We start from the raw sequence: 115,343 nt of genomic DNA, 5'->3' as shown, positions 1-115,343 counted from the left end.
GATGGTTTTCACGTCAATCTCGTTCAGCTTCTCCACGAAAAGCTCACGGTCTTCGGTATCGATAATGGCTTGTACGGGAGTTCCCAATACACGTACTCCGTATTTTTCGAGAATGCCTTCGCGGTAAAGGGCCACGCCGCAGTTCAGTGCCGTCTGTCCGCCAAAGGCAAGCATGATACCCTCAGGACGTTCCTTCTGAATCACCTTCTCGACGAAATAAGGAGTTACGGGAAGGAAATAAATCTGATCTGCCACACCTTCCGATGTCTGTACGGTGGCAATATTGGGGTTGATCAGGATGGTTTCGATTCCTTCTTCTTTCAAGGCTTTGAGCGCCTGGGAACCGGAGTAGTCGAACTCACCGGCTTCACCGATTTTCAAGGCTCCGGAACCAAGGAGCAGTACTTTCTTTATATTGTTTTCTTTCATTATTAATTTGTTTTTGAGGTTAATCCACCACAGAGGACACAGAGAACACAGAGAATATCTTTCTCTTAAACATCTTAATAAACAAGAGATTAAAACTCTGTGTCCTCTGTGGTGAATCGTATTCGTTTCTGATCATTTATGCAGAATATACTTCAGAGCAGTTTCACGAACTCGTCGAAAAGGAATTCCGTATCGGTCGGTCCGCTTGCCGCTTCCGGATGGAACTGTGCGGAGAACCACGGGTTTATTTTATGGCGGATTCCTTCGTTGGAGCCATCATTCATATTGATGAACAACGGTTCCCAATCGGTGCCGAGTGTGTTGTTATCTACCGCGTAACCATGATTTTGTGAAGTGATGAAACAACGTTCAGTGCCTGCCATCCGTACCGGCTGATTATGACTGCGATGACCGTATTTCAGTTTGTATATTTTGGCTCCTCCGGCTTTGCTCAGCAACTGGTTACCCATGCAGATACCAAAAATAGGAAGTTTCGGGTCCTGCATGGCACGGCGGATGTTCTGCACCGCAGCATCACATGTATCCGGGTCACCCGGTCCGTTGGAGATGAAGAGTCCGTCGAATTCCAGATGATTGAAATCATAATCCCAAGGCACGCGAATCACTTCCACATCCCGACGAAGCAAGCAGCGGATAATGTTCGTCTTTACACCGCAATCCACCAATACCACTTTTTTCTTACCCGCGCCTTCATTGTAACGGATCACCTCTTTACAGGAAACCTTGTCTACGTAGTTCACCCCGCTGTAAACAGCTTCCGGAGCATTTTCCGGTTCATCGTCAAACACAATCCGTCCCATCATCACTCCGTGTTCACGCAGCACTTTGGTCAGCTCACGGGTATCGATGCCCGTAATGCCCGGCACTTGCTCCCGTTTCAGCCAGTCCGCCAGACTTTCCACTGCGTTCCAATGGCTGTATTCCTGTGAGTAATCGCTCACGATGATGGCTTCGGCATGGATGCGTTCGCTCTCCATGAATGTAGCCAGCCCGTTGGGTTCCATACTGAAAGGAGGCACACCATAGTTGCCTACCAGCGGATAAGTCAGTGTCATCAGCTGCCCTGCATACGAAGGGTCGGTCAGACTCTCCGGATAACCGGTCATGGCGGTATTAAACACGACTTCACCTGCCACAGGCTTTTCGTAGCCAAACGACTTGCCGTGGAAACGGCTCCCGTCGTCAAGGATCAAAGTTACATTCTTCATTCTTATCTTCGTTTTAATCCACCACAAAGGATACAAAGCTCGCAGAGGTTTCATCTTTTATTTTAAAGTACATCTAAAAGAAACCGGTCCACTGTGTACGCTGCATCCTCTGTAGTAAAATCCTGATTTTCTTAAAATTGATATACCTGTTCAATATAATTAATAAATGCTTCGTTCAGCAGTTTCACTCCGCCCGGCGTTGGATAATTACCGCTGAAATACCAGTCTCCCGTATGGTTGGGACATGCCTCGTGCAATCCTTCAAGGGGTTGGTAAACAATCTGTACCTTGGCCTTCGTACCCTTCGGCGTCAGCAGTTCCACCATTTTAGCAGAGATTTCCTCGTCGGTGAAAGGAGCATAAATCTCCTTCACGTAGTTTACCATCTGTTCCTTCGGCAATCCTACCTGATCTTTCGATTTCCGGTAAGCTGCTGCGATCACGTCTTTCATATCCCGGTCCTTCAATAGTTCGATTGCCGCCTTGAAAGCGATGAACTCGGACATTTTCGCCATATCGATGCCGTAATAGTCCGGATAGCGAACTTGCGGGGAGGAAGAAACGATAACTATCTTTTTCGGTCCCAAACGGTCGAGGATACCGATAATGCTTTGCTTCAATGTGGTGCCACGGACGATGCTGTCATCGATAATCACCAGATTGTCGATACCTGCCCGGAGGCTGCCGTATGTTATGTCATACACGTGTGCCGCCAGATCGTTCCGGCTATTACCTTCGGCAATGAAAGTACGTAGTTTGATGTCCTTGATCGCTACCTTTTCCGAACGGATACGGCGAGACAGGATCACTTCCAGTTCATCGTGGTCCGGATTATGTCCCAGATTGGCAATCTGTCGTACCTTTTCTTCATTCAGGTAATCGTCCAGCCCTTGAAGCATACCGTAAAATGCCACCTCCGCCGTATTCGGTATGAACGAGAATACGGTATGGTCGAGATCATTATCAATTGCCTTCAGGATGTTCGGCACCAGCTTTTCACCCAGTTGTTTTCTCTCCTTATAGATGTCCGCGTCACTACCCCGTGAGAAGTAAATCCGCTCAAACGAACAGGCTTTCTTCTCCCGCGCTTTGTTGATCTGTGCCGTACGCAGTTTTCCCTCTTTGCTGATAAGAAGTGCCTGCCCCGGTTGCAATTCCTTTATTTCTCCTATCGGAACATTGAGTGCAGTCTGAATCACCGGACGTTCACTGGCAAGCACCGCAATTTCTTCATCCTGATACCAGAATGCCGGGCGGATCCCCCACGGGTCGCGCAACGCAAAGCTCTCTCCGCTTCCGGTCAGTCCGCACATCACATATCCTCCATCCCATTCCTTGCTCGATGTACGCAACACGTTTGCAAGATCCATATGATCCTCAATATAATGCGTCACGCCCATACCGGTCAGTCCTTCGGCCTCGGCCTGATTGAACAGTCGTTCCACTTCCCGGTCGAGTCTGTGCCCCACCTGTTCGAGCATGATATAAGTATCGGCATACTTACGCGGATGTTGTCCGATGGCAGTGATACGGGCAAACACTTCGTCCACATTTGTCATGTTGAAGTTACCGCAAAGGGCAAGGTTCTTCGCCCGCCAGTTGTTCCTTCTGAGAAATGGATGGACATAGGATATGCCGGATTTTCCGGTGGTCGAATAACGCAGATGTCCCATGTATACTTCCCCCGCAAAGGGCAGTGTACGCTTGGCAAACCCAGCATCGTGCAATTGCTCCCCGGTCAGATCCTTGAAGTTGGCCTGCACCGTTTCAAAAATTTCAGTGATGGCACCGGAACCCAACGCCCGTTCACGGAACATATACTCTTCACCCGGATTTGCTTCCAGTTTCACACATGCCAGTCCGGCACCTTCCTGCCCACGGTTATGCTGTTTTTCCATCAGCAGGTAGAGCTTATTGAGCCCATACATCCATGTCCCGTACTTCTTTTCGTAATACTCCAGCGGTTTAAGCAAACGAATCATGGCAACGCCACATTCATGTTTCAGTTGTTCCATCTATTTTCGATTTAACTATATTACAATCGGTTATTGAACTCACACCATAATCACACTCTTTTCCTCCTATCCCGGTCGGTCTGTCGTGCCTTCCCGACCCATAACGATACATCACGGGCAAAGGTACACTAATTATCAACGGTTTAAAGCACTTTAATGTTTCCGGACTTCCGATACATAGATTATCGGTCTTACAAAACCGGTAACTCTGCAGGAAACATGAAACGAAATGAACGGGGATCTCTGTACAAGTACTGTTACAGGAAGTATAACTTTGGGATAGAAATTCTTGGAGGATAACGGTGGAAATTTCAAGATTGCCGTTAGCAATAAAAACAGATGCTTCGCCTTTCGGCTGATACATATCAATATAGCCTACCATTCCACACATATTATCCTTTTTTGTTTTCGCGTGCAAAGATACATAATCTAAATAACATAAAGATTAGTTTTCCTATAAATATTTGACATAAACGTACAAAAAAGTTGTTTTAATATCAAAACGTTAATTTATCTATTATTTCAGTCTCAAAAAGAAAGAGATTACAATCGTTTAATGATATAATGGAAGCAAGTTACAGTTTGAAACAAAAAGTAGTTAATTTGCTTACGATCTGAAATATTAAAAAACTAAAAAGAGAATTAGTGTCACACAAAGGCGCGCCATACATATCATAATGAAATTAAATTCCTATTTTTGCCGAACATTTTGATACAACAAACAGGTATTATCGTATAATAAAGCTAAACAGAATGAAGGAACAAGAACTTTTTAACAACGAAACAAAAGAGTTGCCCTGTCAACGACTGCCCGAACAGTTGGGGCTCTATCATGCAATGAACGAACATGATGCCTGCGGAGTGGGTATGTTGGTGAACATTGACGGGGGAAAATCGCACGACATTGTGGAGTCCGCACTAAAAGTACTGGAAAACATGCGTCACCGTGGTGCCGAAGGAGCGGATAACAAAACAGGAGACGGCGCAGGCATCATGCTCCAGATTCCTCATGAATTTATCTTGTTGCAAGGCATACCTGTCCCCGAAAAAGGGAAGTACGGAACAGGTTTGATTTTCCTCCCCAAAAACGAAGAAGACCGGGCAACCATTCTGAGTATTATTATCGAGGAGATTGAAAAAGAAGGATTAACACTGATGCACCTGCGCAATGTACCTACTTGCCCGGACATATTGGGTGAATCGGCACGAACAGCCGAACCGGACATCAAACAGATATTCATCACCGGATTTACGGAAACGGAGACAGCCGACCGCAAACTCTATGTGATAAGAAAAAGGATTGAAAACCGGATACGCAAATCATCTGTCCCGGCAAAAGACGACTTTTACATTGTGTCGCTGTCTACCAAAAGCATCATATATAAAGGTATGTTGTCATCCTTACAGTTGCGTAGTTATTTCCCCGATCTGACAAACAACTATTTCACCAGCGGACTTGCATTGGTACACTCACGTTTCAGCACCAACACATTTCCCACATGGGGACTGGCGCAACCCTTCCGTCTACTGGCACACAACGGTGAAATAAATACCATTCGCGGTAACCGGGGATGGATGGAAGCAAGGGAAAGCGTACTCTCCTCACCTACCTTGGGGGATATCAGGGAGCTCCGCCCCATCATCCAGCCGGGTGGAAGTGACAGCGCCTCTTTAGATAACGTACTCGAGTTCCTGGTAATGTCCGGCCTCAGCTTGCCACATGCCATGGCTATGCTGGTACCGGAATCATTCAACGAAAAGAATCCGATCAGCGAAGACCTGAAAGCATTCTACGAATATCACTCCATCCTGATGGAACCATGGGACGGACCGGCTGCCCTGCTGTTCAGCGACGGTCGCTATGCGGGAGGTATGCTCGACCGTAACGGACTACGCCCCGCCCGCTATCTGATTACTCACAACAACATGATGGTAGTGGCCTCCGAAGTCGGCGTAATGGACTTCGAACCCGGAGATATCAAAGAGAAAGGACGCCTGCAACCGGGCAAGATATTGTTGGTAGACACCGAAAAAGGTGAGATCTACTACGACGGTGAACTGAAAAAACAGTTGGCGGAGGCCAAGCCTTACCGTACCTGGCTCGCCAACAACCGGATTGAACTGAATGAACTGAAAAGTGGACGCAAAGTATCACACAGTGTAGAGAACTACGGCCGCATGTTACGTACCTTCGGCTATTCAAAAGAAGACATCGAAAAGATCATCACCCCGATGGCGACCGGAGGGGCCGAACCGATCAATTCGATGGGCAACGACACCCCCCTGGCCGTACTCTCGGATAAACCACAACTCTTGTACAATTACTTCCGGCAACAATTTGCACAAGTGACAAACCCTCCCATCGATCCCATCCGCGAGGAATTGGTGATGTCGCTGACGGAATATATCGGTGCTGTGGGCATGAACATTCTCACCCCCAGCGAGAGTCATTGCAAAATGGTGCGCCTCAACCACCCTGTACTGAACAATGCCCAACTGGATATCTTATGCAATATCCGGTATAAAGGATTCAAAACAGTAAAGCTGCCCATACTGTTTGAGGCTGATAAAGGAAAAGCCGGACTTCAAGAGGCACTGACCGCCCTGTGCAAGCAGGCAGAAGCCTCCGTCGTAGAGGGAGTCAACTACATCGTACTGACCGACAGAGAGGTCGATGCCACACATGCTGCCATTCCATCCTTACTGGCTGTCAGTGCAGTGCATCATTATCTGATCTCAGTGGGCAAACGTGTCCAGACTGCTCTGGTAGTAGAAAGCGGCGAGATACGCGAAGTGATGCATGCAGCCCTGCTGCTTGGCTTTGGAGCCAGCGCATTGAACCCCTACATGGCCTTTGGCATTCTCGACAAGCTCGTTACCGGTAAAGATATCCAACTCGATTATGCCACAGCAGAAAAGAACTACATCAAAGCCATCTGCAAAGGGCTCTTCAAAATCATGAGTAAAATGGGGATCAGTACCATCCGTTCATACCGGGGAGCAAAAATATTCGAAGCTATAGGATTAAGCGAAGAACTGAGCAAGGCTTGTTTCGGCGGCCTGCCCTCTACCATCGGCGGCATCCGGCTTGAAGAGATAGCCAAAGATGCCATCGCTTTCCACAATGAAGGATTCGCAGCGGAAAACAGTGATGACATTTTGCCCAACAAAGGCTTATACTCTTTCCGAAAAGACGGGGAAAAACATGCCTGGAATCCGGAAACGATCAGTGCCCTGCAACTGGCAACCCGCCTGGGCAGCTACAAGAAATTCAAAGAGTTTACACAAATGGCAGATGAAAAAGAAATGCCCATCTTTCTGCGCGATTTCCTGGGATTCAAACGGTCGCCTATCTCTATCGACAAGGTAGAGCCCGTTGAAAACATCATGAAACGTTTTGTTACCGGTGCCATGAGTTACGGTTCGATCAGCCGGGAAGCACACGAGACAATGGCCATCGCCATGAATGCCATTCACGGACGGAGCAATACCGGTGAAGGAGGTGAAGATGCCAAGCGATTCACCCCGCGTCCGGACGGAACAAACCTGAGAAGTGCCATCAAACAGGTAGCTTCGGGACGTTTTGGCGTGACTGCCGAATATCTGGTAAACGCGGATGAAATACAGATCAAGATTGCACAAGGCGCCAAGCCGGGCGAAGGCGGACAGTTGCCCGGCTATAAGGTGGACGAAGTGATAGCCCGTACCCGTCACTCCATACCGGGCATCTCGCTGATTTCCCCTCCTCCTCACCATGATATTTATTCAATCGAAGATCTGGCACAACTTATCTTCGACTTGAAAAACGTAAATCCCCGGGCGAGAATCAGTGTCAAACTGGTAGCCGAAAGCGGAGTCGGCACCATTGCCGCAGGTGTAGCCAAGGCCAAAGCCGACCTGATCGTCATCTCCGGTGCCGAAGGCGGAACAGGAGCTTCACCCGCCTCTTCCATCCGTTACGCCGGCATCCCACCCGAATTAGGATTGAGTGAAACCCAGCAAACCCTGGTGCTGAACGGACTGAGAGGTCAAGTCATGCTCCAGGTGGACGGACAGCTGAAAACCGGACGGGACATCATCCTGATGGCAATGTTGGGAGCCGAAGAGTTTGGATTTGCCACCTCTGCACTGATTGTTCTGGGATGTGTCATGATGCGCAAGTGTCATCAGAATACTTGCCCGGTAGGCGTGGCCACACAAAATGAAGAATTACGTAGACGCTTCCACGGACGCAGCGAATACCTGGTGAACTTCTTCACTTTCCTGGCACAGGAGGTACGCGAGTATCTTGCGGAAATAGGTGTCGAAAAGCTGGACGACATTATCGGACGGACGGACCTGATCGAACGCACCCCCCAAGATATGCTCCCCAAGCACAGCCTGATTGACTTCAGCAGGTTGCTGGTACGGGTTGACAACCGGGCTGCCATTCTGCATACCACCAATCAGGACCACGGTATCTCGGCGGTGAAAGATGTGGAAATAATCCATGCCGCCCGCGAAGCCATCGAACGCCAACGGGAAGTCTCTCTGGAATATACCATTGCCAACACTGACCGCGCGTGCGGTGCCATGCTCTCAGGTGCCATCGCTACCCGGTATGGAGAAAAAGGTCTGCCGGAACATACGCTGAACGTCAAATTCAAAGGTTCCGCCGGACAGTCATTCGGTGCCTTCCTTGTACCGGGAGTCAACTTCAAGCTGGAGGGCGAAGCCAACGACTATTTGGGAAAAGGATTGAGTGGCGGACGTATCGCCGTACTTCCACCGGTACGAAGCAATTTCGAAGCGGAAGAAAACACTATTGCCGGAAACACCCTGCTATACGGAGCCACCAGTGGTGAAGTATACATCAATGGACGTGCGGGCGAACGTTTTGCGGTGAGAAACTCCGGAGCCGTCGCTGTTGTCGAAGGTGTGGGTGACCATTGTTGCGAATACATGACCGGCGGACGGGTGGTCGTGTTGGGACAGACCGGACGCAACTTTGCAGCCGGCATGTCGGGCGGCGTAGCCTATGTATGGAACAAAGAAGGAAACTTCGACTATTTCTGCAACATGGAGATGGTGGAACTTTCACTGATCGAAGAAGCCGGCTATCGCAAAGAACTTCATGAACTGATCCGCCAACATTATCTCTATACAGGCTCAAAACTGGCACGCACCATGCTCGACAATTGGAATCACTGCGTGGACGAATTCATCCAGGTGGTACCGATCGAATATAAAAAGGTGTTGCAGGAAGAACAGATGCGGAAACTGCAACAGAAAATAGCAGATATGCAGAGAGACTATTAGATAAGCCGCCGAACCTGTATATCAGATACCAATCTCAATCGTAAACTATAAAATCGTAAATAAAAATGGGAGATCCAAAAGCATTCTTAAATATTCCCCGTCACGAGGCCGGATACCGCCCCGTACACGAGCGCATCACTGATTTCAGTGAGGTGGAACAGACCCTCAACACAAGTGACCGCAAACTTCAGGCTTCACGCTGCATGGATTGCGGTGTCCCCTTCTGCCATTGGGCTTGTCCGTTGGGCAACAAGCAACCCGAATGGCAAGACGCACTCTACAAGGGAAAATGGCGTGAGGCCTACCAGATATTGTCTGCCACGTGCGACTTCCCGGAGTTTACCGGACGCATCTGCCCGGCACTCTGTGAGAAGTCGTGCGTACTGAAGCTATCGTGTGACGCCCCTGTCACCATCCGTGAAAATGAAGCAGCCATCGTGGAAGCAGCTTTCCGAGAAGGTTATATCATGCCGGCAATTCCCAAACGAAATGGAAAACGGGTAGCCGTCATCGGTTCCGGCCCTGCCGGACTGACGGTTGCCAACCGCTTGAACCGCTCGGGGTATGCCGTCACCGTTTTCGATAAAGCAGCAGCTCCGGGTGGATTACTTCGCTACGGAATCCCCAATTTCAAACTGAATAAAGTCATTATCGACCGCCGGATGAAGCTCCTGGAAGCGGAAGGCATTGAATTCAGAATGGGAACCGAGATCGACACGCATAAACTCACTCCGGAGAGTCGCACTTCCGATTTCGATGCCTATTGCATCTGCACCGGAGCGGAAACACCCCGGGATCTGCCCATTCCGGGACGCGAGTTGAAAGGAATCCATTTCGCTCTTGAGCTGTTGAGCGGACAAAACCGAATCATTGAAGGAGAAACTTTTTCCAAAGACGGGCAAGTAAATGCGAAAGGCCGAAAAGTGCTGGTCATCGGTGGCGGAGACACAGGCTCCGATTGTATCGGCACAAGCATTCGTCAAGGGGCGGCCTGCGTGACACAAATCGAAATCATGCCCAAGCCTCCTGTTGCCCATAATCCTGCCACTCCGTGGCCACAATGGCCGGCTGTACTGAAAACCACCTCCAGCCACGAAGAAGGCTGTATCCGTCGCTGGAGCCTGACTTCCAACCGGTTCCTCGGAAAGAACGGTAAAGTCACCGGAGTGGAAGTAGAAGAAGTGGAATGGTTACCGGACCCCGTCAACGAACGCTCTATTATGAAGCCGACCGGAAAAAAGGAAATAATCGAAGCAGATATGGTTTTATTAGCGATGGGATTCCTCAAACCCGAACAGCCAGTATTTGCCGAAAACGTATTCATCGCCGGAGACGCGGCAACAGGCGCAAGCCTTGTGGTGCGTGCCATGGCAAGCGGACGTACAGCAGCGACAGAGATAGAAAAATATTTAAACGCCAAGCGGTGAACAGCACGTAGTTTATTCATCATCAGACATTAACCCTTTAAAACAATTACGATTATGTGTGGAATAGCAGGAATTTTTAATATAAAAATTCAGAGCAGAGAACTCAGAAGCAAAGCCTTACAGATGGCACGGAAAATTCGGCATCGGGGACCCGACTGGAGTGGAATTTATTGTGGTGGAAGTGCCATCCTGGCACACGAACGCCTTTCTATCGTCGACCCTCAAAGCGGAGGACAACCCCTTTACTCGCCCGACCGGAAACTGGTACTGGCCGTCAATGGCGAAATTTATAATCACCGTGACATCCGTGCCCGGTATGCCAGCCGTTACGAGTTCCAGACCGGAAGTGACTGTGAAGTGATCCTTGCACTTTACCGCGACAAAGGCATCCATTTCCTTGAGGAGCTCAACGGTATTTTTGCTTTCGCCCTTTATGATGAAGAGAAAGATGAATACCTGATCGCCCGTGACCCCATCGGAGTAATACCTTTATATATAGGAAAAGATTCCGAAGGACACATCTACTTTGGCAGCGAGCTCAAGGCACTCGAAGGATTCTGCGACGAGTACGAGCCCTTCCTTCCCGGACACTACTATCACAGTAAAGAAGGAAAAATGAAACGCTGGTATACCCGCGACTGGATGGATTATGAAAAAGTGGCGAAAGAAAACGGCACCTCTCCCTGCCGGCAGATTCATGACGCTCTTGAAGAAGCAGTACACCGCCAGCTGATGTCCGACGTACCTTACGGAGTACTTCTTTCGGGCGGACTGGACAGCTCTGTTATCTCTGCCATTGCCAAGAAGTATGCAGCCAAACGTATTGAAACGGACGGTGCAAGCGATGCCTGGTGGCCGCAGCTCCACTCCTTTGCTGTCGGGCTGAAGGGTGCACCGGACTTAGTCAAGGCACGTGAAGTGGCCGAATACATCGGTACTGTTCATCACGAAATAAACTACACCCTTCAGGAAGGGCTCGATGCAATCCGGGATGTCATTTATTTCATCGAGACATACGATGTCACTACCGTCCGGGCTTCCACACCGATGTATCTATTGGCACGTGTCATCAAGTCGATGGGCATCAAGATGGTACTAAGCGGTGAAGGTGCCGACGAAATCTTCGGCGGTTACCTCTATTTCCACAAAGCACCCGATGCCCGTACCTTTCACGAAGAGACCGTACGCAAACTGTCTAAACTGCATCTATACGATTGTCTTCGCGCCAATAAGAGCCTGGCAGCGTGGGGAGTGGAAGGACGTGTCCCTTTCCTCGACAAAGAGTTTCTCGATGTGGCAATGCGGCTTGATCCCAAAGTAAAAATGGCTCCGGGAAAAGTCATCGAAAAGAAAGTCCTGCGTGAAGCCTTTGCGGGTATGCTCCCCTCCGGCATCGCTTGGCGCCAAAAGGAGCAGTTCAGTGACGGTGTAGGATATAGTTGGATAGATACGTTGAAAGAGATCACCGCAACGGCTGTCAGTGACGACCAGATGGCACACGCTGCAGAACGTTTTCCCATCCATCCCCCAATGAATAAGGAAGAGTATTACTACCGCAGTATCTTCGAAGAGCACTTCCCCAGTGAAAGCGCTGCCCGCAGTGTGCCCAGCATTCCCAGTGTAGCCTGTTCGACAGCCGAGGCACTAACATGGGACACCGCATTCAAGAACCTGAACGATCCCAGCGGACGTGCCGTAAAAGGGATACACGTAGAAGCATATTAAAAAGGGGGTAACTCTAATAGGCAAAGGGTGTAGCCATCGGACGCTCAGGGTGTAGCCCCGACAAACGGATGGCTACACCCTATCCACAGAAGCGTTGCTCCTACCCATACTCCCATTTTCGGTACACAGGAATGTATTGTAAAGAGATTTAAAAGAAATTTATAGCTTTGTTTAACGCAGATTAGCATCCTTATTCTGCTGATTTGCGTTACTTTTTTATATCTTTGAAGGCGAACCAAAAACTGAAATATATGAAAATAAAAAAACTTCTGTTTGCCTCTGCCTTACTTTTCTCGGCATATAATGTCTCTGCACAAACCCAGGTTATTGCCCATCGCGGATTCTGGAAAACCGAGGGTTCTGCGCAAAACAGTATCGCCGCCTTGCTAAAAGCCGACTCCATCGGATGCTACGGTTCGGAGTTTGATGTATGGCTGGCAGCCGATGACCAGTTAGTGGTCAACCATGATCCCACATTTAAAGGGAAAAGGATGGAAAACTCACCTTCCACCGCACTGACAGCCATCAAACTGGATAACGGGGAGAGCCTGCCTACCCTTGCCAAATACTTGAAAGCGGCACAACCGCTACACACCCGGTTGATTCTTGAGCTGAAAGCACACAGCACCCCACTCCGCGAAACAAAAGCCATCGAAAAAATCGTTTCCCTGGTCAAAGACATGGGACTGGAGAAACGGATGGAATATATCACCTTCTCCCTGCATGCCACAAAAGAATTTATCCGCTTGGCTCCGGAAGGCACTCCCGTCTACTATCTCGACGGTAACCTGTCACCCAAGGAGCTGAAAGAATTAGGATGTGCCGGGCCGGACTATCATTACACAGTATTCCGCAAACATCCCGAATGGATCCGGGAATGCCATGATTTGGGCATGAAAGTGAATGCCTGGACTGTGAACAAGACGGATGACATGAAATGGCTGATTGATCGTAAAGTAGATTTCATCACCACCAATGAACCGGTACAACTGCAAAATCTGTTGAAAAAATAAATCTCCGTATCCAATCATTTTTTTAATTCTCCCTTGAGTGAGTACACGCCCACTCAAGGGAGTTTTTTCAATCCCGACTTCGTGTCTCATAGCTACAAAAACCATTCCGTATCTATTTAAAATGTTACTTTTACGATTCAGCATACCATATTTACAATTTAGCAACTACCGTTTACAATTCAGAAAATAAACTTGAAAAAAAATAAAGCAAACGTTCTATCTTTGAGCAAAAGAAAATATATAACTTTAAAAAATTAGAATCATGAAAAAGTTATCAGTATTACCGGTGTTGCTGTTATTCGTTTGTCTGGAAAATGTACAGGCACAAACAGCAAAAGAAATGACACGTAAACAAAAGAAAGCTGAACAGGAATTACTGGATCAAGCATTATTTGATGAAGCCAAACAGGCAATTACCATGAAAAATTTCATTTTAGAGGCCGACCATGTGATATTTAAGTACGGTACATCGGCCTTCGTTTCTTCGAATACAAATTTTGTAGCAGTAAAAGATGACAAGGCCGTGGTTCAGGTAGCTTTCAACATACCCGTTAGCGGTCCTAACGGTTTGGGTGGTATCACCGTCGAAGGTAGTACCTCCAACTACAAACAGACTACCGACAAAAAAGGAAATATATTCGTATCAATGAGCGTAATGGGAACCGGAATATCCGCACAAGTAAACATTCGCTTGGACAAGGGAAGTAATAATGCGTCGGTAGATATAAGTCCGAACTTCAATTCAAATCGTTTCACACTGACCGGAAGTTTACTTCCTTTGACTAAAGCTAACGTTTTCAAAGGTACATCACTTTAAGGTAAAAAGATTGTTTTCAGGCCATAATCAAGTATTAAAGTAATAATTACATTATCCATAAAAGTGAATTACCGGACGGAATTACGGAATAAGAGAATAACGCCAGTTTCCGCATAGGCATTTGTTTATACTATTTTCCGAGAAACAAGAGGTTGCCCAGAACCATTGTGATATTTTGTGTCTCCTCTTGTTTTTTTTACTAAATTTGTAATATACACATAAAGTCTACAATCAATATGCGACAAAAATACAATCATTTGTTCAATGGCTTGCTATTCTCAGGGTTAGCATCTTTTTCATATCTGTTTCTCGTGCTGTACTCCGACTTGGCTCCGAAGCATTTGGAAGTATTGATTTCTTTTAAGTCGTTCATATTGATACTTGCCGCTTTTAATCTGGTTGGTTTCGGAGTATTGATGATTCACAACTGGCAGAAGCGCAGTTTCCAGTTCCTGGTCAAACGCAAAGATCGATTAATTATTGACTGCATCCTTACTGCGATCATACTGTTTTTGATGAATTATCTGGTCTGGTCAATAGTAAAAGCCATATTTGAGGTTCCCGAACCTTTTATCCTAAAAGGCCGAGGATTAAGAATAATAGCCTTGGTCTGGTTAGTAGAAATGGTGATAACCAATCTAACTTTGACTATCAACTTCTACAGGCAATTGGTTCTTTTGCACGAAAAGGCAGAGCAATTTGAAGAAGCTTCCATAAAAGCCCAATACGTAGCCTTACAGAATCAACTGAATCCGCATTTTCTTTTCAACAGCCTCAATACGCTTATCTCCGAAATAGAATATTCTCCCCGAAACGCCGTTCTATTCACCCAGCGCTTGTCCGACGTATACCGGTATATATTACAAAGCCAGCAACAGCGCTTGGTTACTTTAAAATCGGAATTGTCTTTCATTGATTCCTACATCTTTCTTCATAAAGTTCGTTTAGGAGATTGTATCCGAATCGATAACAAGGTAGAGTTACACAATTACGATTTGAAGTTACCTTCGTTGGCCCTACAGTTATTAGTAGAAAACGTCATTAAACACAACATTATTAATATGGATTATCCGATGAAGATACTGATTGATTACGAACAACAAAGTGGTATGTTGGCGGTAACCAATGAAATTAGAGTAAAGCCCAATGTAGCTACTACGGGAATGGGGCTAAAGAATCTTTCAATCCGCTATCGCCTGATATGCGATAAGAATATCCTCATAGAAAGTAATACTAATTATTTCACCGTTAAAGTTCCCCTATTAAATGAATAAAATTACAGCTGTTATTATTGAAGACGAAATTCCGGCGGCCCGCCGATTGAATAAGATCATAAATGAAATACGTCCCGAATGGCAAGTCACGATATTGCCCGGCAGTGTAGAAAAAAGTGTAGAATGGTTTAATAAGAATCCACATCCGGATATTGTTTTTCTTGACATACAACTGACAGACGGCATTTCATTCACATTTATCGAACAAGCACGTCCGGAGAGCACTATCATCTTTACCACTGCATACGATGAATATGCTATTAGGGCTTTTGCCGTCAATAGCATTGACTATTTACTTAAACCGATAGACAGTGTCCGGCTGGAAGAAGCTATTGCCAAGTTCGAACATCTTACCACCAAATATCTGGTACAGGAGCAAAAGACAACCGATCTAATAGACATTTTACAAAACATAGCCAATCCGTGCAAAAAGTATCGCACCCGTTTTCTTATATCAGGCGAAGATAAACTTTTTACCCTGCAAGTTGAAGATATCGCCTATTTCTATTCTGAAAACAAAATAACTTTTGCCGTTACCAAGCAAAACAGGGAACATATTATCGATCTCTCTCTGGACAAGCTGATGGAACAACTCAATCCGGATATCTTTTTCCGAAGTAGCCGGCAAACAGTGATCAGTATTAACGCTATTGAGCGGATTGAATCGTATTTTCTGGGAAAAGCCATTTTACATGTAAAACCTCCTTTTAAAGATAAGATAATCGTCAGCCGTGATAAAATACCTCAGTTGAAACTTTGGTTAAACTACTAAAAGCATTACATATCTTAGACATTTGAAATTGTTTTATCTCCTCCATCATTGATACAGAGATTTAACTGTATCCAACTTCGGACTCAAATACATATTCTGATACAGTCCGGTTAGCCGCACACAAAAAGAAAGCATTTAAGAAGAAAGAGGTTTCATTCTGTCAGGATGGAGCCTCTTTCCTCTTTTATAAAGATGCCCAATTGATCTAAATCAATTCATCCATCCTATCCCAAAATCCTAAAAGAGACACAGAACAAAATCGCTTCATTACAGTTTATTAAAAATACGCAGCATTCTTATTTCAATTCAGAAGTAAAAACAGGCAGAAATATCAAAAAGTGAAAGATCTCTTAAAATAAATAGATATAAGACATGCTTTTAATAGAAATACAAAACAAAAAGTCATATCTTTGCATAGTAATAAAACAAAAGGATACATCAATCGATTAATACAGATCAAAATGACAAGAACGATTCAATTCACCAAAATGCATGGGGCAGGAAACGATTACATCTATGTAAATACCCTCAAGTTTCCTATCCGCAATCCCGGTAAAACAGCCATCGAATGGAGTGCCTGCCATACGGGGATCGGCAGTGACGGGCTCGTTTTGATCGGTCATTCGGACAAAGCAGATTTCAGCATGCGCATATTCAATGCCGACGGTTCGGAAGCAATGATGTGCGGTAACGCAAGCCGGTGCATCGGCAAGTATCTTTATGAATACGGACTGACCTCAAAAAACATCATCACCTTGGAAACCCTCTCGGGTATCAAAGTGCTGAAACTGCACCTTGAAGCCCAAACGGTAAAAGCCGTAACGGTTGATATGGGTGTACCACTGGAAACCGGAACAATAGATTTCGACAACAAATTTCCATTCGTCTCCACGCAAGTATCGATGGGGAATCCGCACCTCGTCACCTTCGTGGACGATATCCGAAGTATAGACCTTCCGGAGATCGGCCCGAAGCTGGAAAAACATCCGCTTTTCCCCGACCGTACGAACGTGGAGTTTGCACAGATAACAGGAGAAAACAAGATCCGTATGCGGGTGTGGGAAAGGGGATCGGGCATTACACAGGCCTGCGGGACAGGCGCCTGTGCAACAGCCGTAGCGGCCCATCTCACCGGACGGACGGGACGAACCGTAGATATCGTGATGGACGGAGGCACACTGACCATAGAGTGGGACGAAGCAACAGACCATGTATACATGACCGGACCGGCAGTTAAAGTATTCGACGGAACAATAGAACTAAGAGAATAGTTAATGGATTTCAGGTATCAGTCCATTTGATAAGGTATAAAGATTCAGTTTTCAGGAATAACATTTCAAACTTAAAACAAGAACAATATGGCATTAGTAAACGAACATTTTTTGAAATTACCGGGAAGCTACTTGTTCTCGGACATAGCGAAGAAGGTCAATACTTTTAAAATAACACACCCGAAGCAGGACATCATCCGGCTGGGGATCGGCGATGTGACCCGTCCCCTTCCGAATGCCTGCATCGAGGCCATGCACAAGGCAGTCGAAGAGATGACGTCTACCGAAACCTTTCGCGGATACGGTCCCGAACAAGGATACGATTTCCTGATTGAGGCCATTATCAAAAACGACTATGCTCCACGGGGTATCCATCTTTCGCCTACGGAAGTATTTATCAACGACGGCGCCAAAAGTGATACGGGTAATATCGGAGACATTCTCCGTCACGATAACAGTGTAGGTGTCACAGATCCCATTTATCCGGTTTACATCGACAGCAACGTGATGTGCGGACGTGCCGGAGTGCTGGATACCGAAAGTGGCAAATGGAGCAACGTCACTTATATGCCTTGTACCGCCGAGAATCATTTCATCCCGGCCATTCCGGAGAAACGCATTGACATCGTCTACCTCTGTTATCCCAATAATCCCACCGGTACAACGCTGACAAAAGCTGAACTGAAGAAATGGGTAGATTACGCACTGGCCAATGATACCCTGATCCTGTTTGACGCAGCTTACGAGGCCTACATTCGGGAACCGGATATCCCCCACTCCATCTACGAAATCAAAGGAGCCAAGAAATGTGCCATCGAGTTTCGCAGCTTCTCGAAAACAGCAGGTTTCACCGGAATACGCTGTGGATATACCGTTGTGCCGAAAGAGCTGACGGCAGCCACACTCGAGGGAGAACGCATCCCTCTGAACCGGATGTGGAACCGCCGCCAATGCACCAAGTTCAACGGAACGTCTTATATCACCCAACGTGCCGCAGAGGCGGTTTATAGCCCCGAGGGGAAAGAACAGATACAGGAAACGATCAATTATTATATGACAAACGCCCGCATCATGAAAGAAGGACTGGAATCCACCGGACTGAAAGTATACGGAGGAGTAAACGCACCTTATTTGTGGGTAAAGACTCCCAATGGAACCAGTTCGTGGCGTTTCTTCGACCAGATGTTGTACGAAGCCAATGTAGTGGGAACTCCGGGAGTCGGTTTCGGCCCCAGCGGAGAAGGTTACATCCGCCTGACGGCATTTGGCGAACGAAACGATTGCATCGAGGCAATGCGGCGCATCAAGAACTGGCTGTAAAGCTTTCATGTGATACGGGTAACATGAATACAAAGCGGAGATGAATACGGTTTCACCACAGATTGACGCGGATTAAAGAATTGTTCCGTTGATGATTAAGATTTAAAAATCTGTGGAAATCCGTGTAATCTGTGGTGAATCAAAACCCAAACAGTTTATAAATAATTCAATCATTATGTCAAAACTCAGATTCAGAGTCGTAGAAACGGCCTTTAAGAAAAAAGCCGTAGAAGTGGCAACTCCCACCGAACGCCCGTCGGAATACTTCGGGATGTACGTTTTCAACAAGGAAAAGATGTTTAAGTACCTGCCAAGCCATGTGTTCAGCAAACTGACCGACGTGATTGACAACGGCGCACCACTGGATCGCAGTATCGCCGACGAGGTTGCAGCCGGTATGAAGAAATGGGCCATCGAGATGGGGGCCACACACTATACCCATTGGTTTGCTCCACTGACCGAAGGCACTGCCGAAAAGCACGACGCTTTTGTAGAACATGATGGAAAAGGGGGGATGATGGAAGAATTCACCGGAAAACTGCTGGTTCAGCAGGAACCGGATGCCTCGTCTTTCCCGAACGGAGGTATCCGCAACACTTTCGAAGCTCGTGGTTACAGTGCATGGGATCCCTCCTCACCTGCTTTCATTGTAGACGATACGCTGTGCATACCGACTATCTTCATCGCCTATACAGGTGAATCGCTCGATTACAAAGCACCGTTACTGAAAGCGCTGAGGGCAGTAGACAAAGCTGCTGTAGCCGTTTGCCGTTACTTCAATCCGGATGTAAAAAAAGTATATGCCTACCTGGGATGGGAACAAGAGTACTTCCTGGTAGACGAAGGCTTATACGCCGCCCGTCCGGACCTGCTGCTGACCGGACGTACCCTGATGGGGCATGACAGCGCCAAGAACCAACAGCTCGAAGACCATTACTTTGGTGCCATCCCCACCCGCGTAGCCGCTTTCATGAAAGATCTGGAAGTGGAAGCATTGAAACTGGGCATCCCCGTAAAAACACGCCACAACGAAGTAGCGCCCAATCAGTTTGAGCTGGCCCCTATCTTCGAAGAGTGCAACCTGGCCAATGACCACAACCTGCTGATCATGTCCCTGATGCGCAAAGTTAGCCGCCGCCACGGCTTCCGTGTACTGCTCCACGAAAAACCGTTCAAAGGTGTCAACGGATCGGGCAAACACAACAACTGGTCGCTGGGCACGGACACCGGCATCCTGCTGATGGCTCCGGGCAAGACTCCGGAAGATAACCTGCGTTTCGTAACATTCGTCGTCAATACACTGATGGCTGTTTATCACCATAACGGACTTCTGAAAGCATCCATCTCCAGTGCCACCAATGCACACCGGCTGGGAGCCAACGAAGCACCTCCCGCCATCATCTCCTCTTTCCTGGGCAAGCAGCTTTCACAAGTGTTGGAACACATTGAAGAAAGTACGAAAGATGACCTGATCAGCCTGAGCGGCAAACAGGGCATGAAGCTGGACATCCCACAGATACCCGAATTGCTGATTGACAATACGGACCGGAACCGTACTTCACCTTTCGCATTCACCGGAAACCGTTTCGAATTCCGTGCCGTAGGGTCCGAAGCCAACTGTGCCAGCGCAATGATAGCCCTGAACGCGGCTGTCGCCGACCAGTTGAAACGGTTTAAAAAAGATGTAGACAAGCAGATTGAGAAGGGAGAGCCCAAGATTTCGGCCATTCTCGACGTGATCCGGAAATATATCAAGGAATGCAAAGCCATTCATTTCGACGGCAACGGATACAGCGACGAATGGAAAAAAGAAGCCGCCCGTCGCGGTCTGGATTGTGAAACAAGCGTTCCTGTCATCTTCGACAACTATCTGCGCCCCGAAACGATAGCCATGTTCGAAGCTGTGGGCGTGATGAACCGGAAAGAACTGAAGGCCCGCAACGAAGTGAAATGGGAAACTTATACCAAGAAAATCCAGATTGAAGCCCGCGTATTGGGTGATCTGGCCATGAACCATATCATCCCTGTTGCTACACAGTACCAGACAGACCTGATAGATAATGTATATAAAATGAAATCCCTCTTTCCGGAAGAAAAAGCAGCCCGACTTTCTGCCAAGAACCTGGAACTGATTGAAGAGATTGCCGACCGTACCGCTTTCATCAAGGAACATGTAGACGCAATGATCGAAGCCCGCAAAGTGGCAAATAAGATAGAAAGTGAACGCGAAAAAGCCATTGCTTACCACGACACCATCGTGCCGGCTCTGGAAGAGATTCGTTACCACATCGACAAACTGGAACTGATTGTCGACAACCAGATGTGGACACTGCCTAAATACAGAGAGTTGTTATTTATAAGATAAACAGTCTTAAGAGAGTGTGTTGAAACTCACCACAGAGGACACAGAGTAACATAGAGTAAATTTTAAACCATTGATTATCAATGTTGATAACCTGTGGAAATCGGTGTAATCTGTGGTGAAAAGTTTTTGGCACATCCCCTTCAGAAACCTATTTCTTTTGTTGGTTGTTTTAAGTTTGCAGGGGGAGGATTGCCGTGAGGCAACCCTCTCTTCTTTTATTCAATGATCTCCGCGTCCTCTATCTCTCCTTTCACCGGAGTTTTAGGACGGCGACGGGCAAACTTGAACCAGTTAATCAGTTCGGAAATGGCATAAACCAAGCTGCTGATACCGATAATCATGAAAGCCGTGTTGCGTGCTCCGGTAGGATTGAACAGGGCTACGACACCCGCTATCAGGATCAGGGCCGGTATCACATAAAAGCCGCCCGGCACAGGCATCCAGCGACGTGCCATCGAAAGGGATGCAATCTGTTGTACGCCTCCCATAATCAGGATAAAGCCCAGCAGGAACATCAGTACATCGGCAAAGAAGCCCGGCATCGTAACCAGCCAGAGTCCGAAGAGCAGACTTCCAACCCCCTCGATAGGGAAACGGCGGGACACACCCGGTTCGGGTTTGGTACCGAAATAACCAATCAGCACAATAAATCCCGGAATCAGGAACAATATGCCAATGGTTATGACAATATAATTAATTGCCGCGTCCGGCCAGAGCACCAACACCAGGCCGATGACAAGTGCACAAATAGTGCGGATAAGAGAATAATTCATTGATTTCATATCTTACATTTTTTTAACGGGGTATCCCGCATACTTTCTGCGAATATACGTGTTTCTGTCTACATATAAAAAGAACAAATGATTTTTGTAATAAGTTCATAGCAAGAATGTAATATCTATTACATCGCAGAAGCATACTTTTGCAAAAAAATAAGTAAACTCTTATCCGAATGAAATCAGACGAAGCGAGACGTAAAAAGCTTTATGTAGAACGGGACATCAGTTGGATGTACTTTAATCAACGCATTTTGCTTGAAGCTGCCCGCCCGGAAGTTCCCTTACTGGAGCAACTTACTTTCCTGGGCATTTACTCAAACAACTTAGACGAGTTTTTCCGTGTTCGTGTGGCTACATTGAACCGTATTGTGGAGTATGGCGACAAAAATATCCGCGAAGAACGTGATACGGCCGCACGCACACTGAAGCAGATCGGCAAACTGCACAATCAGTACTACCGGCAATTTGAAGAAACGTTCGCTTCGATCATGGAAAAGTTGAAACAAGAAAACATCCATGTCATCAAAGACACCGAACTCACACCGGAACAAGAGCTCTTCATCACTTCACTCTACCGGAACCGGTTGAATGGTTCTACCAACCCGCTCTTTCTCAATAAAACCTCCCGCCAACCGGACGACCAGACCGACGAAGACATCTACCTGGCCATCCGCCTGCAACGCAAAGACGGCGAGGGAAAAGTGAAAGTAAGAGATTATGCCGTCATCGAACTTCCCACCAACGAGTTCGGACGTTTCATCCGTCTGCCGGATTCGGACGGTAAAACGTATCTGATGTTCCTGGATGACGTCATCCGCTACTGCCTGCCGATGATCTTCATAGGTATGAACTATACGGATTATGAAGCCTATACCTTCAAATTCACCAAAGATGCCGAAATGGAGATAGACAGCGACTTGCGTACGGGTGTACTTCAAAAGATATCAAAAGGGGTGAAAAGCCGGAAGCGTGGTGAACCGATCCGTTTCGTCTATGACCAACAGATGCCGAAAGACCTGCTGCGAAAGCTGACCGACCGCCTCAACGTAGACAAAAACGACACCCGTGTAGCCGGCGGACGTTATCATAACTTCAAAGACCTGATGAAGTTCCCCGACTGCGGGCGCACTGACCTGAAATACCCTGCCTGGCCTCCCGTCTTCAAGCAGGAGCTGAACGGTGAGGAAAGTATCCTGAAACTGATCCGGAAGCAAGACCGCTCGCTGCATTACCCCTATCAATCGTTCGACACGGTGATACGCGTACTGCGTGAAGCGGCCATCAGCAAAGAGGTGAGAAGCATCAAGATGACTCTCTATCGCCTGGCCAAAGATTCGAAGGTAGTGAAAGCCTTGATCTGTGCGGCACAAAACGGGAAAAAGGTGACCGTCATCATCGAGTTGCTTGCCCGCTTCGACGAAGCCTCCAACATCAATTGGAGCAAACGTATGCAGGATGCCGGAATCAAAGTGATCTTCGGAGTGGAAGGACTGAAGATTCACTCCAAACTGATACATATCGGAACACGGTTCGGTGATCTGGCTTGTATCAGCACCGGAAACTTTCACGAAGGAAACGCACGGATGTACACCGATTTCACTATCATGACCGCACACCGGTCCATCGTACGCGAGGTCAACTCGGTATTCGATTTTATCGAGAAGCCGTATCTTCCCGCCAACTTCAAAGAACTGCTCGTGTCACCCAACGATATGCGCAAACGGCTGATAGCACTGATCAACAAGGAAATCAAAAACAAGCAGCAAGGAAAAGAGGCCTACATCCTTGCCAAAGTGAACCACATCACCGACCGGGCGCTGGTACAGAAACTCTACGAGGCTTCGACAGCCGGCGTACAGATAGACCTGGTGGTCCGGGGCAACTGTTCACTGGTGACCGGTGTGCCCCGAATCAGCGACAACATCCGGATCAACGGTATCATTGACCGTTACCTGGAACATCCGCGTATCTTTATCTTTGCCAACGGAGGAGAAGAGAAATATTATATAGGATCGGCGGACTGGATGCCCCGCAACCTGGACAACCGCATCGAAGTGCTCACACCCGTATACGATAAAGCGATACAGGATGAACTGAAAAAAGTGGTCTGCTACGGACTCCGCGATACGGCCAAAGGACGCATCGTAGACGGCAGCGGCGAAAACAAGACATGGGAGGAAAGCGGTGTCCCTTTCCGCTCTCAGGAAGAATTATACAAATACTATAAAGAATCAGAATGAAGAAAGTAAACTATGCCGCCATCGACATTGGTTCCAATGCCGTGCGGTTATTGATAAAGAGTGTAAACGAGGAAGGATCGCCCGAAGGATTATTAAGCAAAGTTCAACTGATACGTATCCCCCTCAGGTTAGGTGAAGACGCTTTTACCACCGGAGAAATATCAGAAGAGAAAGCCGGGAAACTGATCCGGCTGATGAAAGCCTACAAGCAACTGATGAAGATATTCGAAGTGTCAGATTACCGCGCCTGTGCCACCTCGGCCATGCGTGATGCCCGCAACGGGAAAGCAATCACACGCAGAATAGAAAAGAAAACCGGTATCCGCGTCGAAATCATCGACGGGCAGGAAGAGGCGCATATCGTATACGATAACCACATCGAACAGCTTTTTGCTTCGGGACAGAACTACCTGTACGTTGACGTCGGTGGTGGTAGCACGGAAATCAACCTGATCTGCGACGCAGAACTCAAAAGCTCACGTTCCTATAATATCGGTACCGTGCGTATGCTCAGCGGCATGGTAAAGAACGAAGAAAAAGAACAGATGCGCTCCGACCTTCAGGCGCTGGCTGCCGAATATTCCTCCATCCAGATCATCGGATCGGGAGGCAATATCAATAAACTTTTCCGCCTGGCGGACAAAAAGGACAAAAAACAATCTTTCCTTCCCGTCGAGTCGTTACAGGAAATCTGCGAAACCCTGAAGCCCCTCTCTAAAGAAGAACGGATCAAACAGTTCAAACTGAAGCCTGACCGGGCAGATGTAATTGTCCCGGCAGCGGAAATCTTTCTGGAAGTGGCAAAACAGGTGAACGCAACCGGTATCACAGTCCCGACCATCGGGCTATCAGACGGTATCATCGACAGCCTTTATACCAAAAACATGCGGACGGAAAACGATGAACGATGAACGGAGACTCACCACAGAGGACACAGAGTACACAGAGAAAAGATTATAGAGATGGATCATCCGTACTTAGCATATCTGTGCATTCCGAGTAATCTGTGGTGAAAAAACATAAAAGAACTCTGTGCCCTCTGTGTACTCTGTGGTGAATACAAGACTAAAGTGCGCTCTTCAGGATTTCCTTCGCAACAGCTCCGGTCACATTTTCGTTCTCGCCATATTTCACACCCCGTTCATTGAAACGGCGTTCTATTTCATCAATCGTCTCCATGCCGATGCCCTCCTCACTCAGGCGGGTAGTCAGCCCCAATGAACGGAAAAACTCCTCTGTACGGCGGATCGTTTCATCGATACGTTCGTCACGGGTCCCGGAAGTAATGCCGAGTACCCTCTCGCCATATTGCAGAATCTTATCACCTTTCACCTTGCGAAGCACACGCAGAGTAGCGGGGAATACTATGACCAGTGTATGTCCGTGTGTCAGTCCATGAAGTGCGGTCAGTTCGTGCCCGATCATGTGCGTAGCCCAGTCCTGAGATACTCCCATAGCGATAAAGCCGTTCAGTGCCATCGTTGCCGACAACATAAAATCGGCCATCAGCTGATAATCGTGCTGATTCTCACGGATCTTCGGAGCTATCTCCATCAAGGTTTGCAGGATGCCTTCCGCCCAGCGGTCCATCACCCTACTCTGTCCCGGGGTTGTCATGTATTGCTCCATCACATGTACAAACGTATCAGCAATACCGCAGGCCACCTGATGGGGCGGCAGTGTAAACGTCACTTCCGGATCGAGAATGGAGAATAAGGGATAATTGGAATAGAAAGGATATTTCTCTTTGGTTTCATGACGCGAAATCACGGCTCCGCTGTTCATTTCCGATCCCGTGGCAGGCAGAGTGAGGACAGTAGCAAGAGGAACGGTATTTGTCACCGGACGTCCGGCAAGCACCAGATCCCACGCATCCCCATCGTACAACAGTCCGGCAGAAATCAGCTTCGTGCCATCGATGACCGATCCGCCTCCCACAGCCAGCAGATAGTCCACCTTCTCCTCTTTTCCAAGGGCAATGGCTTTACGTAAAGTCTCAATGGAAGGATTAGGCTCAATGCCCCAGAACTCTACAGTGAAATGATTCTTCAGGGCTTCTTTCACTTGGTTGTATACACCGTTTTTTTTCACGCTACCGCCACCGAAGGTAATCATCACCCGCTTGTCTGCCGGTATCTCTTTACTCAACCGGGCAATCATCCCGTGTCCCATGATCAGCTTCACGGGATTCTGAAAAATAAAATTATCCATAGGTTATCAGTTTATATCATCATTTATACGATATTCAATCAGATACAAAAATAATCGCTTCTTTCCGGAAAACAAAAAGATTTGCAGGGGAATCATGCGGAAAAAAACACTTAAGTGTTTCTCAGGAAAGACTTAAGTGTTTCCGGCAAAAGACTTAAACGTTTTCGGAAAACGTCTAAGCGTTTCGCTGAAAAGACTTAAGTGTTTAGGACGAAAAATACAAGTCTTTAGTTTACAGGTAGCCAAGCGTTGATATCCTCGGCTACAAAAAGCCAGTAAAGCAGCAACAGGATGAATATGACAACGGCAATCGCAATTAAAACTTTTCTTTGTTTCATAATGTTTGGTTTCTGTTTTTAAATAATTTATATCTGAAGAAACAATATAAATAACAAAATGTTTAAAAAGGACTTCTATTTCGAGCATTCACCAATTCTTTCTTACACTCAATGTATATATAATATACATCGGTTAGGTCCAAAGGCTCAAGGTTCATTCTATGGGATTCATCCTCTGGGAAAACACAAAGAATCCCCTGCATACAACATTAAAAATCAAATAATTACATACAAACATCTCTAATAATAGTGGACACAAAAACAGATAATGCGTAACTCTAAAAACAGACATAAATAATACACATATACAATACAATATATTTTACATTAATTCCAAAATGCGCTAAAGAGCAAAAGATTTTTAGAAAGTACTTTTTAACAACAAACACAACATCTTCCCACAAGGTATGATACTCATAGAGTGAACCTTGAGCCATTGAACCCTAATTAAAAGTTAAGCAAATTCATAATCTTCTGATAATAAAAAAGTTAATATTAAAAAAACAGAAACAAAGCAATACAGGTTCAGCAGAATCAGGAACCACTCCCTGCGAGCATCCGACAATTAAAAATATGTACAGCAAGTATTTGAGAAATCATAAATAGATTCCCGCCAAAACAAAAAATAAAAAGGAGGGAAATAAAAAAAAGAAAGATTTTATTTGTTATTCCAAACAAAGTATCTATATTTGCCCCCGTTAAATAACAATTAGCAATGATGAAAATGCAAGTAAATACATATTGGTGGTGGCGCCCGTTACAACTCCGACAGTCGTAAGGGAGCAGCGCTCGTATGTATATACCTCATTAAAGATATAACAGAAATTCAGAAAGAGCCCTGTCGCAACCTGCGACGGGGCTCTTTCTTTTTTGACCGAAAATACAAATAACGAATAAAAAATAGGATTATGAAAAGTTTCTTAGTTGATCAGGATGGCTATTACGGAGAATTCGGAGGTGCTTATGTGCCGGAAATACTCCACAAATGCGTAGAAGAGTTGAAAAACACGTATCTCAAAGTGATCGAAAGCGAGGATTTTAAAAAGGAATTCGACCAATTGCTGCGGGATTATGTAGGACGTCCTTCTCCCCTCTACCCGGCTCGCCGCCTTTCGGAAAAGTATGGTTGCAGGATGTATCTGAAACGGGAAGACCTGAACCATACAGGAGCCCACAAGATAAACAACACCATCGGACAAATTCTGCTGGCACGCCGCATGGGCAAAAAGCGGATCATCGCCGAGACCGGTGCCGGACAGCACGGAGTGGCAACGGCCACCGTTTGCGCCCTGATGGACATGGAGTGCATCGTGTATATGGGAAAAACGGATGTAGAACGCCAGCATATCAATGTAGAGAAGATGAAGATGCTGGGAGCCACAGTCATCCCGGTAACATCGGGTAACATGACACTGAAAGATGCTACGAACGAAGCCATCCGCGACTGGTGCTGCCATCCTTCGGATACGTATTACATCATCGGTTCCACCGTAGGACCACACCCGTATCCGGATATGGTGGCACGCTTGCAGTCGGTCATCAGCGAAGAGATAAAAAAGCAACTTCAAGAAAAAGAGGGACGTGACTATCCGGACTACCTGATTGCCTGTGTGGGCGGAGGAAGCAACGCTGCCGGAACCATCTACCACTACATCGATGACGAACGGGTTCAGATCATCTTGGCCGAAGCCGGTGGCAAGGGGATAGAAACCGGAATGACGGCAGCTACCATTCAATTGGGTAAAATGGGAATCATCCATGGTGCACGCACGTTCGTGATCCAAAACGAAGACGGGCAGATTGAAGAGCCTTACTCTATCTCCGCCGGACTGGACTATCCCGGTATCGGACCGATGCATGCCAACCTCGCCGACAAAAAACGGGCATTGGTATTGGCCGTCAACGACGATGAAGCCATCCGTGCCGCTTACGAACTGACCCGGCTGGAAGGAATCATTCCCGCACTGGAATCGGCACATGCACTGGGAGCCTTGGATAAAATGACCTTCAAACCGGAAGATGTAGTCGTGCTGACCGTATCGGGACGGGGAGATAAAGATATAGAAACTTATTTGGGATAAATCATTTCACCACAGATTACACGGATTAACACAGATTTTTTAATCTAATTACTCACAAAACAGATCGTCAATCTGCGAAAATCTGTGTAATCTGTGGTGAATTCAAAATCAAATTAAAAAGAAAAAAATTATGAATACCTTTCATTATACCACCCATAGCAAGCAGGTCTTGGGCGACCTGCACACTCCGGTAAGCATCTACCTCAAAGTGCGCGATATGTATCCGCAATCGGCATTAATGGAAAGCTCGGATTATCATGCCGGAGAAAATTCCCTCTCGTTCATCGCACTCTGCCCATTGGCAAGCATCGGCATAAACAGTGGAATAGTGACCACTACGTATCCCGACAACAGCCGCCGGGAAGAACCACTCAACAAGACGTTCCACGTAGAGAATGCGTTCAACCGCTTCATCAACCAGTTCCATGTAGTGGGAGCCGATAAGAAATTCTGCGGACTGTATGGCTATACCACTTTCAACGCAGTGAAGTACTTTGAGCACATCCCCGTGAAAGAAAGCCACGACGAGCAAAACGACGCTCCGGACCTGCTATACATATTATATAAGTACATCATCGTCTTCAATCACTTCAAGAACGAGCTGACTCTGGTGGAAATGCTGGCGGAAGGAGAAGAAAGCAGTCTGTCACAACTGGAATCGGCCATAGAGAACCGCAACTATGCCTCGTACAACTTCTCAGTGACCGGTCCCGTCACCAGTACCATCACCGACGAAGAGCACAAAGCGAATGTACGCAAAGGTATCGCCCACTGCCTCCGGGGAGACGTCTTCCAGATTGTACTGTCCAGACGGTTCATCCAGCCTTATGCCGGTGACGACTTCAAGGTATACCGCGCGCTACGCAGCATCAACCCCTCCCCTTACCTGTTCTATTTTGACTTCGGCGGATACCGCATCTTCGGTTCGTCACCGGAAACACACTGCAAAGTAGAAGACGGACAAGCCTATATCGATCCGATTGCCGGAACCACACGGCGTACGGGAGACACCATAAAGGACAAAGAACTGACGGAAGCACTTCTGGCCGACCCGAAAGAGAACGCAGAGCATGTGATGCTGGTAGATCTGGCACGCAACGACCTCAGCCGCAATTGCCACGACGTGCGGGTGCTGTTTTACAAAGAACCGCAATATTACAGCCATGTCATCCATTTGGTAAGCCGCGTCAGCGGAGCACTGAACAAAGGGGCGAATCCGCTCAAGACTTTCATCGACACTTTCCCGGCCGGGACGTTGAGCGGCGCACCGAAAGTACGTGCCATGCAGCTTATCAGTGAGATAGAGCCGCACAACCGCGGAGCTTACGGAGGCTGCATCGGTTTCATCGGACTGGACGGGGAACTGAACCAGGCCATTACGATCCGTACTTTTGTAAGCCGCAACAATGAATTGTGGTTCCAGGCCGGAGGAGGCATCGTGGCACGCAGTCAGGACGAATACGAACTGCAAGAGGTCAACAACAAATTGGGAGCACTGAAGAAAGCAATAGATCTGGCCGTAAAACTAAAAAACTAAAAGGCATTCACCACAGAGGACACAGAGGACACAGAGATTAATTAGCTGCGCTCCATCTGTTTTCAGATAAAAGAACCTAAGAACCCATAAAGAATTATCTGTTCTTTTGTTCTTATGTCTAAAAAAAACTCTGTGCAGCCTGTGTCCTCTGTGGTGAACCCAAACTCTAAAACAAATAAAAAAAACAATGAATAACAAGATAGATCCCCTTAACAGACGGGAAGAAGCGATTCTGCTCCTGGACAACTATGACTCTTTCACTTACAACCTGCTGCACGTGGTAAAAGAGTTGGGAGCCACTAACATTGAAGTGTTCCGCAACGACGAAATTTCACTGGAAGAAGTGGAACGTTTTGATAAAATCATCCTTTCGCCGGGACCGGGCATACCGGAAGAAGCCGGACTGCTGCTACCCATTATCCGGAAATATGCACCGACCAAAAGCATCTTAGGAGTTTGCCTGGGACATCAGGCCATCGGTGAAGCCTTCGGGGCAGCACTCGAGAACCTGACAGAAGTATACCATGGCGTACAGACTCCGGTCAACATCCTGAAGGAAGATCTTCTTTTTAAAGGTTTGGGACACGAAATACCCGTAGGCCGCTATCATTCGTGGGTAGTAAGCCGCGAGGACTTCCCCGAATGCCTCGAGATCACCGCCGAAAGCCGTGAAGGACAAATCATGGCATTACGGCACCGCACGTACAATGTACATGGCATCCAGTTCCATCCCGAATCGGTGCTGACTCCGCAAGGAAAAGAAATCATTAAAAACTTCTTAAACAAATAAACCCCATGAAACAGATTCTATATAAATTATTCGAACATCAATACCTGGGACGGGACGAAGCCCGTACCATATTGCAGAACATTGCACAAGGCAAATACAACGACGCACAAGTGGCCTCACTGATAACCGTCTTCCTGATGCGCAACATATCGGTAGAGGAACTTTGCGGATTCCGTGATGCGTTGCTCGAAATGCGCGTACCGGTGGATCTGAGTGAATTTGCGCCTATCGATATCGTAGGAACCGGAGGTGACGGCAAAAATACATTCAACATCTCTACCGCAGCCTGTTTCACTGTGGCAGGAGCCGGATTTCCGGTAGTAAAACATGGCAATTACGGTGCCACTTCCGTCAGCGGAGCCAGCAACGTAATGGAACAGCATGGAGTAAAATTCACCGGCGATGCAGACCGGCTCCGCCGTTCTATGGAAAAGTGCAACATCGCCTATCTGCATGCCCCTTTGTTCAACCCTGCCCTGAAAGCAGTGGCACCGATACGGAAAGCGTTGGCCGTACGTACCTTTTTCAATATGCTCGGTCCGTTGGTAAACCCTGTCATACCGCAATATCAGTTACTTGGAGTCTACAACCTCCCGTTGCTCCGTCTGTACACATATACCTATCAGGAGAGCGCCACCCGCTTTGCCGTTGTACATAGTCTGGACGGGTATGATGAAATCTCCCTGACCGACGAATTTAAAGTGGCTACCTGCGGCAACGAAAAAATCTATACGCCGGAAAGTCTCGGCTTCAACCGTTACGGAGAAGCCGACCTCGACGGCGGAAATACCCCGGAGGACGCAGCAAAAATATTTGATGCTGTTATGGAAGGAACGGCTACGGAAGCACAAAAGAACGTAGTGGTTGTCAATGCTGCCTTCGCCATCCAGGTGATCTGTCCGGATAAACCGATAGAAGAATGCATCGCCCTCGCCCGTGAATCACTGGACAGCGGCAAGGCAAAAGAGACCTTAAAGAAATTTGTTGAACTAAACAGATAGGAAAACTATCGCCCACCCAAAAGCATGAAAGATATATTATCCGAAATCATCGCCAACAAGCGTTTCGAAATAGACTTGCAGAAACAGGCCATCCCATCGGAACAGCTTCAGGAGAAACTATCTGACGAAATACAGCCCGGATACTCCATGAAGCAGGCACTAACTTCCTCGTCTACCGGTATTATTGCAGAATTCAAACGCCGCTCTCCATCCAAAGGATGGATTTATGAAGACGCACGCCCCGAACAGGTAGTGCCGGAATATGCAGCCTCGGGTGCTTCGGCGCTTTCTATCCTCACGGACGAAAAGTTCTTCGGAGGAAGCCTGAAGGATATCCGTACGGCACGCCCGCTGGTAAATATTCCGATTCTGCGCAAAGATTTCATAATCGACGAATATCAACTGTATCAGGCCAAAATAGTCGGAGCCGATGCCGTACTGCTGATTGCTGCCGCACTGGATACAGAGAAGTGCCATGCCCTTGCTGAAAAAGCTCATGAACTGGGATTGGAAGTCTTGCTGGAAATCCATACCGCCGAAGAGTTACCATTTATAAATAAGGAGATCGATATGGTGGGGATCAATAACCGAAATCTCGGCACTTTCTTTACGGATGTGGAGAACTCGTTCCGATTGGCCGGACAACTGCCCCGGAACACAGTATTGGTGTCGGAAAGCGGCATATCCGACCCGCAAACCGTGAAGCGCTTGCGTAATGCCGGATTCAGAGGATTCCTGATCGGAGAAACGTTTATGAAAACCGGGCAACCGGGCAAGAAACTGGAAGAATTTATAAACGAATCGAACCCAGTAACCCATTCCCATGACAAATTCACCACAGAGTAGCACAGAGGACACAGAGGGAAAATTTAAGATATTTCTGTGGACTTGAAAATTAAAACTCCGTGTCCTCTGTGTCCTCCGTGGTGAATCGAAATCAAAACCATTCAATTAAGAACAAGAATGATAAACGACAAACTGATAAAAGTCTGCGGAATGCGCGAAGCCGACAATATCCGCGATGTAGAACAACTAAAGGTCGACATGATAGGCTTTATCTTCTACCCGAAGTCTCCCCGCTGCCTATGCGAGCTTCCGGCTTACATGCCGGATGCGGCAAAGCGTGTGGGTGTCTTTGTCAACGAAGACAAAAAAGAAATCGAGATACTTGCCGACCGTTTCAGTCTGGATTATATCCAGCTGCATGGCAATGAATCACCGGAATACTGTCATTCACTCCGGTCAACCGGGTTAAGGCTGATCAAAGCGTTTTCCATCGCCCGGAGAAAGGATTTTGAGAACACCGAAGCATACGAAAAATCTTGTGACTATTTCCTGTTCGACACCAAATGTGAACAACATGGCGGCTCGGGCAATCAGTTCGACTGGACGATGCTGAACAGCTACAAAGGGAAAAAGCCTTTCTTACTTAGCGGCGGAATCAATCCATACAGTGCTCCGACCCTGAAAGAATTGCGTCATCCCCAATTGGCGGGTTTTGACCTGAACAGTCGTTTCGAAACCAAACCGGGACTGAAAGAGGTAGAAAGACTCAAGTTCTTTTTAGAGCAACTGGGGAAATAAAGCTCCACCAACCCTGAATATAAAAAAGTAATGAATTAAAAATAAAAGTGTATGAACAGAATAAACCAACTTTTCAGTAGCAATCCCAAGGATTTGCTATCCATCTATTTTTGTGCCGGCACTCCTACACTGGAGGGAACAGCCGAAGTGATCCGTGCCCTCGAGAAACATGGAGTAAACATGATCGAAATCGGTATCCCTTTCAGTGATCCGATGGCAGACGGCATTGTAATCCAGAATGCAGCCACACAAGCCCTACGCAACGGGATGTCGCTCAAACTTCTGTTTGAACAGCTGCATAATATCCGCCGGGATGTAAAAATCCCATTGATATTAATGGGATACCTCAACCCGATTATGCAGTTCGGCTTCGATAACTTCTGCCGGCAGTGTGCCGAATGTGGAATCGACGGTGTCATCATTCCCGACCTTCCCTTCAAAGACTATCAAGAGCACTTCCGCAACATTGCGGAGCAATATGACATCAAAGTGATTATGCTTATCACTCCCGAAACGAGTGAAGAGCGTGTACACGAGATTGACGAACATACGGACGGTTTTATCTATATGGTTTCGTCGGCTGCCACCACAGGGGCACAACAGGACTTTGACGAACAAAAACGTGCGTACTTTAAAAAGATTGAAAAGATGAATCTGCGCAATCCACGCATGGTAGGTTTCGGCATCAGCAACCGGGCCACTTTCCGTGCTGCCTGCGATAATGCCTCGGGAGCCATTATCGGCAGCCGTTTTGTTACTCTGCTCAATGAAGAAAAGGATCCGGAAAAGGCCATTCTCCGATTAATTGACGGAATAAAATAAGAACAAAACTCACCACAGAGGACACAGAGTAACACAGAGACGATTTTAAGTCGTTGTTTGTAAGTAAAGAGCTCTGTGATACTCCGTGGTGAAAAGAGTCTCGACACAGTCTCTTTTATCGTTTATCGTTTATAGTTTATAGTTCTTTTTTGTATCTTTGTCGGCGAAACAGCAAAAAAGATACAGATATGAAAGCAGATTACCCCTCCGTATTGCTCATTTATACTGGTGGAACTATCGGAATGATAGAAAACCCGGAAACCGGTGCTCTGGAAAATTTTAATTTCGACCATCTACTAAAGCACGTACCCGAACTGAAAAGATTCAATTACCGCATCTCTTCCTATCAGTTTGATCCCCCTATTGACTCTTCGGACATGGAACCGGCATTTTGGGCCAAACTGGTTAAGATTATAAACTATAACTATGACTCTTTTGATGGGTTTGTCATCCTCCACGGCACCGATACAATGGCGTATACAGCTTCTGCCCTCAGCTTCATGCTCGAGAACCTGAGTAAACCTGTCATCCTGACCGGCTCTCAACTCCCGATCGGTACACTACGCACAGACGGCAAAGAAAACCTGATTACAGCTATTGAAATTGCAGCAGCCAAAAATCCGGATGGCACCGCAATCGTTCCCGAGGTCTGCATCTTTTTTGAAAACCATCTGATGCGTGGCAACCGCACGACTAAAATCAATGCTGAAAACTTCAACGCTTTCCGCTCGTTCAACTATCCCCCATTGGCACGAGTAGGCATCCATATTAAATATGAACCTAACCTGATCCGCAAACCGGATCTGACCAAGCCTCTGAAACCTCACTATCTGTTCGATACGAACGTAGTCATTCTGACACTCTTCCCCGGGATTCAGGAAGGGATCGTATCTGCACTGCTCCATGTGCCGGAACTAAAGGCAGTAGTATTAAAAACATTCGGTTCGGGCAACGCACCCCAGAAAGAGTGGTTTATCAGGGAACTGAAAGACGCTACGGACCGGGGCATCATTATCGTCAATATCACTCAATGTGCCTCCGGTGCCGTCGAAATGGAACGCTATGGCACCGGTATCCAGCTGCTTCAGGCAGGAGTCATCAGCGGATACGACAGCACACCGGAATGTGCGGTCACCAAATTAATGTTCCTCTTAGGGCATGGACTCGACAATAAAGAGATCAGGTATAAAATGAATTCTTGCCTGATCGGCGAAATAACCAAAAGGACCGAATAAACACTCCATGCACCAGGCCTCTTTGGCATCTTCGTTATCACCGGATCGTATTATTCCTAAAAAATATTAATGACGTTATAATAAGTTATATTTCAAACAATACAGGCCGATTAATAGTTGTACATTTGTGTTGTATATTTGCAAATACTGAACAAAACAAACAAATATGAAAACAACAATTAACAAACTATTTTTTGCATCGTCAATGATCCTATCGACGGCGTGCATTACAGCTTGCGTTGATGATAACAAAGATCTCTATGACCCCTCTTATCAAACTCCCAATCCCATGGAGGATATCAGTGCTCCGGCGGGATTCGACTGGTCGTCTACAAATTCCATAAAATTTAGCGTGGAAGTCGATGATGAGTTTGACGGACAGTATTATTATACCGTAGAAATATTAGATAAAAATCCGCTTGAAGCAACAGCAGAGGATCCCTACAATACTTTAGCCAAAGGAGTTGCCAAGAAAGGAGAAGCTTATCAGACCGAAGTAGTGTCTTCCAAGGATATAAAGTATCTTTATGTCCGTCAGACTGACCCACGTGGCAGGGACCAGATAAAACAAGTGGAAATCAGCGAATCAACTTCCCATGTTCAATGCTCTTTTACAGGTACGTCTGCCATCAAAACGAGAGCTTCGGTAGCCACCAGAGGGAATAACGGAGGAATTGACATTCCTAAAAGAGCAGAACAAAGCTATGACACCAATGGAGCTATCCCGATAACAAGTTCTTCCCAAGTTTTGGAAGGAGGGAAAGCCTATATTGTAACCGGAAAATTCCAAGGAAAATTTAAAGATACCTCTCTCAGCAACTCCAACAGAGCGACTGTCTATATACAAGGAAACTGGGAACCGGCACAAGCCATTACCCAAAACTACCTGGATATTATTGTTCTGAAGGGTGGAACGATTGAGGGAACAGACCTGAAACTACAGAATGCAAGTAATTTAACGATCCAATCCGGAGCCACGATTAAGATAACTAAATTGGAAGGTAATACGCAAAGTACGATCTGTAATTTCGGTGAAATAGAAGTGGATAATCTACTATTAAATTCTTTTGATCTCCTCTATAATGGGAATAAAGTAGATGTTAAACACAATATAGATGCCTCTAAAGGAGGAAGTATTCATAATTTCGGAGAATTAGATGTAGAAAAAGAAATAAAATTGAATACTTCTTCAATTGTATACAATGCTGCCGGAAGTGAGTTGGAAGCGGAGAAATATACAGCAGCCGGAAGTAAGAACGTGAACTTCGGAGAAATGGAATTCGATACATATGATAGCGGTGAAGCGGGAGGTTCCCTATATAATAACTGCATGCTCTTTGTAGAACATATGAAAGCAGGAGGCATTATTTATCTGGATCATGGAGTCATAGCAGAAGAAAAAGAAGATGACAAAAATAAGGATTATTTTGAAGAAGCTGATGATATATACTTTTATGACAACGCCAAATTGACGTTGGCCAATAGTTCTATGATAAAAGCAGAAAAAATAACCATTAACTCCGGTTTTTCAGCTATAGGCGAAGGAGATGAAGCTTCTCTATTGAAAGTGACCGATAAATTGCAGATCGATAACTGGTCAAATAAGTTTAGTGGTAAACTTTATATCAGCGGTAAAATCAGTTGTTCCCATAAAGACATGTATCATGCGGGGAGTGAGGTGATCTTTTCAAGCAAGCCCGATATCATCATAACCGGCTGCAATGGAAAAACGGAACTGCCGGATCCTGCTCCGGAACCTTCTGATCCTAACTTCCCGATTATTGTGGATGACAATCATAATTATACATACCTGTTTGAAGACCAGTGGCCCCTGTATGGAGACTACGACATGAATGATATCGTTCTGGAAATAAAACACAGAAAGACAAGTATAGACAAATGGAATAAGATCACAGAACTCGACCTGACGATTGAGTTAACTGCTGTCGGTGCCCAGAAAGCAATTGCAGCAGCCATCATGTTCGACGAAATTCCGGCATCTGCCATCACGCAGCCTGTTACTTACGCAAACAACTATCGTCCGATATCATTCGACCTTACTGATAAGAATATAGAGAAAGGCCAGGACTATGCGGTAGTTCCCCTGTTTGACAATGCACATGCACTGATGGAGCGCCCGGCAGGTTCGTTCGTCAATACAGTTTCCGGTAGTGACAATAACCAAAAAGACTCCAAGATCATCAACTTTACACTCAGATTCGACCCGGCATCGGCACCAAGCAGTGATGCAGTCAATATAAACAAACTGAATCTCTTCATCATCACTGACAGAGGCAGCAAACGAAAAGAGATCCACGTAGCCGGATATCAGCCAACCAAACTGGCAAATACTGAACTATTCGGAGGCAACAATGATGCATCTTCCGTAAACGGAAAGAAATATTATATCAGCAAAGATAATCTGGCATGGGGCATCATAGTTCCCACCCAATTTAAATGGCCGTTAGAATATACAAAGATTCAAAATGCATATAAACAGTTTGCCGGATGGGTAACCAGCGGTGGAGTGAATAACACAAAGTGGTGGAACGATTTTGATAATACCAAAGTGTTCCAGACCAATAAAAATTAGAACAGACTATTGAACAGAAGGCTGTGTCAAAACTCACCACAGGAGGACACAGAGTAACACAGAGGCAATTTTAAATTGTTGATTATTAGCAAAAAGACTCTGTGCTACTCTGTGTTACTCCGTGGTGAAAATAGTTTCGACCCAGCCTCTTTTCGTGTCTAAAAGAGAGCCTTCAGATAAAAACACTTCTTTTAGAGAACATTGTTACAGAAATATTATATATATTTGCAGTACTGAGTAAATATACTCTATCTTACACTTAAACAAACAACAAAGCAAACATCATAACGATACTTAATCACATTATGAGAAAGAAGATATTACTTGTTGACGATAAAGAAACGATTGGTAAAGTAGCGTCAATCTATTTAGGCAAAGATTACGATTGCCAGTATGTACAAAATCCGATAAAAGCAATTGAATGGTTATATGAAGGTAATTTACCGGACCTGATAATATCAGACATACGAATGCCGGAGATGAGAGGAGATGAATTCCTGCATTACCTGAAGCACAATGAGTTGTTCAAAGACATTCCCGTCATTATGCTCTCCAGTGAAGAAAGTACAACCGAAAGAATCAGATTATTGGAAGAAGGAGCCGAAGACTATATCCTGAAACCTTTCAACCCCATGGAGCTAAAAATCCGTGTCAGAAAAATCATAGACTAAATGCCACATCTCATTTATATCGGGAGACATACTGCTACTATCGAACATTTCTCTAAGATAGCTGAAGGTGCGTTTTATGCCATTCAAAACAGCAAGAAAGCGAGCGAATTTATCGATAAGATTCGTGAAAAGTATGATATAGCGATCCTTTTCGAAGAACGGGATCTATCAAAAGATATTCCTGAGATCCAGTATCTGAGAAAAAAATTCCCGGGTGTATACATCGTCCTTGTCACTGAAGGAATCAATAAAGAAGACAGGCCCGTCTATCTGAAAGCCGGTATCAATAATTCAATGTCGTTTGATTCTACCTCCGAAGCATTTAAAAACATGTCGGAGTTTATGATGCGACGGAAACAGCAAAAAATTAACGATATCAACGAAAAAGGATCGAACTTACAAGCTTTCAGACTGCCTTTATGGAAAAGATTATTTGATATAACTTTCTCGTCGATAGCCATACTCTGCTTATCTCCGATACTGTTAATCACAGCGTTAGCCATCCGGATGGAGAGTAAGGGTGCCGTAGTGTATAAATCCAAACGGGTAGGAAGCAACTACAAAATATTCGATTTCCTGAAATTCCGTTCCATGTATACCGATGCGGACAAACATCTGAGAGACTTCAACCAGCTTAACCAATATCAGGCCGAGGAGGAGGAACAGAACCCGGCGGAAGAAGAATTGCTGATCAGCGATGATATGGAGCTGAATGAGGAAGAAATCATGCTTATTTCAGATGATTTCGTCATATCCGAACAAAGCTATACAAATAAAAAGTCCGTAGAAAAGAAAAATGCGTTCGTTAAACTGGAGAATGATCCCCGCATCACCAAAGTGGGACGCATCATCCGTAAGTACAGCATCGACGAACTGCCGCAACTTATCAATATCCTGAAAGGAGATATGTCCATCGTGGGCAACCGCCCTCTCCCGCTTTACGAAGCCGAACTGCTGACAAGCGATGAATATATCGACCGCTTCATGGGACCAGCCGGACTAACGGGACTTTGGCAGGTAGAAAAACGCGGAAGCAGTGGGAAGATGTCCGCTGATGAACGTAAGCAACTGGATATAAAATATGCCAAAACGTTCTCCTTCCAACTGGATATGAAAATTATCCTGAGAACTTTCACGGCGTTTATACAAAAAGAGAACGTATAACCGTACATATGAAACTATGGATACTTTTATTCAAATAACAGATTTTATTCTGTTTCTGTGCTTCAGCCTGTTTACCATCTATTTGGGAATACCGGCAGTAGCAGCTTCTTTAAAGAATGCCATGCGATACCCGAAGACAGGAAAGAAACATAGATTTGCCATTCTGTTCCCTACGGATACTCCTTTCTCTTTTTCGCCCGACTATCCGGAAGAGCTGTATAAAGTATTCACTTACGAAGACCTGACAGAAACCGTAGGTACGCTGGATGAAAAGGATTTTGATGCCGTAATCATCCTCGGAAAAACAACTTGGATTGAACCTGCGTTTCTGAATGAAATAAATAAAGCATTCGATGGAGGAGCCAGAGCTATCCAACTTCATCCTATCACAGAAAACCGTTCTACCCGGAAGCAATACTTTCAGGCATTGAACGAAGAAATCAATCATTCTTTCTTCCGGAAAGGAGCCATCCGCCTGGGAGTATCATCGGCCTTATGTGGTACGGATATGGTGTTAGATCTGGCATGGCTGAAGAAGAACCAAAAGAGCCGTAAGAGTAATCTGGAAAGAAGATTAGTCCGGCAGGGCATCTTCGTCGAATATCTGGAAACGGTAAAAGTCTACAGCAATGACATACGTATCCCACAATATAAAGTAAGATTCTCCAAGGCTCTCCCAGCACTTCCGGAAGCAATGCTCACGGCACACTGGGATTATTGCAACAAGATTTTCAGATGGGTTCTGCCTTCCTGGAGAACAGGCTTAACCGCCATTTTTTTCATCGCAATACTGTTGCTTTGCTACAACTGGACTCTGTCTTTAAAGTGGTGGGCCTTACTTTACGTCCTGATATTCATCGTATGTCTGGCTATCCCGGATTATCTGGTAGGACAGAAAACCAAGAAATAACCAACTCTCCCCGACTATGGCACTGAAAGAGACAATCAAACAGAACCCTGCACTTAAACAAGCCGTACACCGATTCATCATGCATCCGGTGAAAACACGTCCCAACTGGTGGATACGCATATTCTCTTTTCTCTACCTGAAGCGGGGAAAAGGTTCCGTGATATACCGAAGCGTACGCCTCGACCTCCCTCCGTTCAACCTTTTCTCTCTTGGAAAATACTCGGTAGTAGAAGATTTTTCGTGTCTGAACAATGCGGTGGGTGACCTGATTATCGGTGATTATACCCGGATCGGACTGGGAAACACAATTATCGGCCCTGCAACCATCGGTCACCATGTAAATCTGGCACAGAACGTAACGGTGACCGGTCTTAACCATAACTATCAGGATGCAGACAAACGTATAGATGAACAAGGAGTGAGCACTCGGCCCGTCACGATTGAAGATGACGTGTGGGTAGGCGCCAATGCAGTCATCTTGCCCGGCGTGACACTGGGAAAGCACTCGGTGGTAGCCGCAGGAAGTGTTGTCAGCCGTTCTGTTCCCCCCTACTCCGTATGTGCAGGCAGTCCGGCCAAAGCGATCAAGCAGTTCAATCCGCAAAGCAAAATCTGGGAAAAAATAAGCCCGAATGGGCGAAAGTAACTACATATAGTGAGATATCTTACGTAATATACCCTAAAAAGGGGATTGTGGCAACTGCGAAAACACGCTATCTTTGCAGTATCAGAATTTAATTAATTAGTCATAATTTTATTACGTAGCCACATTTGAGTAAAAGGAACAATCCCGCCGAAGTGATTTCGTCGGGATTTTGTTATTTATATGGTTACCGGACAGATCAACCGGATATGAGACAGTGAAGAGAAAACAGTAAAATCCGGACATAAAAAAACGAGTAAATTCTTCAGTAGAATTACCCGCCCCACATCAGAAAAGCCATAAAGGCTTTTCTTTAATACCTCAAAATTCCTAAAAACACAATCTTCTTTTTACCTAAAAACTCTCAATACCTATTATTCTTTTACCTTTAAAAATCTTTACCTAATTGAAAATCACTTGAAACTTTTAATACCTTAAATCTTTATCTAATACCTAATATTCTATTTTACCTTAAAAAGCAATTTCCCAACTGCACTGCAAAGATACGGCTTTTTTCTAACCCGACAAGCGGTTTTATGTTTTATAACATTCTTTTAGAGCTATAAATCCTTTACGTCACTTAGCTCAACCAGCTTATTTACAATAGCATAGATGGTCAGACCGGCCGCACTGTGTATTTGCAGCTTCTTGCTGATATTTCTGCGATGTGTGATCACCGTATGGATAGAAAGAAAGAGTTTTTCGGCAATTTCCTTATTGGTCATTCCCTTCACCACACAAATCACGATCTCTTTCTCACGTTGACTCAGAGCCTCCTGGCTATCCTCCTCTTCTTCGGGTTCTATATTCTGCAAGAGATTGATTTTATTGGCCAACGCCTCCAAGTCATCGAAAATAGAAATGGACGCATCGTACTTACTGAGCAGCGAAGCATCGATAAACGAACTGACCAATGCCACTACCCTGATTCCCTTGCCGGCAGTCTCTTCACGGAAACGTGCCACATCGAAAAAGTCGCCAAATGTAGGGTTGACCACCAATATATCGGGGAACTGTGTACGCAGGCAATCGTTGAGTGCCTCTACCGACAGCAGTTCTACCGGTTGAATTTTCAGATTGGGTAAACGTTTCAAAGCCAGCGTCAGGCCACTGCGAATAATCACCGACGTCTCGGCTACAGCTATACGGATTGATTCGTTATTTTTCATTTTCTCGCATCCTCCTTTCCAGTTTCAGAATGGCAGGAACAAACAAATAGTCTTCTACTTTACAGTGTGATTCAAGCCCTTCCTCACAAGCATAAATATCAAACAAGGCTGCATTCAGCACATTGGTATTTGCCTTGGCCGGACAATATTTAATAATAATGTTTTTCAGCTCCGTAAGCCGCTCTCCTACCTGCTCGTGATGTTTTGAGAAAGTGCTGATCTGATAATTCTTAGGCGCATTGCCATGAATCAGCGTATCCACATACTTAAACACTGTTTTTTCTTCATACTCCATATGTTTGCGTACCTCCCGCATATATCCGTCGAAGAACTTCAGAATAAGGAATGAAACATCGTCCTGCGAACAGTCAATGGCTTCAATCAACTTCCTCCGAATGGCCGGCAGACAGTAATCGAGAAAATAGATATGCGCTTGTCTCAGATAATCGACCAAAGCCGGTATGGAAATATCGTCGGCACTGCCGTCCATACGTGAGAACCCTTCAGCCATGAAATTCACAACAACCAAAAATGTATGGCAATCTACATTGTTCATCTCACAGACCTCTTTCACTGTCTTGTCACCAAACCCTAATGAAAGCCCAAAGCGGCTCATAACTTGTAAAAGAGAATAATTATCACCGATAAGGTCGATCATTTTATCGGTTGGTTTATATTTTTGTAGTTTATCCATCAACACCTTAATTATATTACGGGTGCAAAGAAACACAATATTTAGATGGTACGCAATCACTATAAATAGGTATTTTCACGATAAATAAACTAAAAAAACACAAGAAATGACGAAACAGAACGGCATGTAAACAACAAAATCATGGATTATCCTTCATCGTTCACCACTATTTTTTACCTTTGCATCAATCAACTAAAACATAACAATATGACAAACGAACTGGAGCTGAAATATGGTTGTAACCCCAACCAAAAACCCGCGCGTATCTTTATTAAGGAAGGCGAACTGCCCATCGAGGTCCTGAACGGCAGACCCGGATATATCAATCTGCTGGACGCCTTGAACAGTTGGCAGTTAGTGAAAGAACTGAAAGAAGCAACCGGACTTCCGGCTGCCGCTTCATTCAAGCACGTAAGTCCGGCAGGTGCCGCGGTAGCAGTGGAAATGAGCGAAACATTGAAGAAGATTTATTTCGTAGATGACATGGAACTTTCTCCGATGGCAACTGCGTACGCCCGTGCCCGGGGTGCCGACCGGATGTCATCTTACGGAGATTTCATCGCCCTTTCTGATGTTTGTGACGAACCGACAGCCCGCATCATCAACCGTGAAGTGTCGGATGGAGTCATTGCTCCCGGCTACACTCCGGAGGCACTCGAGATTCTGAGAAACAAACGGAAAGGTACTTATAATGTAATCAGGATAGATCCGGCATACCGTCCGGCCCCCATCGAACATAAAGACGTATTCGGCATTACATTTGAGCAGGGACGCAATGAACTGAAGATTGACGAAAGCCTGCTAAAAGAAATGCCTACCCGGAACCGGAACATTCCGGCTGATGCCAAACGTGACTTGATTATCGCCCTGATCACTTTGAAGTATACACAGTCCAACTCCGTATGCTATGCCAAAGACGGGCAAGCCATCGGCATTGGTGCAGGACAGCAATCACGCATCCATTGTACCCGCCTGGCCGGAAACAAAGCCGACATCTGGTATTTGCGCCAACATCCGAAAGTGATGAACCTGCCTTGGAAAGAAAAGATACGCCGTGCCGACCGTGACAACACGATCGACGTATATATCTCGGACGACTATATGGATGTGCTGGCCGACGGCGTATGGGAACAGTTCTTCACCCGGAAACCGGAAGTGCTGACCCGTGAAGAAAAGCGTGCATGGCTCGATACGCAATCGGGCGTAGCTTTAGGCTCGGATGCCTTCTTTCCTTTTGGAGACAACATTGAACGTGCGCACAAAAGCGGCGTGAGCTACATTGCCCAGCCCGGTGGATCAGTTCATGACGACCATGTGATAGATACCTGTGACAAATACGACATAGCGATGGCCTTTACGGGCATCCGGCTATTCCATCATTAATAACAATCGCCCCCTTTACTCCCCATTTATAGTGATAACTACCCTGTTATTTCCACTATAAATGGGGATTTTCTGTTTCTTCCGAACCTCTTATCTTTGCCACATCATTTAAAAACAAGATCAGAAAATGAATAAAATTGGAGTATTTTACGGTTCCACAACGGGGACTACCGAAGATGTAGCCCGCCGGATTGCAGAAAAACTGAACGTTCCTAAAGGTGACATCCACGATGCCTCAAAACTGAACGACGAGTTAGTGAAAGAGTATGATGTATTAGTGCTGGGCACCTCTACATGGGGAGCAGGCGAACTTCAGGATGATTGGTATGATGGCATTAAAGTGCTGAAGAAGGCCGACCTGTCTCACAAATTTGTAGCGCTCTTCGGTTGCGGAGACTCAGATTCATACGGCGATACCTTCTGCGACGGCATCGGTATCCTGTACGAAGAGCTGAAAGACACCCATTGCACCTTCTGCGGAGCAACCGACCCGTCCGACTACACATTCGACTCTTCTGTCGCAGTAGTCAACGGCAAATTCGTGGGACTTCCTTTGGATGAAGTTAACGAAGACAACAAGACCGACAAGCGTATTGCCCAATGGACTGAATCTTTAAAAAAAGAATGTATCAACTAATTTAAAATTCCGACGAACGTTATGGCTATCGAACGAAAGGTTCCGGGTGAAATACGAATTTTCCTGAACCATGTATACGAATTCAAGAAAGGGATACGCAACATGGTGCTCTACACCATGAATAAGGAGCACGAAGCGTTTGCCATACAACGTCTGGAAAAACAGAATATCAGTTACCTGATACAAGAAGTAAACACCAATAAGATAAATCTGTTCTTTGGTAAGGCCGAATGTATGGAAGCCATACGGCATATCATTATTCGGCCTTTGAACCATCTCACTCCGGAAGAAGATTTCATATTAGGCGCTATGCTCGGATACGATATCTGCCAACAATGTAAACGATATTGCAGTAAAAAAGAAAATATAAAGATTGCCGGCTAAGTTTCAGATTGTTTTCAGTACAAGGACACGGTTCATCCGGCAGAAGGATACAGCCACGCCGGAATGAACCAACAGGATGACACAGAGTTTCGCAGAGGGAAAATAACAGCCAGCCCTGCGGAACTCTGTGTCACATTGTAGCGAGCCCACTTGCCCCCATACAACCACACAGTCGCCTGATAAACCGTGCCGGTTTCGCCTACCTCTATTTCATAAAGAATGTTATCCCCGTAGTACTTTCCGCAGGAAATTTGTTTTATAAGAAAACAATTAATTAAAAATACCCGAAAACAAGATGATTAAAGCATTCTTCAAAAAGAACCTGCTCACATTTGTCGGACTGGCAATAGGAGCTGTAGGAGGATTCCTGTATTGGAAATACGTAGGCTGCACCGGCGGCACTTGTCCCATTACCTCCTCGCCGGTCAACAGCACCCTTTGGGGAGCTGTGATGGGCGGATTACTTCTGAACCTGTTTAAGACAGGCAGTACCCCGAAAAGAACCGACTAATCCCCACATCTTATGGCAACCGCAAACGAACAAGAACAATCAAGAGCCTACTTACTTGCAGGCATGTTTACGCTTTCACTGCGCCTCGTAGTGGGATGGACTTACTTTTCAGCCTTCTGGCGACGCCTTGTACTCGAAAATAAACTGATACCGGACAGTGCCGGATACATCGGAGAAAAGTTCAACCATTTCCTTCCGAACTCGATAGGTATCCGTCCGGTAATCGAATATCTGGTATCCACCCCCGATATGTTGTGGTGGGCAATGGTGATCTTCACCCTTGTCGAAGGGGTAGTCGGGTTACTCTATATGTTAGGGTTCTTCACCCGCCTGATGAGTATCGGTGTATTCAGTCTGGCCACCGGTATCCTCTTAGGATCCGGATGGTTAGGAACAACCTGCCTGGACGAATGGCAGATCGGTATTCTGGGAGTAGCTGCCGGATTCACTATCTTCCTTTCCGGTGGTGGAAGATACTCGGTCGATTATCTGACAGAGCGAAAATTCGCCTTACGGAAGAAAGCAGGCTGGCTGGTATGGCTGACCTCCGGAGAATTACCTTTAAAGACCAAACGCTTTGCCAATATCAGTGTGGCAGGTGCCATCGTCATCTTCGTACTGACCCTGTACACCAACCAAGAGTTTCACAACGGTGTCTGGGGACCACTGCACAATAAGTCCGTCAAACCGAAGATTGAAATATCCGACGCACAAATAGAGAACAACTCTTTGTCATTCAGTGTTTATCGTGTTGAAGGTGCCGATGTATACGGCTCTTTCCTGATCGGTATCAGCCTGAAAGACGCCAACGGACACGTTGTGTTAGAAAAGAAAGGAGAAGAACTGGCTGACTTCCCAATCGGAAATATCGATAACAAATACATTGCCCGGGTAGCTCCGGGTAAGCATAGCCTGGTGATTCCGCTCGGAAGCAAAGCAACCCTTACAGTCAATGATCCGGCTATGGGAACTTTGCCCAAAGGAAAATACGAATTGGTACTGACCGATATCAGTGGCATCACCTGGAAAAAAGAGATCGTCCATTAATAACCATTAAAAAGCAGAAAAATGAAAAAGAGCATTCTTATCCCCTTCCTATTTATAGGATTGCTGGCCTTTGCATCTTGCAAAGGGACATCCGAGAACAAGACAACTGCCGGCGCAGATACGGTACAAACGGAAAAACCGCAACCGGGAACCATCCACCTGACTCGTGCAGAGTTTCTAAAGAAGGTGGCCGACTATGAAAACCATTCGAAGGAATGGAAATACCTGGGTGACAAACCGGCTATCGTAGACTTTTATGCCGACTGGTGCGGTCCCTGCAAAATGGTCGCTCCGATCCTTGAAGAATTATCCAAAGAGTATGCCGGAAAGATTTATATCTATAAAGTAGATGTAGACAAAGAACCGGAACTGGCAAAGGCTTTCGGCATACAGAGTATTCCCACCCTCTGGTTTGTACCGATGAAGGGAGAGCCCCAAGTAAGCATGGGGGCTTTATCCAAAGAGCAACTAAAAGGGTATATCGATAAAGTTCTATTGAAACCATAAACGATGATGCGGCCTCACCCGGCAAACCGGTACTGAGGCCGTTTTTTGGGAATTTATCGTTTTTCTGATCTATGAACTTTCATGTAGCCATCGGTCAGCGTTTTCATAAAGGCCACGATGTCGGCTTCTTCTTCCTGTGTCAGTCCGAGATTTCCCAATTCATCCTTGTTCACGGTAGCAGGATACTCGGCAGGTGGAAAATCATCACTCACGTCCCGCACATTATAGAAATGCACAATCTCCTCAAGTGTCTTAAAATAACCGTTATGTCCATATGGAGCCGTGAGTTCCACATTGCGCAACGTAGGCACACGATACTTGCCATTCTCACTTTCAGCATTGACAATAGCCCCCAACCCCAAATCCACCGAATCGGCAGTTAGCAGGAAATATTCTGCCGGCACCTTATAATGCGGATGATCCGGCAACTTCGGTATACCCAGATTATCATAAGTATGATCGGTAAACAACGTGCGGTGTGCCCGCTTGTCACGATCCAGGACATGGCATTCGGCACATTGCCCTTTCTCCTTGAAAAGCTCCTTTCCACGCGCTTCCTGTGCGGTCAGCTGATAATTTCCTTTTTTATAGGCATCGTACTTGGATGTAAAAGGATTGATTTCTTTGGATGACTGATAAGCCGCCAGTGCGTCCGTAACGTAAGCAAACAGCGAATCGGCATTACCCGTTTCGCCATATATCCGTATCAAACGGTCATAATACGGAGTACGTCTCACCTTTTCGGCCACCATTTGTTTGTCCTTATTCCCCATTTCCACCGGATTCAGCAAAGGAACACCCGCCTGATCCTGCAAAGAAGGAGAACGGCCGTCCCAAAACAGACCTCCCACATAGCTTTCATCTTCATCATCATAATGTAACTCAGGCACAAAAGCGGCATAACATACCGACATGGAATTGCGCTGAGAAAAGAGTCCCTGCACTGCGCCTTCGGATATGGCACGCGACTGTTCATCGGCAAATCCCCGGGAGACGGCATGGCAAGTGGCGCACGACTGTCCGGATGGTTCAGAGAGCGAAGTATCATGGAAGAGGAGTTTACCCAAGGCTTCTTTTTCGCTTCCGCCTTTGTGAGGCGGATGTCCGCACGAGATGCAGACAGAACCCATCAGTGCGGCTAATAGTAGTTTATGTGTCATCATAGTTGTAAAAACAGGGATATAGTTGTTTCAGGGTTCAAAGATACATCATTTTCTGAAAAAGGTATAAAAAAGCCCGGTCGAAATCACATCGCCCGGGCCCCTCTAAACAGGCTCTTACGAATCTGTTCCACGAAAATATACTATAGTTATAAAGAAGTTCTATTCCTCTTCGGGCCAAAGTTCTCCCGCAACCATTTCAGCCATTTTCAGCGTATGCCATTGCTTCTCCTCAGCCTCTTCATAAGATTCCGAAGTTAGTACCTCAGCATTGGGAATGCAGAGTGAGAAGCGGTGCGAGGGAATATAACGTACAATCTGGTCGATCTTAGCCCTTAGTTCTTCCAACTCTTCCTCTACGGGATAATGGGAAAGGACGAAACCAAAAACCGATTGCTTTTCCCGTATGAACCACAGCAAACGGTTTTTGCCACAACATTCCGAATCATAGTCGAGGAAAAAAGCATTGATGCCCTGTAGTGAGAAAAGCATTTCGGTAGGCGAGTGAAAAGCAATGTAAAGGTCGGCAGGCAGATTTTCCAAAGCCATGTTGTTGACACGAATAGCATTATCTGTCACCGTGCGCGTTGCGTCATCGAGTTGCAGATAACGGCAACCCGATTTATACAATTCCATAATCAGCTTCTGATACACCTGTGCAATATCCACCAGCAATGTCTCGAGTTCGGGATAAATCAGATCCAGCTGCGTCCGGTTTGCGTCCTTCATCAATTCGGCCAGCAGGCGCGAAGGCGCCGGAAGCACCTGCTTAGCTATTACATCTCCGCCGGTTACCCCGGTAAGAAAAACAAAATCATCGAGCACCGGATGACGATGCACATCGATCCTGCCGGTCAGTTCGACAGAAGTCTTTCTGTCATCCCGGAATCGGATGCCATCCAATCCGCACATAAAGTCGAGCGGCCACGCATCACTGCGGAAACGGCCGTCGGTGACCACCTTCAGCCCTTCTGCCTTCAGTCTGTCTACCAGATTCCGTATTTCGGCATCTTCGACAGCACGCAAAGTAAGCAGGCTGATTTGTTCGTTTCGATATTGCTCACGGGCTTCTCTCAATGCAGGAGGCAGAAGAAAAGTACCGGCAACGTCTACTTTGAACGGAGGAACTACTTTTTCCATACGCTCTACGTTTTTAATATTGATTGTTACTATTGTGCTTTGCTCCTAACCCACGAGGAACCAAGACTTATCAGCGAGAGTGGCAGGTCTTCTGACTTAGCTTCCATTCCGAACGCCTTCCCGGCTTACACGAGCCAGTGGCAAAAGAGTATCCGATCGGAATGTTTGTATTAAAGCCTCACAGCAGCGGGACTGTCCGGGAGTCACACCCGGTTCCCTTTTAATCGCCAGAAGCAGGAAAGCTTTGGCGAACCAATCTGCCGACAAATATAAAAACAATAAATCAGATATTTGTGTTCAGAGAGATACTTTTTTCAATCGGAGCCTCTGCCGAAGTAAAACCGAGGCTCTGTCCGGACAGAACAAAGGCTCCGTCCGACCGGGACAGAGCCTTCGTTTCAACCAAGCAGAGGCTCGGTTTCCAGACTAATTGCAACGGGCTTAATAGCTGATCTTTACTCCGGCAAAATAGCTTCGCGGAGCAGCCGGCCCATAGATATATCCGGAGTCACGTTCCACTCCCTGGTCAAAGTCGTTCTGATAAGCGTTGAACACATTTTGTACACCGGCGCTCAACTGGAGGCCTATCGTCTTATAAAGTTTGAAATCATAGGCCAACTTAACTCCCATATCGAAGAAATCGCGCGTATTGACCGCTATGTCATTCTTGATATAACCTGCCATATGCTGCACCAGCATCGAACCGGTATAGGTTCCCGACAAGGAAACGGAGAGCGGTTTGACAGGGGTATAGGTTGCCGTGAAATATCCATAGGTATTCGGAGTACGGAAAATCTTCTTCTGAGCCGGTGCCGTTTCACTCCATTTTTCGGGTTCGTCATAGCGGCTTTGCTGCAAGGTGACTCCCGCCTGCAACTGGAACAAAGAGAGGTAAGCCATTTTTCCTTCCATCGACAGTCCCAGCACTTTCGCTCCCGAACCATTGCGACGTTCTTTAATCAGAATCCCGTCCCGCTCTCCGATGTTCTCGAGAACAAACACATCCGACAACTTAGTATAGAAACCTTCTACCAGGAAGTTCACCTGAAAAGCACCGAAGCGGTGATACATATCCGCCGAAGCACTGAAACTCTGCGACTTCTCTTCTTTGAGATTCTTGGCGCGCTCAATCATAGACACCGTTCCGCCCACATTCTCAATATGCAGGTCTTCATCAAAAGCCTGGGGGGCACGGAATCCGGAAGAATAGCTCAGACGGAGGTTGACGTCTTGTGTAGGATTGAAACGCAAATTGGCACGGGGACTGAAGATGACATGGTTGATCAGATTATGCTTGTCCAGACGTCCGCCCAGCAAGATACTCCACTTTTCATTTTTCCATTCGTTCTGGAAGAAAGCGCTACCGATATTCACCGTCTGCCTGGTATAGCGATTGTATCCCCACATATCATCCTTCAGATTGTCCCGGTTATATTCCAGCCCGGCAGTCAGATCGGCAGGCATAAAGAGGCATTTATCGAAACTGTACACATACTGGGAACCGCCGATAAAGGTCAGGTCCGTCGTCTTTCCATAGGCATTCAGGTCCTTTTTACTACCGTAATAGCTGTCGCGGTCCGTATGCTGTGCCGATGTATACAGTGTCAGGCGGTGCTTTTCGTTCGGAGCAAAATAGTCGAACTTCAATCCCCCACCATTGATGGAATGTTGAATCTGCTCGGCAATATCGGCTTCGTGAGGCGGACGGTTCAGCATGTTGCCGCCACGGCGGAATTCCTGCAAGTGATGATACTCAAATGTTAGTTTGGAGTATGTACTTGTTTTCAGGAACGAACGGAAACCTACTGTCTGGTTTTTGAGTTTAGGCATTTCGGAATAACCGTCCCCGTCGTGATCATACGCATCGCGATGTCGGTTCTGACCGAACACATAGAGTCCTGCCCGGTGATCGTCGGTCACCAGCGAAGCATTCAGCGAGGTATTATTGTCGAAAGACGAGCTGCCGCCAATAGAAGTAATGGTGTGTGCCAACTGCCCCGAATTGCGTAACGGCTCTTTAGTGATGATATTGATGGTTCCGGCAATGGCAGACGAACCAAACAGCGCAGAACCTCCACCACGCATCACCTCTACCCGCTCAATCATGTTGGCAGGAATCTGCTCCAAACCATAAACACCGGAAAGGGCACTGAAGATGGGACGCGAATCGATAAGAATCTGCGTATAGGGGCCGTCCAGACCATTGATGCGCACCTGCTGGAACCCGCAGTTCTGGCAATTCGTCTCCACACGCACACCAGGCTGAAAGTTCAGTCCTTGCGAGAGTGTAGGCGAGTTCGTATTCTCGAACATCTTCATATCCACCACATTGACCAGCGTAGGTGCCAGCCTCCGTTTGGTCACACTTCGATTGGCAGACACCACCACTCCGTCGAGGGCTACGGCATCCTCTTCCAGCTCGAAGTTTTCTTCAAGCGTCTTCCCCTTTTTAAGCGTGATGTTGCGGCTGATGGTTTTATAACCAACCGAACTGGCTTCGAGGACGAAATCCCCTTCGGGAAGGTTTTTAAGGAAATAGTGTCCGGTGGCATCCGTCACGGTGCCAATCGTGGTTCCTTTCAGAGCAATCGTTATATAAGAGAGGTGTTCACCCGTTTTTTTATCGAGTACATGTCCGATGATATTCGCATCGGAAGCTTTCAGTTCCGGGTGTTCCGGTTGGTCGGCCATAGCCGGCAACAAGGCACAGCACAGGCTAACGAGGAAAAATATGTATTTCTTCATTTTCGTTTCTGGATAGTAAAATTACTAAATAAGTTTCTCTAAATAAAGCAGTAAGAGTGAGAGAGATGCTTTATACGGCTGAAGGCGGCGCTCTCAACGATACCACGCCTGTAACAGACGAATGGTATCCTGCCCTCTCCGGACGCCACGAAAGCGTATAGAGCAGACAAGCAATAAACTGAAGGGATAGAAAGAAGAGACCGGCTCCGGTAGTCACCACATGGTTCAGCAAATGAATCAATTGAAATTCGACTGTGGTGTGACTATGGGGAGAATCTTTCTTAAACGGGTGCGAATGGACAATGGTCACCCCGTTCACTACATGTGAGTGGGTGAAGAGCGTGATACCTGCCATGTACGATATAAAGAGTACAGGCAAAAACCATCGCATTATGTTCTGACAGCATTGTTTCATCCGTTTAGTTTTGTGGCAAAGATAAGAAGTATTCCCTTACGGAACAATCCCTATTTATGGGGATAATAAGTGTAACACCGCTTCAAGGTAGATTGTTCACACATTTTCATCATTATTAATTAAGAAAATGTGATATAGGACATGAAAAAGAAAAAAGGACGGAAAGGACTCTATTGCAAGTATGGTCCATGCAAAGGGAAACAATGGGATGGCAAGTAGAACGGTGTCATACAACAGAAGGGCTGTGCTAAAAGCCTTTTCACCACAGGACTACACAGATAGCCACTGATTGTTGATATTGATAATCAGCGGCTTGAATCTCGTTCTGTGTCCTCTGTGTCCCCTGTGGTGAATTTTGTTTATTCCGAACGAAGCCAGGTCAGTTTGTGCCAAAGGCTTTCCAACGGTCCCTGCTTATGTCCTTTCAACCACCATTTGCAGAAGCGAACCTGCAAGAGGAAGAACAGAAAACCGATCAGCAAACTGACGGCATACCCGCAATAAGGCGCCAGATAGAGCGCAAACGGGAAATAGATAATGGCTCCGGCAATGGACTGGGAGATGTAGTTCGTCAGACTCATCTTACCGTAAAAGCGCAAGTCGGCAGTCAGCTTCTTGAACTTTTCCGTTTGGTATAACAATACGAACGAAGCAACCAGCACAATGGTGAAAGCAAACTTTTGCCACATATCCATCACCACACCCACCGTCTGGCGTATCATGTCCGGCTGACCGGCATCCGTCAATTGTACTTTCAACTGATAGAGAGGACCGAATAACACAGCACACCAGATCAGTGCTTTTACCCAAAAACGGGTCGTACTCTCCGAGGTGACAAATAATTGTTTCCGTCCGATCAGCATTCCCAGCAAAAACAGTCCGGCCGTTTGCAGGAAACGCCCTGCACCTATCGCCCAAAACAGGCTCGCCTTCTGCCCCAAGGTCACATTCCCCCAGATGAACTTCCAGAAATCTCCCTCTTTAGTATAGTCCGCCACTTCAGCATACATCTGCCCTACTCCTAAATCGGGTAAGGAATGGGACGGATTGACAAGGTTCATCACGTAGTGGTACCACTCCACGGGCTGCAACAGCAGGAAGACAGCCAGGATAAATACTGCCCGGTCACTCCATTTGCGGACAATAAACAGAAAGATACCGACCACACAAAACAGCAGCAGGACATCTCCCGCCGGAAAGAACGCTGCATTCAAGGTAGCAAAACCACCCAGCAGGAGCAGACGCCAGAGAAAACGGTAACCGAAATCTTTCCCTTTCTTCTGTTGATTGGCATATTGTATGTAAAACGTTAATCCGAAGAGCAGAGCGAAGATGGCATAGGCTTTTCCTGCGAACAGGGAAAACGTGACACTGAACACTCCTTCGTTGAGAATATTGAGCCACTCCGGCTGGGAAGCAACATCGGGATACACAGGAAAGATAAAATGTTCAAGGTTGTGAACCAGCAGGATCGCCATTACGGCAAAGCCGCGCAAGGCATCTACAACCTCGATACGGGGAGTTTTTGAAGCAATTGTTTGTCGCATGTTTTTTGTTGTTTTTAAGATACGGTTATTGAATAAGTGGCAAAAGTAATAAAATGAAGTGATAAATCATTCACTTCATACCTATATGTAAGTACGAAACTACATACATTATCTTTTTTTCGTCCTGAGAAACAGTACCGGAACAACGCACAGCAACGTGACAATAAAGGCAATGAAGAAATCGTCGTTGATGGCACTGATATATCCCTCCAGATCGATACGCTTCAGTACCAGCATTTCTGCCACTTCCTTGGCGGTATCGGGTGTGTTGCCTCCCGTATGTTCTATGAAGCGGCTTAAAGAGTGGATAGTCTGGCGGTATACGTCTCCCGTATAGTTCAGGGCTTCGCTGTATCGCTGTGTATGAAAAGCCGTACGCTGCGTCAGCAGATGGCTGAAGATGGCCACCCCAAAACTTCCTCCCATCTGCCGGACAATATTGGTGATACTGGAGGCTTGTGCCATATCGCTGTTACGGATATTCACCAACGACAGAGTCAGCAACGGAGTGAAAAGCAAGCCCATACCCAACCCGCGCAAATAGAGACTCAGCATAATGTACCACTTTTCGGTCAGGAAAGAGAGGTAATAGTTCATATAGAAACTGACGGCCATCAACAGAATGCCCGACACAATAAAGACTTTGGGATTGATGCGCTGCATCAGTTTACCCGATAAAGGCGAAGCGACTCCCTGGATAATGCCCACAGGCATAAAAAACATACCGGCCTGCAAAGCAGAGTACCCCAGATTGTCCTGCAAATAAAGAGGAATGAGGAACGTACTGCCGAACATACCGATACCAAAGACAAACAGGATCAGGTTGGATAACGCAAAGTCCTTGTCAACAAACAGGCGCAGATTGATAAGCGGTGTCCTGACAGTGAACTCAAAGTAGAGAAACAAAATAAAGGTGACCACCGCAATCCACATAGCTCCGAGCACTACGGGGCTGTTCCATCCCATGGAGTTGGTGGACGAATTGACTTCGGAAAGCCCATACATAAAGACAGGCAGGAAAATGGCAGAGGTGATGAAACCGGGAATATCGAAGGGAACTTTGGTTCCTTTCACATGTTCCTTCTGTACAATGGCAGTTACGATCAAAGCGAGAATCCCTATTGGGATATTGACGTAAAAGATATAGTTCCAGTCCATGTAATCAACCAGGTATCCACCAATGGTAGGACCAAAAGAAACCGAAGCGGCGGAAGCGATAGACCAGAATCCCAATGCCGTCCCCCGTTGTTCGGGCGGAAATACATCGCTCACAATAGCCATACCGACGGGAAGGAGCATGCCACATCCAAAGCCTTCGATCACCCTCCAGAAAATAAGTTCTTCGATAGTGGACGAACTTCCACACATGAAGGAGCCGGCTGTAAAGACAAGCAAGGATAAGAAATAGATCTTTTTATAACCGAAGCGTTCGGACAGCCATCCGGCGGCAGGCAGAATACTTGCCATCGAAAGCATGTATCCCGTCAGTACCCATTCGGCCACATTGATGTCCGCACCGAGCGTACCCATTATCACAGGCAGTCCGGTGTTGACAACAGTAGAGTCGAGCACCGCCATAAAGGTGCCTATCATAATGTTGCCCAGTACGATCCACTTATAAGAAGAACCTTCTTTCATTCTTTGATAATCTTCACGTTAGCAGACATCCCCGAAAGCAGGCGGAGATTTGCTTTCAATTTCTCTTTCCCTTCCACCCGGTCGATCGAGATTCTCAATGGAATCCTTTGGGCTACCTTCGTATAATTGCCGGAAGCATTATCGGGAGGAATCAGGGAAAACTCGGATGCAGCGTTGGCACCGATGTAGAAAATCTTTCCATAAAACGTCAGTCCGGGATAGGCGTCGAGGGTGAAAAGGGCCGATTGTCCCATACGGATCTCGTTAAATTTAGTCTCCTGCAAATAGACAGCCACCCAGAGTTCTTTACCTTCGTTCAGAGTAAAGATGTTTTCGCCCGGCTGCAACAAATCGCCGGGAACCACCCACTGTTTGGCTATCAGGCCATCTACCGGCGAAACGATCCGGTAATTCTCAGTCGCCGTACTGTCCAGCATGGCCAGTAACTCACCTCTCTTCACGCTGTCTCCTTCGTGTTTGAAGACCGCAGACAGCGGAGCCATCACACGGGCGGAAACGTTGACGCGGCCGCCATCGAGATTTGCGTCTATCGTAGAGACGTATTTCCGATAGTTCCACCACCATACAATGGCAACGACAAAAGCGATGATAAGCAATATCACCAGCCAGATAAACTTTTTCTTATCAGAAGGATTCGATGTATTTGCAGCGTCCATAATTCTTGGGATTAGAGTTACAAGGATGGAAACAAAATCCGCAAGAAAAGGTTTGGAAAGGGAAGAAAAAGGAATCGGATTCCACTGAAAAACTCACCACAGAAGGCGCAGAGTAACACAGAGTGATTTTTAAGTCATGGAGGTGCGTCGAAAGTCTTTTCACCACGGAGTAGCACAGAGTATTTACTATAGTAATCAACAACTTAGAATTATCTCTGTGTCACTCTGTGTCCTCTGTGGTAAAATTTGACATGCCCCCGGAACTCTCCGGTGGAATAACTTAGTATACTACCGTTGCTATCACCTGTATAAACAGGATCAGGAATACCATTGCAATCGGGTATACCGTTGCATAAGCTACACTCGGGATATTGCTGTCTACCATGGAATCGGCAGCGGCAAGCCCCGGTGTACTGGTCATGCCACCGGTTATGGTACCCAGCAAATCGAGCAGACTGATTTTAAACACCAGACGCCCAACGAACGCAGCGATCAACATCGGTACGAGGGTGATGGCCGCACCTACTCCGAACAGCAACAAACCGCTCTCCTGGAAAGTAGCAACCAGATTCTTACCGGCCGATGTGCCTACCTCGGCCAGGAAAAGCAACAATCCCAACTGACGGAGCAACTGGTTGGCAGGGCCTGACATAGACCAGAGGATAGGACCTGTTTTACCCACCGCGCTCAGCAGCAAAGCCACCATCAGCACACCACCAGTCAATCCCGGTGAGAAAGATAATCCTCCAGGGAACGAGATATTAAGCTTACCGAAAATGACTCCCAGCACAATACCCATGGCAATAGGGAAGAAATCGGTGTCGGACAGCTTCTTGGCATTGTTTCCCAGTAAACGGGCTACTCCTTTGATACCTTCCTTCTCGCCCACCACCATCAGTTTATCACCAAACTTCAGTGCCAGATCGGGTGACGGTGAAAGGTCGATACCACTTCGGCGAACACGGGTCACGGTACAGCCGAAATTCTTCATCAGGTTCAAGTCGCCCAGCTGTTTATTTATCATGTCCTTTTTGGTCAACAGCAACGATTCTATCTCCTGCGTGTTTTCCAATGGAAGTTCACCTTCTTCACGTTCACCCACCAGTACGGCCAGTTGGGTCAATGCTTCCTCGCTACCCACTGCCTGGATGTAGTCTCCTTCACGAAGCACTGTATGGGCTGTCGGGATGGATATCTGTTCCTGATGTTTCAGACGTGAAATAACGGCTCCTGTCATGGCACGTGCATTGATCTGCATCAGGCTGCGGCCAAATACGCTCGGATTCGTGATGCGGTAGATACAGGTCCCCAACTCCGGGAATTGTCCCCGGCGTTCTATCTCGAGGCGACGGGCCTCCTTGTCAAGATCAATACGCATAATCTTAGGCAACAGCTTAACGAACAGGATGACGCCAATCACACCGAACGGATAGGCAATACCATAAGCGATAGACGCCAATGGAGAATTGGTGCTGTCGATGGCAACAGCCAGACCCGGCGTACTGGTCAGCGCTCCGGCAACCAGACCTACCACACTGGGAGTATCTATATCGAAAGCATACTTCAGACCGATAGCCGTAAAGCAGGCCGAAGCAATGATAAGAAGTGTAATGATGATCAGCGTCTTCCCTTTACTACGGAAAGAATCGAAAAATCCCGGACCTGCCTGGATACCGATCGTAAAAATGAAAAGTACCAATCCGAAATTACCCAGTTCCTTTGGGATAATTACACCAAAATGCCCAAAAAGAAGGGCAATGAAGATGACCGCCGACACATCGAGCGATAGCCCCTTGATCTTGATTCTTCCCAACATGAAGCCTAACGCTACGATAAGGAAGAGCGAGAAATAAGAGGAGTGCAATAAGTCAGTAAACATAAATAAAAAGGTTAATTTTAGTTGTTAGTGGTGCAAAGGTACGTAAAAAACTGTTTTCGGTTATAGTAAAAGAAGAAGTAATTTCCACTATCCGGTCAGCAGTCCATTACATAATAACAGGGGAAAAGCTATATTACAATCAAAAAGAAAGGAATATGAAGATTTTGCTGATTCATTATCCATTCAGAAATAAGCAAATAGAACTGACGGGAGTTTAAACAAGTGATGCTACCCCCTCCAGAAGCATAGAAAACAAGGTACCACTTCCCCTTTTTTACAAGAAACAACAAGGGATGGATAAAAAAGGGAGTAACCATCCGCCTCATATGCCGTAACCCTCCTCCCCCAATGAAGTAACCTTTCGATGAAAAAGATATAGCCTTACCGAAAAGGAGCTTGGAAAGAGACTGATATTCCCTACTTCACACACATTCCGGAAAGGCTATTAACTGTCAGAAAGAAACAATAATAACGAGTAAGACATCCATATCAATCACGCTACACACAGATCACTACCAGATAGCAATCAATAAAGTGCTTTTGACATCCGGATGGAGATTTACCAACGGTATTTCTCTACGTTTTTTCCAATAAGTTCCGACAAGGGAGACAAATACGAGATTCTAAGAAGTTCTAAATATCAATTTGACAAATTGATATTATCTCTAAAATGACTTTTAAGAGATGCAATTTTCCCCATTGCAGCAAGCTCCTTTATATTCAAATTCTAAAGTAGCATGATGTATCCCGACATGCTCCAGTTGATGCTTTACCGCATGCTTCACCTCCTCCATACAACGGAGGTTTTCAATCACAATGTGAGCAGTCAGTGCTGTTTCCGTGGTACTTAACGCCCAGATATGCAAATGATGAAAACTTTCAACCCCGGATTGTGCCAAAATGATCTGCCCGACCTTCTCACTGTCTATTCCTACCGGAACTCCATCAAGCGAAAGGCGAAGGCTATCATGCAGGAGTCCCCAGGTAGAAATTACAATAATTACGGCAATCACTAATCCGATGATCGGATCGACAAGGGTCCATCCGGTATACATAATAATAATACCGGAAATGACTACTCCCACGGAAACCAATGTATCGGCCGCCATATGCAAATAAGCACCTTTCACGTTCAGGTCTTTCTCCTTGTCTTTCATAAAGAGCCAGGCCGTAACTGCATTGACAATCACACCGACCCCTGCAGTCCAGACAATGGCAGCACCTTCCACAGGAACCGGATGGAGCAATTTATCAATACTTTCAGCAATAATAATACCTACAGCAACCAATAAAATAACTGCGTTGAGCAACGAGACAAGTACCGTACTTTTTTTGTATCCATATGTATAGCGACTGTTAGGATGTACTTTGGCTAAGCGAAAAGCAAGCATAGCAAGCACAAGGCTCGCAACATCTCCCAAATTGTGTCCGGCATCGGAGAGCAGACCTAAAGAATCATAATAAAAACCGATGCCGAACTCAACGAGGACAAACAAAATGTTCAGCGTAATGCCAATTATAAAAGATTTGTTGAGTGACGTCAACTCATGGACGTGCTCGTGATGATGTTCGTGGGAATGTGCCATTATTTCAATGATGTTTATCTACTTCCAAAAACAACTCCCGGTATAAATTAGTTCAACGAAATATCGTGCATAAACACGACTTCACTATCATCTCCTTCCACTGCAGATATTTGTAGCAAGACCAATGCTTTCAACTCCTCCAGTTCGGCTCTGTATACACAGAAATAAACATTCTCAGCCGGTAGTTTAAGAAATATCTTCCGGTTAGCAGTCATCTTTCCGTTCGATCTCTCACAATAGGGACCGTTAATGGATACAATGTAATTCCGCAAGCATTCGAAGCCTGCTTCGGAAAGACGAAAAAACAGATTGCCGAATTCAAGATGATATACTCTGCAATGGGCACAATAAGTGATCATTCCATTACGAGTCTTACTGATAAGTTCCATCATAACTTTTAAGTTTTGGTGACGGTACAAAGGTACAGGAATCAATACGAGAGAGCAATACCTATTAATATCTATTATCAAACAATGAATAATCACATTTAGGGAGCAAAGTTCGTATTGCACTACCGCATAATAAGACAATACTCCTAAAGAATCAGCAGTCCAAAACCACTTCGATACCAACAAATCTCAAGCCGTTCAACATCCCGTCAATCTCTGCCACTACCTTTTCTCACAGAATGGTATCTGAAATACTCCCCTTATTCAAGGCACTTTGACGGTATGGATCAAGTACCTCCTCGACGGTATATTCCCTCTTGAAAGAGATTTCTGCAAATACGACAGTTCCATGAAATCGTCCTGATAGAGCTTACTTATTATGAATATAGATAAAAAGGAATTATTACATTAATCATTTATAGGTATCCGCCAAGTTCTTTTTCATCTTATTTAGGTATTGTAAATCCTTTTTATTGGGCATAGCTTTGCAACCGAATTCAAAAGTAATTCAACGCCATATATTAAAGTATACACATTTATCTAAATACTAATTATTAAATAAGAAAACAAATGAGAATTAAGAATTTACTGACTATGATGTTTGTGTTGTGCGCCTGCGCAGCTTGCAATGACGACAAGAATGAAGAAACACCCCTCAACCAAGTGTTGGCCGGAAAATACGAAGGTTACTCAATAGGTAATTGTGCAATGTTTACTGACTACGTAATGGGAGAAAAGTCAGTAGTAACAATTGCGCCTAATGAGGATGGTACTATTAATGTAAACTATGATTCCGGATCGGGTGAGTTTAAATTGAATAATATCAAAGTTACTTCCAAAACATTCGAGGGATCAGGCCAGGTAGAACTTTCTATGAACGATAAGCCTGCTGGCACAAAGGATTTTACACTCACGGGAAGTGTAGATGATCAGAAAAAGCTAACCCTCAAAGTTAATGTACCAAGTGTGATGGGAGGGCTTGCCATTGAGTTTATCCAGGGAACACTACCTTTGTCATATCATGTTTCGGGCACTTACAGCAAAGAAGCCAATTTATCAGTCAGCGTCGGATCGACTACGTATCCGGATATTACAGACTGTAAAGTCAGCATGAAACGTTCATCTGACGATACTGTAGAGGTCACTCTTAAGGGACTCTCCAATTTGAATAAATCTGAAACAGGCAAAGGTATGAATTTAGGAGACTTCACTGTAACAGATGTTAAAGTTACCAGTGCAGACAATAGCACTTTCAAAATAGAGGGAAGCATTAGCGCTACTGATACCAACAACACCAAAATTACCGGAACTATTTCAGGTACAGTGACCAATAGTGAAGCTAACATTACTTTCACCTTCAAACCAGGTGCCATGCCAATTGATATTACTGCACAATTTAAAGGGAAGAAATAAAAAGATGAAAAAGGCGACTTTGTTTTGTTTAGCCATTACTCTGCTGGGAACGATACTCATATCGTTCTCAGCTTGTAATGGGATATTGAGTAACATCTATGACGAACCGGAAACTGCAAAGGATTTCGGTTTCATTGCAATAGACCGTGCCAATCACAGCGGTACAGTACGGGTGGACGCTACCCAATATACAAAGTGGAACTATATCAACCTGCACAGCCTGCAGATTGACTCGGCCAAGATTACCGTAGAAGGTGCGGATGATCCGGTCGCATGGGATCTTGCCATTCATCGATATGATGTAAAGACCAATGGCGGTGAAGTGCTTGAAACCGAATACCAAAGCCTGAATGCACTGAAAGACGCAGGCAGCATGCCTCAAGGTACCTTTGTCGCCGACGAATGGACCACGAACAAAATAGCTGTCGATGTTTCACACATGATGGAAGATGACGGATACCTGATCTACGCCCCATCGGACTACAATCCGGAACTTTCGAAATGGCTCAACGTCGATACCAGTGAAATGCCCCCCATTTACACTCCGTCCAACAAAGTATATCTGCTCAAGATGAAAGACGGCACAATGGCTGCTATTCGCTTGGTGAGTTATATGAATGCTGCGGGCACAAAGGGGTACATGACTTTTGACTACCTCTACCCATACGAACCATAATGCTCTGATAAAGACAAATAAAAATAGATATGCAAAGACTACTAAAATCGGCATATTGCCTCTTCGCAGCCCTCTTGTTGACGACAGCAGCTGCCGCACAACATAAAATAACCGGTAAAGTGATCGATACCAACAAAGAATCACTGGTAGGCGCTACCATTACCCTAAAAGAAAAACCATCCGTCGGTACCACTACCGATACGGAAGGACACTACACCCTGACACTGCCTGACCAGAAGGAGTACACTATTCAAGTCTCCTTCGTCGGATATGTAACCACTACAAAGAAAACAACGACCGCCCGGCAAGGCCGTCTCGACTTCATCCTGAAAGAAGATCAGATGGATCTGGGTACCGTAGTTATCACCGGAACACGTACTCCGAAACTGCTGAAAGACGCTCCGATCATCACCCGGGTAATTACAGCCAGCGATCTGAAAAAAGTGGACGCAACCAACATCGGGCAATTGCTTCAAGTGGAGCTTCCGGGTATTGAGTTTTCTTATTCAATGGATCAGCAGGTAAAGCTCAATATGCAGGGATTCGGCGGAAATTCCGTCCTCTTTCTGGTAGACGGCGAACGCCTGGCTGGAGAAACACTGGATAATATAGACTATAACCGCCTCAACCTGGACAACGTAGAACGAGTGGAGATAGTAAAAGGCGCGGCCTCTACGCTGTATGGTTCGAGTGCCATTGGAGGGGTAATCAATATCATCACCAAGGCTTCGGACGATCCCTGGAACCTAAACCTCAATACTCGTTTCGGAGTACATAACGATCAGCGACATGGAGGTACGGTAGGGTTCAATGCCGGCAAGTTCTACAGCCAGACTAACATACAATATACCAACATAGACTCCATCCACGTAAAACGGGGAGACTATACAACCATTAGGGGCAACAAGACCTGGAACGTAAAGGAACGCCTGATGTTCACCCCGAACGAACAGCTACGGCTGACGGCACGTGCCGGTTATTATTTCCGCGAACGGGATGCCTCCTCAGAGACCAAGAACCGCTATCGCGGATTCAGTGGCGGTCTGAAAGGGAATTATGACTTCAACACGAGAAGCAATCTGGAGTTGGCTTATACATTCGACCAGTATGACAAGAGCGACTATCTGGTATCGTACAAAAATGATATCCGCGACTACAGCAATGTGCAACATAGTGTACGCGCCCTTTACAATTATACTTTCAACGATAAAAATACGCTGACGGTCGGAGGAGACTATTTGAGGGACTACCTGATGTCGTACCAATTCAAGGAGAGCGGTGATTATACGATGCATTCCGCCGATGCTTTCGGGCAGTTTGACTGGAACCCGACAGAGCATTTCAACGTAATTGCCGGATTGCGATTCGACTACTTCTCCGAATCGGACGTGCGCCATTTCTCACCCCATCTGGGATTGATGTACAAGATAGGCAACTGTTCGCTGAGGGGCTCTTATGCGCAAGGATTCCGTTCGCCAACTTTGAAGGAGATGCACATGAATTTCTACATGGCAAACACCATGATGATTTACGGTAACCCGGATCTCGACCCGGAAACCAGCCATAACTTCTCGCTCTCGGGAGAATACACCAAAAACCGTTATAATTTTACGCTGACAGGATATTATAACATGGTGCGCGACCGCATCGAGTACACCTCTTTCAGAGATACCGACGGAATGATCGCACAAAAGTATATCAATACTCCACGGGTAGACATTGCCGGAATCGATGCCAATGCTTCCGCCAAATATCCTTGCGGCATAGGTGCACGCATCTCGTACACGTACATCCACGAGTTCATGCGTAACGGACAAACGAAACTCAGTTCTACCCGCCCCCACTCGGCTACGGTACGGCTGGAATACGGCAAGACGTGGGATCATTATGACTTCAATCTGTCACTGGACGGACGGGCTTTGTCACAGGTGAAAACCAACCAATACACCTCCAATGATCCGAATGCAGGGACGGAAAAAGTAACTTATCCCGGATATACCATGTGGAACCTGATCCTCACACAAAGAGTATGGAAGGGAATCAATGTGAATATGGCTGTCAACAACCTGTTCAACTATCGCCCCGATTATTATTACGCCAATTCGCCCTATACAACGGGAACCAACTTTTCCGTAGGGTTATCGCTGGACATCGATCAGATGTTCAGAAAATAGCGGAAGAGGCTAAGTCAGCCGGTATTTCCGATCGTACGATCGGCATTTAGTAAGAACGAAATAAACCAAAGAACAAGAAGCAATATGAAAAAGAAACAAATCATCACAGCCTGTTGCGTGGCCGCGGCAATACTCGTCGGAGTATTTGTCTGGCGGACCTGTTTCAGTGCCACGAAGATTGCCTTTGTCAATTTCCAGACCATCAATCTGGGAAATATTTCAAAGGCGAACGACAACTCGTTTGTCAAACTAAGAGAAGTCTCTACGGATCACCTGGACGAACTGACGAACTACGATATGGTGTTCGTCAACGGTATGGGATTGCGCATCGTCGAAGAGCAGCGCCAACTGATACAACGGGCAGCCGACAAAGGCGTACCGGTGTACACCTCCATGGCAACCAACCCCGCAAACAATATCTGCAACCTCGATTCGGTACAGATGAAACAGATACGCCAATATCTTACCCATGCCGGAAAGGTAAACTACCGGAATCTGCTTTCGTATGTCCGCAAAGAGATTGACGGCAAGCTGATCTCGGCACCTGCACCGGAAGCACCGGTAGAGAAACCGACCGATCTTCTCTACCACGCCGGAGTGAAAAATCCGGATGACGAAATGGAATTCCTAAACGTGTCCGATTATGAAAAGTTTCTCCGCGAAAACGGACTCTATAAAGAGGGGGCACGCAAGATTGTGATCACCGGACAGATGGCGGATGCCACGGAACTGATTAAAGCACTCGAAGAGGCGGGACACAACGTGTATCCGGTCTCTTCTTTCACCCGGTTCATGGAGTTCGTCCGTGAAATCGGACCGGATGCCGTTATCAACATGGCACACGGACGCATGGGCGACGCCATGGTGGAATATCTGAAAGAGCACAACATTCCTCTCTTCGCCCCGCTCACCATCAACAGTCTGGTGGAAGACTGGGAAAACGACCCGATGGGTATGTCCGGCGGGTTTCTTTCGCAAAGCGTAGTGACACCGGAAATTGACGGTGCCATCCGCCCGTTCGCCCTCTTTGCCCAATACAAAGATGACGAAGGATTGCAACATTCATTTGCTGTTCCCGAACGGTTGGAAACGTTCGTAAGCACAGTGAACAACTACCTTTCCCTGAAAACAAAACCCAACAGCGAGAAGCACATAGCCATCATCTACTATAAAGGTCCCGGACAGAATGCGCTGACAGCAAGCGGAATGGAAGTAGGCCCCTCGCTCTACAACCTGCTGTTGAGGATGAAGAAAGAAGGTTACCGGGTGGAAAACCTCCCTGCCAATGCCAAGGACCTGGAGAAAATGATCCAGGCACAGGGAGCCGTATTCGGCATGTATGCAGAGGGAGCTTTTGATGAATTTATGAAAACCGGTAACCCCGAACTGGTGACCAAAGAGCAATACGAAAGCTGGGTGAAAGCATCGCTCCGTCCCGAAAAATACGCTGAAGTGGTAGCTGCCAACGGTGAGTTCCCCGGCCAATACATGACTACGTCCGACGGACGTCTGGGCATCGCACGGTTGCAGTTCGGCAACGTAGTACTGATGCCGCAGGTGGCAGCCGGCAGCGGAGACAATGCCTTCCAGGTGGTGCATGGCACCAATGCCGCACCTCCCCACACTTACATCGCTTCGTACCTCTGGATGCAGCACGGGTTCAAAGCAGATGCGATGATTCACTTCGGTACGCACGGAAGCCTTGAATTCACTCCACGGAAACAGGTGGCGCTGTGCAGCAACGACTGGCCCGACCGCCTTGTGGGAACTCTTCCGCACCTTTATATTTATTCCATCGGCAACGTGGGAGAAGGCATGATAGCCAAACGCCGTTCGTATGCCACCCTGCAATCTTACCTCACGCCTCCTTTCCTCGAAAGTAGCGTACGGGGTATCTACCGTGACCTGATGGAGAAAATCAAGATTTACAATAATGCCACCGGATCGAAAGAGAAGCAGTCGCTTGCCGTGAAAGCACTCACCGTGAAACTGGGCATTCACCGTGAACTGGGACTGGACAGCTTGCTGACCCGCCCATACAGCGAGGATGAAGTGGCACGTGTGGAGAACTTCGCCGAAGAACTGGCCACGGAAAAAATCACCGGACAGCTTTATACAATGGGTATACCCTATGAACCGGAGCGTATCACTTCTTCCGTACTTGCCATGGCAACCGAGCCGATAGCTTACAGCCTCCTGTCACTCGACAAACAACGTGGCAAAGCGACAGCCGATGTAGAGAAGCACCGCTCCCTCTTTACGCAGCGTTACCTGAATCCGACCCGTGCTTTGGTAGAAAAACTGATAAGCAACCCTGCACTGGCAACAGACGAACTGATCTGCCGTACAGCCGGTGTCAGCCCCGAAGAACTGGCGAAAGCACGCGAAATAGAAGCTTCGCGCAATGCTCCGAAAGGAATGATGGCGATGATGATGGCTGCCGCTGCCAAAAACAAGGCAGAGGACAAGACCGGAAAGGCAACACATAAGATGCCGGAAGCCATGAAGGAGAAAATGAAAGAGATGGGTGCTCACATGGATTCGTCCAAGGCCATGGAAATGGCAAAGAAAATGGGTGCCAGTCCGGAAGCCCTGAAGAAGATGGAAGCAAAGATGAATCCTCAAAAAGTGGGAAAGAAACCTGCCCAAAAAGAATACAGCAAAGAGGAAATCAACTTCGCCCTTGCCTTGACGGAGGTGGAACGCACCATCCGAAACGTGGGTAACTATAAGACAGAGTTGGCCGACAGTCCCGAGAAAGAGCTCGCCAGCCTGGTCAATGCCCTGAATGGCGGATACACTGCGCCTTCACCCGGTGGTGATCCGATTGCGAACCCCAACACTCTGCCTACAGGACGCAACATGTACGCCATCAACGCAGAAGCCACTCCTTCGGAGTCGGCCTGGGAAAAAGGAGTGGCACTGGCCAAACAGACCATCGAAACTTACCGAAGCCGTCATAACGACAGCATTCCCCGTAAAGTCAGCTACACACTCTGGTCTGCCGAATTCATTGAAACGGGAGGAGCTACCATCGCACAGGTATTGTATATGCTCGGTGTAGAGCCGGTTCGTGACGCCTTCGGGCGTGTCAGTGACTTGAAGCTGATTCCATCGGCCGAATTGGGGCGCCCCCGTATCGACGTAGTGGTACAGACATCGGGACAGCTCCGTGATATTGCAGCATCCCGCCTTTTCCTGATCAACCGTGCGGTAGAGATGGCCGCGGCTGCCAAAGACGACAAATATGAAAACCAGGTAGCGGCAAGTGTGGTAGAAGCCGAACGGGCACTGACCGAGAAAGGGGTAAGCCCGAAGGATGCCCGTGAGATGGCTGCTTTCCGTGTGTTCGGCGGTGCCAACGGAATGTACGGCACAGGTATCCAGGAGATGGTCGAATCCGGTGACCGCTGGGAAAATGAATCAGAAATAGCCGCCACCTACCTTAATAATATGGGTGCTTACTACGGTAGCGAAAAGAACTGGGAGGCCTTCCGGAAATATGCTTTTGAAGCCGCACTGACCCGTACGGATGTAGTGGTTCAGCCTCGTCAGAGCAATACATGGGGGGCACTGAGTCTCGACCACGTATACGAGTTTATGGGAGGCATGAACCTTGCCGTACGCAACGTGACCGGCAAGGACCCCGACGCTTACCTGAGCGATTATCGCAACCGTAACCACATGCGCATGCAAGAAGTCAAAGAGGCTGTCGGTGTAGAAAGCCGCACCACCATCCTCAACCCCGCTTACATCAAAGAGAAGATGAAAGGCGGTTCTTCCTCTGCCGCCGAATTTGCCGAGACTGTAACCAATACATATGGCTGGAACGTGATGAAACCTGCCGCCATCGACAAAGAACTTTGGGACAACATTTACAATGTATACGTAAAAGACGAATACAATCTGAACGTGAAAGAGTTCTTCGAAACACAAAGTCCCGCCGCCCTTGAAGAGATGACTGCCGTCATGCTCGAAAGTGCCCGCAAAGGTCTGTGGAAAGCAAGCGCCGAGCAGGTTGCCGAACTGGCAAAACTCCATACCGAAACGGTAAACAAGTATCGTCCGTCGTGCTCGGGTTTTGTATGCGATAATGCCAAACTGCGCGAATACATCGCTTCCAAGTCGGATGCTCCGGCTGCCGCACAGTACAAGGAAAACATCACCAGGATACGTGAAGCAAAAGCTTCGGGCGATGCCAAAGGAATGGTGATGAAGAAAGAAGAGATAAACCAGACACCGGAAGAACAAAAGACAACCCTGAGCAACATTGCCGTGGGTGCAGCCGTAGTAGTGGTGATACTGGCACTCGTACTCTTTGTCCGCAAACGTCGTAAAACATCAGAATAATCAGGAGTATGGATACAGTCGTACTTGTATTAATGCTGTTAATAGCATTCAACTTTCTGCTGAAACAGACTTTCTGGAAAGCAGTAGCGGTAGGCATCATCGCTGCCGTTGCCGCCCTGTTTGCAGGACTGATGTGGCCGTATGCCATCGAGCAGTCGAAAACACAGATTGCCGACTGGCTGGGCAACACCGCCCTGATGCTGGACACTTCCGTTTTACTGACTATCGAGGTCAGCCTCCAGATGGCCTATGCCATGCTGGCGGTACACGTTGCCAGTGCCTATCCGGTAAAGCCCCGCACGCTGCTCACCTACCGATTCCTGAGATGGTTTCCGGGACTGCTTATCTTTCCGGTATTATTCAGCGGGCTGGTCTATCTTATCTTTGCTTTCCCGGGGACACCATTCACCACCGTGGCGTGGGGGTATGCCGCTTGTGTGTTAATAGCCATCCCCGTGGGACGCCGGGTGCTGCTCTATCTCCTTCCGGAGAAAGAACTGCGGTTGGAACTCTTCTTCCTCACTAATGCATTGGTAGCCATCCTGGGGATTGTCGCTACCGTGAACGGACGGACTTCCGTAGCCGGAGTCAGTGAAGTGAACTGGGGAGCACTGGCCGGCGTCGGAGGAATAACCGTCATCGGCAGCGCCATCGGACTCGGATGGTGGAGACTGAAGAAAAAAAGTAATTAATCATAAAAACAACAGGTAAATCAACTTTTTAAAACTGATCGACAATGAATATCATATCAGACATTTTATATTGGATTTCTACAGGACTGCTCGTTCCTGTTATCGTATTGCTTATCGTATTATTCGGCCGTGCACTTCTGTTGGTCGGCAGTTTCTACGGACAGTATCTCTCGATACGCAAGACAGAGGCACTGCTCCGCAACGAACTGAACGCACTCACTCCTGCCACTGTTACTGAACTGGCAGCCAAATTGCCGGAGACATCATCATCCCTCGTCATATCCTATATCCGCCAGGTACTCGAAGCACACGATAGTCCGGCACAGGTACAACGCCTGCTCGCCAACTTCGAGATTGCAGCCGACAAAGACCTCGCCATTTCTAAAACACTGACCAAGCTCGGCCCTATCCTCGGATTGATGGGCACGCTTATTCCGATGGGTCCCGCCCTTGCCGGACTGGCAAGCGGTGACATCGCTTCGATGGCCTATAACATGCAGATCGCTTTTGCCACTACCGTTGTCGGACTGGTAGCTGGAGCCGTAGGGTTCCTCACTCAACAGGTGAAACAGCGCTGGTATCTTCAGGATATGACCAATCTGGAGTTTCTTTCCGAATTGTTGAACGAAAAACGTGCGGCCCGATGAAACGAAACCTGCTCAGAAAAGAAGAAGATGCCGACCCGATCAGCGTCGTATCGAACCTGTTCGATGTAGCCATGGTATTTGCCGTAGCCTTGATGGTAGCTCTTGTCAGCCGCTACAACATGACCGAAGTGTTCTCTCAGGAAGACTACACCATGGTGAAAAACCCCGGAAAAGAGAATATGGAAATCATCACCAAAGAAGGACAGAAGATCAACCGTTATACTCCTTCGGAAGACCAGCAGAAAAGCGGCAAGAAGGGAAAGAAGGTAGGTATTGCCTATGAATTGGATAACGGGGAAATCATCTACGTCCCGGAAGAATAAGTACTCTCGACAGGACTGTCCCCCGAAAGTTGGCAAACAGCGTATAAAAGGGCATGTCAAGAGTCTGTTTCACCACAGATCAGCAAATCACACAGAGATGCGGTTTACAGATAATCCAAGCAATTATCTTCTCTGTGTAGCCTGCTGTTCTGTGGTGAACTGCTGATATACCCATCCGGCACTCTGCAGACGGGAATTTCAGTATCCGGTTGTCGGCCGGCAAACAAAAGACCTGAACCTTTTTGCCCTCAAACATTTAAGTCTTTTCAGTGAAACACTTAAGCATTCTCAGCGAAACGTTTAAGTCTTTTCAGAAAACGTTTAAGTCTTTTTCGGAAACTCTTAAATCTTTTTCTCCCCCCACGAATCAAAAGCCCAATGCTGTCTCACGGCTCTGAATAACAACCGGAAACAAACTTTCCGGGAATTCCGCCTTTATGCAAATATCATTTCCTTTCAATTGAAACAGATCAACAACTCTCCAAAAAGAAACCTGCTTCTCCTTTTGCCTGCAATTTTTTTGATTACCTTTGTCCCCCGAAAAGACGCAATTCACCCGTTAAAAAGGGTATCCTCCATCTAAGACCTAAACCGGAATCGAAGCACTATACAGACACATCAACCGCATTCCCTTCACCGGAAATGTAGAAAAGCAACATGTATGTATCACTGATTTAAGAAAGAGTAAAAAGATCAAAACCTTATGGACATCCACCAAGAATTAAAAGAACTATCTAAATTCCTGTCTGAATATTCCACCAGCCTGATGGCCGTAGGTGTACAGACATCACGCATCGTACGAAACACATCGCGAATTGCCGAGTCTTTCGGCTTTTTCTGTGACATGACCATCTTTCAGAAAACCATCATCATGACGTTACGCGACGCCGATAACTCACACTCGTACAGCACAGTAAACAAAATCAAACCCATGGGGCTGAATTTCGCCATCAACTCCGCCCTCAGCACCCTGAGCTGGGAAGCGTATGACGAGCATCTGTCTCTCACTGAACTCCAGCGACGTTATCACGAAATAGTCAGCAAGCCGCGCGAAAGCAAATGGCTCGTACTGATCCTCGTTGCTTTTGCCAATGCGTCATTCTGCCGCCTGTTCCAAGGCGACTTTATTTCTATGGGTATCGTATTCGCCGCCACCCTGGCAGGCTTCTTCGTCCGTACCGAACTAATGGGACGTCACTGGAATCATCTGGCAGTATTCATCATCTCTTCGTTCATCGCCTCGATGATCGGCAGCACAGGCTACCTGATGCACTGGGGAACCACTCCGGATATGGCTTTGGGTACCAGCGTCCTCTACCTGATCCCGGGTGTACCACTGATCAACTCCATCATGGACATCATCGACGGACATGTACTGGCGGGAACATCGAGATTTATTAATGCCTGTCTGCTTATTATTTGTATAGCAATCGGCCTTTCAATGACCCTTTTAATCACCGGAATCAGCACTTTATGATGAATATAGAATTTATAACCGCCATTATACTCGACGGCGCATTCGCCGCCATTGCCGCCATCGGATTTGCCATCATCTCCAATCCACCCCGGAAAGCCATATTGATCTCTGCTTTTCTGGCGGCCGTTGGGCACGGGTTACGCTACTTCCTGATGCATACGCATCTGTTCACGATGGACATCGCCACAGCCTCTTTCTTTGCTGCCGTCTCCATCGGTTTGTTAGCCATCCCCTTTGCCAAGGCAATCCATTGTCCGGCGGAGGTATTCTCGTTCCCGTCTCTCCTGCCGATGATTCCGGGAATGTTCGCTTATAAAAGTATCCTGGCACTGACAAAGTTTATGCAGACCAAGGATGAAACTGCCTCCTTGCAATATCTGGTAGATTTCTTCCACAATGGCAGTACCACTATCTTTGTGTTGTTTGCCCTGGTTGTAGGAGCTGCCATACCGGTATTTATCTTCCACCGCCAGTCATTCACAGCTACACGTTTACTGAAGAAACTGGTAAAGAAGGCCTGACAGAAAGGCTCACCACAGATTACACGGATTCCCACAGATTTTTGATTGTTCTTATCCATAAGATAAATCATTAATCTGTGGGAATCTGTGTAATCTGTGGTGAAAAAAACACCGGAAAACTTCACCTATTTCCTTGCTTCGGCAATGTAAGCCAAGGCTTCGGCACATTTCCCGGTGACATATCCCCAGTCTCCGGCTGTTACTTTATCTTTCGGGAACAATTTGGACCCCATGCCTACGCAGAACGCACCTGCCTTGAACCAAGACGTCAGATTCTCCCTCGTAGGTTCCACCCCACCGGTCACCATCAACTTGGACCATGGCATCGGAGCCATCAGGCCTTTTACAAAATTCGGACCATATACATCTCCCGGAAATATCTTACAAAGATCACAGCCGGCCTCCTGCGCAAAGCCCACTTCCGAAACCGAACCGCATCCCGGTGTATATGCAATCAGCCGGCGATTGCATATCTTAGCAATCTCCGGATTGAATAGCGGCCCTACCACGAAGTCAGCCCCCAACTGTATATATAAAGCCGCAGTAGCCGGATCGACCACAGAACCGACACCCATAGCCATTTCCGGACACTCACGGGTTGCAAACTTCACGATTCCGGCAAATACCTCCTGGGCAAAATCCCCCCGGTTTGTAAATTCAAAAGCACGGACGCCACCTTCATAACAGGCCTTTAGCACTTTCTTTGCCACTTCCACATCTTCGTGATAGAATACAGGAATCATGCCCGTTGTCCCCATCTTAGTCAGGACAGCCATTTTATCAAATTTAGCCATATCTATTTATTTACAATTGAATTTATCTTTGTACACGTCCACTCGCATCGCCTCCGGCCAGCGCCTCGACTTCTGCCACAGAAACCAGATTGAAGTCTCCGCTGACGGTATGCTTCAATGCCGATGCCGCCACGGCAAATTCAAGCGCTTCACCCTGTGTAGGCTTCGTAAGCAGACCATGGATAATGCCTCCGGAGAACGAATCCCCACCACCTACCCGGTCGACAATCGGATCGATGTCATAGTGCTTGGAAACGTAGAATTCCTTACCATTATAAATCATGGCCTTCCAGCCATTGTGTGACGCGGAGAAAGATTCACGCAGTGTCGAGATAACATAGCTGAATTCAAACTCTTCCGACATACGCCGGAAAATCTCCTTATACCCCTCGGCATCCGTATGTCCGCTTTCCACATCCGCGTCGGGCTTGAATCCCAGACAAAGCTCCGCATCTTCTTCATTACCGATGCAGACATCTACATACTTCATCAAAGGTTTCATCACGGATTGTGCCTTCTCCTTTGTCCACAGCTTCTTACGGAAATTCAGATCGACCGACACGGTCACCCCGTGACGCTTGGCAGCCTCACATGCCAAACGGGTCAATTCGGCTGCTTTGTCCGAAATGGCGGGAGTAATACCCGACCAATGAAACCAATCGGCTCCCTCCATAATCCTGTCAAAATCGAAATCCGCCGCATCGGCTTCGGTAATGGCGGAATGCGCACGATCGTAAATCACCTTACTGGGACGCATGGCAACACCGGTTTCCAAATAATAGATGCCGACACGGTCGCCTCCCCTGGCAATATAATCTGTCATCACACCATATTTGCGGAGTGCATTTACAGCCGACTGCCCTATTTCATGTTCAGGCAGCTTGGTTACAAAATAAGCATCATGGCCATAATTAGCGCAGCTCACAGCTACGTTAGCCTCACCCCCACCGTACACCACATCGAAAGAGTCCGATTGAACAAAACGAGTATTTCCCGGAGGAGATAACCTGAGCATGATTTCGCCTAACGTAACGACTTTCTTTCTCATAATTCTATATTTAGTTAGTTTTGAGTTTAATTTGTTTCTATTCTAAAACGATCGATCTTAATTGTTCAGTTACAATTTATTATTCACCCCCCAATCTTCTCAATAACATACTGGATATATGAACAATAGCAATGTATAAAATAGACACCGGCAAAGTCCGTGTGCGGACACAAAGATACACAGATTTTCATGATTACAAAAATTATTATATATTTGTGTCCATAGAAATAAAACTATTATTGTGTCCGGGCACAAAACCCCGCATAAATAAAGAAGACGCATGAATAAATTGCCAGAAAGAATCAGAATCAAGGATATTGCCCGTTTGGCAAACGTATCTGTAGGAACTGTCGACCGCGTGCTCCACGGCCGTAGCGGAGTATCGGAAGCAAGCCGGAAACGGGTGGAAGAAATCCTGAAGCAACTGGACTACCAGCCCAATATGTATGCCAGTGCACTGGCCTCCAACAAGAAATACACTTTTGCCTGCCTGTTACCCAAGCATCTGGAAGGTGAATACTGGACAGACGTGCAGAAAGGTATCCGTGAAGCGGTTAGCACATATTCCGATTTCAATATCTCAGTGGACATCACTCACTACGATCCTTATGATTACAATTCGTTTGCAGCAACCAGCCGGGCTGTCATTGAAGAACGCCCGGACGGAGTGATGTTTGCTCCTACCATACCGCAATACACAAAAGAATTCACCGATGCACTGAACGGGTTGGGTATACCTTATATATACATCGATTCACAAATAAAAGATGTCCCTCCCCTCGCCTTCTTCGGTCAGAACTCCCACCAAAGCGGATACTTTGCGGCACGTATGCTGATGCTGCTTGCCGGAAACGACCGGGAGATCGTGATTTTCCGTAAGATACACGAAGGGGTGATCGGATCGAACCAGCAGGAAAACCGTGAAATCGGTTTCCGCCAATATATGCGGGAGCATCATCCCGACTGCAATATCCTTGAACTCGACCTGCACGCCGCCCCGAATATTGAAGACAACCGTATGCTGGACGATTTCTTCAGCGAACATCCGGAAGTGAAGAACGGGATCACGTTCAATTCGAAAGTATACATCATCGGTGAATACTTGAAAATGCGTCGGAAAAACAATATCAACCTGATCGGTTACGACCTGCTCGAACGGAACGTGGCTTGCCTGAAGGAGGGCACCGTCTCTTTCCTGATTGCCCAGCAACCCGAGTTGCAAGGATTCAACAGTATCAGGACTCTATGTGACCACCTGATATTCAAAAAGGAGGTGACATGCACCAACTACATGCCAATTGACCTTCTGACCAAAGAAAACATCGACTATTATAACTTTTCCCTCTTCAGATAAACCATATCCCGGAGCAAAATTCCATCTTCACAGATGGGATGATCATAATGGTCGGTAAAGAAATTCTCAACGCGGTGGGAAGGGACAAATCCGCAAGACTGATAGAACGAAAGTGAGTGTGGAGTATCGCCCGTCCCCACAAACATAACCGAGCATCTGTCCGAATAGTGACGGAACAGGAATTCAACCAGATATCTGCCGTAGCCCTTGCGCTGGCTCTCCGGATAAGTCGCGATATTCTTCAGTTCGTAAATACCTTCCCCCTCGTTGGTCACCACACAAGCCGCTCTGAGCTCTCCCCCGTCGTACAAGGTAAACATCTCCCCACGTTCCAGATAGCGGTCCACCATATCCTCCTGTTCGTCTGCCAGCAGGAGCAAATCGAGGAAACGCTTCTTGTCAGAAAACACTTGCTCTACCTTCATTTCCTTTCTCCTTCCCTGTGTTCAAGAATCACCGTCATGTGGTCCAGTGCCCAGCCTACCAACGCCTCTACATGCGGAATCAGACTGCGTCCCGTCTCCGTCAGGCAATACTCCACTCGTGGGGGCACCTCCGCATACACCTTTCGTTGTACCAGTCCGTCGGTTTCCAATGTTCGAAGCGTGACAGTCAGCATCCGTTGCGAAATGTCATCAATCGTTTTATGAATGTCACTGAAGCGCATCGTTCCGTTCGCGTTCAGCGTCACCAATACCAGCATCGACCACTTGTCGCCCAGCCGGCACAGTACGTCCCTGATAGGACATGTCCCTGTAGGATGAAAATTTTTCATTTTTTAATCTTTTCTATTCCATTGAGTTCCAGCAATAGTTATCTCTATGTAAGTTCCTTATTCTGAAGTTCGTTCTTGTTTATCCGCACAGAGAAACATACATTTGCAAGCACAAAAGTAATAAACTTACGAAAGATAACTATTGTTTCACTTAATAATTTATGTTATGGCAAAGAAAGTTGCAGTATTAGCAGTCAATCCGGTCAACGGATTCGGTTTGTTCCAGTATCTGGAAAGTTTTTTCGAGAATGGTATTCCGTACAAAGTATTCGCGGTGTCAGATACCCGGGAGATCAAGACCAATTCCGGCATCACCCTGTTTGCCGATGACGTGATAGCCAATCTCAAAGGGCATGAAGACGAATTTGACGCACTTGTATTCGCTTGTGGCGACGCAGTGCCGGTATTCAAAGACAATGCAGGAAAGGCCTACAATGTAGACCTGATGGAAGTAATCAAAGCATTTGGCGAAAAAGGCAAACTTATGATCGGCCATTGTGCCGCCGCCATGATGTTCAATTTCACCGGAATCACCGCCGGAAAGAGGCTGGCCGTCCACCCGCTTGCCAAACCCGCTATACAGACGGGACAGGCGACTGACGGGAAATCGGAAATTGACGGTAACTTCTATACCGCACAAGACGAAAACACCCTTTGGACAATGATGCCTCAGCTGATTGAGGCTCTGAAGAAGTAACGCGGGACACCTCTGTTACAGCACTTATCACGACAGTGTGCCGGAAGCTATTCATAACGCCCCGTCTGCTTCCCGGCACACTTTGTGTTTTCCACCCTCACTCGATCTTCTGCCTCAACCTTTTCATATAATCAAGTAAAAACAGGTCATAATTCATTTATTATTAATACTTTTACAGTCGAATAAACAAAACATCGCCATCATTCAATAGAATTTTATGACTACTTCCTTTGGAGTAACATCCATTTTCTGTACCCCATTGCTGAGAAAACTGTTGGTTCTTTTCACATGTTTCCTATCAGTAAGCCCTGTATCCGCCCAAAAAGAGGCAATGAATACCAAAGACTATATTCTGGTCATTAACACCTATACGGAAGCCTTCGCATGGAGCAACCGCCTGATCTTTACAGCAACCGAATTTGTCAAGGATGATCCTCACTTAGCCATTTATGCCGAACACATGAATCTCTTGATGATGGATAATGACAGTACACTGTGTGAATTCAAGACCAACCTGTTCGAGAAGTATGGTTCCCATTCCCCGCGCGCACTATTATTGCTGGGTAATTCCACCTTGATGTTGCGGGACGACTTCAGAAAGGTATGGGGTGATGTCCCGATCATACTCTGCTCCGAAAAAGACTACATCGGTCCCAGAGAATATTATTTGAAGAAACACCCCGTCCCTCCGTCCGAACGAATCCCACTGACCGAACTGGCCCAACCCTATAACCTCGTCCTTCTTTACTCCAACCAATACATACGTGAAAACCTGGAGTTAATGTTTCATATCCTTCCCGATATGAAAAAGCTGATTTATGTAGGCGATCAGAGATTCGTCAATCAAACGAACAGTATAGAAATACAGGAAATATTACAATCCAGCCATCCCGGGGTCCAATATACTTTTTTATCTCCTGAGAATATTCTGGAGACCAACCAACTGATCGACTCTCTCAACTTTGTCAATCCCCGGACCACCGGCATCCTGTTTTCTTCCTGGTTCTATAAGCGGAAGTTTGCGGGCAACACTTCACTGTCTATCGTATCACCCAAAATTGTTTCTACTGTTTCACCTCCCCTGTTTGCCCTCAGCACCATTGACGTAAAAGACAAAAGCAGCGGGATGACCGGAGGATATTCTTACAATCAGATAGAATTCGACAAGCGGCTTCTCGGTATATTTTCCGATGTACTGAATGGCAGGCAACCCCGCACCCTCCCTTACTATTATCCTCTGGACGGTATGCCCATCATCAATTATGAGACACTGATCCATAAAGGATTTTCTCCCGACTTATGTCCGGCCAACACGTATTTCATCAACAAACCGCACACCTTCTGGGAACAATACAGCTACTTCCTTATAGGTACATGCATCTCCATCGTCCTGCTCGTCCTGTTTTTCCAGTACCGCATCCGCACACTGAACAGACTTAAGAAAACACAGTTGAAAGAGATAGAGACCATGACCAGCTATAAAAACCTGATCAACAACATGCCCATCCTCTATATGCAGGAGAAGCTGATAACAAACGAACAAGGCATAGGCACAGATTTGATCTACCTGAACGTAAACCCCCATTTCGAACAGAACTTTTTCCGCAGAGAAGATGCAGTAGGCAAGAAAGCAAGTGAGATGTTTCCCGAATCCCTCCCCGAGTTCCTGCACTTCATCCAGATGTCACTCAAGGAAAACCGGGTTGTTACTTTCCCATACTATTTCAGGAAAATCAATAAATTCTACGATATCGTCCTCAAAGGTACCCATCAGAATAACGTGGTCGATATTTTTTGTCTGGACAGTACCGAATTACACCTGGCACAACAAAAACTGACCGCCACCAACCACAAGCTGTCGATGGCATTGGATGTGGCAAATATCATTCCATGGAAATGGGATCTGCTCAGCAAAACCATCCTGTGTGACATCAACAAACCCATCGAACTCAGTTCACCCGGCAACAGCGTGAACGACGAGCAACTGGCCGTGCCGGACACGCAATACTTCTCAAAGATATTCAAAGAAGACCGCAAACGGGTGGAACAGGCATACAAAGACCTGATTGAAGGTCGCACGGACAAGGTAAAGGAGGAATACCGGGTTATCAACGTACAGAACCACACCCACAAAGTGGAATGGGTAGAAGCCCAGGCCGCCGTAGAATCCCGCGACGAAAACGGAAATCCTACCACGCTGGTAGGCTCTTCACTGGTCATTACCAAACGAAAAAAGATGGAGATGGAACTTACCACGGCCAAAGACCGCGCCGAAGAATCCAACCGCCTGAAATCGGCTTTCCTTGCCAACATGAGCCATGAAATCCGTACTCCGCTGAATGCCATCGTAGGCTTTTCGGGTATCTTGGCATCTACCGATGAGGAAGAAGAAAAACGAGAATACGTCAACATCATCGAAAATAACAACACCCTGCTCTTACAACTGATCAGCGACATCCTCGACCTGTCGAAAATAGAAGCCGGCACCCTTGAGTTCCAATACTCCAACGTCGAGCTGAATGCCGTAATGAAAGAGCTGGAAAGCACGTTGCAGCTCAAGATGAAATCCGAAGCCGTGAAATTGGAATTCGTACCTCCGGCAGACCGCTGCCTGGTTCATCTGGAAAAGAACCGTGTTTCCCAGCTGATCATCAATCTGGTGACCAATGCCATCAAGTTCACCGAGAAAGGGAGTATCCGCTTTGGCTACGAGCTTCGCGAAAAAGAGCTTTATTTCTACGTTGCCGACACCGGTTGCGGCATTGCCAAGGACGAGCAGGAAAGCATATTCGGCCGATTCGTCAAACTGAACAGTTTCGCACAAGGCACAGGGCTCGGACTATCCATCTGCCAGACACTGGTCAACCACATGGGCGGACACATCGGTGTGGAGTCTGAGAAAGGTAAAGGTTCCACATTCTGGTTTACCCTCCCTTACGAAGCCGCATCGACAGCTGAACCTGTCCGGAAAACAGTTATACAGCCCATTGCGGTAGAGAAAGACAAACTGACCATCCTGATTGCCGAAGACAACGAAAGCAACTTCAGGTTATTTGAGTCCATCCTCCGCCAGGATTACCGCCTGCTTCATGCCTGGGACGGCCGCGAAGCCGTAGAAATATTCCGCAAAGAAGATCCGCAGATTATCCTGATGGACATCAACATGCCGGTCATGGACGGATATGAAGCCACTAAAGAGATCCGTAAATATTCGGCCAAAGTCCCTATCATCGCAGTTACGGCCTTTGCCTACGCTTCGGACGAACAGCGGGTGATGGAAAGCGGATTCGACGGATACATGCCCAAACCCATCAATGCGCGCCAGTTACAGGCACAGCTCAAAGAGATTATGCAGAAACGGATCATCCTGCTATAACAACAGGATGACCCGTTTTTAAGGTCTTTATTCGTGTTTACAGCCACTTCGTAAACCGCTTCACATACCATTGTTTAATAAGCTGCGTCAGCACACAATAGCTCAGCAGGATGCCCGCCAACCAGGGGAAATAACTGAGCGGCAACGGCATCAACCCGATGGAAGCCCCAAACTGCGTGAAGGGAATGACGATTCCCAGAACCATGATGACGGACGTTAGTCCTAATACCGGCCAGGATGCCGTACTCTGAATAAACGGGATCTTGCGGGTACGGATCATATGTACAATCAACGTTTGCGACAGCAAGCCCTCTACAAACCAACCGGACTGAAAGAGAGTCTGATGTTCGGGAGAGTTGCAACCGAACACATACCACATGACCAGAAATAAGGCTATGTCGAAAATAGAACTGACCGGACCGATAAAAATCATAAAACGGCTCAGGTCGGATGCATCCCATTTGCGCGGCTTCATCAGGTACTCCGGGTCCATCCGGTCGAACGGAATGGTGGACTGCGACGTATCGTACAGCAGATTCTGAACAAGCAGATGGACAGGCAGCATAGGCAGGAAAGGCAGAAAGGCACTGGCAGCCAGCACGCTGAACATATTGCCAAAGTTAGAACTGGCAGTCATCTTGATGTACTTCATAATGTTGCCAAACGTTCTGCGTCCCTCTATCACTCCATCTTCAAGCACCATCAGATCCTTCTCCAGCAGAATGATGTCAGCACTCTCCTTGGCGATGTCCACAGCCGTATCCACAGATATACCCACATCGGACTGGCGCAGGGCGGAAGCGTCATTGATGCCATCACCCAGGAAGCCCACCGTATGTCCCAATTCCTGCAGCAAGGTGATGATACGGGTCTTCTGCATCGGAGCCAGCTTCGCAAACACGGTAGTCTGCCGTATTCTCAACTTCAGTTCTTCATCCGTCAGCCGCTCTATCTCCGTACCGTTCAGCGTACAGGCCGTATCGACTCCCACCTGACGGCAGATGGTACGTACAACCGCTTCGTTATCACCGGACAGCACTTTCACATCGACTCCATGGCTATGGAGCTGCCGGATGGCATTGGCTGCCGAAGGTTTGGGAGGGTCGAGAAAAGCGAGATAACCGATCAGCACCATTCCGGATTCGTCTTCGACAGAAAAATCATGTTCTTTTTCTACCCAACTCTTCTGTGCCACCGCCAGCACACGCATACCTTCTTTGTTCATCTGCTCACTGATGACAAAGGCTTTTCGCCGCAGCTCATCGGTCAACTCGTGAACGGTTTTGCCAAACTCTGCATGAGTGCAGATTGCAAGCATCTCCTCTACCGCTCCCTTGGTGATGATCTGACGCTTCCTCTGTTCGTCTTCCACCACCACGGACATACGTCGGCGGGTAAAGTCGAATGGGATTTCGTCTACCTTGGTATAAGCATCCCTGAGATAATCCAACTGTAACTCACGAACATGTGAAAGGATGGCACGATCCATCAGATTCTTCAGCCCCGTCTGGAAATAACTGTTGAAATAGGCATGACGGAGTACGCGGCACTCGTGATCCTCGCTCCCGTCAGCATTGATAAACTTTTCCAGCACAATGTGGTCGCGGGTCAGTGTCCCGGTCTTATCGGTGCAAAGAATGTCCATCGCCCCGAAATTCTGGATGGCGTTGAGGTTCTTGACAATGGTCTTTTTCTTAGCCATAGAGACAGCTCCTTTGCTCAGGTTAGCGGTGACAATCATCGGAAGCATCTCAGGAGTCAGTCCCACGGCTACGGAAATGGCAAAAATAAAGGCTTCGAACCAGTCGCCTTTCGTCACTCCGTTGATGAGAAACACCAGAGGCACCATCACCAGCATGAAACGGATCAGCAAAAGACTGACATTGCTGATTCCTTTATCGAATGCCGTCTGCGCACGTACGCCGACGATACTCCGGGCGATGGTGCCCAGATAGGTATCTCGCCCTGTACCGAAAACAATGGCACGTGCCGAACCGCTCACTACATTGGAGCCCATGAAGCAAATATCATCAAGCTCGACCACACTGCCGGAACGGTGACGATCCTCCGCCAATACGGCACACTTCTCTATGGCATCGGATTCTCCGGTCAACGAGGACTGGCTGACGAACAGGTCTTTCGACTCGATGACACGGACATCGGCCGGAATCATATCTCCGGCAGCCAGACAGATGATGTCTCCCGGCACCAAGTCTGTAATGTTGATCTCGTACGGCTCCGGGGCACCGCTACGAATGACGGATGCGGTATTTTTCACCATCTTTTGCAAAGCATCCGAAGCCTTGCCGGAGCGCCACTCCTGCGAGAAGCGCAACACGACACTCATCATCACCATACTTCCGATGACAAGGATACTGGTCCACTCCCGCTCTTCGGGCCGGGCCATCCAGACGTCGAGCACCAACGACACAAGCACAAGTGCCATCAGTACACCGATAAAGGGGTTGATAAAGGTTTTGCAAAACATCAGAAGCGGATTGGGGTGCGTCTCTTGCACGATTTTATTCTCACCGCAGCTTTTAAGCCGCTCTTCCGCATCCTCCTCCGAGAGTCCGTGGGGGGTAGTACAAAAATAGCCATACACCAACTTCAGCGGTTGGGTTGCTGCCAGAAATACCTTCTCGGTATTGAACTGCACAGTCTTGTCTGTTTGTTTCTTTCTAAAAATCATCATAGTACATTTTTTTTAGAGATACGGGGCCGCTCCCTATTGGAAGAATCCCATTCATTCATTTGCCTTTACAGTACAAAGGTAGGGAGCTCCCCGCAAAAGGGGCGTTAGAGAACGATTAGAGTACTATTAGAGTTTTATTAGAGTTTCTTCAGATATGAGGAATTTCCACCGTATAGACCGTACCTTCACCCGGCTGGCTATTGACGGTGATTTCACCCTTATGGGTATGTATGATCTTTTGAGTCAGCATCATCCCGATGCCGTTTCCACGGGCATAGTCTTTATTGCTTCCCCGATAGAAAGGAGAAAACAGGTATTGCATGTCATCGGCATTCATACCGATACCCGTGTCCGAAAAGCGGATAACAGACTTTTGCTCCCAAAAGCTGATCTGGACGAAAGAAGTGTGATTGGCGGAGAACTTGCAATTGTTCTCCATCAGATTGACAAAAGCTGTTTTCAACAGGTAGCCGTTGCCCAACACCGTGAGGACGGAGTCATCATCGGCTTCTTCGCCGAATATCAATTCGATGGTATAGTCGGGATTGGCTTTCATCACCATCTCACGGGCATCGAGCAGAAGCTCGTCCAGACGGATCTCTTCCAATTTGATCTGCTCGGGCAGATAATCGGCCTTGGCCAGATTGAGCAACCCTTCGGAAAGTTTCACCAACTTACGCGAATCGTCGAGCGCATTACCGATGGCACGGCGATATTCTTCGGAAGAACGCTCTTTCAGCAGAGCCAGTTCAAGTTCGGCAATCAGGGCAGCCATGGGAGTACGCAGTTCATGGGACACATTGCTGACGAACATTTTCTGAGAATCGAAAGACTGTTCCAGCCTTTCCAGCATCCGATTGAAGGTGGTGGCAAGTTCGCCCAATTCATCTTTTTCGTCCTTCACCGGCACACGCAGGTCGAGACGGGAAGCAGAAATAGCTTCCACCTCCCCGAGAATATCGGACACAGGAGCCAGGGCACTCCGCGAAAGCAGGTAACCGACTCCCGCCAAAAGAGCGATACCTAAAAAGAAAAGAACAATCAGCATGGTCTGCAAAGAGTGTTGCTTGGCATATCCGTAACCATCGAAAGCAGCCGCTGTGATGACATAAGGTTTACCATGGAACGTGTAAAGGAGCCCGATGACCTGATAACCGTCCTGATAAAACTCGATAGATTTATTTTGCAAAATTCGGTCGATCATCTCAGGGGTCTCTTTCACCAGGTCGATCTGCTTGGCATCATGATAAAGCAAATGGAAAGTAGTATCGTAGATGGCTACCTCCACTTCATTGATAAATTCGCGGTTGTTGAGGTAAATGGACTGCATGGTCTTGGCATCCACCCGGTTGTCGAGGAAAAGGTTGGCTTTGGTGATGCCTTCCTTTTTCAGGTCACGGAAGAATTCATTGCTCCGGTTCCGCTCCGAAAACAGATAGATAGCAGCTACCAGCAACAGAAAAACGGCTGCCGTGAAACCGGTATAGCGGAGAGTGAGCCGGGTACCTATCTTCATAACTCCTGCCTGAATATAAAGCCCATACCGGGTTTGGTATGGATCAGTTTCACATCATAGTCCCGGTCTATCTTTTTGCGGAGATAGTTGATGTACACATCGATAAAGTTGGTGCCCGTATCGAAATGGGTATTCCACACCTTGTCGGCTATTTCAACACGGGTAAGTAACCGTTCGGGGTTCTCGGCCATATAAAGCAACAGGTTATACTCTTTGGGAGAGAGTTTGATCTCCCTCTCCTGCCGATAGACGGTTTTTGTCTGCCGGTCGATGCGCAAGTCCGCATAGACGAGTTCCGTAAGTTGTGTTTCGGGTATACCGGGAAGTCGTCGTTTCAGCAATACCTTGATACGGGCATCGAGTTCGCGGAAATCGAAAGGTTTCACCATATAGTCGTCAGCCCCGGCATCGAAACCGTCGAGCTTATCATCCGTTGTGCCCAACGCTGTCAGCATCAGTACCGGAACCCGGTTATTGATGTTCCGTATCTCTTTACAGAGTTCGAAACCACTCATCTTCGGCAAGATTACATCGGAAATGACCATCTGAAACTCTCCGGCACGGAACAGGCGCAACCCCCAAGCTCCGTCGTAGGCAAGTTCCACCTGATAGCCGGACTCTTCGAGACCGCGCTTCAGCAGTTCCGCCACACGCTGTTCATCTTCCACAACCAGTATCTTTATCATGATGCAATCCCTCCTTACCGTTAGTTATCAATTCACCGGGCACAAAGATAAACACATAATGATAAATCCTCAACAGTATCGGCGTTTATTTATCCCTTCTCGTTCCGGCCGCATCCGATGCTTGATTCATGCCTACAGCGAACTACCGGCTAACGGGGAGAATGACTTAACGGGTATTGCTGTCGATAATGGGTATTGTGACCTAAATCATTTCATCAAGAGTTTCAAACGCTTTACCGGAAAAACGCCGTTACAATATTACAAACAAAATACAGACACCGCCGGAAAATAAACAGGGTGTAGCCATCCGGTCCGGATAGCTACACCCCAAGGTACCTAAGGCTACACCCTCCCCCCGGTTGGGTGTAGCCCTATTGTTCCTGCACGGCATAAACCACTTCGTGCGCTTCTGTCAACCGGGGAACCTCCAGTTTATCCAACATCGCATCCAGAACCGGCTCCGGCACTTTATATTCGCGTATGCCGTTTTGCCGCCGCCAGACGGAGTAAGGTTTCTCTATATAGACTATTTTCACCCGTGCCCCATAGGTGATGAACAAATCGACCAACTGGGCACGTCTTTGGCGGGTCACGTTGGTGGCATTCCAAATAAAGTCCTGTCCCTTCCGGAGGTAGACCCGTGCCTGCTCTTTGGCCGTTTGTGCCACCCAGCCGTTAGCCGCTTTATCCGTGGGGCTGAGTTTATGTTCACGTCGGATAGCATCCAGACTGACAACCGGCATATCGGCACATCGAGACTCTATATAATAGTCTTTACCCATACCGGGCAGGCCTGCAAGCAAAGTAACCTCACATCTGAAATCATCGTGGGGGACATAATCGATATAAGCCTGATCCGTATGAAAATAATGGAAGCGGGCCGTATCACCGGCAAATGTCCGGGCTTTCCCCCAGCATTGTTGTTCACGGCAAAACATTTCAAAGAGTTCGGTAGCTTCCAGCAGTATTTCCCTGTCCGTGCAGATACGCCCGCAAATATCGGCCACAGCCAACTGTTTCAGTAACGAAGTGTCCAGCCTCAGCGAAGCTTCACAAGCACGTTTCAAGGGATCTTCCCGTTCCATCAGCCAGATAGGCAAACCATGATGGCGTACCAGAGAGGCAATATGCTCGCGAATACCGAAAGGCGTAGAAATATCCCTGTAAAGGAGGGTGCGTACAGTAGCTTCCCCCCGCTTCGCATGATTTTTGGAGGTGATCTGCCCATTGCCTTCATCGACCGAAGTCGAACGCTTTTCTACATCGTGAAGCAAAGCGGCTGCCCAAAGGATCTCCCGGTCCTGCTCCGCAAGCCTCAGATAGGAAGGCTGTTGCTGCAATGCCTCGAGTACCATGCGGGTATGTACGGCTACACTTCCCTCGGCATGATGCAAAGCGTGCTGGGGAACCAGATCCATATCCCGCACCCAGCTGAACTGCTGTACCAGTGAATCCCAATCTTTCCGTTCTGTCAATCTCCAAATCATTCGTTACCTCCTTTCTCTTGTTTCGACTCCCACACCAGGCGGGCACGCTTCCAATGCCGTGTCCAATGCTCGTCTGTCTGCACATGCCCCTGACGGACATACTTAAACACATTACGGGCAAAGTCTGCGGTAAGATACTCGTCGGCATTGCGGGTTACTACCCCTTCACGGGTACAGTCCATCCCTGTCAGCGCATCGCGCGATCCGAAGACACTTGGTTCCCCGGCCAGGCAGATGACATGCTGTTTCAGGGTTTCGGCTGTTAGTCCGTTTACACGCTCCGTACACAATTCGGGTACAGTAGGCAAATCGAACAAAGCAGCATAAAACTTCACCTCTTCCCACGACAGCCATTTGTCGAGACAGCGGACTGCGAACACATAAAAATGGGTTTCCAGCCGCTTGTACTCGATGGAATGAACAGCATACAGATTCTCGCCGAAGAGTTCAATATCTCCCAAGTCATTCTTCAACAACTCCCAACGCTGACGCAACTGGCTCGTCCATGGTGAAGTGGTAGGAGCAGCATGCGAACGGGCAAAAACCCCGTATCTGCTTAAACAATTATTCTCCCCATCCAGTTTTTCGGTATGGACCAGCGTGTTTATCTCCCGGATATCCTCCCAATAGGTATGATTGATTCGGTCGTCACTCGTCGTCCCGGGAGAGAACGGATAGTGGTAGGTACGACCATATTTTTCTGATAACATAGCTTTTTCTTTTAATCGTTAATACTCAAAACCGGAGCTCTTCTTGAATGACCTTCACCGGGTTTCCCCTTTGAAGGCTGTTGTGGTTACTCCAGTTAGCCTGTGCCTGAATCATTGCCTGCTCTACATTCCAAGGAGTCAGCTTGACCAGCAATCGTTCGGTGGCCAGTTTCTTATTCTGCCATTGTGAACGTTGGTCGGATGCCACTACACTGATTCCGCTGGGAATATGGACAGCCCTTACAGCAGATTCCGTCTTATTGACATGCTGTCCGCCGGGTCCGGAAGCCCGCAAAGTTTCATAACGGATTTCATTTTCGGTTGCCTCACGGCTTTCGGACAGCAAGAAGGTCTGCACACCGACAAACCAATTTTTGCGTCTGTGATGAATCCGGTACGGGCTACGGGCAATCCACAACACGGTTCCCTCCCACTCTTCCACCAGTGTATCGCAACCTGCACCTTCAAGTGCAATGACTGCCGACAGCAATGTACGGTTGGCAGGACCGGCTTCTTTTTCCACTATTTCCACTTTCAGTTTCCGGGTCTGGGCCTGTTTTAATATTCTCTCAAGCACTAATGCCACTACACGGCAACACTCCACGGGACCACGTCCCGAAGTGATTTGTAAATACGTCTTTTCCATCATTCTACTCTTTATTCATTCGTACGATACAGGGCATAAAGGTACCCTGAATTTCCACCAATGCCTCCTGAGTCTGCATCACCCGGTCAATGTCTTTGTAAGCCAACGGCATTTCTTCGACACTACCGCCAATCAGTGTCACGCCGGCCTGCGAAAGATACTTCTTCAGTGCTGACTGGGTAAAACTGTCTTTCGCTTTTTGGCGGGACATGGCGCGTCCTGCTCCATGAGAAGCGGAACAAAGGGCTTCACCCACTCCTTTTCCACATACCAGATAACCGGGGGTGGCCATACTTCCGGGAATCAGTCCCGGAAGGCCCTTCTGAGCCGGAGTTGCTCCTTTACGGTGTACAATGGCAGTTTGTCCGGAAGCAAGTTCCTCCTTCCATGCAAAGTTATGATGGTTGTTCACATTGGCCAGAGGTTTCAGTCCCAGAGCTTTGGCCAGATTCAGATGAATCCGTTCATGGCAGGCACGGGCATAATCGCCTGCCAGATTCATACTAAGCCAGTATTCCTGCCCCTCTTCCGTATCCAATCCCAACCAGGCAAAGTGCTGAGCCTCGCGGGGCAAGCGACAGATGTCACGGGCCAGCAGACTGTAATGCTTGGCAATGGCAGCACCCAGTCCCCGTGAACCGGAATGGGAAAGCAAAGCCGCATAACTACCCTCCGGAACTCCTAAGACATTGTCCGCCTGCAAGCTGATCCTGCCAAACTCCACAAAATGATTTCCACCACCGGAACTTCCCAGCTGTCGCACCGCTTTGCCATGCAGCCCTCTCAGCAATTCAGTCATTCGGAACTCTTCCCGGTCAAGTACCTCGTGTTCCTGAACAAAAGGCAACCCGCCATCCATGCCGAAATGAGTGAATTCTTTCAGCGCTTCTTTCATCTGATGCGAATAACGCCTTAGAAAGTCTTCCCCGGTATCAAACAGGGTAAGACTCATCCGGCAACCTATATCAACTCCCACCGCATACGGAATGACTGCATTATCCGTAGCCAATACTCCTCCTATGGGTAATCCGTAACCGGCATGTGCATCGGGCATCAACGCTCCGGCAAGAGTGACCGGAAGGCGCATAGCCAGATTCATCTGTTGTTTGGCCAATGTTTCAATATGCTTGCTTCCGTATGTTTTATAAGCCAAAGGCTCGTCGAGCAAATCATACGACGTAAAACTTTTTTCGACTAAAGTAGGAGAAAGTTGTTCGGCCAGTTTACTCCATACTTCGTTGTTTTTATATATTTCGGGATTTCCGAGTACATCGCCCAGGATAGCCAATATCCGCTCTTTTGTCTCGTGTTTACAATACTTGTTGACGAGGGCAACGGCCAGACTACGGGCCACGTTGTCTCTATATCCCAGTTTGCTTAAATCTTTCAAACGTATTCCCATACTGTTTTTCTTTCGCATACAATACCGGCTACCTGCCACGGGCAGGCAACAGACAATATGCGGGATACCAATACTTTAGAAAAGGATATAACACATCCTGTTCACAGCATTGAAGTGAATAATAAATAAATTAAACGTGATTGTGGAACTAATCAACCTGCATCGCCAGCAGCAGAATTGCGATGCGTATAAAAAAACAAAGTTGCAAAGCCCCATCCTCCCGACGGGTCAACTCAGTTCCAAGTTTGAAGATATTATTTCTCTGACATAATTAAAACCCTTTCCGATTATTTAAAGGGTGAATACTCTGTTTATCGGCGGCAAAAGTAATAGTTCTTTTTATTCCCGCAAAACAAAAAGACATTTTTTTTCAGGAACAGTACCCATATTCATGAAAAAGCGGCACGAATCACTTCGCACCGCCCCTGTTGCTAACTCGCACCAAAGCTTCCCGCCTCACAGCGTTCTTCTCCGGAAATTTTTAAATGCATGAAGCGGTTAGCGTTAATCTTTATATTGTCGGTGCAAAATTACCGTTTTTCTCCCTATCATTCACTATCTTTGCACCTCAAAATTTTAAGAATCATTCAATGATAAACGAAGAAAAGATACATAAAAGCACTTCAGGCTGGTGGGCACTCAGCCCTTTATTCGTGTTCTTGTGCCTCTATCTGGTCACCTCCATCCTGGTGAACGATTTCTACAAAGTTCCTATAACGGTGGCCTTCCTCATCTCGTCGTGCTATGCCATCGCCATCACACGGGGACTGAATCTGGAACAACGCGTCTATCAGTTCTCGGTAGGAGCTTCCAATAAAAATATCATGCTGATGGTGTGGATATTCATTCTGGCAGGAGCCTTTGCGCAGAGTGCCAAGCAGATGGGAGCCATCGATGCCACTGTAAACCTCACACTCCATATTCTGCCGGATAACCTTTTATTGGCAGGCATTTTTCTGGCTTCTTGCTTCATCTCCTTATCTATCGGTACCAGCGTGGGAACCATCGTGGCACTGACTCCCGTTGCCATCGGACTGGCGGAAAAAACCGGCATAGACCTGCCGTTTATGGTAGCGGTGGTAGTGGGCGGATCATTCTTCGGAGATAATCTTTCGTTCATCTCCGACACAACCATTGCCTCGACCAAGACACAGGAATGCGTGATGCGTGATAAGTTCCGGGTAAACTCCATGATCGTAGTGCCTGCCGCACTGGTGGTATTAGGTATCTATATCTTTCAGGGACTTTCGGTAGCTGCTCCGCCACAGGTACAGGAGATCGAATGGGTGAAAGTGATTCCTTACCTTATCGTATTGGGAACGGCCATAGCCGGAATGAACGTAATGTTGGTCTTGATAATAGGTATCTTCACCAGTGGTGTAATCGGTATCGCTACAGGCAGCCTCGGATTCTTCGATTGGTTCGGAGCTATGGGAACGGGCATTACCGGAATGGGTGAACTGATCATCATCACTCTGCTGGCGGGTGGAATGCTTGAAACCATCCGCTACAACGGAGGAATAGATTTCATTATTAACAAACTGACCCGGCATGTAAACGGAAAACGGGGAGCAGAACTCAGCATTGCCGCACTGGTGAGCATTGCCAACCTCTGCACGGCTAACAATACGATCGCTATCATCACTACCGGACCGATTGCTAAAGATATCGCGAAGAAGTTTCATCTGGACCGAAGAAAGACAGCGAGTATCCTCGATACTTTCTCGTGCCTCGTACAGGGGATCATCCCTTACGGAGCACAAATGCTGATTGCTGCCGGACTGGCACAGATCTCTCCGCTCAGTATCATCGGAAACCTGTATTATCCGTTTACAATGGGTATCTGTGCGCTGCTGGCCATTCTATTCCGTTATCCGAGGAGGTATTCCTGAATAGCGGACGGCCTACTTCCGGATATTCTGTAAATAGGCCTCGAGCGATTCATCTTTGCCCAATCCTAACTTCTTGCGGATACGGCTTCGTCCGGAATTGACACTGGCACGCGAAATGCCTAAAGCAAGGGCTATCTCGTCAGTGCTCTGATTCAGCAAAATCAGCATACAAAGCAGTTCGTCGTTACGGGTCAGTTCGGGGCATTGGCAGCGCAAAGCGGGCAAATAATGGGGATAGAGTGCGGCAAACGAAAAGCTCAGAATGGGGTTATTATTATAAAAAAGAACAGGAAGTCTTTGTCAATCAAAACAAAACCCCTATCTTTGCACCCGCTATTACGAGTTAATAGCATTAATTCAAATCATTCATTAAAAACATTTATTTAAAATGGCAACAAGAATTAGATTGCAAAGACATGGACGTAAAAGCTACGCTTTCTACTCTATCGTTATTGCAGACAGCAGAGCACCACGTGATGGTAAATTTACAGAGAAGATTGGTACTTACAACCCTAACACCAATCCTGCTACAGTAGATTTGAATTTCGAACGTGCTTTGCACTGGGTACTGGTAGGTGCACAACCTTCAGACACAGTTCGCAACATCCTTTCTCGTGAAGGCGTTTACATGAAGAAACACCTCCTTGGCGGTGTAGCTAAAGGTGCTTTCGGTGAAGCTGAAGCTGAAGCTAAATTCGAAGCTTGGAAGAACAACAAACAGTCTGGTCTGGCTGCTTTGAAAGCTAAAGAAGATGAAGCTAAAAAGGCTGACGAAAAAGCACGTCTGGAAGCTGAAAAGAAAGTAAACGAAGCAAAAGCAAAAGCATTGGCTGAAAAGAAAGCTGCTGAAGAAGCTGCTAAGGCTGCTGCTGAAGCTCCCGCAGAAGAAGCTGCTCCGGCAGAAGAAGCTGCAACTGAAGCTGCTGCTGAATAATAATCGGCAGTATCTATCATTAGTAAATAGGATTAAAACGATAAAATCCTCTCCGGTCCTGCCGGGGAGGATTTTTTATTAAGGCCATTCGGCAACCGGATTCACCACAGAAGGCACAGAGGGTTGCCTCAAAAGTTCTTTTCGCCACAGGTTATCAATAGTGATAATTAATGACTTAAAATTCAATGTGTGTTACTCTGTATCTCCTTTGGTGAATTTCAGCACATCCTCGCATTAAAAACACTGCCTTTTATTTCAGCACAACATAACGCAAAAAAACCACCTGATCTCCCGTTTTAACCGTTCCTTCTTTCAAAGCTTTCTCGTCTACACGGAAGGTTTTGAGGTATTTCTTCAGGCTTTTGGTCACCGTGTAGGGTTGTTCTTTTTCATATCCCAGAATCTTTATACTACCGTCTTCGTTGATCGTGACTTTACATTTAATATTAAAAGTCAACCCGCGCAATTTCTTGGCTTCCGCTTTGTTTATCCAGAAAATATAGGTTGCCTTTCCGATATCATTCTTCTTTTCGACCTTCTTCTCTTTAGAGTATTTATCGTATACTTTAAACGAAGGTTCACTTTTACTGCTGCCATCTCCACACGAAGTGCAGGCCAACAGAACCGACAACAAGATTCCAAATACTTTTTTCATTATTGAGCTCCTTTCTGCTTAGCGTATATTACATAACTATTATCTTCTTCTCCTATCGACTGACCAAACTCCCGCAAGGCATTCGCACTCTCCCCGGCCATACCGCTCAGATAGGCTTCGATCTCTGCTTTCAGCGATCCAGGCTCCACGAGCCGTATATACTGCCTGTCGTAAAAAGCCCAGGGTGTCCATAGCCGGTCCGGCATACCTCCCATAAAATCATTCACTATACGGAAAAAGGTTCCGCGCAACGATTTCTTATCTACTACAAAGTACGAAGTATCCTGAGATTCCCACAGTCCGTCACCTACCTGCTTATCTACCGCCAACTTTCCGATATAAACCCGGGGTAACTCGTAATACATCGTCATCGAACGTTTCCGATTTCCGATATCGAGCGTAAAGCGGGGCGTCAGCCTGCTCTCCGAACGTATATAATGATAAAGTGTATCAGGGCGTAACTCCCAGAAGGTCGAGATATAGAGATCGACTGCTTCCGTATTGGCCCCATACGCGATATCATTACTATAATCGGGAACAACAAACAGATGCTTAGGTGTGGGAACAGAGTCCAACAGATTTCCTTCAAAATCCTGTGTCCATGCAACCAAAGGGTATCCGGTAAAAGGAAGTGCCCCCACTGTAATCTCTCGTTTGTCCGTATCGATCCGGAACATGGCTTTGGAGACAGGCCGATGCAGCGGAATGGATGGCAGCGGTTTCCCTTTCAAGTCGTAAACATAGATAACATTACTGTTAGCAAAAGGGATCAGATAAATGCAATTATGTTTTTCATCAATCCGGGCTTTATATATAGAACGATACTCTCCCGGTCCCTGCCCTATAGCACCTATATCGGTAATGAACTTTCCCTTTTTATCAAACAACCGGCAGGGATGAAGTGTATAAACAGAACCGTAAACGAGAATGTAGTTTTCGGAGACACATAGATTGCTTACCCCTACCATCGCTTCATCGCGGTTATCCAACTTGATGATCCGAAAGTCCTCTACAAAGAAGCTGAGCGGTAAGTCAATCGTATCTTTCAGTACATTTAGATCACATACCACAACAGAATCCTGACCGGTCCACTGACGGGAAGCCACAACCGGCCATTGCTCCGATAAGTCCTTCTCTTCTATCTTCGGAACAGCCGAACAAGAAGAGACTAAAAATACTCCCCCCAGAATTGAACTCAAGAAAAGTAATTTCCCGGAATTTTTCATATACCCTCCTTTTCTATAAATACAAAGATAAAAATAAAAACGAATATCTTACGAATATTCCGTAGTTTTTTTTTATTCATTCCGGAGTTTGTCTATATAAATAGGGCACGCTACAGAAGGCACAGAGTTTTAATCCTTTGTTTATAAGTACGTCTGAAAGAAATATTTTTCATTGTACCCTCCGCACACTCTGTGGCGAAAGTACACAAAATTATACACCCGCCGGACACCACATAAAAAAAGATGCCCGGGATAAATCCCGGACATCTCTCCTTCAAGTCTGTTTGGACAGACTGGTAATCTCTTTTGATTAATATCTGTCACGACCGCCGCCATAGCCGCCGCCACGATTACCACCACCGTAACCGCCACCACGGTTGTTACCGTAGCCACCACGACTACCACCACCGTAATTGTTATTACGACGCGGTCCTTCTTCTCTCGGACGTGCAACTGATACAGAAAGTGTTTTTCCGTCTATTTCTTTTTCGTTCAGTGCTGCGATGGCAGCATTTCCCTCTTCGTCATTCGGCATTTCTACGAAACCGAATCCTTTAGAACGACCAGTCTCTCTGTCCATGACAATTTTGGCTGAAATAACTTCTCCAAACTCTTCGAATAATTCTCCTAAATCGGCGTTGCTAAGATTATAGCTGATGCCTGCAATAAAAATGTTCATTGAAAAAAAATAATTAATACAATTAATAAAATTTGTTATGTTAGAGAAGTCTTAATAAGGAGATAAATTACTCTACAAGTACCTTGGAAATAAAACACATCCTATCAGAAATCTTTAATACGCGGTAAATATAGACATTTACAATAGATTGAGAAACAAAATCATCATTTTCTTTTATTTTTTTATCAAAATTCAGATTTCAACGTTACTTTAATCTCATCTTTGCTTCCTCCGTCTGCGGCTCCGGCGTCTCTGCATCTTCTCACGTTTATAGCGCTGTACCCGTTTATAAATCATCCAGCCACTCATTAGTCCCACTACCACAAAAATCAGAATAGTAATGCCCACTCCGAGATTGTCGCCCTTTATGCGTGACCAAATTTCAAGAACTTCTTTCGTCTTATCACCAAAATCACGAATCATGGCACAACGCTCCACCACTTCACGATCCGGATACTGAATCTTGTCAATCTGCAGGCTGTCGGCACCCGGTCCGAAGAAATAGCTCAGATCGGAATAATATGTAAGAGTTGTGTCCACTTTCGCTTCCATGATCTCGGGCGAAGCCACAGCACTTACGTAACCGCTCGCTTCCATATTCCGCAAGGCAATGTCGGGGCGGCACATGAAGTTGATGAAGTAGCTGGCGGCTTTCGGGTTACCGGCATACTTAGGAATCACCCACCCATCATACCAGATGTTGCTTCCTTCACGGGGTACGGCATAATCCAGCTCCACTCCTACCGCATCCGCTTCCTCGATGGCCCACTTGGCATCTCCGCTCCAGGTCATGTTGAGCCATGCTTTATTTTTAGTCATCATCTCTTTGCCGAAGTCTGCCTCCCAACCGGCTATATTGGGCTTCATTGCTTTGAGATATTTCTCGGCAATCTCCATCGCACGGGGAGAATAGTCGTTCATCAGATCTTCGACCGTCACCTTACCATCGGCGAGTTCACGGGCATGGGCGTAAATGATGGCAGTTCCGTATGCATCCCGGTAACTGTCTTTCATCAGTATCTTACCGGCATATTTCCGGTCCCAAAGACAATCCCAGCTTTCGGCATCGGCTTCGGGCACAAAAGCTTTATTATACAATATCCCGGCGGTTCCCCACATATAGCATACCGCATAATGACTGGCGATCCGCCCCGGCTGACTCAGTTTATCAATCTGTTCACGGATATAAGGCGATACGTCATTCATGTAATCGGGCGAATGGGGAAAAACAGTGTCGATGGGCAACAGCAGGTTTTTCTTTAACATCCGCTCGATGATGTATTCCGAAGGACATACCACATCGAAATCTTCGTGTCCCTTCTCAATCTTGGTGAGCATGATTTCGTTAATATCAAAGGTTTGATAAACGATGCGGATATCCTCACCCGTCTGCTCCTTATAATATGCCTGAAAGTCTTCGAGCACCCCATCACCGATATAATCGGCCCAATTATAGATTTTCAATACCTTCTCGCGAGGTTCACCGGAGTTGTAACAACCGGAAAACAAAAGTGACATCGCCAGGAAAAGGGTTATTAATAGTTTGTTCATTAGCACTTTATACAGTTTCTTGATTCTCGTAAATTCTCTTCTTTTTCGATTTAAAACAAAAAGGACATCACTTTTTCTCCTTACCCGCACGCCGGTTAATGACAATCAGCAATGCCAGCACCACCACGAAGATAATCGTCGAAAGGGGACGCAGCTCCGGAGTAAGCCCTCCCTTGCGGGCATCGGCATAAATATAGGTGGAAAGTGTCTCAAGTCCTTCGTTACCGATCGTAAATACCGTTACCGCAAAATCATCGATAGAAAGTGTCAGCGCAAGCATGAAGCCGCTAATCATTCCCGGACGGATCTCCGGGATAATCACTTTGCGAAGTGCCTGCATCGGGGTTGCTCCCAGATCGAGGGCAGCTTCGTAAATATTAGGATTCATCTGCTTGAGGCGGGGCAACACGCTGAGCACCACATATGGAGTACAGAATGTGATGTGCGCCAATACCACGGTCGTATATCCCTGAGATATACCGAGCGAAACAAACAGCAGGAACAGGGAAATACCGGTAATAATATCACCATTCAGAATAGGGATACTGTTCACAAAACTGATGGCCTTCCGCGAACGTGCCTTCAGGTTGAAGATGCCGATAGCCGTGATGCTGCCCAACAAAGTGGAAGCCGTAGCCGCTATCAAAGCAATGGTCACGGTATTGATCAACGCATTCATCAGCGAATGGTGCGTGCCGGTAGTAAACAGTGACGAATACAGTTTCGTGGAGAATCCGGTCCAGTTGCCCAACACCTTTGCTTCGGTGAAAGAGTAGATCATAATAATCACGATAGGCGAATAGAGCAGCAAAAGGAGTATCCACAAATAGGTCTGGGCAAAAATTTTCTTTACCATAGCCCACCTCCTTCGTTCGTATTATCTTTGTCGTCGGTGCTGAACAGAGAAGTCGCCGCAATCAGCAACAACATGATCAGTGACAGGGCCGCTCCATAATTCCACATACTATTATTGATATTCTCCTGGATAGTGGTACCAAACAGTTTGATGTTGTTCATCGTCAACAACTCGGCAATGGCAAAAGTTGAGATAGTGGGCATAAAAACCATCATGATGCCACTCATCACTCCCGGCATGGAAAGCGGAAGCACCGCCTTGAAAAACACCTGGACGGGATTGGCACCCAAGTCCTGCGCAGCCTCGATGTAACTGTGATCCATCTTTTGCAGGGTGTTGTAGATAGGGTAAATCATGAAAGGTATAAAGTTATAGACCATACCGAATATCAAAGCTCCCTCACCCAACGGGACACTGAAGAAGTCGAACAGGGCTACTGTTGCCAACGTACGTACCAAGATGTTGACCCACATGGGAAGAATAAACAATACGACCATCGTTTTCGAGCGGTTCAGCTTTGCGTTGCTTAGTATCCAGGCTGCCGGATAACCCAGCAGGATACAAACGATAGTGGTAATGATGGCAATACCGATGGAATAAACAAAGGTATTGATAGCCTCGTGATGCTGAAAAAACTTCGCAAAGTTTTCCAATGTCAGATGTCCGCTGTCATCGGTGAAAGCATAGACCACAATAAGGAGTAGCGGAATAACGACGAAGATCGCCGAAAAGATAATGTAAGGGAGCGTCCAACTCTTACGTGATGAAAAAAAGACCGATAATCTTTTCACTCTTAACTCTTATTTTTATTAGTTCTTAATTACTCTGATACCGTCCGGGGGGATGGTGATACCTACACGGTCTCCATCGTCCCATACGTCGTTCGTATCTACAAATACATTCTCGTCCCAATCCGAAAGCACAGTCAGATGATAGTGGTCGCCTTTATAAAGGATGAACTTCACCTCTCCGGTCAGCGTACCGTCTTCTTCGTTGTCCTGAAGAATCACTTTGTCGAAACCGACTTCCACTTTCACTTCGCTGCCGGCACTAATTCCGGTAACAGGAGCACACTCGAAGTTACAACCCAGAAACTCCACATGGGTTTCGTCAATCAGCTTGCCTTCGAAGGTATTGCACACGCGCTCTTTCTTCATTATATGAATATCAAACGGTTTCACCAACAGCCCAACGAGGGCACCGACCTCAAAATGATGATAGTCCTGTACCAGAAATTCATAGCCGTTGCAAAGGACGGTCATTTCATAATGTACCCCCTTGAAGACGGACGACTGCACCACGCCGGTCAGTTGTGCCGCTTCCGAAACCGGAAATATATAAAGATCCTCCGGACGGATCACTACGTCTACGGGCATGTTTTCGCCGAACCCTTCGTCCACACATTCGAACTCGGTATTGCAGAAACGTACCAGTTTGTCGTGTATCATCACACCGTTCAGGATATTACTTTCCCCGATAAAATCGGCCACAAATGAATTGGTAGGTTCATTGTAAATATCAATGGGAGTGCCGATCTGCTGGATTCGTCCTTCGCTCATGACGACAATCGTATCGCTCAGCGTCAATGCTTCCTCCTGATCGTGGGTGACATATACAAAAGTGATCCCTAATGATTTGTGCATCTCCTTCAGTTCCATCTGCATGTCTTTGCGCATCTTCAGGTCGAGAGCTGCCAATGGTTCGTCGAGCAGCAGCACTTCCGGTTCGTTGACTATGGCACGGGCGATAGCCACACGTTGCTGTTGTCCGCCGGACAGCGAATCTACGTCGCGGTATTCATAGTCCGTCATCCCCACCATCTTCAAAGCAGCCTTCACCTTCTTCTCAATGGTCTGCTTCGGCATCTTTTTCAGCTTCAGCCCGAAAGCAATATTATCATATACATTCAGATGCGGAAACAAAGCGTACTTCTGAAACACCGTGTTTACCGGACGTTTGTGCGGAGGAGTCTGCGTGATTTCCTTCCCCGATATTTTAATTTCGCCTTCCGAAGCAGTCTGGAAGCCGGCAATAAGGCGTAACAAAGTAGTCTTACCACAACCCGAAGGACCCAGGATGGTGACGAACTCACCTTTTTTTACATTCAGGGTCACATGATCCAGGGCAGTCTTCTCTCCGAAGAATTTAGACACACCGTTCACCTCAATAATGGATTTGCTTTCTTGCATATTCATACTAATTTGGGGTGCAAAGGTACACATTTATCCGATTCGTACATACATGTTAATCTAATATAACAGAGAAATTCTATTCCGAATAAAAAAAACGGCTATCTTTGCATAAATATTTATTCATAAAACATACTAAAGCAATGAAAAAGTTAACTTATCTGGCTGTTGCAGCGGTTGCTCTGGGAGTAGCATCTTGTAATAACAGCAAACCCGGTTATGTGATAACAGGTACTGTGGAAGGCGCTTCCGACGGCGATACCGTATTTATTCAGGAACGTGTAAGCAGACAGTTCAACAAACTGGATACAGCCATCATCGCTAACGGAACATTTACATTCGAAGGCGTACAGGATTCCGCAGTGAACCGTTACATCACTTACTCTAAAAACGGTGACGGAGCATATGTAGATTTCTTCCTCGAAAACGGTAAAATCAACGTAAACCTGTCTAAAGATAATAAGTCGGCAACCGGTACTCCGAACAATGACGCTTATCAGGAGATACGGAACAAAACCAATGTGATCGATCAGAAACAGGCAGCCATCTACCAGGCTATGGGCGACAGCACACTGACCGATGATCAGAAGTTGGCAAAACAAAAAGAATACTCACAGTTGGAAGAGGCATACAGCCAGGCTATCAAAGAAGGTGTACAGAAAAACATCACCAACCCGGTGGGTATCATGTTGTTCAAACAAAGTTTCTATGAAAACTCTACCGAAGAGAATGATGCTTTGCTGAAACAAATACCTGCCAACTATCAGAATGACGAACTGATTATGAAAATCAAAGAAGTTACCGAAAAGCAGAAAGCGACTGCTGCCGGTCAGAAATTTATCGACTTCGAGATGCTGACACCCGACGGAAAACCGGTAAAACTGTCCGACTATGTAGGAAAAGGCAAAGTGGTATTGGTTGACTTCTGGGCAAGTTGGTGTGGTCCTTGCCGCCGCGAAATGCCGAACATCGTAGAGGCTTACGCTAAGTACAAAGGCAAGAACTTCGAAATCGTAGGCGTGTCTCTCGATCAGGATGCCGATAAATGGAAAGATGCCATCAAGAAGCTAAACATCACCTGGCCTCAGATGTCCGACCTGAAAGGCTGGCAGAACGAAGGTGCACAGTTGTATGCCGTAAACAGTATTCCCCACACCATGCTGGTTGATGCTGACGGAACAATTCTTGCACGTGGCCTGCACGGAGAAGCGCTCCAAGCCAAACTGGAAGAAGTATTGAACAAATAGGCTGTATCAAAACTTACCACAGAGGACACAGAGTAACACAGAGGCGATTTTAAGTTATTGATTATTAACAAAAAGACTCTGTGTTACTCCGTGGTAAAAAGAGTTTCGACACAGCCTCTTCATTTCACAAATGTCCCGGACAGGGGCTTTCAAAACCAAACCTATTTCAGTGAATCGGCATAGGAACAGAGCTTGACAATCTGATCCACATTCTCAAAATTCACTTTATTCTCTCCAATGTATTTCTCAATTTCCGCACGATGCTTTGAGTAGATTTTGGCAAATTGCTTAAAATTGCGGAACTGTTTCATTTTATCGTCTTTCTCCACCCAATAGATATGATGCCGGTTGCCGACAATCATCTTCTCACCTTGCAACTGGTATGATTGTCCATTGCTCATGACAGAACCGTAACTCTGAACTGCCGTTGTTTCCGAACGGGTGCCATAGGCTCCCACAGGGGCTTCCTTACGTGCAGATGCTTTATACTGAACATACACTACCGGTTTTGTCGGCAACATTTCTATTCCGGCTCCGTTGGATTCCGGATAAAACGTACGCCCTCCTATCTTGATCAGCAAAATATCTCCCGGATTGGCAAGTTCCTTCACCTGCTTATCCTGCGGATCTACAAAATAGAACTTGTTGGCTACTATATTGTAGTTCATTTTTGACTTCAATTCACCACCGGCTCTGAGAACCACCTGGGCATCTTCATACTTATCAAACAGGAACGAAGCCGTATCGGCCTGGGCTCTCAACTGCCAGAAACTGCACAGTGCGAAAGCAATGAAAATAAAAAACCTTCTCATAATACATCGATATTAAACAATAAAAGGCTGTTTTGACAGTATACACTTCAAAACAGCCTTTCAAATAGTTATAGTAAATCTCTCTTTACTTTACTTTACATACCAATCAGACAAACCAACGCACATAACAGAAGTCCTGACGGTGAGGCAAATCCGGATTTTTCGGGAACATACGGTATGATACTTTGAAGCTTCCTGCATTCGACAAGCTGTGTTTAGCCTGGAATGTATACAGATCGCCTTCTTTCTTAACCACGCTGAATGGTTCTACCGAATAAACATGCTGTTTTCCTTCCGGAGTCGTATAAGTTGTAACCAACTCCAGTCCCACTGCATCGTTCAATCCTTTTTCATCAACGACGATGGTAATCGTATACTCCTTGCCGCTTTCGATATCGCCTTGTGCAATGTCTGCTTCTCTATCTCTTGAAACGATCTCGATGGAATCCCACTTGGCGACCACTTCTTCTTTCCATGCTGCAATTTCTTTTGCCTTCGCATTATCATTGGCAGACAATTCTTTGAAGCGCTTGGCTTCCTTGCAGTAGAATTTGCTATAGTAATCGTCGAGTTGACGCTTCATTGTATAGTGAGGAGCAATCTGAGCGATTGAGTTTTTCACACTTCTAATCCAGCCTTCTGAATACCCCTTCTTGTTGCGGGCATAATATAACGGCAGAATTTCTGTTTCAAGAATACTGTAGATGGTAGCTGCATCGAGCTGATCCTGATGTTCCTGATTCTGGTAAGTACGTTTCTCGGTCAATGCCCAACCTGCACCTTCGCGGTAACCTTCAAGCCACCATCCATCGAGCACGGAGAAGTTCAATACACCGTTCATCAAAGCCTTCTCACCCGATGTACCGGATGCTTCAAGCGGACGGGTCGGCGTGTTCAGCCAGATATCAACCCCACTCACCAGACGGCGGGCCAACTGCATATCGTAGTTTTCGAGGAAGATAATCTTGCCCAGGAATTCCGGACGCTGAGAGATCTCAACAATCCTCTTAATCAGCCCCTGACCTGCACCATCGTGCGGGTGGGCTTTACCTGTGAAGAGGAACTGTACCGGATAATCGGGGTTATTAACAATCTTCGACAGACGTTCCAAATCGGTGAACAGCAGGTGAGCACGTTTGTAAGTGGCAAAACGGCGGCCGAAACCAATCAGCAACGCATTCGGATTGATCTTATCCAACAGAGATACAATGCGTGACGGATCTCCCTGGTTCTTCAACCACGTTTCACGGAACTGCTTGCGGATATAGTCCACCAGCTTGTTCTTCATAGTTACACGGGTCTTCCAGATTTCTTCATCGGGCACATTATAGATAGCTTCCCAAATCTTCGGATTTGACTGATCATACAGGAAGCTTTCGTTGAAATATTTAGCATAAAGCTGTTTCCATTCCGTAGCACTCCAAGTAGGAAAGTGTACACCGTTGGTCACATAGCCCACATGGCTTTCCTCCGGGAAGTATCCTTTCCAGATAGAAGAGAACATCTCCTGAGAAACCTTTCCATGCAGCCAGCTCACACCGTTCACTTCCTGAGAAGTGTTGCAGGCAAATACCGACATACAGAAACGTTCTCCTTTGTCACCCGGATTGTTACGTCCGAGGTCCATCAGATCGTCCCAGCTGATACCCATCTTTGAGGGATAGCCACCCATATACTTGCCGAACAAACCTTCGTCAAAGTAATCGTGACCGGCAGGAACCGGAGTGTGAACCGTATATAAAGAAGATGCACGAACCAACTCGATAGCCTGGTCGAAAGTAAGACCGGTAGCTACATAGTCGCAGATACGCTGTACGTTGATCAGGGCAGCGTGTCCTTCGTTACAATGATAAATATCTTTCTTGATGCCCAGTGCTTTCAGTGTCAGCATACCGCCGATACCTAACAGGATCTCCTGTTTCAGACGGTTTTCCCAGTCACCTCCGTAGAGTTGGTGAGTGATAGGACGGTCAAATTCACTGTTCATTTCGTTGTCTGTATCGAGCAGATACAAAGAAATACGTCCTACGTTTACTCTCCATACATTTGCATGTACGTAGTAATCCATATAAGGCACATCCACTACCAACGGTTTTCCGTCTGCATCCGTCACACGGTCGATAGGAAGCTGACCGAAGTTCTGTGCTTCGTAATTGGCAATCTGCTGCCCGTCCATAGACAGCGTTTGTGTAAAGTAACCGTAGCGATACAGGAAACCTACCGCGCAAAGATCTACATTACTGTCAGAAGCTTCTTTCAGATAGTCGCCGGCCAGTACACCTAAACCGCCGGAATATATTTTAAGAACGTGATTCAAACCATACTCCATGCTAAAGTAAGCTACAGAAGGACGTTTATCGTCTGGCTTCACATCCATGTAGTCTCTGAATTTAGCATATACGTCATTCATACGTTTCAAGATAACCTTATCTTTTGATAAAGCTTCCAATTTTTCGTAACTCATACGTTCAAGCAAAAGTACCGGATTTTGACCAGCTTCTTTCCAAAGGGTCGGATCCAAATCTCTGAACAGTTCAGTAGCTTCATAATTCCATGCCCACCAAATGTTGCGTGCAAGTTCAGATAATTTCTCTAATTCCGCAGGAACACGTGACTTTACAGTTACCTCCTTCCAATTCGGAGTATTCACATTACTTACTTTAATTTTCATAATGTTATTGTTTACTTGTTGATGAATAAATACTTAGTTTAGTTGACGTTTCATTGCATTGCGCAAAGCAATATCATAAGCCTCGTAATAATACTTGATGAAATGCTTCCATAAAGCCTGTTCGGCCACAGCCGCCGCATGCTTGCGGATTTCTTTCACCTCAATTTCCGTTTTACCCGAGAACAGCGCGATCGTATCCTTGATACCGTCGGCAACTTCCGAGTAATTATAGTCCGAACGATGCAGCACCTCTACTCCATTATCAAGGCCATGCTGATTCTTCAGGCTGTTCACCCAAAGACCGAAGCCTGCCAGATCAGTCGTAATGGTAGGTACGCGGAAGGCTACACTCTCAAGCGGAGTATATCCCCAAGGTTCGTAATAAGAAGGATAGACACTCAAGTCTTCTCCCAATATCAAGTCATAATATTCTTTATTCAGGATTCCATCCTTTCCATCCAGATAACACGGGACGAAAATCACTTTCACCTTATCTTCCGGACGGTTTCCCATACCCAGATACTTCAACATGTCCAACACCTGATCGTGGGTCATATTATGCAGCCAATGGGTAATGAAAGGCACTTCAAGCGGAGTATCGAACTTCTCTTTGCTCTTCAGGCGGGTCTGCAAGTCCTCGCGGGGCTCTCCTACCCAACCCGGCACATTGACAAATGCCAGTACGTTCTTCTGCAAATCTTTGTCCCGGTTCAAGCGGTTCAGCGATTCCAGAAACACGTCGATTCCTTTGTTCTTAAATTCATAGCGTCCGCTGGTACCGATAATCAACGTATCATCGCCCATATTGGTTCCAAGAAGTTTATTGGCCACGTTCAACATCAGCGAACGGGCACGTTTGCGTTTACCGGTGAAGGCCGTTCCCTGAGGTACGAAATCGTCCTCGAAGCCATTCATCAGCACTACGTCTGCTGCCTTATCCAGCAACTCTTTACACTCGTTATTAGTGATTTCGCTTACTGTCGTAAAGCAGTCGACATGATGTGCGGTCTGCTTCTCAATAGAGTGCTTCGACTGCATATTCAGTTCCTGGGCCATCTGGTCGCCATTATAGGCAAACAGATAATCATATAAGGGTTTATCGTTTCCGGCAATGCTCCGGCCGATAGAGGTAGCGTGGGTAGTGAAAATAGTCCCTATTTCGGGTACGGCCAACTGCACATATAGTGCTCCCAAACCGGTCATCCATTCATGTGCCTGATAAACAACCTTATCATTTTCAGTCAGATTATAACGATAGAAGCTCTCTACCACTTTTCCAGCAGCATACGAGAACATGGATGCTTCGTCATAATCGCCGTAAGCATGCAACGAATCTACCTGAAAATGATTCCACATTTCAGTATAAATTTCATTCTTTTTCTCAAAGAAAGGCTGAAAATCAACCAGGATAACAATGGGTTCACCCGGAATATTCCAACGTCCGACACGGACAGAAAGGTTATCTTTATTGAGGGCATGTTCTTTCCATGCCGCACAGAGGTTGTCAGATTCTATAAACAAAGGGTTTTCTTTTCCTTGCCACACATCCGGCCCTATGAAGAATAATTTGTCACGGAAGTTAGTTTGCAACGTATTTGCCCTTGTGGACAAAACAGTATAAATTCCTCCTACCTTGTTGCACACTTCCCAACTGGCTTCGAAGATATAATCGGGGGTTAATAAATCTTTTACCATATAAATGTTTAAAACTCTTTTTATTACGCAGGTGCAAAAGTACGCATTATTTATTGAAAAATAATACTTTATACAAAAAATATAAGCAAAATAGCACAAACAAGCGTTTACAACGAGGTTTCAGAGCATAAAAAAAGACTTAAGTGTTTTTGGAAAACGCTTAAGTCTTTTCAGAAAACACTTAGACGTTTTGCTGAAAACGCTTAAGTGTTTTTATAAATCATTAGCTTATCATTTATGCCAGCGCACTACCGATAAGGAAGGTAGCTGCCAATGCCACGATAGCATAAAGTTCGGGGAATACAGCAAGAATCAATGTGTTGCTGAATACATTATGGCCTTGTCCGATGGCTGCAATACCATTGGCGCAAACCTGTCCCTGGCGAATAGCGGAAAACAGGGCAACCAGTCCGAGGGCAATACCTGCACCCAATACGGCAGAAGCCTGAATGGCAGTTATCTGCGGAGTAAGGATGCCGAAGATAGTCTGGAACATAAAGTAGCCTGCGAAACCATACAATCCCTGTGTACCCGGAAGAGCTGTCAATACAAGAAAGTTACCGAATGCACTATCGTTCTTCTTCAATGCGCCGATAGCAGCGTTACCTGCGATAGTCACTCCGTAAGCACTTCCGATGCCCGACAAACCAACCATAACCGCGATGCCAATGTAAGCAATAAACAAATTCATTTCCATAATCTTAATTTTATTTTTTAATTTATTATTCTACTATTTTTCTTTTTATTTCTCTATTTTCTGAATGGTTTGTACTCCTTGCCGCCGCCTTCGTAACCGGAATTCTTGAAAAACTCCACGAAAGTCAGACGCATGGGGTGAACCATGGCTCCGAGCACATTCATAAAGATATTGATGGCATGTCCGATAACGAATATCAGCACCATCACAATGGGACCGGCAATCACATTGTCCGGACTCATGCCCACTGCCAGACTGTTGAATACTCCGGCAAGAATTCCTCCTGACAATCCCAGAGCGAATAAACGCACGTATGAAAGAACGTCACCCAACAGCCCCGTTGCCATGTTATAAGAATCCCATAAACCCAGTCCGATATTAAGAAAGATATTCTTTCCGGGACTGTTGAACAGGAAAATCATAATACCGGCAATGCCCATAATGATCAGATGTACGGTACTTCCCATCGGCATCACTTTCGGCAACAGCGCCGAAAAAGCCAACGATAACAGGAGAATGATCCACCCGATCGTCGCAATGGCGTATTTGAAGCCAAACTGGATGGTCTGATTGACAGCCTTCAATACCATACCGAACAGAATCTGCACCGCACCCAAAATCAGTGAGAGCTGGAACATGTCATTATTATCCATAAAGACTGCACTCTTCAGGCGCTGGATGAACGGCCAGGGCAGGTCGTAAATATTGGCACCGAAGAAGGTTCCGGTCAGCAATCCGCAGAAGAAAGTGGAAGTAGCCAGTATCTGAATCAGAGAGATGATCGATTTGGCCGACGGACTCAGTTTCTTTGCCAGCAAACGGTAAGCGGTAGCCCCCACAAACAGGAACAAGCCATATCCGGAATCTCCCAGGCAAAGTCCGAAAAAGATCATAAAGAACGGAGCAAAGAACGGCGTCAAGTCCAGTTCGTTATATTTCGGCAACATGTACAATTTGCAAATCGGCTCAAACCAGGCAAAGAAGCCTTTGTTGTTCAGTTCAATCGGAACATTGTCTTCCGGTGTCGGGTCTGTGATCTCGTAATAAACATGTGCGTCATTCAGATAGGCTTCGATTTCAACCTTACTGGCAGCAGGAGCCCATCCTTCAAGCAACATCAATTTATCACCGGCAGTCTGCTCCGTACTTAAAACGACCTTTGAGAATTCTATTTCAGTCTGCACCTGTTTCAAAGCCTCCTTCAGCGAAGGTATGTCGGTTTCAGACAAAGCAACCAACTTCTTTTCATTCTCTTCAAGTGCAATCCCGGTATTGGTATACTGCATTTCAAGTTGCGCCAATGACTGCGACGGCAGTTTAGCTTGCTCTACATCCAGATCGACTTCTTCTCCGTCTTTGGTCACGGTGACGAAAAAGACCTTTGAAGAAATACGGCAAATAACCATTGCATTATATTCCGCTTCCCATTCTTTTTTGTAGTTACCTTCGGGACAAGTATAGAATCCGACCACATAACCGGCATCTTTCAACCGCTGTATGCCTCCCGGTTCAAAATCGCCCCAGGCTTCCAAGGCATCTTTTTCCTTTCCGCAGATTTGCTGCTGTTGCAACAGTTTACTATGTTCGGTTTGCAGAGCATCTATTTCGTCAAGCACCTGTAGACCACGTTCAGCACTGCCTCCATGGGTTGCAATGACCGCATCTTTCCCATGTTTCTGGTTCTGTAACAATTTCAATGCGGCGGCAAGACGGGCAGAAAGACGGATGTTATCCTGTAACTCGGCATTCTCAGCCGCTCCCTGCTGTTTCTCCACAATATGAACGACTCCGAGTTCCCGAAGACTGTTCAAAAAAGCTTCGTACTCCTTATGATAAACCAGGAATGTGAGTTTCTTCATTTTTGTAATCATGCCTCTGCCTCCTTCCTTTTTTCTTGCTGTGATTTCAGAATCTTTTGCGACGACTTAGACAAATTCTCCTCATCTTCCATGAAGCGTTTTATCTTACGCAAAGCATCCTGATAACCAGGTATCTGTACCTTCTCAAAAAGATTAACTTTCTGAGTGGTCTTTTTCCTCGCATGTTCTAACAAGCCCAGCTTGGCCAGCGTAAACTCACGCTCTATAGCGGTATGCGCCAACTCCTTAAGCAAATGTATACCATCGGCATACCATTTGGGAGCATTAAACAGGCTGTACGGACGAATCTCGAAATCTACATTCTCGAGTAAAGGCACCCTTACACCGGCTATTTTTTTGATACCAAGATGAACATCATTTACTTTTATCAATGAGGTGTCAAACTCATTCCAAAGTGCGAACATGGCTTCATAAGCCTGGATTTGTTTTTCCAGCCTTTCCTCCAGATCGGCAGCTTCGCTTTTACAGCGCTTCACTTCCATGCGAAGGGCACTCTCCTTATTTTTAATAATCGGGAGGGTACGCACCCGCACTTTCAGTTGCTTCTCGAGCTGCTGAAGGGAGGTTTTGTTATATTGAAACTTTATAGCCATCTCGTTTATTTACTATTTTTTCCAATACTGATCTACCAGTTCCTTCTTGATATTCACTTCTTCCGGACGGAAATATTTGCCGAACAATCCCCATGCCACATCCAGCATTTCTGTCGTATCCAGATTGACGTCGATGGCAAGCAACTGATTGGAATAGTCCTTGGCAAAAGCTAAAGTACGTTCGTCATAATTGGTCAGGTCAAAACCATTCTCCAACTTCGTCTTGGCGTTAGCGGCATCGGCATACAGACGTACCGCAGCATTCATCACCTGTGGATGGTCCTTACGGGTCTTCTTACCGGTTACCAACTGTTTCAGACGGGACAATGAACGGAACGGATCGACAATAACCTTACCAATATCGCTATCACGACGCAGGAACAACTGTCCTTCGGTGATATAACCGGTGTTATCGGGTACGGCATGCGTGATATCACCGCCGGACAACGTAGTCACGGCAATAATTGTGATGGAACCACCATCGGGGAACTGTACCGCTTTTTCGTAGATTTTAGCAAGGTCCGAATAAAGAGAGCCCGGCATAGAGTCTTTCGAAGGAATCTGATCCATACGGTTCGACACGATAGCCAAAGCATCGGCATACGAAGTCATATCGGTCAGCAGAACCAATACTTTCTGATTGTGCTGTACTGCGAAATATTCAGCCGCAGTCAAAGCCATATCCGGTACCAGCAGACGTTCTACCGGAGGGTTCTCCGTGGTATTCACGAAACTGACGATACGGTCGAGCGCACCGGCATTGGAGAATACATTCTTAAAATACAGGTAGTCATCGTTTGTCATACCCATACCTCCCAGAATGATTTTATCTGTTTCGGCACGCAATGCTACGTTCGCCATCACTTGGTTAAACGGTTGGTCCGGATCGGCGAAGAAAGGAATCTTCTGACCGGAAACCAGGGTATTATTCAAGTCGATACCGGCAATACCGGTTGCAATCAGTTCTGAAGGTTGTTTACGGCGTACCGGATTCACAGAAGGGCCTCCGATCTCGACTTCCTGTCCTTCAATCTCCGGTCCTCCGTCGATAGGATCACCAAAGGCGTTGAAAAAACGTCCGGCCAGTTGCTCGCTTACTTTCAGCGTAGGCGATTTACCCAGAAATACCACTTCGGCATTGGTCGGGATACCTTCCGTACCCTCAAACACCTGCAAAGTCACTTCGTCACCGGCTATCTTTACAACCTGAGCCAATTTACCATTCACAGTGGCCAACTCATCATAACCTACCCCTGTAGCTTTCAGCGAGCAGGTAGCTTTGGTAATCTGAGTAATCTTAGTATATATTTTTTGAAATGCTTTTGTAGCCATGTTATTATTTACAATTTAGTTACAATCCACTATTTGACACTTCTCTCGGCAACCAACTCCTTCAATTGCTTCTGGAAACCTTCATATTGTTCCGATTTGAACTTTGAATAGTTCATTTGCTTGCAGATGTTAATCATCTTCTTGAAGTAGTCCATAACCTCATTAAAGTTGTCAAACTCAAATTCCGTATGACAGATGTCTATCACCATGTTCAAGATAGCTTCCTGGCGCTCCATCGGAGTAACGGCGTCAATTTCATCGAATGCATCCTGTTGCAATATAACGAAATCAATCAACTCCGACTTCCAGAAAATGACATGATATTCTACCGGCACACCGTCATCACCCAAGATGTTGATCTGCTCGGCAATTTCCTTACCACGCTGCAAACGCGTTTTGATCTCATTCACTTTACCGATCCATTCGTCGTTGATGTGTTCGGCAATGTATGCCTCAAATTCAGGATATTCGATATATTTAGAATAAGAGTCGATCGGATTCACAGCCGGATAGCGCTTCTTATCGGCACGATCCTGCTCCAGCGCATAGAAACAACGGGCTACCTTTTTAGTATTTTCAGTCACAGGTTCCTTCAGGTTACCTCCGGCAGGAGATACCGTACCGATAAAGGTAATAGAACCACTCTCACCGTTATTCAGTTTTACATAACCTGCACGACCGTAGAAGTTAGAAATGATTGAGGACAAGTCCATCGGGAATGCATCCGGTCCGGGCAACTCTTCCATACGGTTCGACATCTCACGCAATGCCTGTGCCCAACGGGAAGTAGAGTCTGCCATCAACAGGATCTTCAATCCCATCGCACGATAATATTCGGCAATCGTCATAGCCGTATACACAGAAGCTTCACGGGCCGCTACCGGCATGTTCGAAGTATTGGCGATAATAATGGTACGCTCCATCAGCTTACGTCCCGTATGTGGGTCCACCAGTTCTGGGAACTCAGTAAATATTTCCACAACCTCGTTCGCACGTTCACCGCAGGCGGCAATGATCACAATATCGGCCTCTGCCTGTTTAGAGATAGCATGCTGAAGTACGGTTTTACCTGTACCGAACGGACCGGGAATAAATCCTGTCCCCCCCTCTACTATCGGATTGACAGTGTCAATCACACGTACACCGGTTTCAAGCAATTTAAACGGACGCGGTTTTTCTTTATAATTCGTCATAGCCCTTTTTACCGGCCACTTTTGAATCATATTCACTTCAACGTTGTTTCCCTCTTCGTCTGCCAAAACAGCAATTACGTCTTCAATCTTATAATCGCCTTCAGGTACAATCGATTTCACCGTGCAAACACCTTTCTGCGTGAAAGGTACCATGATCTTCAATGGCTGGAAGTTTTCATCCACCTGTCCTAACCAGGCAGATGCTTCCACTTTATCCCCTACATTGACAAGGGGAACAAAATGCCACACACTTTCTTTATCCAACGGATAGGTATATTGTCCTCTCTTCAGGAATACGCCATCCATCTTATCAAGGTCGTTTTGCAGACCATCGTAATTCTTCGATAACATACCGGGACCTAAGGTCACCTCAAGCATGTGTCCGGTAAATTCGGCTTCGGCCCCCACTTTCAATCCACGAGTGCTTTCGAACACCTGAACATATACATGTGTACCTACGACCTTAATCACCTCCGCCATTAATTTATCGCCACCGGTTGAGATATAACAAATCTCATTTTGAGCTACCGGTCCATCAACGACGAGGGTCACCATGTTGGCAATAACGCCACTAACAGTTCCTTTTGTTGCCATATATTTTTTTAATTTATTTATCCGAGTTTGGCAGGATTACCTGAATTCTGCGGGAATCTGCACTTCATTCTTCAGTGACTCTATGATACTGCGGAACAGTTGATTTCCTCTTTCCTTATCCAAAGAGATCCAACGTTCAATCATTTCCAGTTCCAATAAGAAAGCAAAAATACGTTCGATGGTAAAATAGTTAAAGAAAATAGCTTCCTCCATCCAGTTCCACCGTAAAGCATCCAACTTCTTCTCGCGTTCTACCAGTTCTGTTATTTCACTGATTTTCACTAACTGATCCAGAAAATCCACTTCACCGGAAAGTCCGAAATCACGGGCTCCGGAAGTTCGCAAAGCCTCACATATTTCCGTATCACCCACTATATTGCGGGCAACATCCCATTTATACTTCCGAGCGGTCAATGCCACAAGGATATTGTTAATTGTAAGATTGAATTCGAACCAGGAAGCCACAAACTTATTTCCGCATTTCATTGCATAATCATAATAAAGTGCAGCCAGATGATCTTCCAGTAAAACAGCATTGTCTGCCGGAGTATTGAAATAGTCGGAAATGAAAGTAGCAAGATATGCAGGAAATTCTTTAGTACTGATTTCTCCTCCTTCTTTAAGAACAGAGATATATTCAGCAAGTTCCTCCGCGGAGAAATTTCCCCGGGTATCAATGGCGGCTTCCTTATCTTTCAGAAGCTTCAGTACATTGGCATTATCAAACTTCAAATAAAACAGATCAATTAATTTTTGATCTGAAGCTGACAAGCCCGTGTAAATTTCCGTTTTAAAATCAGCTACTGTATAGCTCAGCTTACTGTCCTCAAGTGTGAGTTCCGGCAAACCGGCTACCAAGTAATAATATTTACTCATAACGCATCCCTTTAGAATAACATTTCTACCAACTGAGGACGCAGGAATGCTTTAAAGTAATTCATAAATTCCTCTTCTCCGAAATTCACTTTATATGAACCGTCTGCAGGAGATACAGAAAACAATGCCTTAATACCATTCACTTGTTCTATGGTAACACCTTTATCTAACAATGCTTTAGCATTGGCCGCAAAATACTTTCTCAAAGATTCCGCATCAGAAGTTGAGATGATAATCGGCTCGTCTACGCTCCATTTGGAAGCCAGAGCTACGATAAAAGCACTCAGAAAATCTTTATTCTGTGCAAACTCCTTTACCGGTGCGGTCACAATTTTATCAGTTACCATAGTGGCTATTTCTGATTTCAACGCATTTACTGCCTGACCGGCAAACAGTTTCAACTCTGATTTGGTATTCTCTGTCAGTTCATCGGCAGATTTACGAGAGGTGGCAATAATTGATTCAGCTTCTTTATGGGCATCTTCAACGATTTTTTTAGCTTCTTCCTGAGCATTCGCAATAAGACGGCGGGCTTCTTCATTACCTTTTTCGACGCCTTCGCGATAAATCTTATCGGTCAACTCTTGAATTTTGTTTTCCATATTCACGGACTATTTAGAAGTTTATATTATAATATCTAAGTGTTTCTCATCAGATTCTCGCCAAAAGTACAAAATTCAATCTGATAAAAAAAGAGAAAAGAGGAAGAAAACTGTTCGTAATCGCGAAAAGAAGCGTCCAAAAGTAAAGGTTATGACGATCCCGACACATTTATCTTCCCGTTTCATCTTTTCAGATGATGGCAAAGATAAACAGTCTGATAATACATCAAACATTGAATTATGATAAAACCGGAAAAATGAAGATTGAGTCAGGAGTATATGGGATGAAGCCGATAAAAAGATTATCAGGAGATATTGCTTATACCCAAAAACAAGTCATCCCCTCGTGTCTTCTGACCCGAGGGGATGAACTCTCTGAAAAAAACGGCGACTACCTACTCTCCCACTGTTACGCAGTACCATCGGCGTGATCAGGCTTAACTTCTCTGTTCGGAATGGGAAGAGGTGGAACCCTGATGCTATAGTCACCTAAATAAGGCAGACATAATGTACAAAAGTAAACTTAGCTGTCTATCAAACCGATAGTAAAGCTAAACGGATATATAAACCATAAAAGACAATAAAAGAAAGTCATCGGGCAATTAGTAACGCTCGGCTGTGATGTTACCACCTGTACACCTGCGTCCT

The 115,343-nt window shown here is 46.5% G+C and carries 93 protein-coding genes, 1 rRNA gene, 1 pseudogene and 1 riboswitch (1 of these 96 running past the window's edge); of the genes and pseudogenes, 47 read left to right on the top strand and 48 right to left on the bottom strand.

What is annotated here, in order from left to right:
* The 3 genes from carB to QK890_RS17765 form a co-directional block, all read right to left on the bottom strand.
* On the bottom strand, positions 1 to 429 hold the start of the coding sequence (gene carB / locus QK890_RS17775; RefSeq protein WP_005778290.1) for a carbamoyl-phosphate synthase (glutamine-hydrolyzing) large subunit. It extends 2,802 nt beyond the left edge of the window; the window shows 429 of its 3,231 coding nt (coding positions 1–429); it begins with the start codon at positions 427 to 429; its stop codon lies off the left edge, out of view.
* A 152-nt stretch (positions 430 to 581) separates the two neighbouring features.
* A complete protein-coding gene (gene carA, locus QK890_RS17770) occupies positions 582 to 1,658 on the bottom strand; it encodes a glutamine-hydrolyzing carbamoyl-phosphate synthase small subunit (RefSeq protein WP_032537041.1) in 1,077 nt (358 codons plus the stop codon).
* Between the two features lie 131 nt (positions 1,659 to 1,789).
* Entirely contained in the window at positions 1,790 to 3,673 is a 1,884-nt protein-coding gene (locus QK890_RS17765; protein WP_022012625.1) for an amidophosphoribosyltransferase, read from the bottom strand.
* A 753-nt stretch (positions 3,674 to 4,426) separates the two neighbouring features.
* Between QK890_RS17765 and gltB the strand changes: the two genes are divergently transcribed.
* The 10 genes from gltB (at position 4,427) to QK890_RS17715 (ending at position 20,955) form a co-directional block, all read left to right on the top strand.
* Positions 4,427 to 8,971, top strand: coding sequence for a glutamate synthase large subunit (gene gltB / locus QK890_RS17760; RefSeq protein ID WP_032540503.1), 4,545 nt, complete (start codon positions 4,427 to 4,429; stop codon positions 8,969 to 8,971).
* A gap of 65 nt (positions 8,972 to 9,036) precedes the next feature.
* Positions 9,037 to 10,398, top strand: coding sequence for a glutamate synthase subunit beta (locus QK890_RS17755; RefSeq protein WP_032540501.1), 1,362 nt, complete (start codon positions 9,037 to 9,039; stop codon positions 10,396 to 10,398).
* A 54-nt stretch (positions 10,399 to 10,452) separates the two neighbouring features.
* Positions 10,453 to 12,123, top strand: coding sequence for an asparagine synthase B (gene asnB / locus QK890_RS17750; protein ID WP_032540500.1), 1,671 nt, complete (start codon positions 10,453 to 10,455; stop codon positions 12,121 to 12,123).
* 251 nt (positions 12,124 to 12,374) lie between these two features.
* Positions 12,375 to 13,136 (top strand): glycerophosphodiester phosphodiesterase family protein, encoded by a 762-nt coding sequence (locus QK890_RS17745; protein ID WP_367627486.1) that lies wholly within the window; start codon positions 12,375 to 12,377, stop codon positions 13,134 to 13,136.
* Between the two features lie 262 nt (positions 13,137 to 13,398).
* Positions 13,399 to 13,953, top strand: coding sequence for a DUF4251 domain-containing protein (locus tag QK890_RS17740; protein ID WP_367627485.1), 555 nt, complete (start codon positions 13,399 to 13,401; stop codon positions 13,951 to 13,953).
* Between the two features lie 236 nt (positions 13,954 to 14,189).
* Positions 14,190 to 15,227: a sensor histidine kinase gene (locus QK890_RS17735; RefSeq protein ID WP_005778311.1), complete on the top strand. Its 1,038-nt coding sequence runs from the start codon at positions 14,190 to 14,192 to the stop codon at positions 15,225 to 15,227.
* Positions 15,220 to 15,999: a LytTR family DNA-binding domain-containing protein gene (locus tag QK890_RS17730; RefSeq protein ID WP_234191172.1), complete on the top strand. Its 780-nt coding sequence runs from the start codon at positions 15,220 to 15,222 to the stop codon at positions 15,997 to 15,999. Before QK890_RS17735 ends, QK890_RS17730 begins: the two co-directional genes overlap by 8 nt.
* 461 nt (positions 16,000 to 16,460) lie before the next feature.
* Positions 16,461 to 17,270, top strand: a complete 810-nt coding sequence (gene dapF, locus QK890_RS17725; protein WP_367627484.1) for a diaminopimelate epimerase — start codon at positions 16,461 to 16,463, stop codon at positions 17,268 to 17,270.
* 87 nt (positions 17,271 to 17,357) lie between these two features.
* Positions 17,358 to 18,590 (top strand): LL-diaminopimelate aminotransferase, encoded by a 1,233-nt coding sequence (locus QK890_RS17720; RefSeq protein ID WP_005778316.1) that lies wholly within the window; start codon positions 17,358 to 17,360, stop codon positions 18,588 to 18,590.
* A 175-nt stretch (positions 18,591 to 18,765) separates the two neighbouring features.
* Positions 18,766 to 20,955 carry a glutamine synthetase III gene (locus tag QK890_RS17715; protein ID WP_005778318.1) on the top strand — a complete coding sequence of 730 codons (2,190 nt, stop codon included), beginning with the start codon at positions 18,766 to 18,768 and terminating at the stop codon, positions 20,953 to 20,955.
* A gap of 215 nt (positions 20,956 to 21,170) precedes the next feature.
* Here the strand turns inward: QK890_RS17715 and QK890_RS17710 are convergent, their stop codons facing one another.
* Positions 21,171 to 21,737: an HdeD family acid-resistance protein gene (locus tag QK890_RS17710; protein WP_005778321.1), complete on the bottom strand. Its 567-nt coding sequence runs from the start codon at positions 21,735 to 21,737 to the stop codon at positions 21,171 to 21,173.
* Between the two features lie 170 nt (positions 21,738 to 21,907).
* Here QK890_RS17710 and QK890_RS17705 point away from each other — a divergent pair, with 170 nt between their 5' ends.
* Together QK890_RS17705 and QK890_RS17700 are read left to right on the top strand one after the other, a co-directional pair.
* Positions 21,908 to 23,974: an RNA degradosome polyphosphate kinase gene (locus QK890_RS17705; protein ID WP_186992675.1), complete on the top strand. Its 2,067-nt coding sequence runs from the start codon at positions 21,908 to 21,910 to the stop codon at positions 23,972 to 23,974.
* Positions 23,971 to 24,885: a Ppx/GppA family phosphatase gene (locus QK890_RS17700; protein WP_005806613.1), complete on the top strand. Its 915-nt coding sequence runs from the start codon at positions 23,971 to 23,973 to the stop codon at positions 24,883 to 24,885. The genes QK890_RS17705 and QK890_RS17700 overlap by 4 nt, the downstream gene beginning before the upstream one ends.
* A 154-nt stretch (positions 24,886 to 25,039) precedes the next feature.
* Here QK890_RS17700 and QK890_RS17695 read toward each other — a convergent pair whose 3' ends face one another.
* Both QK890_RS17695 and QK890_RS17690 read right to left on the bottom strand, forming a co-directional pair.
* Positions 25,040 to 26,185, bottom strand: a complete 1,146-nt coding sequence (locus QK890_RS17695) for an iron-containing alcohol dehydrogenase (protein ID WP_367627483.1) — start codon at positions 26,183 to 26,185, stop codon at positions 25,040 to 25,042.
* Positions 26,186 to 26,317: 132 nt separating this feature from the next.
* On the bottom strand, positions 26,318 to 26,611 hold the full coding sequence (locus tag QK890_RS17690) for a hypothetical protein (protein ID WP_165015058.1): 294 nt from the start codon (positions 26,609 to 26,611) through the stop codon (positions 26,318 to 26,320).
* 820 nt (positions 26,612 to 27,431) lie between these two features.
* Here QK890_RS17690 and trpB point away from each other — a divergent pair.
* From trpB to QK890_RS17625, 13 genes are all read left to right on the top strand, one after another.
* Positions 27,432 to 28,604 (top strand): tryptophan synthase subunit beta, encoded by a 1,173-nt coding sequence (gene trpB, locus QK890_RS17685; RefSeq protein WP_122296127.1) that lies wholly within the window; start codon positions 27,432 to 27,434, stop codon positions 28,602 to 28,604.
* 130 nt (positions 28,605 to 28,734) lie between these two features.
* Entirely contained in the window at positions 28,735 to 30,141 is a 1,407-nt protein-coding gene (locus QK890_RS17680) for an anthranilate synthase component I family protein (RefSeq protein ID WP_005778333.1), read from the top strand.
* 187 nt (positions 30,142 to 30,328) lie between these two features.
* Positions 30,329 to 30,931, top strand: coding sequence for an aminodeoxychorismate/anthranilate synthase component II (locus QK890_RS17675; RefSeq protein WP_317471547.1), 603 nt, complete (start codon positions 30,329 to 30,331; stop codon positions 30,929 to 30,931).
* A 5-nt stretch (positions 30,932 to 30,936) separates the two neighbouring features.
* A complete protein-coding gene (gene trpD / locus QK890_RS17670) occupies positions 30,937 to 31,932 on the top strand; it encodes an anthranilate phosphoribosyltransferase (protein ID WP_005778337.1) in 996 nt (331 codons plus the stop codon).
* Between the two features lie 24 nt (positions 31,933 to 31,956).
* Positions 31,957 to 32,778, top strand: coding sequence for an indole-3-glycerol phosphate synthase TrpC (trpC, locus tag QK890_RS17665; RefSeq protein ID WP_022012613.1), 822 nt, complete (start codon positions 31,957 to 31,959; stop codon positions 32,776 to 32,778).
* A 117-nt stretch (positions 32,779 to 32,895) separates the two neighbouring features.
* Positions 32,896 to 33,516: a phosphoribosylanthranilate isomerase gene (locus QK890_RS17660; RefSeq protein ID WP_032540493.1), complete on the top strand. Its 621-nt coding sequence runs from the start codon at positions 32,896 to 32,898 to the stop codon at positions 33,514 to 33,516.
* A 51-nt stretch (positions 33,517 to 33,567) separates the two neighbouring features.
* Positions 33,568 to 34,338 carry a tryptophan synthase subunit alpha gene (gene trpA, locus QK890_RS17655; RefSeq protein WP_032530048.1) on the top strand — a complete coding sequence of 257 codons (771 nt, stop codon included), beginning with the start codon at positions 33,568 to 33,570 and terminating at the stop codon, positions 34,336 to 34,338.
* A 188-nt stretch (positions 34,339 to 34,526) separates the two neighbouring features.
* On the top strand, positions 34,527 to 35,573 hold the full coding sequence (locus QK890_RS17650) for an asparaginase (protein ID WP_005778344.1): 1,047 nt from the start codon (positions 34,527 to 34,529) through the stop codon (positions 35,571 to 35,573).
* A 166-nt stretch (positions 35,574 to 35,739) separates the two neighbouring features.
* On the top strand, positions 35,740 to 38,166 hold the full coding sequence (locus tag QK890_RS17645; protein WP_234077661.1) for an LruC domain-containing protein: 2,427 nt from the start codon (positions 35,740 to 35,742) through the stop codon (positions 38,164 to 38,166).
* Positions 38,167 to 38,471: 305 nt separating this feature from the next.
* Entirely contained in the window at positions 38,472 to 38,837 is a 366-nt protein-coding gene (locus tag QK890_RS17640) for a PleD family two-component system response regulator (protein ID WP_032530046.1), read from the top strand.
* A complete protein-coding gene (locus QK890_RS17635) occupies positions 38,838 to 40,001 on the top strand; it encodes a sugar transferase (protein ID WP_005778348.1) in 1,164 nt (387 codons plus the stop codon).
* A 16-nt stretch (positions 40,002 to 40,017) separates the two neighbouring features.
* Complete coding sequence (locus tag QK890_RS17630; protein WP_022012608.1) at positions 40,018 to 40,911, top strand: hypothetical protein; 894 nt, start codon at positions 40,018 to 40,020, stop codon at positions 40,909 to 40,911.
* A 16-nt stretch (positions 40,912 to 40,927) separates the two neighbouring features.
* Positions 40,928 to 41,557, top strand: coding sequence for a DapH/DapD/GlmU-related protein (locus QK890_RS17625; protein WP_022012607.1), 630 nt, complete (start codon positions 40,928 to 40,930; stop codon positions 41,555 to 41,557).
* Positions 41,558 to 42,114: 557 nt separating this feature from the next.
* Here QK890_RS17625 and QK890_RS17620 read toward each other — a convergent pair.
* The gene (locus QK890_RS17620; protein ID WP_005806654.1) at positions 42,115 to 42,723 is read right to left on the bottom strand and encodes a response regulator transcription factor; all 609 of its coding nucleotides are present in this window, start codon (positions 42,721 to 42,723) and stop codon (positions 42,115 to 42,117) included.
* A complete protein-coding gene (locus QK890_RS17615) occupies positions 42,713 to 43,417 on the bottom strand; it encodes a hemerythrin domain-containing protein (protein WP_005778355.1) in 705 nt (234 codons plus the stop codon). The genes QK890_RS17620 and QK890_RS17615 overlap by 11 nt, the downstream gene beginning before the upstream one ends.
* Positions 43,418 to 43,624: 207 nt before the next feature.
* Here QK890_RS17615 and QK890_RS17610 point away from each other — a divergent pair, with 207 nt between their 5' ends.
* The 6 genes from QK890_RS17610 (at position 43,625) to trxA (ending at position 47,886) form a co-directional block, all read left to right on the top strand.
* A complete protein-coding gene (locus tag QK890_RS17610) occupies positions 43,625 to 44,800 on the top strand; it encodes a phosphoribosylaminoimidazolecarboxamide formyltransferase (protein WP_367627482.1) in 1,176 nt (391 codons plus the stop codon).
* A gap of 127 nt (positions 44,801 to 44,927) precedes the next feature.
* Positions 44,928 to 45,437, top strand: a complete 510-nt coding sequence (gene fldA / locus QK890_RS17605) for a flavodoxin FldA (protein ID WP_022012605.1) — start codon at positions 44,928 to 44,930, stop codon at positions 45,435 to 45,437.
* Positions 45,438 to 45,458: 21 nt separating this feature from the next.
* A complete protein-coding gene (locus QK890_RS17600) occupies positions 45,459 to 45,821 on the top strand; it encodes a DUF2023 family protein (RefSeq protein ID WP_005778362.1) in 363 nt (120 codons plus the stop codon).
* A 295-nt stretch (positions 45,822 to 46,116) separates the two neighbouring features.
* Positions 46,117 to 46,332: a DUF6132 family protein gene (locus tag QK890_RS17595; protein ID WP_005778363.1), complete on the top strand. Its 216-nt coding sequence runs from the start codon at positions 46,117 to 46,119 to the stop codon at positions 46,330 to 46,332.
* A gap of 12 nt (positions 46,333 to 46,344) precedes the next feature.
* Complete coding sequence (locus tag QK890_RS17590; RefSeq protein WP_005806662.1) at positions 46,345 to 47,379, top strand: TQO small subunit DoxD; 1,035 nt, start codon at positions 46,345 to 46,347, stop codon at positions 47,377 to 47,379.
* A gap of 21 nt (positions 47,380 to 47,400) precedes the next feature.
* Entirely contained in the window at positions 47,401 to 47,886 is a 486-nt protein-coding gene (gene trxA, locus QK890_RS17585) for a thioredoxin (protein ID WP_005778368.1), read from the top strand.
* A gap of 53 nt (positions 47,887 to 47,939) precedes the next feature.
* Here trxA and QK890_RS17580 read toward each other — a convergent pair whose 3' ends face one another.
* The 10 genes from QK890_RS17580 to QK890_RS17535 all read right to left on the bottom strand — a co-directional run bounded on the left by QK890_RS17580 (position 47,940) and on the right by QK890_RS17535 (position 61,065).
* Positions 47,940 to 49,049, bottom strand: coding sequence for a cytochrome-c peroxidase (locus QK890_RS17580; RefSeq protein ID WP_032540490.1), 1,110 nt, complete (start codon positions 49,047 to 49,049; stop codon positions 47,940 to 47,942).
* Between the two features lie 159 nt (positions 49,050 to 49,208).
* Positions 49,209 to 50,186, bottom strand: coding sequence for a methionine synthase (locus QK890_RS17575; protein WP_022012603.1), 978 nt, complete (start codon positions 50,184 to 50,186; stop codon positions 49,209 to 49,211).
* A 63-nt stretch (positions 50,187 to 50,249) separates the two neighbouring features.
* Positions 50,250 to 50,458: riboswitch (cobalamin riboswitch) on the bottom strand.
* A gap of 169 nt (positions 50,459 to 50,627) precedes the next feature.
* Complete coding sequence (locus QK890_RS17570) at positions 50,628 to 52,931, bottom strand: TonB-dependent receptor (protein WP_250712318.1); 2,304 nt, start codon at positions 52,929 to 52,931, stop codon at positions 50,628 to 50,630.
* Between the two features lie 70 nt (positions 52,932 to 53,001).
* Positions 53,002 to 53,322, bottom strand: coding sequence for a hypothetical protein (locus tag QK890_RS17565; RefSeq protein WP_005820610.1), 321 nt, complete (start codon positions 53,320 to 53,322; stop codon positions 53,002 to 53,004).
* 383 nt (positions 53,323 to 53,705) lie between these two features.
* A complete protein-coding gene (locus tag QK890_RS17560) occupies positions 53,706 to 54,893 on the bottom strand; it encodes a DUF418 domain-containing protein (protein ID WP_044300259.1) in 1,188 nt (395 codons plus the stop codon).
* Between the two features lie 108 nt (positions 54,894 to 55,001).
* Positions 55,002 to 56,531: a DHA2 family efflux MFS transporter permease subunit gene (locus QK890_RS17555; RefSeq protein WP_005778382.1), complete on the bottom strand. Its 1,530-nt coding sequence runs from the start codon at positions 56,529 to 56,531 to the stop codon at positions 55,002 to 55,004.
* Positions 56,528 to 57,208, bottom strand: coding sequence for an HlyD family secretion protein (locus QK890_RS17550; RefSeq protein WP_032530040.1), 681 nt, complete (start codon positions 57,206 to 57,208; stop codon positions 56,528 to 56,530). The genes QK890_RS17555 and QK890_RS17550 overlap by 4 nt, the downstream gene beginning before the upstream one ends.
* 280 nt (positions 57,209 to 57,488) lie before the next feature.
* Positions 57,489 to 59,087, bottom strand: a complete 1,599-nt coding sequence (locus QK890_RS17545; RefSeq protein WP_005778385.1) for an aspartate:alanine exchanger family transporter — start codon at positions 59,085 to 59,087, stop codon at positions 57,489 to 57,491.
* A 677-nt stretch (positions 59,088 to 59,764) separates the two neighbouring features.
* Complete coding sequence (locus QK890_RS17540) at positions 59,765 to 60,673, bottom strand: cation diffusion facilitator family transporter (protein WP_032530039.1); 909 nt, start codon at positions 60,671 to 60,673, stop codon at positions 59,765 to 59,767.
* Between the two features lie 47 nt (positions 60,674 to 60,720).
* Positions 60,721 to 61,065, bottom strand: a complete 345-nt coding sequence (locus QK890_RS17535) for a DUF6686 family protein (protein WP_032530038.1) — start codon at positions 61,063 to 61,065, stop codon at positions 60,721 to 60,723.
* A 567-nt stretch (positions 61,066 to 61,632) separates the two neighbouring features.
* Between QK890_RS17535 and QK890_RS17530 the strand changes: the two genes are divergently transcribed.
* The 9 genes from QK890_RS17530 to QK890_RS17490 all read left to right on the top strand — a co-directional run bounded on the left by QK890_RS17530 (position 61,633) and on the right by QK890_RS17490 (position 73,335).
* Positions 61,633 to 62,475 (top strand): calycin-like domain-containing protein, encoded by an 843-nt coding sequence (locus QK890_RS17530; RefSeq protein WP_215907876.1) that lies wholly within the window; start codon positions 61,633 to 61,635, stop codon positions 62,473 to 62,475.
* 4 nt (positions 62,476 to 62,479) lie between these two features.
* A complete protein-coding gene (locus QK890_RS17525; RefSeq protein WP_032530036.1) occupies positions 62,480 to 63,151 on the top strand; it encodes an HmuY family protein in 672 nt (223 codons plus the stop codon).
* 29 nt (positions 63,152 to 63,180) lie between these two features.
* Positions 63,181 to 65,325, top strand: coding sequence for a TonB-dependent receptor (locus QK890_RS17520; RefSeq protein ID WP_032530035.1), 2,145 nt, complete (start codon positions 63,181 to 63,183; stop codon positions 65,323 to 65,325).
* Positions 65,326 to 65,409: 84 nt separating this feature from the next.
* Positions 65,410 to 69,675, top strand: a complete 4,266-nt coding sequence (locus QK890_RS17515; RefSeq protein ID WP_367627481.1) for a cobaltochelatase subunit CobN — start codon at positions 65,410 to 65,412, stop codon at positions 69,673 to 69,675.
* An 8-nt stretch (positions 69,676 to 69,683) separates the two neighbouring features.
* A complete protein-coding gene (locus QK890_RS17510) occupies positions 69,684 to 70,367 on the top strand; it encodes a hypothetical protein (RefSeq protein ID WP_032530033.1) in 684 nt (227 codons plus the stop codon).
* 44 nt (positions 70,368 to 70,411) lie between these two features.
* Positions 70,412 to 71,014, top strand: coding sequence for a MotA/TolQ/ExbB proton channel family protein (locus QK890_RS17505; RefSeq protein WP_032530032.1), 603 nt, complete (start codon positions 70,412 to 70,414; stop codon positions 71,012 to 71,014).
* The gene (locus QK890_RS17500; protein WP_005778408.1) at positions 71,011 to 71,337 is read left to right on the top strand and encodes a DUF2149 domain-containing protein; all 327 of its coding nucleotides are present in this window, start codon (positions 71,011 to 71,013) and stop codon (positions 71,335 to 71,337) included. The genes QK890_RS17505 and QK890_RS17500 overlap by 4 nt, the downstream gene beginning before the upstream one ends.
* Before the next feature lie 703 nt (positions 71,338 to 72,040).
* The gene (locus QK890_RS17495; RefSeq protein WP_005778412.1) at positions 72,041 to 72,814 is read left to right on the top strand and encodes a threonine/serine exporter family protein; all 774 of its coding nucleotides are present in this window, start codon (positions 72,041 to 72,043) and stop codon (positions 72,812 to 72,814) included.
* On the top strand, positions 72,811 to 73,335 hold the full coding sequence (locus QK890_RS17490; protein ID WP_080714189.1) for a threonine/serine exporter family protein: 525 nt from the start codon (positions 72,811 to 72,813) through the stop codon (positions 73,333 to 73,335). The genes QK890_RS17495 and QK890_RS17490 overlap by 4 nt, the downstream gene beginning before the upstream one ends.
* A gap of 125 nt (positions 73,336 to 73,460) precedes the next feature.
* Here the strand turns inward: QK890_RS17490 and QK890_RS17485 are convergent, their stop codons facing one another.
* Positions 73,461 to 74,129 (bottom strand): bifunctional 4-hydroxy-2-oxoglutarate aldolase/2-dehydro-3-deoxy-phosphogluconate aldolase, encoded by a 669-nt coding sequence (locus tag QK890_RS17485; protein WP_032540475.1) that lies wholly within the window; start codon positions 74,127 to 74,129, stop codon positions 73,461 to 73,463.
* 22 nt (positions 74,130 to 74,151) lie between these two features.
* Entirely contained in the window at positions 74,152 to 75,177 is a 1,026-nt protein-coding gene (locus QK890_RS17480) for a PfkB family carbohydrate kinase (protein ID WP_367627480.1), read from the bottom strand.
* A 280-nt stretch (positions 75,178 to 75,457) separates the two neighbouring features.
* On the opposite strand from QK890_RS17480, the gene QK890_RS17475 reads away from it, so the two are divergent.
* The gene (locus QK890_RS17475; protein WP_032530030.1) at positions 75,458 to 76,531 is read left to right on the top strand and encodes a substrate-binding domain-containing protein; all 1,074 of its coding nucleotides are present in this window, start codon (positions 75,458 to 75,460) and stop codon (positions 76,529 to 76,531) included.
* Here QK890_RS17475 and QK890_RS17470 read toward each other — a convergent pair.
* Complete coding sequence (locus QK890_RS17470; protein ID WP_005806711.1) at positions 76,507 to 76,956, bottom strand: N-acetyltransferase; 450 nt, start codon at positions 76,954 to 76,956, stop codon at positions 76,507 to 76,509. The genes QK890_RS17475 and QK890_RS17470 overlap by 25 nt on opposite strands.
* Entirely contained in the window at positions 76,953 to 77,306 is a 354-nt protein-coding gene (locus tag QK890_RS17465) for a helix-turn-helix domain-containing protein (protein ID WP_005778426.1), read from the bottom strand. Before QK890_RS17465 ends, QK890_RS17470 begins: the two co-directional genes overlap by 4 nt.
* Before the next feature lie 166 nt (positions 77,307 to 77,472).
* Here QK890_RS17465 and QK890_RS17460 point away from each other — a divergent pair, with 166 nt between their 5' ends.
* Both QK890_RS17460 and QK890_RS17455 read left to right on the top strand, forming a co-directional pair.
* A complete protein-coding gene (locus QK890_RS17460; RefSeq protein ID WP_005778427.1) occupies positions 77,473 to 78,003 on the top strand; it encodes a DJ-1/PfpI family protein in 531 nt (176 codons plus the stop codon).
* Positions 78,004 to 78,334: 331 nt separating this feature from the next.
* Positions 78,335 to 81,379, top strand: coding sequence for an ATP-binding protein (locus QK890_RS17455; RefSeq protein WP_259444525.1), 3,045 nt, complete (start codon positions 78,335 to 78,337; stop codon positions 81,377 to 81,379).
* A 37-nt stretch (positions 81,380 to 81,416) separates the two neighbouring features.
* Here QK890_RS17455 and mgtA read toward each other — a convergent pair whose 3' ends face one another.
* From mgtA to QK890_RS17440, 3 genes are all read right to left on the bottom strand, one after another.
* Entirely contained in the window at positions 81,417 to 84,071 is a 2,655-nt protein-coding gene (gene mgtA / locus QK890_RS17450) for a magnesium-translocating P-type ATPase (protein ID WP_220653800.1), read from the bottom strand.
* A 151-nt stretch (positions 84,072 to 84,222) separates the two neighbouring features.
* Positions 84,223 to 85,590: a HAMP domain-containing sensor histidine kinase gene (locus tag QK890_RS17445; protein WP_022011618.1), complete on the bottom strand. Its 1,368-nt coding sequence runs from the start codon at positions 85,588 to 85,590 to the stop codon at positions 84,223 to 84,225.
* A complete protein-coding gene (locus QK890_RS17440; protein WP_005806723.1) occupies positions 85,587 to 86,276 on the bottom strand; it encodes a response regulator transcription factor in 690 nt (229 codons plus the stop codon). Before QK890_RS17440 ends, QK890_RS17445 begins: the two co-directional genes overlap by 4 nt.
* A gap of 58 nt (positions 86,277 to 86,334) precedes the next feature.
* On the opposite strand from QK890_RS17440, the gene QK890_RS17435 reads away from it, so the two are divergent.
* Positions 86,335 to 86,568 (top strand): helix-turn-helix domain-containing protein, encoded by a 234-nt coding sequence (locus QK890_RS17435; protein ID WP_032540469.1) that lies wholly within the window; start codon positions 86,335 to 86,337, stop codon positions 86,566 to 86,568.
* A 79-nt stretch (positions 86,569 to 86,647) separates the two neighbouring features.
* Here the strand turns inward: QK890_RS17435 and QK890_RS17430 are convergent, their stop codons facing one another.
* The 4 genes from QK890_RS17430 to QK890_RS17415 are packed head-to-tail and all read right to left on the bottom strand — an operon-like array spanning position 86,648 to position 90,521.
* A complete protein-coding gene (locus tag QK890_RS17430) occupies positions 86,648 to 87,763 on the bottom strand; it encodes an AAA family ATPase (protein ID WP_186992690.1) in 1,116 nt (371 codons plus the stop codon).
* Positions 87,760 to 88,473, bottom strand: a complete 714-nt coding sequence (locus QK890_RS17425) for an RNA ligase family protein (protein WP_032540466.1) — start codon at positions 88,471 to 88,473, stop codon at positions 87,760 to 87,762. Before QK890_RS17425 ends, QK890_RS17430 begins: the two co-directional genes overlap by 4 nt.
* 25 nt (positions 88,474 to 88,498) lie before the next feature.
* Complete coding sequence (prfH, locus tag QK890_RS17420) at positions 88,499 to 89,119, bottom strand: peptide chain release factor H (protein WP_220653799.1); 621 nt, start codon at positions 89,117 to 89,119, stop codon at positions 88,499 to 88,501.
* 4 nt (positions 89,120 to 89,123) lie between these two features.
* On the bottom strand, positions 89,124 to 90,521 hold the full coding sequence (locus QK890_RS17415; protein ID WP_032540464.1) for an RtcB family protein: 1,398 nt from the start codon (positions 90,519 to 90,521) through the stop codon (positions 89,124 to 89,126).
* A 590-nt stretch (positions 90,522 to 91,111) separates the two neighbouring features.
* Here QK890_RS17415 and QK890_RS17410 point away from each other — a divergent pair.
* Positions 91,112 to 92,413, top strand: coding sequence for a Na+/H+ antiporter NhaC family protein (locus QK890_RS17410; RefSeq protein WP_032537020.1), 1,302 nt, complete (start codon positions 91,112 to 91,114; stop codon positions 92,411 to 92,413).
* A 12-nt stretch (positions 92,414 to 92,425) separates the two neighbouring features.
* Here QK890_RS17410 and QK890_RS17405 read toward each other — a convergent pair.
* Positions 92,426 to 92,665: pseudogene (locus tag QK890_RS17405) on the bottom strand (helix-turn-helix transcriptional regulator); the annotation flags it as partial.
* Between the two features lie 136 nt (positions 92,666 to 92,801).
* Between QK890_RS17405 and QK890_RS17400 the strand changes: the two are divergent.
* Positions 92,802 to 93,347 carry a 30S ribosomal protein S16 gene (locus QK890_RS17400; RefSeq protein ID WP_005778447.1) on the top strand — a complete coding sequence of 182 codons (546 nt, stop codon included), beginning with the start codon at positions 92,802 to 92,804 and terminating at the stop codon, positions 93,345 to 93,347.
* A gap of 250 nt (positions 93,348 to 93,597) precedes the next feature.
* On the opposite strand, the gene QK890_RS17395 is transcribed toward QK890_RS17400, so the two are convergent.
* The 7 genes from QK890_RS17395 to potA form a co-directional block, all read right to left on the bottom strand.
* The gene (locus QK890_RS17395; RefSeq protein WP_032542547.1) at positions 93,598 to 94,002 is read right to left on the bottom strand and encodes a DUF4891 domain-containing protein; all 405 of its coding nucleotides are present in this window, start codon (positions 94,000 to 94,002) and stop codon (positions 93,598 to 93,600) included.
* Positions 94,002 to 95,228, bottom strand: coding sequence for a 6-bladed beta-propeller (locus QK890_RS17390; protein ID WP_032542546.1), 1,227 nt, complete (start codon positions 95,226 to 95,228; stop codon positions 94,002 to 94,004). Before QK890_RS17390 ends, QK890_RS17395 begins: the two co-directional genes overlap by 1 nt.
* A 310-nt stretch (positions 95,229 to 95,538) precedes the next feature.
* Positions 95,539 to 95,907, bottom strand: a complete 369-nt coding sequence (locus tag QK890_RS17385; RefSeq protein WP_005778451.1) for an RNA-binding protein — start codon at positions 95,905 to 95,907, stop codon at positions 95,539 to 95,541.
* A 216-nt stretch (positions 95,908 to 96,123) separates the two neighbouring features.
* The gene (locus tag QK890_RS17380; protein WP_101603234.1) at positions 96,124 to 97,458 is read right to left on the bottom strand and encodes an ABC transporter substrate-binding protein; all 1,335 of its coding nucleotides are present in this window, start codon (positions 97,456 to 97,458) and stop codon (positions 96,124 to 96,126) included.
* 67 nt (positions 97,459 to 97,525) lie between these two features.
* The gene (locus QK890_RS17375; RefSeq protein WP_005778454.1) at positions 97,526 to 98,314 is read right to left on the bottom strand and encodes an ABC transporter permease; all 789 of its coding nucleotides are present in this window, start codon (positions 98,312 to 98,314) and stop codon (positions 97,526 to 97,528) included.
* Positions 98,308 to 99,105 carry an ABC transporter permease gene (locus QK890_RS17370; protein ID WP_005778456.1) on the bottom strand — a complete coding sequence of 266 codons (798 nt, stop codon included), beginning with the start codon at positions 99,103 to 99,105 and terminating at the stop codon, positions 98,308 to 98,310. The genes QK890_RS17375 and QK890_RS17370 overlap by 7 nt, the downstream gene beginning before the upstream one ends.
* Positions 99,106 to 99,123: 18 nt before the next feature.
* Positions 99,124 to 100,509, bottom strand: coding sequence for a polyamine ABC transporter ATP-binding protein (gene potA, locus QK890_RS17365; protein ID WP_182424387.1), 1,386 nt, complete (start codon positions 100,507 to 100,509; stop codon positions 99,124 to 99,126).
* Positions 100,510 to 100,646: 137 nt separating this feature from the next.
* Between potA and QK890_RS17360 the strand changes: the two genes are divergently transcribed.
* A complete protein-coding gene (locus QK890_RS17360) occupies positions 100,647 to 101,750 on the top strand; it encodes a TlpA disulfide reductase family protein (protein WP_005778459.1) in 1,104 nt (367 codons plus the stop codon).
* A gap of 161 nt (positions 101,751 to 101,911) precedes the next feature.
* Here the strand turns inward: QK890_RS17360 and QK890_RS17355 are convergent, their stop codons facing one another.
* The 11 genes from QK890_RS17355 to rrf all read right to left on the bottom strand — a co-directional run bounded on the left by QK890_RS17355 (position 101,912) and on the right by rrf (position 115,188).
* The gene (locus tag QK890_RS17355) at positions 101,912 to 102,562 is read right to left on the bottom strand and encodes a hypothetical protein (RefSeq protein WP_005778461.1); all 651 of its coding nucleotides are present in this window, start codon (positions 102,560 to 102,562) and stop codon (positions 101,912 to 101,914) included.
* Between the two features lie 106 nt (positions 102,563 to 102,668).
* Positions 102,669 to 105,233: a glycosyltransferase family 1 protein gene (locus QK890_RS17350; RefSeq protein ID WP_005806753.1), complete on the bottom strand. Its 2,565-nt coding sequence runs from the start codon at positions 105,231 to 105,233 to the stop codon at positions 102,669 to 102,671.
* A gap of 33 nt (positions 105,234 to 105,266) precedes the next feature.
* A complete protein-coding gene (locus QK890_RS17345) occupies positions 105,267 to 106,928 on the bottom strand; it encodes a glycosyltransferase (protein WP_005778464.1) in 1,662 nt (553 codons plus the stop codon).
* Positions 106,929 to 107,163: 235 nt separating this feature from the next.
* Complete coding sequence (locus QK890_RS17340; RefSeq protein WP_002562679.1) at positions 107,164 to 107,625, bottom strand: V-type ATP synthase subunit K; 462 nt, start codon at positions 107,623 to 107,625, stop codon at positions 107,164 to 107,166.
* 53 nt (positions 107,626 to 107,678) lie between these two features.
* Positions 107,679 to 109,496 carry a V-type ATP synthase subunit I gene (locus tag QK890_RS17335; RefSeq protein WP_220577346.1) on the bottom strand — a complete coding sequence of 606 codons (1,818 nt, stop codon included), beginning with the start codon at positions 109,494 to 109,496 and terminating at the stop codon, positions 107,679 to 107,681.
* Positions 109,493 to 110,098 carry a V-type ATP synthase subunit D gene (locus tag QK890_RS17330; protein ID WP_005778470.1) on the bottom strand — a complete coding sequence of 202 codons (606 nt, stop codon included), beginning with the start codon at positions 110,096 to 110,098 and terminating at the stop codon, positions 109,493 to 109,495. The genes QK890_RS17335 and QK890_RS17330 overlap by 4 nt, the downstream gene beginning before the upstream one ends.
* Before the next feature lie 12 nt (positions 110,099 to 110,110).
* Positions 110,111 to 111,430: a V-type ATP synthase subunit B gene (locus QK890_RS17325; RefSeq protein WP_005778472.1), complete on the bottom strand. Its 1,320-nt coding sequence runs from the start codon at positions 111,428 to 111,430 to the stop codon at positions 110,111 to 110,113.
* A 29-nt stretch (positions 111,431 to 111,459) separates the two neighbouring features.
* Entirely contained in the window at positions 111,460 to 113,217 is a 1,758-nt protein-coding gene (locus QK890_RS17320) for a V-type ATP synthase subunit A (RefSeq protein WP_032537017.1), read from the bottom strand.
* 36 nt (positions 113,218 to 113,253) lie between these two features.
* Positions 113,254 to 114,093, bottom strand: coding sequence for a DUF2764 domain-containing protein (locus tag QK890_RS17315; RefSeq protein ID WP_005778475.1), 840 nt, complete (start codon positions 114,091 to 114,093; stop codon positions 113,254 to 113,256).
* Between the two features lie 11 nt (positions 114,094 to 114,104).
* A complete protein-coding gene (locus QK890_RS17310) occupies positions 114,105 to 114,695 on the bottom strand; it encodes a V-type ATP synthase subunit E family protein (RefSeq protein ID WP_005778476.1) in 591 nt (196 codons plus the stop codon).
* 382 nt (positions 114,696 to 115,077) lie between these two features.
* A 5S ribosomal RNA gene (rrf, locus tag QK890_RS17305) occupies positions 115,078 to 115,188 on the bottom strand.
* Positions 115,189 to 115,343 lie beyond the last annotated feature (155 nt).

It is taken from the genome of Bacteroides sp. NGMCC 1.200775, assembly GCF_040798045.1.
GTDB classification, from domain to species: Bacteria; Bacteroidota; Bacteroidia; order Bacteroidales; family Bacteroidaceae; genus Bacteroides; species Bacteroides hominis.
The sequence above is the reverse complement of the archived record's forward strand: the minus strand, read 5'-3'. Positions and strand labels throughout refer to the sequence as shown.

Excerpts from the sequence above, each read along its gene's own strand:
- fldA (WP_022012605.1), top strand. The coding sequence starts at position 44,928 with ATGAATAAAATTGGAGTATTTTACGGTTCCACAACGGGGACTACCGAA.
- trxA (WP_005778368.1), top strand. The coding sequence starts at position 47,401 with ATGAAAAAGAGCATTCTTATCCCCTTCCTATTTATAGGATTGCTGGCC.
- QK890_RS17705 (WP_186992675.1), top strand. The coding sequence starts at position 21,908 with ATGAAATCAGACGAAGCGAGACGTAAAAAGCTTTATGTAGAACGGGAC.
- QK890_RS17595 (WP_005778363.1), top strand. The coding sequence starts at position 46,117 with ATGATTAAAGCATTCTTCAAAAAGAACCTGCTCACATTTGTCGGACTG.
- QK890_RS17380 (WP_101603234.1), bottom strand. The coding sequence starts at position 97,458 with ATGAACAAACTATTAATAACCCTTTTCCTGGCGATGTCACTTTTGTTT.
- QK890_RS17330 (WP_005778470.1), bottom strand. The coding sequence starts at position 110,098 with ATGGCTATAAAGTTTCAATATAACAAAACCTCCCTTCAGCAGCTCGAG.
- QK890_RS17635 (WP_005778348.1), top strand. The coding sequence starts at position 38,838 with ATGCCACATCTCATTTATATCGGGAGACATACTGCTACTATCGAACAT.
- QK890_RS17430 (WP_186992690.1), bottom strand. The coding sequence starts at position 87,763 with ATGATTTGGAGATTGACAGAACGGAAAGATTGGGATTCACTGGTACAG.
- QK890_RS17610 (WP_367627482.1), top strand. The coding sequence starts at position 43,625 with ATGACAAACGAACTGGAGCTGAAATATGGTTGTAACCCCAACCAAAAA.
- QK890_RS17505 (WP_032530032.1), top strand. The coding sequence starts at position 70,412 with ATGAATATCATATCAGACATTTTATATTGGATTTCTACAGGACTGCTC.
- QK890_RS17540 (WP_032530039.1), bottom strand. The coding sequence starts at position 60,673 with ATGGCACATTCCCACGAACATCATCACGAGCACGTCCATGAGTTGACG.
- QK890_RS17695 (WP_367627483.1), bottom strand. The coding sequence starts at position 26,185 with ATGGATAATTTTATTTTTCAGAATCCCGTGAAGCTGATCATGGGACAC.
- QK890_RS17345 (WP_005778464.1), bottom strand. The coding sequence starts at position 106,928 with ATGGTAAAAGATTTATTAACCCCCGATTATATCTTCGAAGCCAGTTGG.
- gltB (WP_032540503.1), top strand. The coding sequence starts at position 4,427 with ATGAAGGAACAAGAACTTTTTAACAACGAAACAAAAGAGTTGCCCTGT.
- QK890_RS17400 (WP_005778447.1), top strand. The coding sequence starts at position 92,802 with ATGGCAACAAGAATTAGATTGCAAAGACATGGACGTAAAAGCTACGCT.
- QK890_RS17700 (WP_005806613.1), top strand. The coding sequence starts at position 23,971 with ATGAAGAAAGTAAACTATGCCGCCATCGACATTGGTTCCAATGCCGTG.
- QK890_RS17495 (WP_005778412.1), top strand. The coding sequence starts at position 72,041 with ATGGACATCCACCAAGAATTAAAAGAACTATCTAAATTCCTGTCTGAA.
- QK890_RS17570 (WP_250712318.1), bottom strand. The coding sequence starts at position 52,931 with ATGAAGAAATACATATTTTTCCTCGTTAGCCTGTGCTGTGCCTTGTTG.
- QK890_RS17590 (WP_005806662.1), top strand. The coding sequence starts at position 46,345 with ATGGCAACCGCAAACGAACAAGAACAATCAAGAGCCTACTTACTTGCA.
- dapF (WP_367627484.1), top strand. The coding sequence starts at position 16,461 with ATGACAAGAACGATTCAATTCACCAAAATGCATGGGGCAGGAAACGAT.
- QK890_RS17735 (WP_005778311.1), top strand. The coding sequence starts at position 14,190 with ATGCGACAAAAATACAATCATTTGTTCAATGGCTTGCTATTCTCAGGG.
- QK890_RS17385 (WP_005778451.1), bottom strand. The coding sequence starts at position 95,907 with ATGAACATTTTTATTGCAGGCATCAGCTATAATCTTAGCAACGCCGAT.
- QK890_RS17690 (WP_165015058.1), bottom strand. The coding sequence starts at position 26,611 with ATGCTCGAAATAGAAGTCCTTTTTAAACATTTTGTTATTTATATTGTT.
- QK890_RS17640 (WP_032530046.1), top strand. The coding sequence starts at position 38,472 with ATGAGAAAGAAGATATTACTTGTTGACGATAAAGAAACGATTGGTAAA.
- QK890_RS17350 (WP_005806753.1), bottom strand. The coding sequence starts at position 105,233 with ATGAAAATTAAAGTAAGTAATGTGAATACTCCGAATTGGAAGGAGGTA.
- QK890_RS17675 (WP_317471547.1), top strand. The coding sequence starts at position 30,329 with ATGAATAACAAGATAGATCCCCTTAACAGACGGGAAGAAGCGATTCTG.
- QK890_RS17715 (WP_005778318.1), top strand. The coding sequence starts at position 18,766 with ATGTCAAAACTCAGATTCAGAGTCGTAGAAACGGCCTTTAAGAAAAAA.
- QK890_RS17710 (WP_005778321.1), bottom strand. The coding sequence starts at position 21,737 with ATGAAATCAATGAATTATTCTCTTATCCGCACTATTTGTGCACTTGTC.
- carA (WP_032537041.1), bottom strand. The coding sequence starts at position 1,658 with ATGAAGAATGTAACTTTGATCCTTGACGACGGGAGCCGTTTCCACGGC.
- potA (WP_182424387.1), bottom strand. The coding sequence starts at position 100,509 with ATGAATATGCAAGAAAGCAAATCCATTATTGAGGTGAACGGTGTGTCT.
- QK890_RS17395 (WP_032542547.1), bottom strand. The coding sequence starts at position 94,002 with ATGAAAAAAGTATTTGGAATCTTGTTGTCGGTTCTGTTGGCCTGCACT.
- prfH (WP_220653799.1), bottom strand. The coding sequence starts at position 89,119 with ATGGAAAAGACGTATTTACAAATCACTTCGGGACGTGGTCCCGTGGAG.
- QK890_RS17545 (WP_005778385.1), bottom strand. The coding sequence starts at position 59,087 with ATGTTTACTGACTTATTGCACTCCTCTTATTTCTCGCTCTTCCTTATC.
- trpB (WP_122296127.1), top strand. The coding sequence starts at position 27,432 with ATGAAAAGTTTCTTAGTTGATCAGGATGGCTATTACGGAGAATTCGGA.
- QK890_RS17335 (WP_220577346.1), bottom strand. The coding sequence starts at position 109,496 with ATGATTACAAAAATGAAGAAACTCACATTCCTGGTTTATCATAAGGAG.
- QK890_RS17575 (WP_022012603.1), bottom strand. The coding sequence starts at position 50,186 with ATGGAAAAAGTAGTTCCTCCGTTCAAAGTAGACGTTGCCGGTACTTTT.
- QK890_RS17525 (WP_032530036.1), top strand. The coding sequence starts at position 62,480 with ATGAAAAAGGCGACTTTGTTTTGTTTAGCCATTACTCTGCTGGGAACG.
- QK890_RS17630 (WP_022012608.1), top strand. The coding sequence starts at position 40,018 with ATGGATACTTTTATTCAAATAACAGATTTTATTCTGTTTCTGTGCTTC.
- QK890_RS17740 (WP_367627485.1), top strand. The coding sequence starts at position 13,399 with ATGAAAAAGTTATCAGTATTACCGGTGTTGCTGTTATTCGTTTGTCTG.
- QK890_RS17680 (WP_005778333.1), top strand. The coding sequence starts at position 28,735 with ATGAATACCTTTCATTATACCACCCATAGCAAGCAGGTCTTGGGCGAC.
- trpC (WP_022012613.1), top strand. The coding sequence starts at position 31,957 with ATGAAAGATATATTATCCGAAATCATCGCCAACAAGCGTTTCGAAATA.
- QK890_RS17340 (WP_002562679.1), bottom strand. The coding sequence starts at position 107,625 with ATGGAAATGAATTTGTTTATTGCTTACATTGGCATCGCGGTTATGGTT.
- QK890_RS17315 (WP_005778475.1), bottom strand. The coding sequence starts at position 114,093 with ATGAGTAAATATTATTACTTGGTAGCCGGTTTGCCGGAACTCACACTT.
- QK890_RS17600 (WP_005778362.1), top strand. The coding sequence starts at position 45,459 with ATGGCTATCGAACGAAAGGTTCCGGGTGAAATACGAATTTTCCTGAAC.
- QK890_RS17720 (WP_005778316.1), top strand. The coding sequence starts at position 17,358 with ATGGCATTAGTAAACGAACATTTTTTGAAATTACCGGGAAGCTACTTG.
- QK890_RS17535 (WP_032530038.1), bottom strand. The coding sequence starts at position 61,065 with ATGATGGAACTTATCAGTAAGACTCGTAATGGAATGATCACTTATTGT.
- QK890_RS17615 (WP_005778355.1), bottom strand. The coding sequence starts at position 43,417 with ATGGATAAACTACAAAAATATAAACCAACCGATAAAATGATCGACCTT.
- QK890_RS17320 (WP_032537017.1), bottom strand. The coding sequence starts at position 113,217 with ATGGCAACAAAAGGAACTGTTAGTGGCGTTATTGCCAACATGGTGACC.
- QK890_RS17645 (WP_234077661.1), top strand. The coding sequence starts at position 35,740 with ATGAAAACAACAATTAACAAACTATTTTTTGCATCGTCAATGATCCTA.
- QK890_RS17475 (WP_032530030.1), top strand. The coding sequence starts at position 75,458 with ATGAATAAATTGCCAGAAAGAATCAGAATCAAGGATATTGCCCGTTTG.
- QK890_RS17560 (WP_044300259.1), bottom strand. The coding sequence starts at position 54,893 with ATGCGACAAACAATTGCTTCAAAAACTCCCCGTATCGAGGTTGTAGAT.
- QK890_RS17465 (WP_005778426.1), bottom strand. The coding sequence starts at position 77,306 with ATGAAAAATTTTCATCCTACAGGGACATGTCCTATCAGGGACGTACTG.
- QK890_RS17550 (WP_032530040.1), bottom strand. The coding sequence starts at position 57,208 with ATGGACGCTGCAAATACATCGAATCCTTCTGATAAGAAAAAGTTTATC.
- QK890_RS17375 (WP_005778454.1), bottom strand. The coding sequence starts at position 98,314 with ATGGTAAAGAAAATTTTTGCCCAGACCTATTTGTGGATACTCCTTTTG.
- mgtA (WP_220653800.1), bottom strand. The coding sequence starts at position 84,071 with ATGATTTTTAGAAAGAAACAAACAGACAAGACTGTGCAGTTCAATACC.
- QK890_RS17440 (WP_005806723.1), bottom strand. The coding sequence starts at position 86,276 with ATGATAAAGATACTGGTTGTGGAAGATGAACAGCGTGTGGCGGAACTG.
- QK890_RS17355 (WP_005778461.1), bottom strand. The coding sequence starts at position 102,562 with ATGAGAAGGTTTTTTATTTTCATTGCTTTCGCACTGTGCAGTTTCTGG.
- QK890_RS17730 (WP_234191172.1), top strand. The coding sequence starts at position 15,220 with ATGAATAAAATTACAGCTGTTATTATTGAAGACGAAATTCCGGCGGCC.
- QK890_RS17360 (WP_005778459.1), top strand. The coding sequence starts at position 100,647 with ATGAAAAAGTTAACTTATCTGGCTGTTGCAGCGGTTGCTCTGGGAGTA.
- QK890_RS17510 (WP_032530033.1), top strand. The coding sequence starts at position 69,684 with ATGGATACAGTCGTACTTGTATTAATGCTGTTAATAGCATTCAACTTT.
- QK890_RS17460 (WP_005778427.1), top strand. The coding sequence starts at position 77,473 with ATGGCAAAGAAAGTTGCAGTATTAGCAGTCAATCCGGTCAACGGATTC.
- QK890_RS17660 (WP_032540493.1), top strand. The coding sequence starts at position 32,896 with ATGATAAACGACAAACTGATAAAAGTCTGCGGAATGCGCGAAGCCGAC.
- QK890_RS17745 (WP_367627486.1), top strand. The coding sequence starts at position 12,375 with ATGAAAATAAAAAAACTTCTGTTTGCCTCTGCCTTACTTTTCTCGGCA.
- QK890_RS17325 (WP_005778472.1), bottom strand. The coding sequence starts at position 111,430 with ATGGCTACAAAAGCATTTCAAAAAATATATACTAAGATTACTCAGATT.
- QK890_RS17445 (WP_022011618.1), bottom strand. The coding sequence starts at position 85,590 with ATGAAGATAGGTACCCGGCTCACTCTCCGCTATACCGGTTTCACGGCA.
- trpA (WP_032530048.1), top strand. The coding sequence starts at position 33,568 with ATGAACAGAATAAACCAACTTTTCAGTAGCAATCCCAAGGATTTGCTA.
- QK890_RS17565 (WP_005820610.1), bottom strand. The coding sequence starts at position 53,322 with ATGCGATGGTTTTTGCCTGTACTCTTTATATCGTACATGGCAGGTATC.
- QK890_RS17515 (WP_367627481.1), top strand. The coding sequence starts at position 65,410 with ATGAAAAAGAAACAAATCATCACAGCCTGTTGCGTGGCCGCGGCAATA.
- QK890_RS17415 (WP_032540464.1), bottom strand. The coding sequence starts at position 90,521 with ATGGGAATACGTTTGAAAGATTTAAGCAAACTGGGATATAGAGACAAC.
- QK890_RS17390 (WP_032542546.1), bottom strand. The coding sequence starts at position 95,228 with ATGAAAAATTCCGGGAAATTACTTTTCTTGAGTTCAATTCTGGGGGGA.
- QK890_RS17455 (WP_259444525.1), top strand. The coding sequence starts at position 78,335 with ATGAATACCAAAGACTATATTCTGGTCATTAACACCTATACGGAAGCC.
- QK890_RS17310 (WP_005778476.1), bottom strand. The coding sequence starts at position 114,695 with ATGGAAAACAAAATTCAAGAGTTGACCGATAAGATTTATCGCGAAGGC.
- QK890_RS17625 (WP_022012607.1), top strand. The coding sequence starts at position 40,928 with ATGGCACTGAAAGAGACAATCAAACAGAACCCTGCACTTAAACAAGCC.
- QK890_RS17470 (WP_005806711.1), bottom strand. The coding sequence starts at position 76,956 with ATGAAGGTAGAGCAAGTGTTTTCTGACAAGAAGCGTTTCCTCGATTTG.
- QK890_RS17530 (WP_215907876.1), top strand. The coding sequence starts at position 61,633 with ATGAGAATTAAGAATTTACTGACTATGATGTTTGTGTTGTGCGCCTGC.
- QK890_RS17650 (WP_005778344.1), top strand. The coding sequence starts at position 34,527 with ATGAAAGCAGATTACCCCTCCGTATTGCTCATTTATACTGGTGGAACT.
- QK890_RS17425 (WP_032540466.1), bottom strand. The coding sequence starts at position 88,473 with ATGTTATCAGAAAAATATGGTCGTACCTACCACTATCCGTTCTCTCCC.
- QK890_RS17580 (WP_032540490.1), bottom strand. The coding sequence starts at position 49,049 with ATGATGACACATAAACTACTATTAGCCGCACTGATGGGTTCTGTCTGC.
- QK890_RS17435 (WP_032540469.1), top strand. The coding sequence starts at position 86,335 with ATGATAAATCCTCAACAGTATCGGCGTTTATTTATCCCTTCTCGTTCC.
- QK890_RS17520 (WP_032530035.1), top strand. The coding sequence starts at position 63,181 with ATGCAAAGACTACTAAAATCGGCATATTGCCTCTTCGCAGCCCTCTTG.
- QK890_RS17500 (WP_005778408.1), top strand. The coding sequence starts at position 71,011 with ATGAAACGAAACCTGCTCAGAAAAGAAGAAGATGCCGACCCGATCAGC.
- QK890_RS17490 (WP_080714189.1), top strand. The coding sequence starts at position 72,811 with ATGATGAATATAGAATTTATAACCGCCATTATACTCGACGGCGCATTC.
- asnB (WP_032540500.1), top strand. The coding sequence starts at position 10,453 with ATGTGTGGAATAGCAGGAATTTTTAATATAAAAATTCAGAGCAGAGAA.
- QK890_RS17755 (WP_032540501.1), top strand. The coding sequence starts at position 9,037 with ATGGGAGATCCAAAAGCATTCTTAAATATTCCCCGTCACGAGGCCGGA.
- QK890_RS17765 (WP_022012625.1), bottom strand. The coding sequence starts at position 3,673 with ATGGAACAACTGAAACATGAATGTGGCGTTGCCATGATTCGTTTGCTT.
- trpD (WP_005778337.1), top strand. The coding sequence starts at position 30,937 with ATGAAACAGATTCTATATAAATTATTCGAACATCAATACCTGGGACGG.
- QK890_RS17485 (WP_032540475.1), bottom strand. The coding sequence starts at position 74,129 with ATGGCTAAATTTGATAAAATGGCTGTCCTGACTAAGATGGGGACAACG.
- QK890_RS17410 (WP_032537020.1), top strand. The coding sequence starts at position 91,112 with ATGATAAACGAAGAAAAGATACATAAAAGCACTTCAGGCTGGTGGGCA.
- QK890_RS17480 (WP_367627480.1), bottom strand. The coding sequence starts at position 75,177 with ATGAGAAAGAAAGTCGTTACGTTAGGCGAAATCATGCTCAGGTTATCT.
- QK890_RS17555 (WP_005778382.1), bottom strand. The coding sequence starts at position 56,531 with ATGAAAGAAGGTTCTTCTTATAAGTGGATCGTACTGGGCAACATTATG.
- QK890_RS17620 (WP_005806654.1), bottom strand. The coding sequence starts at position 42,723 with ATGAAAAATAACGAATCAATCCGTATAGCTGTAGCCGAGACGTCGGTG.